103 protein-coding genes and 3 tRNA genes (2 of these 106 cut by a window edge) are annotated in these 113,308 nt (G+C 70.6%); 45 read left to right on the forward strand and 61 right to left on the reverse strand.

The window, feature by feature from the left end:
• On the forward strand, nt 1–46 hold the 3' end of the coding sequence (locus ACTWNK_RS36015) for a phage holin family protein (protein ID WP_474309384.1). The gene continues 323 nt to the left of window position 1, outside the view; 46 of the gene's 369 nt are visible here — the last part of the coding sequence; its start codon lies off the left edge, out of view; it ends in the stop codon at nt 44–46.
• A gap of 4 nt (nt 47–50) precedes the next feature.
• The gene (locus ACTWNK_RS36020) at nt 51–1,406 is read left to right on the forward strand and encodes an aromatic amino acid lyase (RefSeq protein ID WP_474309385.1); all 1,356 of its coding nucleotides are present in this window, start codon (nt 51–53) and stop codon (nt 1,404–1,406) included.
• A gap of 7 nt (nt 1,407–1,413) precedes the next feature.
• Here ACTWNK_RS36020 and ACTWNK_RS36025 read toward each other — a convergent pair whose 3' ends face one another.
• Nucleotides 1,414–2,409 (reverse strand): LacI family DNA-binding transcriptional regulator, encoded by a 996-nt coding sequence (locus ACTWNK_RS36025; protein WP_474309386.1) that lies wholly within the window; start codon nt 2,407–2,409, stop codon nt 1,414–1,416.
• Nucleotides 2,410–2,596: 187 nt separating this feature from the next.
• On the opposite strand from ACTWNK_RS36025, the gene ACTWNK_RS36030 reads away from it, so the two are divergent.
• Both ACTWNK_RS36030 and ACTWNK_RS36035 read left to right on the forward strand, forming a co-directional pair.
• Nucleotides 2,597–3,460, forward strand: coding sequence for an amidohydrolase family protein (locus tag ACTWNK_RS36030; protein ID WP_474309387.1), 864 nt, complete (start codon nt 2,597–2,599; stop codon nt 3,458–3,460).
• Nucleotides 3,457–3,963, forward strand: a complete 507-nt coding sequence (locus ACTWNK_RS36035) for a cysteine dioxygenase (protein ID WP_474309388.1) — start codon at nt 3,457–3,459, stop codon at nt 3,961–3,963. The genes ACTWNK_RS36030 and ACTWNK_RS36035 overlap by 4 nt, the downstream gene beginning before the upstream one ends.
• A gap of 7 nt (nt 3,964–3,970) precedes the next feature.
• Here the strand turns inward: ACTWNK_RS36035 and ACTWNK_RS36040 are convergent, their stop codons facing one another.
• The 3 genes from ACTWNK_RS36040 to ACTWNK_RS36050 form a co-directional block, all read right to left on the reverse strand.
• A complete protein-coding gene (locus ACTWNK_RS36040; RefSeq protein ID WP_474309389.1) occupies nt 3,971–5,041 on the reverse strand; it encodes a glycerophosphodiester phosphodiesterase in 1,071 nt (356 codons plus the stop codon).
• A gap of 19 nt (nt 5,042–5,060) precedes the next feature.
• Nucleotides 5,061–5,744 (reverse strand): (2Fe-2S)-binding protein, encoded by a 684-nt coding sequence (locus ACTWNK_RS36045; RefSeq protein WP_474309390.1) that lies wholly within the window; start codon nt 5,742–5,744, stop codon nt 5,061–5,063.
• 67 nt (nt 5,745–5,811) lie between these two features.
• Nucleotides 5,812–6,996 carry an MFS transporter gene (locus ACTWNK_RS36050; protein WP_474309391.1) on the reverse strand — a complete coding sequence of 395 codons (1,185 nt, stop codon included), beginning with the start codon at nt 6,994–6,996 and terminating at the stop codon, nt 5,812–5,814.
• Nucleotides 6,997–7,062: 66 nt separating this feature from the next.
• On the opposite strand from ACTWNK_RS36050, the gene ACTWNK_RS36055 reads away from it, so the two are divergent.
• Nucleotides 7,063–8,046 (forward strand): ArsR/SmtB family transcription factor, encoded by a 984-nt coding sequence (locus ACTWNK_RS36055; RefSeq protein WP_474309392.1) that lies wholly within the window; start codon nt 7,063–7,065, stop codon nt 8,044–8,046.
• Nucleotides 8,047–8,094: 48 nt separating this feature from the next.
• On the opposite strand, the gene ACTWNK_RS36060 is transcribed toward ACTWNK_RS36055, so the two are convergent.
• Nucleotides 8,095–8,865, reverse strand: a complete 771-nt coding sequence (locus tag ACTWNK_RS36060; RefSeq protein ID WP_474309393.1) for an AMP-binding protein — start codon at nt 8,863–8,865, stop codon at nt 8,095–8,097.
• Between the two features lie 374 nt (nt 8,866–9,239).
• Nucleotides 9,240–11,615, reverse strand: a complete 2,376-nt coding sequence (locus ACTWNK_RS36065; RefSeq protein ID WP_474309394.1) for an ATP-binding protein — start codon at nt 11,613–11,615, stop codon at nt 9,240–9,242.
• A 116-nt stretch (nt 11,616–11,731) separates the two neighbouring features.
• Here ACTWNK_RS36065 and ACTWNK_RS36070 point away from each other — a divergent pair, with 116 nt between their 5' ends.
• Nucleotides 11,732–13,630: an ABC transporter ATP-binding protein gene (locus ACTWNK_RS36070; RefSeq protein ID WP_474309395.1), complete on the forward strand. Its 1,899-nt coding sequence runs from the start codon at nt 11,732–11,734 to the stop codon at nt 13,628–13,630.
• 1 nt (nt 13,631) lies between these two features.
• On the opposite strand, the gene ACTWNK_RS36075 is transcribed toward ACTWNK_RS36070, so the two are convergent.
• Together ACTWNK_RS36075 and ACTWNK_RS36080 are read right to left on the reverse strand one after the other, a co-directional pair.
• The gene (locus ACTWNK_RS36075; protein ID WP_474309396.1) at nt 13,632–15,086 is read right to left on the reverse strand and encodes a peptidoglycan D,D-transpeptidase FtsI family protein; all 1,455 of its coding nucleotides are present in this window, start codon (nt 15,084–15,086) and stop codon (nt 13,632–13,634) included.
• A gap of 42 nt (nt 15,087–15,128) precedes the next feature.
• Nucleotides 15,129–15,488 carry a MerR family transcriptional regulator gene (locus ACTWNK_RS36080; RefSeq protein WP_474309397.1) on the reverse strand — a complete coding sequence of 120 codons (360 nt, stop codon included), beginning with the start codon at nt 15,486–15,488 and terminating at the stop codon, nt 15,129–15,131.
• A 78-nt stretch (nt 15,489–15,566) separates the two neighbouring features.
• On the opposite strand from ACTWNK_RS36080, the gene ACTWNK_RS36085 reads away from it, so the two are divergent.
• Nucleotides 15,567–16,484, forward strand: a complete 918-nt coding sequence (locus ACTWNK_RS36085; protein WP_474309398.1) for an aldo/keto reductase — start codon at nt 15,567–15,569, stop codon at nt 16,482–16,484.
• 7 nt (nt 16,485–16,491) lie between these two features.
• Here ACTWNK_RS36085 and ACTWNK_RS36090 read toward each other — a convergent pair whose 3' ends face one another.
• On the reverse strand, nt 16,492–17,130 hold the full coding sequence (locus tag ACTWNK_RS36090) for a TetR/AcrR family transcriptional regulator (protein WP_474309399.1): 639 nt from the start codon (nt 17,128–17,130) through the stop codon (nt 16,492–16,494).
• A 70-nt stretch (nt 17,131–17,200) separates the two neighbouring features.
• Between ACTWNK_RS36090 and ACTWNK_RS36095 the strand changes: the two genes are divergently transcribed.
• Nucleotides 17,201–18,511 (forward strand): GH1 family beta-glucosidase, encoded by a 1,311-nt coding sequence (locus ACTWNK_RS36095; protein WP_474309400.1) that lies wholly within the window; start codon nt 17,201–17,203, stop codon nt 18,509–18,511.
• Here ACTWNK_RS36095 and ACTWNK_RS36100 read toward each other — a convergent pair.
• Nucleotides 18,508–19,164, reverse strand: a complete 657-nt coding sequence (locus tag ACTWNK_RS36100) for a GNAT family N-acetyltransferase (protein ID WP_474309401.1) — start codon at nt 19,162–19,164, stop codon at nt 18,508–18,510. The genes ACTWNK_RS36095 and ACTWNK_RS36100 overlap by 4 nt on opposite strands.
• 117 nt (nt 19,165–19,281) lie before the next feature.
• Complete coding sequence (locus ACTWNK_RS36105; RefSeq protein ID WP_474309402.1) at nt 19,282–19,599, reverse strand: cupin domain-containing protein; 318 nt, start codon at nt 19,597–19,599, stop codon at nt 19,282–19,284.
• A gap of 106 nt (nt 19,600–19,705) precedes the next feature.
• Between ACTWNK_RS36105 and ACTWNK_RS36110 the strand changes: the two genes are divergently transcribed.
• Nucleotides 19,706–20,068 (forward strand): nuclear transport factor 2 family protein, encoded by a 363-nt coding sequence (locus tag ACTWNK_RS36110; RefSeq protein ID WP_474309403.1) that lies wholly within the window; start codon nt 19,706–19,708, stop codon nt 20,066–20,068.
• Here the strand turns inward: ACTWNK_RS36110 and ACTWNK_RS36115 are convergent, their stop codons facing one another.
• Entirely contained in the window at nt 20,069–20,962 is an 894-nt protein-coding gene (locus ACTWNK_RS36115; RefSeq protein WP_474309404.1) for a coiled-coil domain-containing protein, read from the reverse strand. It abuts the gene before it with no gap.
• Nucleotides 20,963–21,155: 193 nt separating this feature from the next.
• Between ACTWNK_RS36115 and ACTWNK_RS36120 the strand changes: the two genes are divergently transcribed.
• Together ACTWNK_RS36120 and ACTWNK_RS36125 are read left to right on the forward strand one after the other, a co-directional pair.
• Nucleotides 21,156–24,194, forward strand: coding sequence for a M14 family metallopeptidase (locus tag ACTWNK_RS36120; protein ID WP_474309405.1), 3,039 nt, complete (start codon nt 21,156–21,158; stop codon nt 24,192–24,194).
• A gap of 155 nt (nt 24,195–24,349) precedes the next feature.
• Entirely contained in the window at nt 24,350–25,783 is a 1,434-nt protein-coding gene (locus tag ACTWNK_RS36125) for an aldehyde dehydrogenase (RefSeq protein WP_474309406.1), read from the forward strand.
• Between the two features lie 237 nt (nt 25,784–26,020).
• Here the strand turns inward: ACTWNK_RS36125 and ACTWNK_RS36130 are convergent, their stop codons facing one another.
• The 3 genes from ACTWNK_RS36130 to ACTWNK_RS36140 are packed head-to-tail and all read right to left on the reverse strand — an operon-like array spanning nt 26,021 to nt 29,999.
• Nucleotides 26,021–26,773: an alpha/beta hydrolase gene (locus tag ACTWNK_RS36130; protein ID WP_474309407.1), complete on the reverse strand. Its 753-nt coding sequence runs from the start codon at nt 26,771–26,773 to the stop codon at nt 26,021–26,023.
• Nucleotides 26,770–27,507 (reverse strand): AMP-binding protein, encoded by a 738-nt coding sequence (locus ACTWNK_RS36135; RefSeq protein ID WP_474309408.1) that lies wholly within the window; start codon nt 27,505–27,507, stop codon nt 26,770–26,772. Before ACTWNK_RS36135 ends, ACTWNK_RS36130 begins: the two co-directional genes overlap by 4 nt.
• A 56-nt stretch (nt 27,508–27,563) precedes the next feature.
• Nucleotides 27,564–29,999, reverse strand: a complete 2,436-nt coding sequence (locus tag ACTWNK_RS36140; RefSeq protein WP_474309409.1) for a LuxR C-terminal-related transcriptional regulator — start codon at nt 29,997–29,999, stop codon at nt 27,564–27,566.
• Nucleotides 30,000–30,411: 412 nt separating this feature from the next.
• On the opposite strand from ACTWNK_RS36140, the gene typA reads away from it, so the two are divergent.
• The 3 genes from typA to ACTWNK_RS36155 all read left to right on the forward strand — a co-directional run bounded on the left by typA (nt 30,412) and on the right by ACTWNK_RS36155 (nt 36,571).
• On the forward strand, nt 30,412–32,265 hold the full coding sequence (gene typA / locus ACTWNK_RS36145) for a translational GTPase TypA (protein WP_474309410.1): 1,854 nt from the start codon (nt 30,412–30,414) through the stop codon (nt 32,263–32,265).
• Between the two features lie 163 nt (nt 32,266–32,428).
• Nucleotides 32,429–33,049 (forward strand): superoxide dismutase family protein, encoded by a 621-nt coding sequence (locus tag ACTWNK_RS36150; protein ID WP_474309411.1) that lies wholly within the window; start codon nt 32,429–32,431, stop codon nt 33,047–33,049.
• 411 nt (nt 33,050–33,460) lie between these two features.
• On the forward strand, nt 33,461–36,571 hold the full coding sequence (locus tag ACTWNK_RS36155; RefSeq protein WP_474309412.1) for a hypothetical protein: 3,111 nt from the start codon (nt 33,461–33,463) through the stop codon (nt 36,569–36,571).
• A gap of 414 nt (nt 36,572–36,985) precedes the next feature.
• On the opposite strand, the gene ACTWNK_RS36160 is transcribed toward ACTWNK_RS36155, so the two are convergent.
• The 4 genes from ACTWNK_RS36160 to ACTWNK_RS36175 form a co-directional block, all read right to left on the reverse strand.
• The gene (locus ACTWNK_RS36160; protein ID WP_474309413.1) at nt 36,986–37,636 is read right to left on the reverse strand and encodes a DUF2461 domain-containing protein; all 651 of its coding nucleotides are present in this window, start codon (nt 37,634–37,636) and stop codon (nt 36,986–36,988) included.
• A gap of 71 nt (nt 37,637–37,707) precedes the next feature.
• A complete protein-coding gene (locus ACTWNK_RS36165) occupies nt 37,708–39,222 on the reverse strand; it encodes a helicase HerA-like domain-containing protein (RefSeq protein ID WP_474309414.1) in 1,515 nt (504 codons plus the stop codon).
• Entirely contained in the window at nt 39,219–40,007 is a 789-nt protein-coding gene (locus ACTWNK_RS36170; protein WP_474309415.1) for a polysaccharide deacetylase family protein, read from the reverse strand. Before ACTWNK_RS36170 ends, ACTWNK_RS36165 begins: the two co-directional genes overlap by 4 nt.
• A gap of 48 nt (nt 40,008–40,055) precedes the next feature.
• The gene (locus ACTWNK_RS36175) at nt 40,056–40,361 is read right to left on the reverse strand and encodes a hypothetical protein (RefSeq protein ID WP_474309416.1); all 306 of its coding nucleotides are present in this window, start codon (nt 40,359–40,361) and stop codon (nt 40,056–40,058) included.
• A gap of 287 nt (nt 40,362–40,648) precedes the next feature.
• On the opposite strand from ACTWNK_RS36175, the gene ACTWNK_RS36180 reads away from it, so the two are divergent.
• Together ACTWNK_RS36180 and ACTWNK_RS36185 are read left to right on the forward strand one after the other, a co-directional pair.
• The gene (locus ACTWNK_RS36180; protein WP_474309417.1) at nt 40,649–41,536 is read left to right on the forward strand and encodes an anti-sigma factor RsbA family regulatory protein; all 888 of its coding nucleotides are present in this window, start codon (nt 40,649–40,651) and stop codon (nt 41,534–41,536) included.
• A 122-nt stretch (nt 41,537–41,658) separates the two neighbouring features.
• On the forward strand, nt 41,659–45,078 hold the full coding sequence (locus tag ACTWNK_RS36185; RefSeq protein WP_474309418.1) for a M28 family peptidase: 3,420 nt from the start codon (nt 41,659–41,661) through the stop codon (nt 45,076–45,078).
• Between the two features lie 79 nt (nt 45,079–45,157).
• Here ACTWNK_RS36185 and ACTWNK_RS36190 read toward each other — a convergent pair whose 3' ends face one another.
• Together ACTWNK_RS36190 and ACTWNK_RS36195 are read right to left on the reverse strand one after the other, a co-directional pair.
• Nucleotides 45,158–47,983, reverse strand: coding sequence for a helix-turn-helix transcriptional regulator (locus ACTWNK_RS36190; RefSeq protein WP_474309419.1), 2,826 nt, complete (start codon nt 47,981–47,983; stop codon nt 45,158–45,160).
• Between the two features lie 115 nt (nt 47,984–48,098).
• Complete coding sequence (locus ACTWNK_RS36195; protein WP_474309420.1) at nt 48,099–48,695, reverse strand: sigma-70 family RNA polymerase sigma factor; 597 nt, start codon at nt 48,693–48,695, stop codon at nt 48,099–48,101.
• Nucleotides 48,696–48,942: 247 nt separating this feature from the next.
• Here ACTWNK_RS36195 and ACTWNK_RS36200 point away from each other — a divergent pair, with 247 nt between their 5' ends.
• Nucleotides 48,943–50,019, forward strand: coding sequence for a PLP-dependent cysteine synthase family protein (locus ACTWNK_RS36200; RefSeq protein WP_474309421.1), 1,077 nt, complete (start codon nt 48,943–48,945; stop codon nt 50,017–50,019).
• A 54-nt stretch (nt 50,020–50,073) separates the two neighbouring features.
• On the opposite strand, the gene ACTWNK_RS36205 is transcribed toward ACTWNK_RS36200, so the two are convergent.
• Nucleotides 50,074–51,051 carry an ABC transporter substrate-binding protein gene (locus tag ACTWNK_RS36205; protein ID WP_474309422.1) on the reverse strand — a complete coding sequence of 326 codons (978 nt, stop codon included), beginning with the start codon at nt 51,049–51,051 and terminating at the stop codon, nt 50,074–50,076.
• A gap of 89 nt (nt 51,052–51,140) precedes the next feature.
• Here ACTWNK_RS36205 and ACTWNK_RS36210 point away from each other — a divergent pair, with 89 nt between their 5' ends.
• From ACTWNK_RS36210 to ACTWNK_RS36220, 3 genes are read left to right on the forward strand one after another with little or no spacing between them, the layout of a single operon-like run.
• Complete coding sequence (locus ACTWNK_RS36210) at nt 51,141–52,175, forward strand: FecCD family ABC transporter permease (RefSeq protein ID WP_474309423.1); 1,035 nt, start codon at nt 51,141–51,143, stop codon at nt 52,173–52,175.
• Complete coding sequence (locus tag ACTWNK_RS36215; RefSeq protein ID WP_474309424.1) at nt 52,172–53,239, forward strand: FecCD family ABC transporter permease; 1,068 nt, start codon at nt 52,172–52,174, stop codon at nt 53,237–53,239. Before ACTWNK_RS36210 ends, ACTWNK_RS36215 begins: the two co-directional genes overlap by 4 nt.
• Nucleotides 53,236–54,063: an ABC transporter ATP-binding protein gene (locus tag ACTWNK_RS36220; RefSeq protein ID WP_474309425.1), complete on the forward strand. Its 828-nt coding sequence runs from the start codon at nt 53,236–53,238 to the stop codon at nt 54,061–54,063. Before ACTWNK_RS36215 ends, ACTWNK_RS36220 begins: the two co-directional genes overlap by 4 nt.
• Here the strand turns inward: ACTWNK_RS36220 and ACTWNK_RS36225 are convergent.
• From ACTWNK_RS36225 to ACTWNK_RS36290, 14 genes are all read right to left on the reverse strand, one after another.
• Entirely contained in the window at nt 54,022–55,224 is a 1,203-nt protein-coding gene (locus ACTWNK_RS36225) for an MFS transporter (protein ID WP_474309426.1), read from the reverse strand. The two genes, ACTWNK_RS36220 and ACTWNK_RS36225, sit on opposite strands and share 42 nt — an antisense overlap.
• Nucleotides 55,224–56,894 carry a tetratricopeptide repeat protein gene (locus tag ACTWNK_RS36230; RefSeq protein ID WP_474309427.1) on the reverse strand — a complete coding sequence of 557 codons (1,671 nt, stop codon included), beginning with the start codon at nt 56,892–56,894 and terminating at the stop codon, nt 55,224–55,226. The genes ACTWNK_RS36225 and ACTWNK_RS36230 overlap by 1 nt, the downstream gene beginning before the upstream one ends.
• A 301-nt stretch (nt 56,895–57,195) precedes the next feature.
• On the reverse strand, nt 57,196–58,380 hold the full coding sequence (gene ftsY / locus ACTWNK_RS36235; RefSeq protein WP_474309428.1) for a signal recognition particle-docking protein FtsY: 1,185 nt from the start codon (nt 58,378–58,380) through the stop codon (nt 57,196–57,198).
• Between the two features lie 45 nt (nt 58,381–58,425).
• Entirely contained in the window at nt 58,426–62,115 is a 3,690-nt protein-coding gene (gene smc, locus ACTWNK_RS36240; protein WP_474309429.1) for a chromosome segregation protein SMC, read from the reverse strand.
• 651 nt (nt 62,116–62,766) lie between these two features.
• Entirely contained in the window at nt 62,767–62,961 is a 195-nt protein-coding gene (locus tag ACTWNK_RS36245) for a hypothetical protein (RefSeq protein ID WP_474309430.1), read from the reverse strand.
• A 190-nt stretch (nt 62,962–63,151) separates the two neighbouring features.
• Nucleotides 63,152–63,436 carry an acylphosphatase gene (locus ACTWNK_RS36250; protein WP_474309431.1) on the reverse strand — a complete coding sequence of 95 codons (285 nt, stop codon included), beginning with the start codon at nt 63,434–63,436 and terminating at the stop codon, nt 63,152–63,154.
• A gap of 11 nt (nt 63,437–63,447) precedes the next feature.
• Complete coding sequence (mutM, locus tag ACTWNK_RS36255) at nt 63,448–64,305, reverse strand: bifunctional DNA-formamidopyrimidine glycosylase/DNA-(apurinic or apyrimidinic site) lyase (RefSeq protein WP_474309432.1); 858 nt, start codon at nt 64,303–64,305, stop codon at nt 63,448–63,450.
• 2 nt (nt 64,306–64,307) lie between these two features.
• The gene (gene rnc, locus ACTWNK_RS36260; RefSeq protein WP_474311086.1) at nt 64,308–65,024 is read right to left on the reverse strand and encodes a ribonuclease III; all 717 of its coding nucleotides are present in this window, start codon (nt 65,022–65,024) and stop codon (nt 64,308–64,310) included.
• 221 nt (nt 65,025–65,245) lie between these two features.
• Entirely contained in the window at nt 65,246–65,425 is a 180-nt protein-coding gene (gene rpmF / locus ACTWNK_RS36265; protein WP_474309433.1) for a 50S ribosomal protein L32, read from the reverse strand.
• A gap of 1 nt (nt 65,426) precedes the next feature.
• Nucleotides 65,427–65,978, reverse strand: a complete 552-nt coding sequence (locus ACTWNK_RS36270) for a YceD family protein (RefSeq protein ID WP_474311088.1) — start codon at nt 65,976–65,978, stop codon at nt 65,427–65,429.
• 71 nt (nt 65,979–66,049) lie between these two features.
• Nucleotides 66,050–66,526 carry a pantetheine-phosphate adenylyltransferase gene (coaD, locus tag ACTWNK_RS36275; RefSeq protein ID WP_474309434.1) on the reverse strand — a complete coding sequence of 159 codons (477 nt, stop codon included), beginning with the start codon at nt 66,524–66,526 and terminating at the stop codon, nt 66,050–66,052.
• Between the two features lie 15 nt (nt 66,527–66,541).
• Nucleotides 66,542–67,111, reverse strand: a complete 570-nt coding sequence (rsmD, locus tag ACTWNK_RS36280) for a 16S rRNA (guanine(966)-N(2))-methyltransferase RsmD (protein ID WP_474309435.1) — start codon at nt 67,109–67,111, stop codon at nt 66,542–66,544.
• Nucleotides 67,112–67,703: 592 nt separating this feature from the next.
• Entirely contained in the window at nt 67,704–69,929 is a 2,226-nt protein-coding gene (gene recG, locus ACTWNK_RS36285) for an ATP-dependent DNA helicase RecG (RefSeq protein ID WP_474311089.1), read from the reverse strand.
• A 79-nt stretch (nt 69,930–70,008) separates the two neighbouring features.
• Nucleotides 70,009–71,577 (reverse strand): DAK2 domain-containing protein, encoded by a 1,569-nt coding sequence (locus tag ACTWNK_RS36290; protein WP_474309436.1) that lies wholly within the window; start codon nt 71,575–71,577, stop codon nt 70,009–70,011.
• Nucleotides 71,578–71,786: 209 nt separating this feature from the next.
• Here ACTWNK_RS36290 and rpmB point away from each other — a divergent pair, with 209 nt between their 5' ends.
• Nucleotides 71,787–71,972: a 50S ribosomal protein L28 gene (rpmB, locus tag ACTWNK_RS36295; RefSeq protein WP_474309437.1), complete on the forward strand. Its 186-nt coding sequence runs from the start codon at nt 71,787–71,789 to the stop codon at nt 71,970–71,972.
• Nucleotides 71,973–72,129: 157 nt separating this feature from the next.
• Complete coding sequence (locus ACTWNK_RS36300) at nt 72,130–72,750, forward strand: hypothetical protein (protein WP_474309438.1); 621 nt, start codon at nt 72,130–72,132, stop codon at nt 72,748–72,750.
• A gap of 10 nt (nt 72,751–72,760) precedes the next feature.
• On the opposite strand, the gene thiD is transcribed toward ACTWNK_RS36300, so the two are convergent.
• From thiD to ACTWNK_RS36315, 3 genes are all read right to left on the reverse strand, one after another.
• Entirely contained in the window at nt 72,761–73,546 is a 786-nt protein-coding gene (gene thiD / locus ACTWNK_RS36305) for a bifunctional hydroxymethylpyrimidine kinase/phosphomethylpyrimidine kinase (RefSeq protein WP_474309439.1), read from the reverse strand.
• Nucleotides 73,547–73,581: 35 nt separating this feature from the next.
• On the reverse strand, nt 73,582–74,826 hold the full coding sequence (locus ACTWNK_RS36310; RefSeq protein ID WP_474309440.1) for a hypothetical protein: 1,245 nt from the start codon (nt 74,824–74,826) through the stop codon (nt 73,582–73,584).
• Nucleotides 74,827–75,692: 866 nt separating this feature from the next.
• On the reverse strand, nt 75,693–76,850 hold the full coding sequence (locus tag ACTWNK_RS36315; RefSeq protein ID WP_474311090.1) for a thiamine-phosphate kinase: 1,158 nt from the start codon (nt 76,848–76,850) through the stop codon (nt 75,693–75,695).
• On the opposite strand from ACTWNK_RS36315, the gene ACTWNK_RS36320 reads away from it, so the two are divergent.
• Together ACTWNK_RS36320 and ACTWNK_RS36325 are read left to right on the forward strand one after the other, a co-directional pair.
• Nucleotides 76,737–76,970, forward strand: a complete 234-nt coding sequence (locus ACTWNK_RS36320) for an Lrp/AsnC family transcriptional regulator (RefSeq protein ID WP_474311092.1) — start codon at nt 76,737–76,739, stop codon at nt 76,968–76,970. The two genes, ACTWNK_RS36315 and ACTWNK_RS36320, sit on opposite strands and share 114 nt — an antisense overlap.
• Nucleotides 76,971–76,980: 10 nt before the next feature.
• Complete coding sequence (locus tag ACTWNK_RS36325) at nt 76,981–77,418, forward strand: DUF3515 family protein (RefSeq protein WP_474309441.1); 438 nt, start codon at nt 76,981–76,983, stop codon at nt 77,416–77,418.
• A gap of 141 nt (nt 77,419–77,559) precedes the next feature.
• Here the strand turns inward: ACTWNK_RS36325 and ACTWNK_RS36330 are convergent, their stop codons facing one another.
• The 4 genes from ACTWNK_RS36330 to ACTWNK_RS36345 are packed head-to-tail and all read right to left on the reverse strand — an operon-like array spanning nt 77,560 to nt 81,449.
• Nucleotides 77,560–78,654 carry a D-alanine--D-alanine ligase family protein gene (locus ACTWNK_RS36330; RefSeq protein ID WP_474309442.1) on the reverse strand — a complete coding sequence of 365 codons (1,095 nt, stop codon included), beginning with the start codon at nt 78,652–78,654 and terminating at the stop codon, nt 77,560–77,562.
• A gap of 40 nt (nt 78,655–78,694) precedes the next feature.
• On the reverse strand, nt 78,695–79,708 hold the full coding sequence (locus ACTWNK_RS36335; RefSeq protein ID WP_474309443.1) for a trans-sulfuration enzyme family protein: 1,014 nt from the start codon (nt 79,706–79,708) through the stop codon (nt 78,695–78,697).
• A complete protein-coding gene (locus ACTWNK_RS36340) occupies nt 79,705–80,712 on the reverse strand; it encodes an NAD(P)H-dependent glycerol-3-phosphate dehydrogenase (protein ID WP_474309444.1) in 1,008 nt (335 codons plus the stop codon). The genes ACTWNK_RS36335 and ACTWNK_RS36340 overlap by 4 nt, the downstream gene beginning before the upstream one ends.
• A gap of 20 nt (nt 80,713–80,732) precedes the next feature.
• Entirely contained in the window at nt 80,733–81,449 is a 717-nt protein-coding gene (locus ACTWNK_RS36345; protein WP_474309445.1) for a lysophospholipid acyltransferase family protein, read from the reverse strand.
• A 126-nt stretch (nt 81,450–81,575) separates the two neighbouring features.
• On the opposite strand from ACTWNK_RS36345, the gene cofC reads away from it, so the two are divergent.
• Complete coding sequence (cofC, locus tag ACTWNK_RS36350; RefSeq protein WP_474309446.1) at nt 81,576–82,235, forward strand: 2-phospho-L-lactate guanylyltransferase; 660 nt, start codon at nt 81,576–81,578, stop codon at nt 82,233–82,235.
• A gap of 17 nt (nt 82,236–82,252) precedes the next feature.
• Entirely contained in the window at nt 82,253–82,465 is a 213-nt protein-coding gene (locus ACTWNK_RS36355) for a hypothetical protein (protein ID WP_474309447.1), read from the forward strand.
• Between the two features lie 55 nt (nt 82,466–82,520).
• Here ACTWNK_RS36355 and ACTWNK_RS36360 read toward each other — a convergent pair whose 3' ends face one another.
• The 4 genes from ACTWNK_RS36360 to leuC form a co-directional block, all read right to left on the reverse strand.
• On the reverse strand, nt 82,521–82,820 hold the full coding sequence (locus ACTWNK_RS36360) for an HU family DNA-binding protein (RefSeq protein ID WP_474309448.1): 300 nt from the start codon (nt 82,818–82,820) through the stop codon (nt 82,521–82,523).
• Between the two features lie 98 nt (nt 82,821–82,918).
• A complete protein-coding gene (locus tag ACTWNK_RS36365; protein ID WP_474309449.1) occupies nt 82,919–83,179 on the reverse strand; it encodes an SCO5555 family protein in 261 nt (86 codons plus the stop codon).
• Nucleotides 83,158–83,745 carry a 3-isopropylmalate dehydratase small subunit gene (gene leuD, locus ACTWNK_RS36370; RefSeq protein WP_474309450.1) on the reverse strand — a complete coding sequence of 196 codons (588 nt, stop codon included), beginning with the start codon at nt 83,743–83,745 and terminating at the stop codon, nt 83,158–83,160. The genes ACTWNK_RS36365 and leuD overlap by 22 nt, the downstream gene beginning before the upstream one ends.
• An 11-nt stretch (nt 83,746–83,756) precedes the next feature.
• The gene (gene leuC, locus ACTWNK_RS36375; protein WP_474309451.1) at nt 83,757–85,145 is read right to left on the reverse strand and encodes a 3-isopropylmalate dehydratase large subunit; all 1,389 of its coding nucleotides are present in this window, start codon (nt 85,143–85,145) and stop codon (nt 83,757–83,759) included.
• Between the two features lie 63 nt (nt 85,146–85,208).
• Between leuC and ACTWNK_RS36380 the strand changes: the two genes are divergently transcribed.
• Nucleotides 85,209–85,925 (forward strand): IclR family transcriptional regulator, encoded by a 717-nt coding sequence (locus tag ACTWNK_RS36380; protein ID WP_474309452.1) that lies wholly within the window; start codon nt 85,209–85,211, stop codon nt 85,923–85,925.
• Nucleotides 85,926–86,177: 252 nt separating this feature from the next.
• Complete coding sequence (locus ACTWNK_RS36385) at nt 86,178–87,917, forward strand: hypothetical protein (protein ID WP_474309453.1); 1,740 nt, start codon at nt 86,178–86,180, stop codon at nt 87,915–87,917.
• A 36-nt stretch (nt 87,918–87,953) separates the two neighbouring features.
• Here the strand turns inward: ACTWNK_RS36385 and ACTWNK_RS36390 are convergent, their stop codons facing one another.
• The 4 genes from ACTWNK_RS36390 to ACTWNK_RS36405 all read right to left on the reverse strand — a co-directional run bounded on the left by ACTWNK_RS36390 (nt 87,954) and on the right by ACTWNK_RS36405 (nt 89,013).
• Nucleotides 87,954–88,628: an SGNH/GDSL hydrolase family protein gene (locus ACTWNK_RS36390; protein WP_474309454.1), complete on the reverse strand. Its 675-nt coding sequence runs from the start codon at nt 88,626–88,628 to the stop codon at nt 87,954–87,956.
• 89 nt (nt 88,629–88,717) lie between these two features.
• Nucleotides 88,718–88,793, reverse strand: a tRNA-Glu gene (locus ACTWNK_RS36395).
• 35 nt (nt 88,794–88,828) lie between these two features.
• Nucleotides 88,829–88,904 (reverse strand) — tRNA-Glu (locus ACTWNK_RS36400).
• A gap of 37 nt (nt 88,905–88,941) precedes the next feature.
• A tRNA-Gln gene (locus tag ACTWNK_RS36405) sits at nt 88,942–89,013 on the reverse strand.
• Nucleotides 89,014–89,177: 164 nt separating this feature from the next.
• On the opposite strand from ACTWNK_RS36405, the gene ACTWNK_RS36410 reads away from it, so the two are divergent.
• Nucleotides 89,178–91,145, forward strand: a complete 1,968-nt coding sequence (locus tag ACTWNK_RS36410; RefSeq protein ID WP_474309455.1) for a M3 family metallopeptidase — start codon at nt 89,178–89,180, stop codon at nt 91,143–91,145.
• A gap of 33 nt (nt 91,146–91,178) precedes the next feature.
• On the opposite strand, the gene ACTWNK_RS36415 is transcribed toward ACTWNK_RS36410, so the two are convergent.
• A complete protein-coding gene (locus tag ACTWNK_RS36415; protein WP_474309456.1) occupies nt 91,179–91,724 on the reverse strand; it encodes a PadR family transcriptional regulator in 546 nt (181 codons plus the stop codon).
• A 53-nt stretch (nt 91,725–91,777) separates the two neighbouring features.
• Here ACTWNK_RS36415 and ACTWNK_RS36420 point away from each other — a divergent pair, with 53 nt between their 5' ends.
• Complete coding sequence (locus ACTWNK_RS36420) at nt 91,778–93,082, forward strand: MATE family efflux transporter (RefSeq protein ID WP_474309457.1); 1,305 nt, start codon at nt 91,778–91,780, stop codon at nt 93,080–93,082.
• Here the strand turns inward: ACTWNK_RS36420 and gltX are convergent.
• The gene (gene gltX, locus ACTWNK_RS36425) at nt 92,976–94,349 is read right to left on the reverse strand and encodes a glutamate--tRNA ligase (protein ID WP_474309458.1); all 1,374 of its coding nucleotides are present in this window, start codon (nt 94,347–94,349) and stop codon (nt 92,976–92,978) included. The genes ACTWNK_RS36420 and gltX overlap by 107 nt on opposite strands.
• Complete coding sequence (locus ACTWNK_RS36430) at nt 94,342–95,118, reverse strand: fumarylacetoacetate hydrolase family protein (RefSeq protein WP_474309459.1); 777 nt, start codon at nt 95,116–95,118, stop codon at nt 94,342–94,344. Before ACTWNK_RS36430 ends, gltX begins: the two co-directional genes overlap by 8 nt.
• A gap of 158 nt (nt 95,119–95,276) precedes the next feature.
• Between ACTWNK_RS36430 and ACTWNK_RS36435 the strand changes: the two genes are divergently transcribed.
• The 7 genes from ACTWNK_RS36435 to ACTWNK_RS36465 all read left to right on the forward strand — a co-directional run bounded on the left by ACTWNK_RS36435 (nt 95,277) and on the right by ACTWNK_RS36465 (nt 99,574).
• Nucleotides 95,277–95,777 (forward strand): Asp23/Gls24 family envelope stress response protein, encoded by a 501-nt coding sequence (locus ACTWNK_RS36435; RefSeq protein WP_474311094.1) that lies wholly within the window; start codon nt 95,277–95,279, stop codon nt 95,775–95,777.
• A complete protein-coding gene (locus ACTWNK_RS36440; RefSeq protein WP_474309460.1) occupies nt 95,774–96,082 on the forward strand; it encodes a hypothetical protein in 309 nt (102 codons plus the stop codon). The genes ACTWNK_RS36435 and ACTWNK_RS36440 overlap by 4 nt, the downstream gene beginning before the upstream one ends.
• Entirely contained in the window at nt 96,079–96,267 is a 189-nt protein-coding gene (locus ACTWNK_RS36445) for a hypothetical protein (RefSeq protein ID WP_474309461.1), read from the forward strand. Before ACTWNK_RS36440 ends, ACTWNK_RS36445 begins: the two co-directional genes overlap by 4 nt.
• Nucleotides 96,264–96,629 (forward strand): Asp23/Gls24 family envelope stress response protein, encoded by a 366-nt coding sequence (locus ACTWNK_RS36450; protein ID WP_474309462.1) that lies wholly within the window; start codon nt 96,264–96,266, stop codon nt 96,627–96,629. Before ACTWNK_RS36445 ends, ACTWNK_RS36450 begins: the two co-directional genes overlap by 4 nt.
• Nucleotides 96,626–97,288 (forward strand): DUF6286 domain-containing protein, encoded by a 663-nt coding sequence (locus tag ACTWNK_RS36455; RefSeq protein WP_474309463.1) that lies wholly within the window; start codon nt 96,626–96,628, stop codon nt 97,286–97,288. The genes ACTWNK_RS36450 and ACTWNK_RS36455 overlap by 4 nt, the downstream gene beginning before the upstream one ends.
• 57 nt (nt 97,289–97,345) lie before the next feature.
• Complete coding sequence (locus tag ACTWNK_RS36460; RefSeq protein ID WP_474309464.1) at nt 97,346–97,933, forward strand: alkaline shock response membrane anchor protein AmaP; 588 nt, start codon at nt 97,346–97,348, stop codon at nt 97,931–97,933.
• 132 nt (nt 97,934–98,065) lie between these two features.
• On the forward strand, nt 98,066–99,574 hold the full coding sequence (locus ACTWNK_RS36465; RefSeq protein WP_474309465.1) for a golvesin C-terminal-like domain-containing protein: 1,509 nt from the start codon (nt 98,066–98,068) through the stop codon (nt 99,572–99,574).
• 82 nt (nt 99,575–99,656) lie between these two features.
• On the opposite strand, the gene ACTWNK_RS36470 is transcribed toward ACTWNK_RS36465, so the two are convergent.
• Together ACTWNK_RS36470 and ACTWNK_RS36475 are read right to left on the reverse strand one after the other, a co-directional pair.
• Nucleotides 99,657–99,860: a cold-shock protein gene (locus ACTWNK_RS36470; protein WP_358061494.1), complete on the reverse strand. Its 204-nt coding sequence runs from the start codon at nt 99,858–99,860 to the stop codon at nt 99,657–99,659.
• Nucleotides 99,861–100,079: 219 nt separating this feature from the next.
• Entirely contained in the window at nt 100,080–100,550 is a 471-nt protein-coding gene (locus ACTWNK_RS36475; protein WP_474309466.1) for a hypothetical protein, read from the reverse strand.
• An 85-nt stretch (nt 100,551–100,635) separates the two neighbouring features.
• Between ACTWNK_RS36475 and ACTWNK_RS36480 the strand changes: the two genes are divergently transcribed.
• Nucleotides 100,636–100,980, forward strand: coding sequence for an antibiotic biosynthesis monooxygenase family protein (locus tag ACTWNK_RS36480; protein ID WP_474309467.1), 345 nt, complete (start codon nt 100,636–100,638; stop codon nt 100,978–100,980).
• A gap of 8 nt (nt 100,981–100,988) precedes the next feature.
• Here the strand turns inward: ACTWNK_RS36480 and ACTWNK_RS36485 are convergent, their stop codons facing one another.
• The gene (locus ACTWNK_RS36485) at nt 100,989–101,585 is read right to left on the reverse strand and encodes an HD domain-containing protein (RefSeq protein WP_474309468.1); all 597 of its coding nucleotides are present in this window, start codon (nt 101,583–101,585) and stop codon (nt 100,989–100,991) included.
• 96 nt (nt 101,586–101,681) lie between these two features.
• Here ACTWNK_RS36485 and ACTWNK_RS36490 point away from each other — a divergent pair, with 96 nt between their 5' ends.
• From ACTWNK_RS36490 to ACTWNK_RS36500, 3 genes are all read left to right on the forward strand, one after another.
• On the forward strand, nt 101,682–102,644 hold the full coding sequence (locus tag ACTWNK_RS36490) for a helix-turn-helix domain-containing protein (RefSeq protein ID WP_474309469.1): 963 nt from the start codon (nt 101,682–101,684) through the stop codon (nt 102,642–102,644).
• Between the two features lie 65 nt (nt 102,645–102,709).
• Nucleotides 102,710–103,315 carry a cysteine hydrolase family protein gene (locus ACTWNK_RS36495; protein WP_474309470.1) on the forward strand — a complete coding sequence of 202 codons (606 nt, stop codon included), beginning with the start codon at nt 102,710–102,712 and terminating at the stop codon, nt 103,313–103,315.
• Between the two features lie 83 nt (nt 103,316–103,398).
• On the forward strand, nt 103,399–105,051 hold the full coding sequence (locus ACTWNK_RS36500) for a heparinase II/III family protein (RefSeq protein WP_474309471.1): 1,653 nt from the start codon (nt 103,399–103,401) through the stop codon (nt 105,049–105,051).
• A 4-nt stretch (nt 105,052–105,055) separates the two neighbouring features.
• Here ACTWNK_RS36500 and cimA read toward each other — a convergent pair whose 3' ends face one another.
• A complete protein-coding gene (cimA, locus tag ACTWNK_RS36505) occupies nt 105,056–106,633 on the reverse strand; it encodes a citramalate synthase (RefSeq protein WP_474309472.1) in 1,578 nt (525 codons plus the stop codon).
• A gap of 287 nt (nt 106,634–106,920) precedes the next feature.
• Here cimA and ACTWNK_RS36510 point away from each other — a divergent pair, with 287 nt between their 5' ends.
• Nucleotides 106,921–107,562, forward strand: coding sequence for an O-methyltransferase (locus ACTWNK_RS36510; RefSeq protein ID WP_474309473.1), 642 nt, complete (start codon nt 106,921–106,923; stop codon nt 107,560–107,562).
• Nucleotides 107,563–107,615: 53 nt separating this feature from the next.
• On the opposite strand, the gene ACTWNK_RS36515 is transcribed toward ACTWNK_RS36510, so the two are convergent.
• Both ACTWNK_RS36515 and ACTWNK_RS36520 read right to left on the reverse strand, forming a co-directional pair.
• Nucleotides 107,616–108,722: a branched-chain amino acid aminotransferase gene (locus tag ACTWNK_RS36515; protein ID WP_474311095.1), complete on the reverse strand. Its 1,107-nt coding sequence runs from the start codon at nt 108,720–108,722 to the stop codon at nt 107,616–107,618.
• A 156-nt stretch (nt 108,723–108,878) separates the two neighbouring features.
• Nucleotides 108,879–109,928, reverse strand: a complete 1,050-nt coding sequence (locus tag ACTWNK_RS36520) for a 3-isopropylmalate dehydrogenase (protein ID WP_474309474.1) — start codon at nt 109,926–109,928, stop codon at nt 108,879–108,881.
• Between the two features lie 210 nt (nt 109,929–110,138).
• Here ACTWNK_RS36520 and ACTWNK_RS36525 point away from each other — a divergent pair, with 210 nt between their 5' ends.
• A complete protein-coding gene (locus ACTWNK_RS36525; protein ID WP_474309475.1) occupies nt 110,139–110,735 on the forward strand; it encodes a C40 family peptidase in 597 nt (198 codons plus the stop codon).
• A 9-nt stretch (nt 110,736–110,744) separates the two neighbouring features.
• On the opposite strand, the gene ACTWNK_RS36530 is transcribed toward ACTWNK_RS36525, so the two are convergent.
• Nucleotides 110,745–111,923 carry an ROK family transcriptional regulator gene (locus tag ACTWNK_RS36530; protein WP_474309476.1) on the reverse strand — a complete coding sequence of 393 codons (1,179 nt, stop codon included), beginning with the start codon at nt 111,921–111,923 and terminating at the stop codon, nt 110,745–110,747.
• A 109-nt stretch (nt 111,924–112,032) separates the two neighbouring features.
• On the opposite strand from ACTWNK_RS36530, the gene ACTWNK_RS36535 reads away from it, so the two are divergent.
• Complete coding sequence (locus ACTWNK_RS36535) at nt 112,033–113,097, forward strand: sugar ABC transporter substrate-binding protein (protein WP_474309477.1); 1,065 nt, start codon at nt 112,033–112,035, stop codon at nt 113,095–113,097.
• A gap of 124 nt (nt 113,098–113,221) precedes the next feature.
• On the forward strand, nt 113,222–113,308 hold the start of the coding sequence (locus tag ACTWNK_RS36540) for a class I SAM-dependent methyltransferase (RefSeq protein ID WP_474309478.1). Its footprint extends 732 nt past the window's final position; 87 of the gene's 819 nt are visible here — the first part of the coding sequence; its start codon is at nt 113,222–113,224; its stop codon lies beyond the right edge, outside the window.

The following is a 113,308-nucleotide window of genomic DNA, read 5'->3' on the forward strand; positions in this document are numbered from 1 at the left end:
CGTCAGCGTCGTGAGCTGGGTGCTCAACCTCGTCATCCCCGACTAGTGCGATGATCCTCGACGGTGCCGGCCTGACCTGCGAACAGGTCCACGCCTGCGCGTACGGCGGAGCCCCGGTCTCGGTCGGCGAAAGCGACCGGGCCCGGGCCGCCTGGCGGGCGGCGAAGGCCATGTCAGGTCCGGTGTACGGCCGGACCACGGGGGTCGGCGCCAACAAGGAGAGCGATGTCGAAGGCGGCGGCCTCGACCTGCTGCGCAGTCATGCGGGCGGCGCGGGGCCGCTGATCGAGCCGGTGCGGGCCAGGGCGATGCTCGTGGTCAGGCTCAACCAACTGCTGGCCGGAGGCTCGGGCGTCGATCCCGGTGTGCTGCCCGTGCTGGCCGAGGCGATCAACACCGGGTTCACACCGCCGGTGCGTACCTACGGCGCCGTCGGCACCGGCGACCTGACCGCGCTGGCCACCACCGCGCTGTGCCTGCTGGGCGAGACGGCCTGGCGGCCTCCCGACCCGGCCGTCTTCCTGCCCGAGCCGAGGTTCGCCCTCGACTCCGAGGACGCGCTTCCCTTCATCAGCTCGGGCGCCGCCACCCTGGGCGACGCCGCCCTGGCCCTGCACTCGACGCAGAGGCTGCTGAGTGCGGCCGTGCGCGTGGCGGCCAGGTCCTTCACCGCGATCGACGCCTCCCCCGAGCCGCTGGCGCAGGCCGTACATCTGGCCAGGCCGCACCCGGGACAGGCGGCGACGGCGGCCAGGCTGCGCGAGCTCGTCCAGGGCCAGGGCACCCGCCTGCAGGATCCGTACGGCTACCGCGCGCTGCCCCAGGTGCACGGCGCGGCCGTCGACGCCGTGCGCAGGGCCGAGCAGGTGGTGGGCGTCGATCTGAACGCCGCCTGCGAGAACCCGCTCATCGCGGGCGGCCTGGCCTGGCACAACGGCAACTTCCACTCCGCGCCCGCCGCCCTGGCGCTGGACGCGGCGCGTGCGGCCGTGGCGCAGGCGGCGGCGCTGAGCACGGCCAGGCTGGCCACGCTCATGGAGCCCGCCTACACCGGGCTGCTGCCCTTCCTCGCCGAGGGGCACGGCCGCTCCGGCGCGATGATCCTGGAGTACGTCGCCGCCGACGCGCTGGCCGAGCTGCGGGCGCTGGCGACGCCGGTCACGACGGGCTCGGCGGTGCTGTCGAGGGGCACCGAGGAGCATGCCGGGTTCGCCACCCAGGCGGCCAGGATGGCGCTGCGGTGCGTGGAGCCGCTCGAGGTGGTGCTGGCCTGCGAGCTGGTCGCCGCCGCCCGTGCCCTCCGGCAGCGCGGCCTGACCACCGAGGCCGCCCCCGAGATGCACGACCGCCCTTTGGACGCCGACCTCGAATCGGCACGCGCGACCCTGCGCGACTGGCCCGCCTGAGCCGCCCTCAGGCCGCGCCCACCGACCCCCGTGCCCGCAGGGTCGGCGACTGGACCACGCGCCTGCGTCGGGTGCCGCCGTCGGCGGCGGCCGCGACCAGGCGCACGGCGGCCCTGACGATGCCGTCGATGTCCCAGTCGACGGTCGTCAGGCCGGGCGTCAGCAGCCCGGACATCGGATGGTCGTCGTAGCCCATCACCGACACCTGCCCGGGGATCGACAGGCCGAGCTCGGCCGCGGCGGCGTAGACGCCGTAGGCGATGGAGTCGGCGAAGCAGAACACCGCGCTCGGCCTGGCGTCCGACGACAGCAGCTCCTGGGCCACGGTGGTGGCCGAGGCCAGGTCGTGCGGCGCGGTGACGACGGTGAGGTCGAGGCCGAGCCGGTCGCCTTCGGCGCTGACGTGCACGTCGGCGGGCCGGTCGGGGGTGCTGGCCCGGGTGGGCGTGAGCACGGCGACGCGGCGGTGGCCGAGCGCGTGCAGGTGCTCAAGGGCGAGGGTGACGCCGTGCCTGTTGTCGAAGACGACCTCGCCCGCCGTGCCCGCCCCGGCCAGCCCGTCGCCGATCGCGACGACGGGCACGCTCTCGCACAGGTCGGCCCAGAAGGCGGCGGCCGGGTCGACCGGCTGCACGATCATGCCGTCGACGCGCTGGTCGCGCAGCTGGCTGGCCAGCGAACGCTCACGTGAGGGGTCGCCCGCCGCGTCCAGGATGAGCGCGTAGCGGTCCTTGTCGCGCAGGCCCCTGGCGATGCCGACGGCCAGCGACTGCTGCCAGAGGTCTTCGAGCGAGCCGCAGAGCAGGCCGATCATGCCGGTGCGACCGCTGGCCAGCGCGCGGGCGATGGGGTCGGCCTCGTAGCCGAGCTCGGCCGCCGCCGCGCGCACCCGCTCGATGGTCTCGTCGGAGACCTGCAGACCGCGCAGCGCATAGGAGACGGCCGCCGGTGACAGGCCCGTGGCCTGCGCCAGGTCGCGAATGGTCGCTCGTTTGCGAGGCATCAGGACACCCTACGCGCTGGCTACGACAGTTCGCCGTGCTCCGGCTGAACGAGGGGCGTCCCGCGATTGACACGGAGCCTTGTGAAGCGGTTCACTGAACCGTATCACTGAATCGATTCACTGGATTGACTTTCCAGCGTGATGCGTTTACCTATATTCTTAGTAGGAAATGCGGGGAGGTGTGATCGTGAGCATAGACGTCCATCAACATCTGTGGACGCCGTCCTTCGTGGCGGCGCTGCGCTCGCGCACGTCCCCACCCATGCTCGACGGCTGGACGCTGATCCTCGACGGCGAGCCGCCGTACGAGGTGGACCCGGCCGACCACGAGCACCGCGACGTCGAGGGCCTGGAGCTCGCACTCGTCTCGCTGTCCAGCCCGCTCGGCATCGAGTCGCTGCCGCCGCAGGACGCCTGGCCGCTGATCGAGGCCTACCACGAGGGCGCGCTCGCCCTGCCCGCGCCGTTCGGCGCCTGGGCCGCCACCTGCCACAGCGAGCTCGACGTCGAGCGGCTGGCCAAGGACCTCGACCGGGGATTCGCCGGACTCCAGATCCCGGCGACGGCCCTGCCCGACGACCGCATCTGCGACCTGCTCGTCGAGCGCGACCTGCCGCTGTTCGTGCATCCGGGCCCCGCCGTGCGAAGCGCCTCCGCCGATCCCGGCTGGTGGCCCGCGGTGGTGCCGTACGTGCAGCAGATGCATGCCGCCTGGTTCCATTTCAGGGCGCACGTGCGGCCGCGCCATCCGAGGCTGCGGGTCTGTTTCGCGCTGCTGGCCGGGCTCGCGCCGCTGCACACCGAGCGGCTCATCGCCCGGGGCGGCGGCGACAGAGGCCTGGTCGACCCGGACATGTTCGTCGAGACCTCCTCCTACGGTCCCAGAGCCATCGACGCCGTCGTCCGCGAACTCGGCATCGACGTCGTCGTCAACGGCTCCGACCAGCCCTACGCCACCGCCCCCGACCCGGGCATGGGCGATGCGGCCAAACACGCCATCAGGGTCGTCAACCCTCGTCGTCTACTCAGCAGGAAGGAGACACGCACGTGAGCACGGCACTACCCGCACGTACGCTCGACCGCCGGGAACTGAAGGATCTGGTGAACGAACTGGCAGCCGATCCGTCGCAGTGGCAGGATCAGGTGGCCTTCCCCGAGGACGGCGGCAGGCACTACGCCTCGCTGTACCGGGACGCGTACGTCGACGTGTGGCTGCTGTGCTGGCGTCCCGAGGACGACACGGGCTGGCACGACCACGACATCTCCTCCGGCGCGGTCCACGTCGTGCAGGGCGCCCTGCTGGAGTGCAACCCGCGCATCGGCGGCGAGCACCTGGAGACGGTCGTGACCGAAGGGCAGTCCTTCTCCTTCGGCCCCGACCACATCCACAGGCTCAACGGCGCCGTCGACCACGCCGTGTCCATCCACGCCTACTCACCGCCGCTGTGGCGCCTCGGGCAGTACTCCATCGACGGCACCGGCGTCATGCGCCGTGTCTCGGTGAGCTACGCCGACGAGCTGCGCCCGATGGACGACGTGGCCGACGTCGCCTGAGCCGCGCTCAGCGACGCCCGACCACGGCCGAGGCCAGACCGGGATCGTCGGCGAACGCGCCGTCGATCCCGAGGTCGAGCAGTCTGGTCAGCCAGCCCGCCACATCGCCCGTCGCCCTCGGGTAGGCGGGGCTGGCCGCGTCGCCCAGCCGGTGGTCGAGCGGGAGCTGGGAGTTCTCGTTGCGGATCGTCCACACGTGCACCTGCAGCCGCCTGCGGTGCGCGTCGGCCACCAGCGTCGTCGGCGCGCCCAGCCGCCCGTCCGGGCCGACCGGCACCACCCTGCGCGTGTCGACGCCGATCCCGTCGGCATAGCCCGCCACCTCGCGCAGGCCCTGCGGTGTGACCATGGCGTCGTAGGTACGGCTGTCGCCCGCGGCGGTCCAGTCGTAGGGCGCCCCCGTGGCCGCGACGAGCTGGATGAGCGGGAAGCGCGTGCGCCCCCGCAGCTCGCGCAGGTTCGCCGTCTCGAACGACTGGATGAACACCTTGCGCACCCCGCCGCGCTCCAGCACCCGAAGCAGCGGCTCCTCGAGCGAGAGCCCGATCGAGTCGAAGTACGTCGGGTGCTTGGTCTCCGGGTAGACGCCCACGCCGTGCCGCCTGGCCAGCGCCACGACCTCCTCGAACGTCGGGATCTCGGCCAGCCCGTCGAACGCGGTGTTGGCCGGGCGCAGGTCGGGCACACGCTCCTTGGCCCGAAGCGTCTTCAGCTCGGCCAGGGTGAAGTCCTCGGTGAACCAGCCGGTCACCGGGCGGCCGTCGATGCTCTTGGTGGCCCTGCGCGAGACGAACTCGGGCCTGGCGGCGACGTCGGTCGTGCCCGAGATCTCGTTCTCGTGCCTGGCGACCAGCACGTGGTCCTTGGTCGCGACGAGGTCGGGCTCGATGTAGTCGGCGCCGAGCGCGATGGCCGTCTCGTAGGACAGCAGCGTGTGCTCGGGCCGCAGCGCGCTCGCGCCTCTGTGCCCGATGACGAGGGCGTCGCGCTCCGGGCGTCCTGCGGCGGCGAGATCGGGTTGTAGCAGCACAAGGGCGACGGTACAGGTGACCAGTAGGGCCACGGTCCTTGAGATCATGACGCGCACGGTAGGCGCGTCAGATGGCCGCCCGGTTGCCCGCGAGCACACAGCACGTGGCGCATGCCTCGACGCCGGGAAGCGTGACCCAGAGGCAGCACGTGCGGCGCCGGTAGCCGCCCTCGCCGACCTCGATGAGCCCGTCGACCGGCTTGCCGACGGCCCGCAGCAGCCCCATGTAGTCGCCGGGCACGACATGCGTCAGCGGGTGCGCGAACGCCTCGGCCGTCGAGCCCCACAGCGCGCGCCTGCCGACCTTGACGATCGAGCAGATGGCCTCGATGAGGGGCGCCTGGCCTTCGGCGAGCGCCGAGGCGATGGCGGCCGGCCGGTCGGCCTCCACCCAGGTCACACGCGTCGCGGCCACCGTGAGGCCCTCCTCCTCCACCCTGACCAGGGTGTCGGCCAGCCGCATCACCGGCACCGGCCCGCCCAGCGCCCAGCCGAGCACCATCGGCATGGTGTGCCAGTAGGCGTAGGCCTTCCAGAGCAGCACGGCCCCCACATGCTGCGGCGCGTCCCACCGCGCGGCGTTACGCGCCACCAGGTCACGCAACAGGTCGTACGGCGGGCGCACGAGGTCGGCGACGGGCGTCCAGGAGGGGTCCTGGCTGACCACGAGCGCGGGATGCACACCGAGGGTGCCGCCCCGGTCGGCGGCGAGCCTGTCCAGCACCTCGGTCAGCACGAGTGATTCCCCCATATAGGTTAGCCTTACCTAAGGTATCACTCCGTACACGCGGCAACACAGTCCATGTCCGGCGTTCTGCCTAGGAAACGCCCCGCAGCGGCCGTACCAGTACCAGCACCGAGACGATCCCGGCCAGGCCGACCCACGCGATGGCCTGGTGCACGGGCAGCACCTCGGCCAGCCCGCCGGCCAGCGCCGCGCCCACCGCCTGCCCCGTCATGAGGCCCGCCGACTGCAGCCCGAACGCCTGGCCGCGCACCCGCTCGGGCACCGCCTCGACGAAGCGGCGCTGCAACCCGAGCTGGTAGGCCAGGCACCCGGCCGACAACGCCGCCAGCACGGCCGCCCCCACCAGCCCCGGCGCGAGGAAGAAGGCCACCCACGGCACGCCGATCCCCAGCGCGAGCGGGAAGGAGAGCCGTTCGCGCGTCCTGGGCGCCACGAACCTGCCCACCACGAACTCCCCCACCGCCATCCCCCCGGCCGCGGCGGCCAGGGCGAGCCCCGCGCCCGGCCCGAGATAGGGCACCAGCACCGCCTCGGCGCCCGCCAGGAAGATCACCGGAATCCAGGCGCAGAGCAGCAGCCCGCGGATGTCACGCGCGGCGAACAGCTGCCTGTTGACCCGCAGCGTGGTCCTGACCGCACCGCGTTCGCCCGAGTCGCGCGCCGCCCTTCGCGGCAGGCCGATCCTGATGACGAGGGCGGCAAGCGCCGAGAGCCCCGCGGTCACCGCGAGCGCCCCCTGCGCCCCCACCAGCGCCAGCATGCCGCCGCCGAGCGCCATCCCGCCGATCTGCGCGCCCGCCGACGTCACCCCGAGCAGCGAGCGGCCCAGGACGAACAGGTCGCCGGGCAGCACGTCGGGCAGCAGGGCGCTGCGCGCGGCGCCGAACACCGGCGAGAACAGCCCGGTCACCAGGATCAGCACCAGCATCGCCCAGACCGGCAGCCCCGCGAAGGCGAGCAGCAGGCACAGCACCAGCCTGACCAGCTCACCCGCGATCATCAGCCCGCGCGGCGGCAGCCGGTCGGCCAGCGAGAGCAGCAACAGCCCGCCGACGATGAAGGGCAGCCATCCGGCCATGTAGGCGGCGGCCGAAAGCCCCGCACTGCCCGTGCGCTCCAGCACCAGCACCGACAGCGCCAGCATCTTGACCGCGTCGCCCGCCACCAGCAGCGCGAAGCTGCCGAACAGCACCCGGAACTCCCTGACGGCGAAGACCTCGCCGAATGTGGCTCCCCGCTCGTGTACATCCGTCACGCCCCGATGCTCCGGCGCATCCCCCTCGCCGAGCTAATCTTTCGGACATATCCGAAAGAAGAGCGAATGATCACCCTTGAGGTCACTCCGCAGGACATCGCCGCCAGCAGGTTCGCCATCTCCCCCTTGGTGGAGACCATGCACGCCCTGTGGGCCCTGTCCGGCAAACAGAACGCGGGCCTGCACACCCATTGGGTACGGCTGCGCCGCCCCCAGTACCTGGCCCTCGTCGAGCGGCACCCGGTGCTCAGGGCCGTCGACGCGATCTCCGGCAACAGGGGCAGCGCCAACGTCGACTTCATCGCGCCGCCGCCGACCGGGGTCAGCGTGCCGTTCGAGACCGAGCTCGAAGCGGTCAGGAGCACGCCGCTCGACCAGGCCAGGCGCGACATCGCCACCGTCGTGGCCGGACTGCCGCCGCTGCCCGCCCCGCTGACGGCCCTGCTCGACGACGACAGGATCGCCGAACACGTCGCCGACGCCTTCCTCGCGGTCTGGCAGGAGATCATGCGCCACGACTGGCCGAGGTTCCACGCCGTGCTCGAACGCGACGTCATCCAGCGGGCGGGCCGGCTGGCCACCTACGGCTGGGGCGCCGCCCTTGAGGACCTCAGCTCGCAGGCGCGCTGGCGCGAGGGCCATGTCGAGATCTCCATGCGTCCCGCACATCCGGAGACGATCGCACTGGGCGGTGCCGGGCTGCTGTTCCTGCCGACGGTGTTCGGCGACAGGCTCGGCGCCTATCTCAGCGAGGACTGGCCCTACGCCCTCATCTATCCCGCCAGGGGCATGGGCGCACCGGCGTCCGCGCCCTCCGACGGGCTCTCGGTGCTGATCGGCCGCAGCCGGGCCAGGGTGCTCACCGAGCTCGCCGCGCCCGCGACCACGACGCATCTGGCCGGGCTGCTCGGGCAGGGCGTGGGCACGATCGGCGGGCACCTGGCCGCCCTGCGCACGGCCGGGCTGCTCACCCGCTCGCGTTCGGGCCGGCACGTCCTCTACGCCCGTTCCCCGCTGGGCGACGCGCTCGTGGCGGGCAATGCGCCCTGACGGCGCCAACAGAGGGCCGGAAGGAGGCCGGAAGGAGGCCGACAGCGGTCAGACCCTGCCGATCCTGCCGTCGGCGAAGGCCACCAGCGTCGCGCCGAAGTCGGCCGCCGTGCCGGGCAGCGCACTGTCGTCGAGCCCCGGCGCCGTCACCACCAGCGCCCCCCTGGCCACCGCCAGCGAGATCAGCGTCACCAGGTCGTGCGCACCGCAGGGCGGCCATGTCACCAGCAGCACGTCGGACTCGGTCAGCCTGAGCGACTCGTCGAGCGCCTCCATGGCCGCCAGCAGGTCCTCGTGCGTGCGGCGCTCGCCGGACACGGGCAGCAGCGCGACCTGAACGCCCGGCTCCACCACGGGCAGCGGCGCCGGATCGAGCAGCAGCAGGTCGGCGAAGTCCACCGTGTCGGTCGCCCGGCCGAACGAGATCACCTGACGCACCCGCGACTCGTTGGCCGCGTCGACCGACACCTGCGCGAACGGCCTGGTGGTGATGAGCGTGCGCGCCTGGCAGCTCGACAGCAGCGCCGCGAGCGTGTTCACGTCGCCGGTCGGGGTGAGCGGCACCGCCGTGCCACCGGCGGCGATCACGGTGTGCACGGCGAGCATCTGCGCCCACGTCACCTCGGCGTGCACGGCGACGATCTGCCCCGGCCGCGCCCCCCGCCTGATCAGACCCGACGCGGCCTTGGTCACCTCGGTGACGAGCTTGCGGTAGCCGTAGACGACTCCGGCCGTCAGGTCGATCAGGGCGGGCCTGTCGCCTCGCTCCCACGCCCGTCCGAAGACCTCGCTGAGTACAGTGCCGGCAGTCGTTCGCATGGGTTCGACGCTACGGCGGGCATGCGGGCCACAGCATGCGCCGATGTATGTATACCGATGTGTATTCATGGAGGGCTCCCTTGAATGTGGGCGGGCCCGAGCCCTGCGCGACTCGAGCCCGCGGCCGCGTGCCCCCGGCCGAGACCCCCACCCCTCCGAGGAGATCTGACCTGTGGGGCACGCGGCGTCCCCGACTGACCGACTGCGGGCGCTCGCTCCAGTTGGGTGTGCGCCCCCGAGGCACCGGGGGGCGGAGCTGGCGTCGCCGGTCGATCACAACCAGAACGTTAGGCTCGCGCCGCGCCGCCCACATGCACCGTGCTGTCCATTCGAGGGTGTATCCGCACCGAGGCGAAGATGTGTAGAGAGGTCGCTCAGTCGCCTCTGCGATCGACGATCCAGGTGGCCACCTGTGTACGAGATGAGTAGCCGAGCTTGGCCAGGATGTTGGCCACGTGCCTGGCGGCGGTGGCGGGGCTGATGACCAGCTCGTCGGCGATGCCCCTGTTGCTCAGGCCCCTGGCGATGAGCTCGGCTATCTCCTGCTCGCGCACGGTCAGCTCGCTCGCCGAGCCGACCGGGGCGGGGATGCGGCCCCTGCGTTCCTGCGCCTGCCGCACAGGGCCGGGGCTCGGCGATCCCGTCGCCTCGGCGATGGCGTGCTCCATGCCCATCGCCTGTCCCTCGGCCCACCACGCGGCCACCATGGGTCGGCCGAGCCTGGTCCTGGCGGGTTCGAGCAGCGCCTCCACCCTGGCGCCGAACCCGCCCGCGTGCCGGTCGGCCCGCAACGTCGCCGCCGCGCCGAGCACCCGTACGGCACGGCGTTCGTCGCCCTCCTTGGCCGACAGCAGGGCCAGGGCCTCGAGCCTCCTGGCGACCGACTGCCGCTGGCCGAGCTTCCTGGCCAGGCGCACGCTCATCTCCAGCTGGACCCTGGCCTCCTCCAGCTCGCCCAGGTCTGTCAGGCAGCGGCCGAGCCCGAACCTGCACCTGCTCAGCTCGGTCGTGGAGTCGAGATCCTCGAGCAGCGCGAGCGCCTCCTCGTAGTAGCGCCTGCCCTCGACGTAGTCGCCCTGCGAGCACGCCACCTGCGCCAGGCCGATCAACGGGATCGAGGTCGCCCAGCGGTTGCCGGTGCCCCTGCACACGGTCACCGACTCCTCCAGCAGCCGCCTGGCCTCACGCAGGCGGCCCTCGGCCCTGGTGAAGGAGCCCCAGACGGAGTACAGCGCGCCCTCCTGCCAGGTGTCTCCCGCCTCCCGCACCAGCTGCAGCGCCCGCTCGAACGAACGCGGATGGCTGGCGCGCCAGTCGGCGTCGAAGGCGCCCAGCAGCATGAGTGCCCTGGCCTGGCCGACCCTGTGCCCTTCGGCGACGAACACCTCGAGGGCGGCCCTGGCGTAGTCGCCGGTCGCACTCTCGTCCTGCCTGGCGCCGAGCTCGGCGCGTAACATCAGCGCGAGCGCCCTGGGCAGCCTGCCCGCGCCGTCGGCCGCGGCCAGCAGCTTGTCCAGCAGGATGAGCGCCTCGCTGTAGCGGCCGGTGGCGGTCAGCAGCCATCTGATCTCGTCGAGCAGCTGGATGCCCGCCGCGCTGTCGCCCGCGTCCAGGCTGTAGCGCACCGCCTCCCACAGCAGGGGGATCTGCTCCTCCATCGCGTGGAACTGGGTGCGCGCCACCTCCCACTCCCTGCTGGCGGGCGAGCGCAGTGTGCTCATCATCGTCGTCATGGCCCGCGTCACGTGGTCGCGCAGCCTGCGGCGCACCGCCTCGGTCTCGCCGTGCCTCATCAGCTGCTCGCGGGCGTAGGCGCGCACGGTCTCCAGCATCCGGTAGCACTCGCCGTCCCTGATGACCAGCGACTTCTCCACCAGCGTGGAGTGCAGGCCCATCACGTCGTCGGCTTCGAGGCCGCCGCCGGGGCACACCGCCTCGGCCGTCTCCAGCGTCCACGTCTGGCCGAGCACCACCAGCGACCTCAGCAGGGTCTGCTCGTCGGGCGCGAGCATCTGGTAGCTCCAGTCGACGGCCGCGCGCAACGTCTGGTGCCTGGGCGGCGCCGTACGGTCGCCCTGGGTGAGGAGTCTGAATCTGTCGTCGAGCCTGCCGAGGATCTGGCGCACCGACAGGGCCCTGGTCATCGCGGCCGCGAGCTCGATGGCCAGGGGCATGCCGTCGAGCGTGCGGCACAGGCGGCGTACCTCGGCCACGTTGTCTGAGGTGAGGACGAAGCCGGGCGAGGCCGCCGAGGCCCTGTCCGCGAACAGGCGCACCGCCTCGTCGTCGGCCGAGAGCGGCGGCACCCGCCAGACCACCTCGCCGGGCACGCGCAAGGGCTCCCTGCTCGTCGTCATGAGGTGCAGCCCGGGACACTCGGCGAGGAAGCGGCCCGCCAGCCGCGCGCACTCGTCGACGAGGAGCTCGCAGTTGTCGAACAGCAGCAGCGCCGTCCACTCGCGCAGCGCCTCGACGAGCGAGCCTTCGGGTTCGATGCCGAGCGTCGCGGCGATGCGCGGCTCGATCTGGTGCGGCTGGGTCAGGTCGGCCAGCTCGACCAGCCAGATGCCGCCGGAGAAGACGGGTGCGAGCAGCCTGGCCACATTGACCGACAGCCTGCTCTTGCCGATGCCGCCGGTGCCGCAGAGCGAGACCAGCCGTCCCGACTGGGCCAGCTGCAGCAGCTCGTCGATGTCGTCCTCACGGCCGACGAAGGTGTTCGGCTCGTGCGGCAGGTTCTGGATCGTCATCACGCCCCGGGGGAATCGGAGGGCCGACCGTCACCGAAAGTGTGACACCGACTACCAATCCATGCCCAGAAGATGGGGGATGGCAAACTGTCGGTGGCCGCGCTCACACTGCAGTCATGGCGCTCCCCCCTGAGAACGAGGGTCCCCCTGAGAACGAGGAGGAGTCTCTCGACCTCGGCGAGATCTCCGTGTCCAACTGGCACGCCCATGACGACGAGCTGGCCGAGGCCGGGTTCCTGACCATCGCCAGGCGGCTGCCCGCGCTGGTGGGCAGGGCGATGGCGCTGGCCTGGCGGGCCAGTCCGCGCGACACCGCGGCGACCATGGCGTTCAACCTGCTCGGCGGTGTCTGCACCGCCTTCGGCCTGCTGGCCACGACTGGCGTGCTGGAGGCGCTGTTCGCCCAGGGGCCGACGCTCGCGCGGGTGCAGGCGGCGCTGCCCAGTCTGGCGCTGGTCGCGGGCGCGGCGATCCTGCGCACGTGTGTGCAGGCCGTGGCCGGCTGGGCCCAGTCCAGGCTCGATCCGCAGGTCAGCAGGCTGACCGAGCAGCAGCTCTACAGTGTGACCAGCCGGGTGGAGCTGGTCGCCTTCGACGATCCCGACTTCCACGACGGGCTGCAGCGGGCCAGGGCCAGGGGCGTGGCGATGGCCGACGCCGTGGTCGCCACCGCGATCGACGTGGTCAGCGGGCTGGTCGGCCTGCTGGCCGTGGCCGGGGTGCTCGGCGTGCTGCATCCGGTGCTGCTGCCGCTGCTCGTGCTGGCCGTGGTGCCCGACGCGTGGGCCGCCGTGCGCTCGGCCCGCATGCGCTACACCACCGCCTACGCGCTGATCCCCGCAGCCCGGCGTAAGTGGATCATCGCCGAACTGCTGGCCGACCGCAGGCCCGCGGCCGAGGTGCGCTCGTTCACGATGCGCTCGTTCCTGCTGCGGATGTACGACGCGGTGGCCAAGGCCGAGCAGGAGGTGCTGCTGCGCCTGGCCAGACGGCAGACGGTGGCCAGGCTGGTCGGCGAGGCGCTCGGCGGGATCGGCACGGCGCTGGTCTATGCGGCGCTCGGGCTGCTGCTGGCGTTCGGCGCGCTGGCGCTGGCGGTGGCGGGCACGGCGGTCCTGGCCATCAGGCAGGGGCAGTCGTCGCTGGCCAACCTCATGTACGCCACCAACCGGCTGTACGAAGAAGGGCTGTACTTCACCGACTTCCTGTCCTTCTGCGCCGATGCCGAGGCCCGGCTGATCCGCGATCCCAGGGACCCGGCGCCCGCCTCGTTCGGCGCGATCGCCGCCACCGGCGTGTCCTTCACCTACCCGGGCGCCGACCAGCCCGCCCTGCGCGGCGTCGACGTGCGTGTGCGGCGGGGCGAGGTCGTCGCGTTCGTCGGCGAGAACGGCTCGGGCAAGACCACGCTCGCCAAGATCCTCGCCGGGCTCTACCAGCCGGACGGCGGCTCGGTGCACTGGGACGACGTCGACCTCGCGGGCGTCGACCCCGAGCAGTTGCGCCGCGCCACCGCGGTCATCGCCCAGGACCACACCCGCTGGCCGCTCACCGCCAGGTACAACATCACGATGGGCACCGGCAAGGGCCAGGAGGCGCTGGAGGCCGCCGCACGCGTGGCGGGCGCGGACGAGGTGATCGCCGAGCTGGCCCAGGGCTACCGCACGCTGCTCGACCGGCGTTTCAAGGACGGCCACGAGCTGAGCGGCGGCCAGTGGCAGCGCATCGCCGTGGCCAGGGGCTTCCACCGCGACGCCGCCCTGCTCATCTGCGACGAGCCGACGGCCGCGCTCGACGCCCGCGCCGAGCACGCCCTGTTCGAGCGGATCCGCTCGCATGCCGACGGGCGCACGGTGCTGCTCATCACCCATCGCCTGGCCAGTGTGCGTTACGCCGACCGCATCTACGTGCTCGACCACGGCAAGGTGACCGAGGAGGGCACGCACGAGGAGCTGATGCGCGTCGACGGCCTCTACGCCGAGCTCTACACCCTTCAAGCCTCGGCCTACCGCTGAGCTACTCCAGCACGGCGCGCATGATCTCCCTGGCCACGGGGGCCGCGACGTCCCCGCCGAACCCGGCGCGCTCCACCAGCACGCCCACCGCGACCTGGGGCGACTCGGCGGGTGCGAAGGCGGTGAACACGGCGTGGTCCTGCGCGCCCGAGACGTTCTCGGCCGTGCCGGTCTTGGCCGCGACCTCGACGCCGGGTATGGCCGCTGCCGTACCCGTGCCTCCTGGCCTGGTGACGGTGACCATCATGGCGGTGAGCTGGTCGGAGGCCGCGACGCTCATCGTGGCGCGGTACTCCGAAGGCTCGGCCCTGGCGATCACCGAACCGTCGGGCAGCCGGACGTCCTCCACCAGGTACGGGCGCATGAGCGAACCGCCGTTGGCCACGGCCGCCGACATCATCGCGATGGCCAGCGGGGTGGCCCTGTCGTCGAACTGGCCGATCGCCGACATCGCCGTCTGGGCCTCGTCCATGCTGGTCGGGTAGACGCTCCTGGCCACGGGCAGCGGCACCTTCAGCTCGTCGTCGTTGAAGCCGAAGCCTTCGGCCTGCTCGCGCAGCGCCCGCTGGCCGAGGTCGAGGCCCATGGTCGCGAAGGTGGTGTTGCACGAGATCTGGAAGGCGTAGGCGAGCGGCGGCCTGCCGTCGCCGCAGGAGTGGCCGCCGGAGTTGCGGAGATAGGTCTGGGTGCCGGGCAGCCGGAGCGCGTCGGGCGAGTCCACCTCGGTCGAGGAGGTGTAGTCGCCCGAGGACAGCCCGGCGGCCGTCGTAATGATCTTGAATGTCGAGCCGGGCGGATAGTTCTGCCGCAGGGCCCGGTTGAGCAGCGGCTGCGCCGGGTCCTTCTGCAGGGCGGCGTCCCGCTTCGCCAGCTCGGCGCTGTCGAACGTCGCGTAGAGGCCGGGGTCGAAGGAGGGATAGGAGACCAGCGCGAGGATGGCGCCCGTGGCGGGGCTGATCGCCACGGCGGCGCCCTTCCTGCCGGTCCTGCGCAGGGCCTCGTAGGCGGCGCGCTGGGCCTTGACGTCGATGGTGAGCCTGACGTTGGCCCCGCCGACCGTGCCGTCCTCGACCAGGGAGCGCACCCTGACCTTGGGGTCGGCCCCCGAGAGCTCGGCGTCCTGCGCCTGCTCGATGCCGGTGGCGTTGTAGAGCGAGAGGTAGCCGGTGACGGCCGCGTAGACCGGGCCGCCGGGGTACTCACGGCGATAGGCGTAGGGCCCCGTGGTCCTGCGGCTCCTGGCCAGGACGGTGCCGTCCTCGGCGAGGATCGTGCCGCGCTGGTGGTCGAACCTGGCGATCAGCGTGCGCTGGTTGCGCGGGTCGGCATTGAGCGCGGAGGCGTCGAACCCTTGGATGTAGGTGATGTTGGCCAGGAGTGCGAACAACATCGCGGCGCCCATGAGCGCCACGCGGCGGAGGGGGATGTTGATCCGTTTCGCCCTGGGTCCTGCCATGGCCCCTGGTCTAACAGCCCGGCGGGAAAGGGACGGGCAAGCCTAGGTCACACTGCGGTAGTAGGCGATCTTCATATGGATGTAGCGCTGCCTGGCGCGCAGGTTGGCCACCTGGGCCTCCACCCGCCGGTCGTGCTCCTCCAGCAGCTCGATCCGGTCGCCGACCGTGTGGTCCCCGGCCCGGACGAGCTCGGCGAAACGCAGCATTCCGGCGATCGGCATCCCGGTGTCGCGCAGGCAGCGCAGCATGCCGAGCCAGCCCACGTCGCCCTCGCTGAAACGCCGCTGACCTGCCGCGTTGCGCTCGACCGGCTCCAGCAGGCCGATGCGCTCGTAGTAGCGCAGGGTGTCGATGCTGAACCCGGTCTCCTCGACCACCTCGGCCGGTGTGTAGACGCTCACGCCTCGATTGTCCCCCCTGGAGTGGACTCCAGGTCAATGCCTTGACCTGGAGTCCACTCCAGCACCGAACCTCGGGGTGTGAACATCGCACTGGGCACCATTCTTTTCGGCACCGTCGTCTCCCAACCCGAGGTCGACGCCATCCTCGACCGTTTCGTCGACGCGGGCGGCACCCGTATCGACACGGCCAACAACTATCCGTTCTGGCGTGATGGCTGCGACGGCAGCGAGAGCGAGCTGGCGATCGGCGCGTGGCTCGCCGCCAGGAACGTACGCGACCGGGTCGTGATCAGCACCAAGGTCGGCGCCAGGCCCACGGTGCCGGACGCCAGGACGCTGGAGTTCTCCGAAGGCCTGTCCCGACCGGTGATCGAGAAGGCTGCGCAGGACAGTCTTCAGAGATTGCGGTCCGACTACATCGATGTGTATTGGGCGCACATTGAGGACCGTTCCGTCCCTCTTGAGGAGACTGTGGAGGCATTTGACGACCTGCTGCAGACCGAAACCATCCGCGCGGGCGGCGCCAGCAACTGGCCGGCCTGGCGCATCGAACAGGCCCGTGCGATCAGGGTGGCCCACCCGGTCTTCAGCCATGTGCAGCTGCGCCACTCCTACATTCGGCCGAGGCCGGGCGCCGCGCTGCCCGAGGGCGCGCACAAGCAGGTCTCGCCCGAGATGCTCGACTACACGCACGCCAACGGCCTGACGCTGTGGGCCTACAGCACGCTGCTGTCGGGCGCCTACACCGGCAGGGCCGACCGGCCGGTGCCCGAGGCCTACGACCACGCGGGCACGACCGCACGGCTGCGCGTGCTGGGCGAGGTGTCCAGGGAGCTCGGCGTGACGCGCAACCAGGTCGTCCTGGCCTGGCTGCTGCGCCAGGACATCGTGCCGATCGTCGGCGTGAGCTCGTCGGCCCAGCTGGAGGAGGCCATCGGCGCGACCGAGATCGTGCTGGACGCCGAGCTCGCCGCACGTCTGGACGAGCCCGCCTGACTCCGCCCTACGGCAGGTGGTCGGCCAGGTAGCGGCGTACCAGGAGCTTGCACTCGGCGATCAGGTCGGGGTCTCCCTCGGGCGAGGCCCTGAAGGCCAGCTTGAGCACCGCGTCCGTCGCCTCGACCGCGACCAGCAGCGCCCGGTCGAGTCCCGTGCCCTTCGGCGCGCCGAGCAGGTCGATGGTGAGGGCCCGCAACCGGTCGGCCACGATCACATTGTTCTCCAGGGCGGCGTCGAGCATGCGCTCGGTGCCCTCGATCGCGGGGCCGCCCGGCGTGGGCAGCACCTCGCCGAAGTCGACGACCGCGAATCCGGCCCTGGTGCGTTTCATGTGCACGAACTCGTCGATGGCCAGATCGATGAGGTCGGTCCAGTGCTCCAGGTGGGCCTGCGCGATGCGCTCGGTGACACTGGCGACGAACGCCTCCAGATTGCGCAGCGCCAGCGCGCGCACCAGTCCCTGCTTGTCGGGGAAGAACTGGTAGAAGGTGCCGATCGGCACCTCGGCACGGCGCGCGACCTCTTTGGTGGTCAGCGCGTCGTATCCGACCTCGTCGAGCAGGCGCGCGCACTCGTCGAGCATCCGCTCGACCCGCTCCACGCTGCGGCGCTGGGCTGGGCGACGGCGCAGGGTACTCGTCATGACTCCATCCTGGCCTATCCGCACCCCCATGTGGTTAACATGAGCCCAACTCGCATCGAGGAGGCCAGACATGTTCCTGTGGGGTACGGCTACCGCCGCGTACCAGATCGAAGGCGCCGTCTCAGCAGGAGGCAGAGGCGTCTCGATCTGGGACACCTTCAGCCACGAGCCCGGCCGTACCCGCGACGGCCACACCGGCGACGTGGCCTGCGACCACTACAACCGGTGGCAGGAGGACGTCGAGTTGATGAGCGGGCTCGGCGTCAACGCCTACCGCTTCTCGATCGCCTGGCCGCGCGTCCAGCCCACCGGCAAGGGCCCGGCCGGCACGGAGGGCCTCGACTTCTACGACCGTCTCGTCGACTCGCTGCTCGCCCGCGACATCATTCCGGCCGCCACGCTCTTCCACTGGGACCTGCCGCAGGCCCTGCAGGACGAGGGCGGCTGGGGCGTCCGGGAGACCGCCTACCGCTTCGCCGACTACGCGTCCCTGGTCGGCGAGCGGCTCGGCGACCGCGTGCCGATGTGGATCACGCTGAACGAGCCGTTCGTACACATGGCGTTCGGCCATGCGATGGGCATGCACGCGCCCGGCCTCGCCCTCATGCTCGACGCCCTGCCCGTGGCCCACCACCTGCTGCTCGGCCACGGCCTGGCCACCGCCGCCCTGCGCGCGACCGGACCGGGGAAGGTGCTGATCACCAACAACTGCACACCGGTACGGGCGGCGTCCGGCTCACCCGGCGACACGGCGGCGGCCGACGCCTACGACATCCTGCACAACCGCCTGTTCAACGACCCGGTGCTGCTCGGCCGCTATCCCTCGCTCGACGCGTTCGGCGCCGACCTCGGACCGGTCGTGCGCGAAGGCGATCTGGCCGCCATCCACACGCCTCTGGACGGCATCGGCATCAACTACTACAACCCCACGCGCATCGCCGCCCCCACCGCACCCGGCCTGCCCTTCACCGACGTCGGCGTGCCCGGCCACCCCACCACGGCCTTCGGCTGGCCGATCGTCCCCGACGGCCTGCGCGAACTGCTGACCGGCCTGAGCAGCAGGTACGGCGCCGCACTGCCGCCCGTCTACATCACCGAGAACGGCTGCTCGGCCCCGGACGACCTCTCCCCCGACGGCACCGTGCACGACGACGACCGCATCGCCTACCTCGACGGGCACATCGAGGCCATGCGGGCCGCCATGGCCCAGGGGGTGGACGTCAGGGGCTACTTCGTGTGGTCGCTGCTGGACAACTTCGAGTGGGCCGAGGGCTACCACCAGCGTTTCGGCCTGGTCCATGTCGACTTCGAGACGCAGAGGCGCACCCCCAAGGCCTCCTACCACTGGCTCAGGGACCGGCTGGCGGCCCTGCGGGACTAGGAGGCGGCCGGGATGACCGCCGCCGTGACGACCGACTCCAGTCGCCATCCCAGCGACTCGTACAGCGCCCTGCCCTCGGGCGAGGCGACCAGCACACCGGTGTCGGCCCCCGCGCCGAGCGCCCTGGCCGCGACCGTGGTCATGACGAGGCTGCCCAGACCCCGGCGGCGGTGCGCGGTCGCGGTCTCGACCTGGTCGACGACGGCGTAGCGGCCGGTCACCGAGACCCGGCCGCGTGCCGCGCGCTCGCCGTTGTCGTGGCGCGCCTCGACGGCGATGCCGCCCTCGTCCTCCTCGACCAGCACGCGGTAGCCGGACGGCGGGGCGACCCGGGCGGCCTCGCCGAGCGCGACCGTCATCAGGTACTCCGGCTCGCCGATCGTCCACCGCCCCGGCAGCACGGCGGCCACGTCGCCGGGCTCGGCGCAGATCTTCAGCCAGGTGCCCGGCTCGGTGAGCCCATCGACCAGGTCGAGCAGCTCGGCCCGGTCCAGGCGTGGCAGGACGTGCCTGACCAGATGCCCCGGCCTGCCCACGGTGATGCGGTAGCCGTAGGGCAGGGCGACGGGCGCGTCGGTCGCACGGGAGAGCGTCCAGCCGGACACCCACGCCTCGACGATCTCCGTACGCGCTCCCACCTTGGTGTCGAGCATGAGCCATTCCCCCTATGGCAGTGCGGATCATCAGACGTCCGGCCAGGCGAGCAGGAGTCTTAGATGCCAACACTCCTTACCTTATTGCACGCACTTCGCAACAAAGAAGTGCATTTCTCAGTTGGTGACCGTGGTCAGGAGGACGGCCGTGTCCTCGATGGCGCGAAGGGCGTGCCGCTCGTGCGGGATCGCGATGACCTGGCCCACGGTCAGCAGGTACTCCTCCGACTGGCCGATGAGCGTCACCAGACCGCTGAGCACCTGCAGCGAGGCGGCGGGCGGCGCGTCGTGCTCGGCCAGCTCAGTCCCCGCCGTCAGGGCGATCACCGCCTGACGCAGGCGTCCGTCCTGGAGAAAGGTGTGCGCGCTACGGCCGTGCGCGGAGTCGCGTGCGGCCTGGAGGTGCTCCCCGGCCAGCTTGATCAGGTCTTCCATGCCGGGATACCTACCCAAATCCCATCATGACCTTCTCGCTAGTTGCGCACCGCCGCCCGGTCCGTAGCGTCCCGAACAGTGATCCCGCGCCGCGAGAAAGGCTCCCATGAGCGACGAACAGGTACGGCACGTCTTCGAGGTGGTCGACTCCTTCGACCTCGACGCGTTCGTGGCACTGCTGGCCGACGACACCACGCTGACCTTCGGCAACGCCGAACCCCTGAAGGGCCACCAGGCCGTCACCGAAGGCCTGGGCGCCTTCTTCGCCACCATCGCGGGCCTGAGCCACAGGGTCGTCAGGTCCTGGCGCGTGGAGTCCGACACGATCGCCGAGACCGAGGTCACCTACGAACGCCTGGACGGCACCCACGTCACGGTCGTCGCCGTCTCGCTCTGGCACACCCGCCCGGACGGCCTCCTGAGCGACTACCGCATCTACGTGGACCTGGGACCGCTGTACCAGACCTGATCAGAACACCGAGATGTGCACGTGGTCGTAGTGGTTGGCCGTGACGCCGCCGCGGTCGGACATCATGCGCCAGCCTGCGCCCGAGCGGACGTCGTAGTAACGCTGCTGCCAGATGAGATACATGATGCCGAGGCGGGGCCCGTTGGCGATGGCCCAGGCGGCGATGGCGTCGCCTCGGTCCTTCTGGTCGGCGGACGGCATCGTGCCTGCGCTGATCATGAAGTCGCAGGCCCTGCCCTTGCCGTGTTCGCCGGGGTCGCCCGGACGCAGGCAGCCGACGCTGCTGACGGGGAAGTTGCGCTGGATCTCGTCGCGCACGCTCACCATGCGCTGGGTCAGGCCGGCCGGACTGCCCGGCCGCTGGAAGCCGTACTTGGCGAGCAGTTTCTCGATGTCGCGGCGCTTGCCCTGCATGGCCTTGATGTCGCGCTTGAGGTCGTCGATCTTGGCGTCGGCGGCCTTCTTGGCCTTCTTGGCCTCAACGACCAGGTCCTTGATCCGGTTGAGCCGGTTGGCGCGCTCCTGGGCGAGGTAGAGCAGGTTGGCGGCGCGGCCGAGCGCCTGGGCCGGATCGCCGGTCAGCGACAACATCTGGGTGCCGTCGACCTGGCCGCCCATGTAGGCGGTCTGCGCGATCTGGGCGACGTCGCGTTCGGCCGAGGCGAGCATGGCCTTGAGCCGGTCGGCGCGCTCGGTGGCCTTCTTGGCCTTGACCCGGGTGTCCTCAAGGCTCTGCACCTCGCCCCGGTAGTCCTTGTTGAGCTTGGCGGCCTGTTTGGTGAGTTTGCGCAACTCCGCCTGGGTGTCCGGATCGGCCGAGGCGACATGCGGCAGCGGCACGGCCAGCAGCGCGGACAGGACGAAGGCCAGCACGGCGAACCGCCCTGATCTCACGCTCGTCCTCCCCTGGTAGTCGGAGCGACTATAGAAGATGATCTTGGTCGCTGCCACCTGAACGAGCGAACTGACGCACCTTTGGCGAAGTATCTACCACTTTGTCTATCAGTTGGCCAAAATTTGGGCCTTGTTGAGATCACCACATCAGGCCAGATTTCGAGCAACCCGTCTCTGCGAAGGGGCAGATCACGTGTCACGACCTTTAGCCCTAGTCACGGCCGTCATCCTCGGCCTAGGCACCACCCTGGTCGCCGCTGAGGCATACGCCTCGCAAGACCCGTTACCCGTGGCCGACCGGGCCGAGCTCTACCAGCTCGACAGCCCGCTCGGCACCGGTGAGACCCTCGTCGAAAAAGGCTTCGACGTGGTCCAGAAACAGGTCACAGGTGGCAAGGAGCACATCGAGTTCACCGCCGTACAGCGTGACCTCGACCAACTCGCCAAGCTCGGCCACAAGCCGACCCCCGTGCGCAACCCCCAGGGGCAGACCCAGCAGGAGGCGGCCAAGGCCATGGCCGCCGGCGGCTACACGGTGTGGAAGTCATACTCCGAGCCGGGCGGCATCGCCGACCAGCTCAGAAGCATCGCCAACGCCAACAAGGACATCGTCAAGCTGCAGTCGATCGGCAAGACGCTCAGAGGCAAGGACATCCTCGCGGTCAAGGTGACCAAGAACGCGAGGAACGTGTCCGACGGCGCCAGGCCCGCGGTGTTCTACTCCGCGACCCAGCACGCCCGCGAGTGGATCGCCACCGAGGTCGACCTGCGCCTGCTGAAGTACGTCGTGGCCAACAAGGGCACGCTGAGCAGCCTGCTCGGCTCGACCGAACTGTGGTTCGTACCCGTCGCCAACCCCGACGGCTACGACTTCACCTTCACCGAGGGCAACCGCCTGTGGCGCAAGAACCTGCGCGACAACAACGGTGACGGCGTCATCACCAACGGCGACGGCGTCGACCCCAACCGCAACTTCCCGACGAACTTCCACTACGACGAGGAAGGCTCGTCGAGCATCCCGAGCAGCGAGACCTTCCGGGGTTCGGGCCCGGCCAGCGAGCCCGAGACCAAGGCCATGGACGGGCTGCTCAAGCGAATCAGGTTCAAGCTGCAGGTGAACTACCACTCCTTCGGCGCGCTGCTGCTCTACCCGGCGGGCTGGCAGGTCCAGACCAGGACCGCCGACGACCCGATCTACGAGGCCCTGTCCGGCAACGACGCCAATCCGGCGATCCCCGGCTTCGACCCCGACCTCGGCGCCGAGCTCTACACCACCAACGGTGACACCAACGACCGCGCGCACGCCGCGTACGGCACGCTGTCGTGGACGCCCGAGCTCGAAGAGGGCTGCGACGGCTGCGGCTTCGTCTTCCCCGACGACGAGGCCCTGGTGCAGGCGCAGTTCGAGAAGAACCTGCCGTTCGCACTCGACGTCGCCAAGTCCGCGGTCAACCCGGCCGAACCGGTCAACCACCTGGGCAACACCACGCCCGACTTCGTGGTCGACGCCTTCGACACCAGCCACGGCCGGACGCAGGAGGTCGCGGTCAACGCCAAGCGCAAGCTCGGCCCGGTCGTCGTGCAGTACAAGGTCAACAACGGCCCGACCAGGACCGCGACGACCAGCGAGTGGCGTGGCGGCGAGAGGTACGGCGACGGCTACGACACCTACTACCACCGCCTGCGCGGCAAGATCACCGGCACCAAGCCGGGCGACAGCGTCAAGGTGTGGTTCAGGTCGCTGCTGAAGAAGAGCTCGGAGTTCACCTACAAGGTGGCCACCGACATCGGCGGCAAGGTGCTCGTCCTCGCGGCCGAGGACGTCACCGGCCTGAGCCCGGTCCAGGGCGTCACCGAGGCCAAGTACGCCGACGAGTACGCCACCGCGCTCACCCAGGCCGGCTACTCCTCCGACGTCTACGACGTCGACAAGGCCGGGCGCAAGGCGCCGCACCCGCTGGGCGTGCTCAGCCACTACAAGGCGGTCGTCTGGGAGACGGGCGACGACATCCTGCCGCGCTCGGTCGGCCAGGTCGGCGGCACGCACTCGCGGGTGGGCGTCGAGACCGAACTCGCCGTGCGCGACTACCTGAACGAGGGCGGCAAGCTGCTCTACGCCGGGAAGTTCGCCGGATACGGGCAGAACATCAACGGCTCCTACTTCTACGAGCCGGACCCCGCCCAGGGCGAGTGCACGCTGCCGCAGGAGCCCGACTGTCTGCCGGTGTTCAACGACTTCCAGCAGTACTGGCTCGGCGCCTACGTCTACTTCGACGACGCGGGCACCAACCACGACACCGGCGTGCCCTACGCGCTCAAGGGCGCCGACAAGCCGTTCACCGGGTTCAACGCCACGCTCAACGGCGGCGACTCGGCCAACAACCAGGACCACACCAACTCCTACGTCGCCACCTCGGCGATCCTGCCGAAGGCCACGTTCCCGCAGTTCGCCAGCTCCGCCCCGCTCAAGTGGGACAGGCCCGGCGCTCCCTTCGACCCGCACACCGGCGCCTGGGACGTCTACAGCGGCATCGCCGACGTCTCCTGGAAGCGCCTGACCAAGACCATCGACCTGACCGGAAAGTCGTCCGGCGACCTGTCGTTCTGGGCCTCGCACGACACCGAGCAGGACTGGGACTTCTTCACCGTCGAGGCGCACACGGAGGGCCAGGACGACTGGACCACCCTGCCCGACGCCAACGGCCACTCCAGCCAGAGCACCGGTTCCAGCTGCGCCCCGCCGAGCGGCGGCGCGGGATGGCGCACGATCCACCCCTTCACCGCGCGCTACCAGGGCCAGGACTGCTCCCCCACGGGCACCAGCGGCGCCTGGAACGCCTCGTCGGGCAACTCGGCGGGCTGGCAGCAGTGGAAGGTCGACCTGACGCCCTACGCGGGCAAGAAGGTCGTGGTGTCGCTCAGCTACATCAGCGACTGGGGCAGCCAGGGCGCCGGTGTGTTCCTCGACGACTTCAAGGTCACGCTGAACGGCGCGACGAGCGAGGAGACCTCGTTCGAGAGCGACCTGTCCGGCTGGACCGTGGGCCCGCCCCCGGAGGGCTCGTCGCCGTCGATCAACAACTGGTTCCGCACCGACCAGGTCTTCGAGGAGGGCGGCGGCGTCGTCACGCGCGACACCGTCTACCTCGGCTTCGGCCTGGAAGGCGTGACCTCGCAGGCCCAGCGCACCGACCTGGTCAAGAGGTCGCTGAAGCACCTGCTCGGCCACTAGCACCACCCGCTTGACCAAGGGGGGTACGGCAGGCGACTGCCGTACCCCCCTTGCGCTGTCCGGACCGAACATGGTTCTGTCGAGCTCTGGACACGGCGACGCCGTCGGTCGAGACTGGGCCGAGCAAGCACTAGGCCGAGCAGGAGGCTCACGACATGCGCCAGCACGACACCCTGTTCATCGGGGGCGAATGGGTGGCCCCCGACGGCACCGCCGTGATCGACGTCGTCTCCCCGCACACCGAGCAGGTCGTGGGCCGGGTGCCCGACGGCACGGCCGCCGACATGGACCGTGCGGTCGCCGCCGCGCGTGCCGCCTTCGACTCGGGGCCGTGGCCGCGCCTGACGTTCGCCGAACGGGCCGAGGCGCTCGGCCGGCTGGCCGCGCTGTACGAGGCCAGACAGGGCGAGATGGCCGCGCTGATCACCGAGGAGATGGGCTCGCCCATCACCTTCTCGCACCTGGCCCAGGCGCCGCAGCCGCTCGGCATGCTGCGCTTCTACGCCGAGTACGGCGCCGCCTTCCAGCAGGAGGAGCAGCGTCCCGGCCTGTTCGGGCCGACCACCGTACGGCGTGAGCCCGTCGGCGTGGTGGCCGCCATCGTGCCGTGGAACGTGCCGCAGTTCGTCAGCATGGCGAAGATCGCTCCCGCCCTGCTGGCCGGGTGCACGGTCGTGCTCAAGCCCGCGCCGGAGACCCCGCTGGACGCCTACCTGCTGGCCGAGATGGTGCGGGAGGCGGGCCTGCCCGGCGGCGTGCTCAACATCGTGCCCGCCGGCAGGGAGGCCGGTGAGCACCTCGTCTCGCACCCCGGCGTGGACAAGGTGGCCTTCACCGGTTCGACGGCCGCGGGGCGCAGGATCGGCGCGATCTGCGGGCAGCAGCTCAAGCGGGTCAGCCTCGAACTCGGCGGCAAGTCCGCGGCGATCTTCCTCGACGACGCCGACCTGACCTCGTCCATGGGCATGTTCGCCATCGCCTCGCTCATGAACAACGGCCAGGCCTGCGTCGCCCAGACGCGCGTGCTGGCCTCGCGCCGCCGCTACGACGAGGTCGTCGAGGCCGTGTCGGCCATGGTTCGGGCCCAGGCGGTGGGCGACCCGGCCGACCCCGCCACCGGCATCGGCCCGCTCGTCGCCAGACGCCAGCAGGAACGCGTCGAGGACTACATCAGGATCGGCATGGAGGAAGGCGCGAAGGTCGTCACCGGCGGCCTCGACCGCCCCCACGACCAAGGCTGGTACGTCGCCCCCACGGTCTTCGCCGACGCCACCAACGACATGCGCATCGCCCGCGAGGAGATCTTCGGCCCGGTCCTCACCGTGATCCCCTACGACGACGAGGCCGACGCCCTGCGCATCGCCAACGACAGCGACTACGGCCTGTGCGGCACCGTGTGGACGGCCGACACCGAGCACGGCATGGACATCGCCAGGCAGGTGCGCACCGGCACCTACGGCGTGAACTGCCTGATGCTGGAGGCCAACGTGCCCTTCGGCGGCTACAAGTCCAGCGGCGTCGGCCGCGAGCTCGGCCCCGAGGGGCTGTCGGCGTATCTGGAGTTCAAGACGATCGCCAGGCTCGGCTGAGGCCAAGCCTGGCGTGGCGAGGGAAAGGCGAGCCCCACCCCTAGGGGGCTCGCCTTTCGCCCATACGAGGATGGCACACCCAGCGCGCCCCCGCGACGCTGGGCAACCGTCCGACTACAGGAAGTATGTCCTACCTGAGAGATCCCGGGTGGATATCTTCCTGATGGACTTCTCCCGGAGGGTTTCTTCCATCCGCCTTAGGTAGACGCGGTCTACCCCGAAAAGGTTCGGACTGTTTTAGCCTGAGACCAAAACAGCCCATTCGGCGATCCGCTTGACGAGGTCGGGCGTGGCCGCCGACTCGGCGTGGCCGTACCCCGGCTCGACCCACAACTCCTTGGGCATGCGGGCGCCGCCGTACAGCTGGTGGGCGTGCTCCAAGGGGAAGAACGCGTCGGCGTCGCCGTGCACGACCAGCAGGGGGACGGGGGCGATCAGGGCGGCGGCCTCGTGCGGGGGCATCGGCACCGGGTTCCAGGGGCCGGCGGCGATCCTCGTGCGCTTGGCCACCCTGGCGGCCCAGCGGCCCAGCCTGCGTTCGATCGCCCAGTGGACCGTGCGCATGGGCCTGGTACCCCTGTAGTACCACCTGGCGGGGCCGCTGACGGCCGCGATGGCGTCGACCCCACCCAGCAGCCCGGCGTGCCGCACGGCCACGGAGGCGCCCATGGAGAAGCCGACGACGACCACCCTGCGATAGCCGATCGCCCGCGCGTGACGTACGGCGGCGTCGAGGTCGTAGATCTCCAGGTCGCCCACCGTGGAGGCGCCGCCCGATCGGCCGTGGCCCCTGAAGTCGAAGCACAGCACACCGGCGTGGCGTGCGAACACGCCGCAGATGCGCCGCGTCGTCGGCTCGCGCCACGAACCGGTGAACCCGTGTGCCACGACCACGGCCAGGTCCCTGGCGGCACCGTCTCCCGCGGGCGGCAGGTGCACGGCGTCGATGCGCACGCCGTCCTTCGTGCGCAGCATCACGGCGAAACTCATGTGAGCGAGCGTAGGCTCTCGTCCACCAGCCGCATCGCCGACCTGCCGCCCAGCCGCAAGGCCAGCTCGGCGGGCGCGGCCAGCACCTTGGCGCCGTGCTCGTCGGCCAGCACCTGGCAGCCGATCGGCGTCGGATCGCGTACGACCAGCACGTGCGCGCCCACGACGAAGGCCAGGTCGAGCAAGCGCAGCCTGGCCCTCGGCGTGAGCAGGGCCGACAGCACCACGTCGCCGGGGTCGATCGCACGGCACCTGCGCAGCATGTTGAGCTCGGCCGCCATCTCGGCGTTGCTCCACGTCCTTCCGTTCGCGTCGATGAGGGCGGGGCCCGCGATCGGGCCGAACTCCAGCGCCTGCTTGCCCATCAGGTCGCCGAACTGGCTCGCGCCCGGTGTGTACTCGAACGTGAAGACCTGCCTGGCGTCCGCCTCGTCCACCCGCTGCTCGCCGTACGTGATCAGCATCCTGTGGCCGACCCGGGAGCCGGGCAGCGCCACCACGCCGCCCGCCCACGCGACCGAGTGCGCCGCCACGTGCAGGGCCAGCTGCCCCGGCACGTCGACCACCACCGTGTCGCCCGGTCGCAGGCCCCTGCGCCTCAGCCCGGCCGCGGCCTGCGACACCTGCCTGGCCAGCCTGGCCCTGGTCAGCACCGCGCCTGTCCTGACGTCGGAGACGACGGGATAGTCGTCGGCCGCCGCCTCCCAGCCGAGCACCGTCTCTGTCCAGCTCATATGTCCCAGGCTAGGTAGCAGGAGTTCTGCGGTCATGTGCACGAATATGCAAGTGGCTATGTAGGTCTGCTCAGGCCCTCGCGAAGCGCCCACGCGGCGACCTGAGTACGCGATGTGTAGCCGAGCTTGGTCAGGATGTTGGCCACGTGGCGTGCGGCGGTCGCCGGGCTGATCACCAGCTCGTCGGCGATGGCCTTGTTCGACAGGCCCATGGCCAGCAGCTCCACGATCTCGCGTTCGCGTGTCGTCAGCAGGGTGCTGGGACCGGACGCGGCCTTGACCGGGCCCGGCTGGCCCACGCTGATCGTGCCCGTCGTCATCTCCACCGCCGCCTCCAGGCTCAGCCCCCTGCCGAACCCCCACAACACCTCGGTGCGGCTCTCGCCCACCTTGGCCCTGGCCGCCGCCAGCAGCCGCTCGGTCGCCGAACGCCACGGCAACTTGCCCACCGACTCGCGCAGGGCCGCCGACGCGGCCGTGAGCACGACGGCACGTTCCATGTCGCCTTCGAGCTCGGCCAGGTCGGCCCACGCGGTCAGGCACCTGGCCACCTGCAGCGGCTTGCCGCTCTCGACGCTCGCCCGCAGGCACTCCGCGAGCCAGCGCCTGGCGGTGGCGAAGTCGCCCTGCTTGGCCGCCACCCTGCCGAGCCCGGCCAGGATCTTCGGCACGTTGTGGGTGGCGTCGAACTCGCGCAACATCTCCAGCGCCGTCTCCAGCGCCGCGGCCGCGGCCGGCAGGTCGCCTCTGGCCTGCGCCTCGTCGGCCTCCACGATGTAGGTGTTGGCCAGACCCCACGGGTGGTCCAGGCGGCGGAAGGCGTCGGCGGCGTGTTCCAGCCTGCGCCTGGCCTCCTTCAGCCTGCCCGCGAGCACGGCCGTCGAGGCGATGGTGATCAGCGCGACGCCCAGCGACCACAGCATGCCCGCGCGCTCGGCCAGCACCGCCGACTCCTCCAGCGCCTTCGTGCCCTCCTCGACCTCGCCGCCGCGCAGCAGCAGCAGGCCGCGCAGCGTGCGGGCCTCGCAGGTGAACCAGCCGTCGGGCTCGTCGGCCAGCAGCGTGAGCGCGATGCCCACCGCGCGGCTCGCGCCCTCCACGTCGCTCGACTCCAGCAGGACGGCGTAGCAGCCCCACACCCGGCCGACCAGGGCGTCGGGCACGCCGGTGAGGTCCATGGCCAGCACGCGCTCCAGCAGGTGCCTGCCCTCGCTCCTGGTGCCCTTGGCCAGCCAGTGCAGGCTGAGCCCGCCTGCCAGTTGCAGGGCCTGGGGGCCGTCGCCCAGCGCGATGGCCCGTTCGAGCGCCGCGCGCAGGTTGGACATGGACGAGGCGAAGCGGTTGATCGTCGCCAGGCGTTCGGCCCAGGGGTGATCCGGCGCCACCACGGCGACGTCGTGCCAGGAGGTCAGCGCGGCGCCGAGCACGCGCATGTGCCTGTCCCTGAACTCCTCCAGCTCGCCCGCCTCGGCCAGGGCCAGCTCGGCGTAGTGCCTGATCGTCTCCAGCATGCCGTACACGGTCAGGCCGTCCTCGCCCGGCTCGGCCGTCACCAGGGACTTGGCCACCAGGCCGGCCAGCAGGTCGAGCACCTGGGCCTCGGGCAGCCTGTCGTCGGCGCAGACGCGTTCGGCCAGGTCGAGCTGGAACCCGCCGACGAACACCGCGAGCCTGCGCAGCAGCACGCGCTCGCGCTCCTCCAGCAGGTCGTGGCTCCAGTCGACGGCCGCGAGCAGGGTGCGCTGGCGCAACGGGGCCGTGCGGTCGCCGGTCGTCAGCAGCGAGAACCTGTCGTCCAGCCTGGCCGCGATCTCGCGCGGCGACAGCACGGCCGTGCGGGCCGCAGCGAGCTCCAGCGCCAGCGGGATGCCGTCGAGCGCCACGCACACCTGGGCGACCGCGGCCATCGTCTCCGACGACAGGCGCAGCTGCACGCCCGCCGCGGTCGCACGCTCGACGAACAGCTGCACCGCCTCGCAGGCGCCGATGTCGTCGTCGAAGTCGGGCAGCTCAAGCGGGGGGACCCGCCAGACCAGCTCGCCCCTGATCTTCAGCGGCTCCCGGCTCGTGGCCAGGACGCGCAGGCCACCGCACTCGGCCAGCAGGACGGCGAGCGCGCCTGCGACGGTGTCGACGACGTGCTCGCAGTTGTCGACGATCAGCAGCAGCTCACGCTGGCCGATCGCCGCGCTCAGCCCTTCGAGCAGCGGCCTGTCGCCGTCGTGGCGCACGCCCATCACACGGGCCATCTCGCCGAGCACCTGGTCCGCGCCCGGCACCCTGGCCAGCTCGACCAGGCGGGCCCCTTCGGCGTAGCGCCCGGCGACCCTCTCGGCCACGCGCAGGGCGAACCTGGTCTTGCCGATGCCGCCCACGCCGCACAGCGTGAGCAGTCGGGTCTCGCCGAGCAGTCCGCACACCTCGCCGAGATCGCGCTCGCGACCGACGAAACGGTTGGGCTCGGCTGGCAGGCGATGTATGACCGAAGCCATGCTCTCTCACGGGGTAGGGGCTGATCGCGAGACCTCCCCAGGAGCCAGGGGTGTGACCGAGAGGCTGCCTCGCGAAGGTGGGGGCTTGACCGCGAGTCTCCACTCCATCACGGAGCGCCGCAAGCGATACCGCCACTCTCGCCCCGCAAGATCACCTACTTTTCTTCGCACACGTGCCCGCCTGGGGTTTCACCGGCACCGGCGCTCCCGGTTACGGGCGTTCTCCGTGTCCGGCCGGAGATCGTCCCGAAACCGGTACACGGGCCGGAAAACGGGGTCTGAACAGCGAGGACAGGTCCGCGAAATGTGCCCGTTGCACCCGCGACACCAAGGATGGTAGGGGGATCAACTAAACTGGTATCGCCCGCACGGTCCGCGGTCAGCCTCCACGATCACAGAGCGAGACTCCATCATGCCTTTGAACAGCCGCGACGACCTGCGGAACATCGCGATCATCGCGCACGTCGACCACGGCAAGACCACTCTGGTGGATGCCATGCTCTGGCAGTCCGGAGCCTTCCGCGCCAACCAGGACGTCGACGACCGTGTCATGGACTCCAACGACCTCGAGCGCGAGAAGGGCATCACCATTCTCGCCAAGAACACCGCGGTCAAACACGGCGAGATGACCCTCAACATCATCGACACCCCCGGCCACGCCGACTTCGGCGGCGAGGTCGAGCGCGGCCTGTCCATGGTCGACGGCGTCGTGCTGCTCGTCGACGCCTCCGAGGGGCCGCTGCCGCAGACCAGGTTCGTGCTGCGCAAGGCGTTCGCCGCCAAGATGCCGGTCATCCTGTGCATCAACAAGGTCGACCGGCCCGACGCACGGATCAAGGAGGTCGTGGACGAGGTCTACGAGCTCTTCATGGACCTCGACGCCACCGAGGAGCAGATCGACTTCCCGATCGTCTACGCCTCGGCCAAGGCGGGAAGGGCGTCCCTGAACCGTCCCGACGACGGCGGGCTGCCCGACTCCGAGGACCTCGAGCCGCTGTTCGACGTGATCAAGCAGACGATCCCCGCGCCGACCTACGACCCGAGCGCGCCGCTGCAGGCCCACGTCACCAACCTCGACGCCTCCTCCTACCTCGGCCGTATCGCGCTCTGCCGTATCCACCAGGGCACGATCAAGAAGGGCCAGCAGGTCGCCTGGTGCAAGACCGACGGCACCATCCAGCGCGTGAAGATCACCGAGCTGCTGATGACCGACGCCCTTGAGCGCAAGCCGGCCGAGGAGGCCGGGCCCGGCGACATCATCGCCATCGCCGGCATCCCGGAGATCATGATCGGTGAGACCCTCGCCGACCCCGAGGACCCGCGCCCGCTGCCGCTCATCACCGTCGACGAGCCCGCCATCTCGATGACGATCGGCACCAACACCTCGCCGATGGTCGGCCGGGTCAAGGGCTCCAAGGTCACCGCCCGCATGGTCAAGGACAGGCTGGAGAAGGAGCTCGTCGGCAACGTGTCGCTGCGCGTGCTCCCGACCGAGCGGCCCGACGCCTGGGAGGTCCAGGGGCGTGGCGAGCTGGCCCTGGCCATCCTGGTCGAGCAGATGCGCCGTGAGGGCTACGAGCTGACGGTGGGCAAGCCGCAGGTCGTCACCAAGGAGATCGACGGCAAGGTGCACGAGCCCGTCGAGCGGCTGACCGTCGACTGCCCCGAGGAGTACCTCGGCGCGGTCACGCAGCTGCTGGCCGTACGCAAGGGCCGGATGGAACACATGACCAACCACGGCACCGGGTGGATCCGGATGGAGTTCGTGGTACCGGCCCGTGGGCTCATCGGCTTCAGGACCGAGTTCCTCACCGAGACGCGGGGCACCGGGCTGGTGCACCACGTGTTCGAGAACTACGAGCCGTGGTTCGGCGAGCTGCGCACGCGCAACAACGGCTCGCTGGTGGCCGACCGGTCGGGTCCCGTCACCGCGTTCGCGATGACGAACCTGCAGGAGCGCGGCATCCTGTTCGTCTCGCCGACCACCGAGGTCTACGAGGGCATGATCGTCGGGGAGAACTCCCGTTCCGACGACATGGATGTGAACATCACCAAGGAGAAGAAGCTCACCAACATGCGCTCCTCCACGGCCGACGTCACCGAGACGCTGATCCCGCCGAGGGTGCTGTCGCTGGAGCAGGCGCTGGAGTTCATCCGCGAGGACGAGTGCGTGGAGATCACGCCCGAGACCGTGCGCATCCGCAAGGTCGTCCTGGACGCCTCCACGCGCAGCCGCACCGCGGCGCGTGCCAAGCGCACCAACTGACCCACGCCGCACGACGCCCGTCATCCCCTTGCGGGGGGTGGCGGGCGTCTGTCATATCTCCATCCGCGCCACCAAACGGTATCCCCGTACCTCGCGTCGCGCCGGAACCGAACGGCTCATGCCTTCCGACAATGGGACGACACCCTCTCGAGAGGAAGATTCCATGCTTCGCAAGGCACATATGGCCGTGGCCGCCGTCATCGCCACCGGTGTCGGCGTACTCGGCGTGAACGTGGTCGCCGAGGCCCAGAGCGCGAGCGCCGGCACGGCGGCCAAGGCGGTCATCCGCGATGTGAACGGCGTCCAGGTCGGCACCCTGCAGATCCGCAAGGAGAGCTGGTCGAAGTCGCGGATCACCATCGACGTCAAGGGCCTGCCGCCCGGCTACCACGGCCTGCACCTGCACGAGGCCGGCATCTGCGACCCGAAGGCCGTCGACCCCGCGACCGGCGCCGTCAGCCCGTTCTTCACCGCGGGCGGGCACTTCAACCTGACGCCCGAAGCCACGCACGGCGCGCACTCCGGCGACCTGCCCACCCTCCTGGTCGCCGCCGACGGCACCGGAACCGCCGCCGCCGTCACCGACCGCTTCCGCGTCCACCAGCTCACCGACACCGACGGCAGCGCGGTCATCATCCACGCCCTGGCCGACAACTACGCCAACATCCCCGACCGGTACACCCACCCGGAGGACGCCACCGGCACCAAGGGCCCCGACGCCGCCACCCGCCGCACCGGCGACTCCGGCGGCCGCATCGCCTGCGGCCCCGTCCGCGCCCACTGACATACCACTTGACCATACGTTCACTTCCTCACCTTTTGCCGCTTTCCCGCCGACCCTGGGGCGCGTCCCTGGGGTCGGCGGTTCGCTTCACCCCTTTCGTGTACGGCAGGCCTGGGCCTGCGCCTCCGTTCGCGCCTGGTTCGCGTCTGTCGGGGGGACGCTTCTCGGGGGGCGGGGGTTGGGGCCGTTACGGACGCCTTGACAGGGGGAGTCGCTTGACGCGTTTCGGCGGTAGGGGCGCTGGCGGGGAGGTCAGGGTCAAGGAACAACGAGAAGACCCCGCAAGCGGGTGAGATCACAGGGTTTGGGGTGGATTTGTAAAGGTGGTTGTAGCGATCTACCTCCCGTATGCGATCCCTAAGCGTGGCGATGGGGATGTGGTGGCGGTGGGTGCGGGTCGGGATGGGTGTTGTGCTGTTGGGAGTGTCGCTGGCGGCGGTGGCGTGGAGTGTGACGGCGGCGAGGGCCGTGCCGGGGCGGGTACAGGGCATGGCGATCCCGGACGGCGAGACGGTCGACCGGCTTGACTGGCTGCTCGAAGGAGGTAAGGGAGCGGGTGATCGGCAGGCCAGGACCGAGGTGTCGGTCGCCAGGGCCAAGGCCGCCGAGTTGCGAGCCGTACCGGATGGGCGGCTCGACGAGCGGATGCTGCACGTGCGGATCGCGGTGGCGCACACGCTCACGCTGGACGACAAGGACGAGCTGACCGCGTACATCCGGCAGGGCAAAGCGCTCGACGAGTTGCGCGCCTTCACCGACGAACGGCTGGGCGCGGTCAAGGCGGACGAGGCGTTCGTCCTGGCCCCGACGACGCGTACCCCACCCGTCCTCTACACGATCAACGGCAGAACCACCGTACGTTTCACGATCACGCTGCTCCGCCAGATCCCGATGTCGGGCCTGCTCACCCTGCATTTCGTCGCGCCGACCGGCGCCTGGCCGCTGGTGTCCGAGCGCGTGGTCGCCCTGGACGGCGGCGATTGGAACGTCGCCAAGGTCTCGGGCGTGACCCCCGACTCCGAGGGCCCCGAACGGCTGGAGTTCACGACGGGCACCTCCGCCGACGTCACCGTCACGCTGGCCAACGGCCGCTACGGCTTCCCCGACGTGGAGCCCGAGACGGCCGTGTCGTGGGCGCCCATTCTCGGCCTCGCGACCGCGGTCGTCCTGGTGTACCTGCTGTCCAGGGCGCTCGGCAGGGCGTGGTGGCAGCGTCCGACCAACCGGCTGCTGGTCGGGGCGGTAGCGGCGCTCGGGGCGGCGTTGCTGGTGTCGATCGCGATCGGGCGGTGGGAGGTGATCGGCCCACTGGTGGTGTTCGGCCTGCTGCCGCTGGTGGCGCTGCGCCACGCATGGCACATTCTGCCCCGACCACCTCGCTGGAGCGCCGGAGACCTGCTCCTGCTGACCGCCGTCGCGGTGGCGGTGTCCCTCGGCATGCTCTTCTGGTCATACCGGCACGGCCAGCTCGAACAGCCCCACCTCCTACTGGCCGCCACCGTCGCCACCATCTCCGCCGCCCTCGCAGCCCCCCTGCTCACCGGCAGCAGCAAGACCGCCCTCCCCAGCCCCACCACCCCTCCACCCGCCTCACCCGAGAAGCCCCCTCTCCGCCACCGCCCCGCGCCTCCGGACGCGTCCGCCGCCACCTCACCCCCGCACGAGGGTCAACCGCAGGAGAAGAACGAGACCGAGTACGGCGAGGCCGCCCCTGAAACCGTGACGCGTGAAGCCACGCCGTACGGAACCGAACCCAGCGAAGTCACACCTGACGGCCTCGCCCCTCCCAGGACCGAGCCGAACGCCGACGCATCCCGCAGAAGCGAAACAGCCGGCATCGACCCAACGGCGGACACGCCAGGCGAGGACGCGCCGAGCGGAGGCGAACCTGACGACGACGGCTCAGATGGAGACAGCCCAGACACCAGAAGACCAGGCACCAGAGAACTAGGTATCACCCCAAGATCCAACCCACCGGCAACAACCGCCCCGACAACAACAGCGCCGATCACAGCAGTCATCGAGCCATCACCCTCCACCCCCACGACACCTCCCGCGCACGCAGCACCCGCCCCGGCCTCTTCCTCCAAGCCCGGACCCACGCCCACCGCCAGAACCCACGCACCCCCACCCCCTCGAACCACCACCCCACTCCTCCTCCTGTCCGTGATATCCGGGGCCGTCTCCCTGGCCGTCCTCTCCCTGGCCCTGTGGAGCAGGGCCGTGACGGACGGCTCGTACCCTCCCGACAGCATCCCCCTCCTCCTGGCCTTCTGCTGGGCGGTGATTCCCATCGCGGGTGTGGCGGTGGCCATGCGGCGCTGGTCCCGGGGGGCGGTGATCGTCGCTGTGCTGGGGAGTCTGCTTGTACAGGGGTGGCCGACCGAGTGGCTGGACGCCGGGTCCTGGAGTGTTCCGGTGGAGCAGGCGCCTGGGGAGGTCGCCAATGTGGGTGGGGTGTGGCCGCTCAGCCCGTTGGTTCGGGCCGTGCTGGGGCTGTTGGTGGTGGTGTTCGTGTTGCTGGTGCTTCGGGTGCGGCGGCTGGGGGACACGCTGGGCGGGCATGACAATGACGCGGTCCGGGCCACGGTGGTGGCGTGTCTGGTGGTGGTGTACCTGACGCCGCGTGAGGGCGATCCGTTCTTCGACCCGCAGGTGCCGGTGCCGGCATTGGCGATCACGTCGTTGTGCGCCTGGGCTGCGGCCACCTGGCTGCTGGCGGGGCCGGAACTGCCGGTGCCCACGCCCACGACCACCGAACAGCACAGGGAGCTCATCGAGGCCGCGCTCAAGCACAGACTGCTCAGGGCCGCCGAGCAGGACCTGTACCGGGTGGGCAGGGCGAAGCTGGGTACGGTGGAGCTCCACCTGGCCGACTTCGAGCGCCAGCACGACGACCTGCACAAGGCGGCGAAGGAGTACGGCCCGAGCAGGGAGTTGGCGTTCGCCTCGGCGGCCGGGTGTACTCCGTGGCGCAACGGGGCGGCGGCGTTCGGGGTCGCGCTGCTGTTCAGCCTGCCGTTCGCGGTGATCTATGGGTGGCCTTCGGGGGCCGATGTGACGATGTGGCTGTTCGACGCGCGGTACCTGGTCACGCTTCCGGCCTTCGGCTTCTTCTACGGCTATTTCTATCCGCGCATCCGAGGCACTCAGCCGGTCACCAAGGCGCTGTATGTGAACGCGGGGGCGCTGGTCACCGAGCTGTCGGCGTACGTGCCCGCGTTGGTGGAGCCGGACCTGGGCGCGCTGGACAAGATGCAGGTGGTCGCGATCGTGGTGGGGCAGACGGCTGCGGTGTGTATCGGGCTGGGGCTGTTCTGGGAGTGGCGGATCATGCATGTGGCGGGCGAGCCGTGGGGGCGCGTACGCAATGTGCGCAGCATCCGGAGCCTGGCCACGCCTCTCCTGGCCGTGGTCCTGGCCGCAGGCACCACGGCGGCCACATCGGTAGCAGGCAAAACCGTCGACCGCGTCCTCAAGGGCAACACCACCACAAGCGCCCCCGCCCAGCCAGGCAGATAACGCACGATTGCTCTGCACCACGAGCCAGACATGGGGCAGATGAGCCTCAAAACCACACTCAACGCCGCCCGCCGATCTGCGGGTTCCGCGATAGCGGAGGGGCAGGACGTCCGTGGGTGGGGTGCAGGCGGAAGGAGAGGGCAGTCGCGAGCGCGGGCGCAGGTGGGTGTGGGGGTTCGGGGGCAAGCGCAGGCGATTACAGGCCCAGGCAGGTGGAGGTACACGCAGGTGTGGAGGTGCACGCAGGTGTGAAAGTGCCAACGCAAGCGCGGGCTCAAGTGCAAGTGCGGGCGCAAACGTGGGCACCAGTGCAAGTGCGGGGGCGCCAAGGAGGGCGGGATGCTCAGGCGTGCGGGCGGGCATGAGGCGGGCGGGCATGCAGGGGAAAGGCAGGGGAAGCACACAACTCACCCCTCACCGACGAGGCTGCTCACTCCCCCGTACATGTGTGGCCAGCCAATCCACCAACCCCCGGTAAGCCCGCCAATCCCCCCGAACCCGCCCCACGACCTCCCGCGTATGCACCCACCCCTCAGGCTCGGCCCGCAGCCCGCAGTAGAGCGACCGATGCCGCAACAACTCAAGGCGTGGATGGTCCTCGGCCACCCCACGCGGCCTCGTCTTCAGCCGGTCGCCGCCACGCTCGTAACCGGCGGCCTCCAGCTCCGCGACCACGCGCTCAAGCGGCTTCCCGGAGAGGTCCTCGTCGACGGCGGCACGATAGCGAGCGACCTGATCGGCGGCCTGGGAGTAGTACCCGCCGGCGGTGTACATCCCGGCAGCGCTGATCTCCACATAGAAGCCGATCCCAGGCTCGACGTCGACGAACGCCCCTTGATGATCCTTGTAAGGCGTCTTGTCCTTGGAGAAGCGGATGTCGCGATAGGGACGGAACAGTTGCGCCTGACCGAACTCCTCGGCCAGTTCCTGCGCGAGTTCGGTCATCGGCGCCCTGACCGCGTCTTCGTAGAGCGTGCGGTGCCGGGTGAAGTAGGTCTTGGAGTTGTCCGCCTGAAGCCCCTCGTAGAACACGAAGGCCTCGTCGGGGAAGCCGCTGAACGCCATCCCTCCAGCCTCCCATGCCGGCCCGACACTTTCCCGACGACCCGGCTCTTCGGTTCCCGAGGCCCGCTTCTTCAGCGCCTGCGCTTGGCCGTACCGAAGATGGACCGACTGATCTCACGCCCGAGCGCGCTCGCCGCCGACCGGGCGAACGACTCGAACACCGACGACCCCAGCACACTCTCCAAAGCAGAAGGAGCAGAGGCAGAAGGAGCGGGAGCCTCAACAGGGGGAGCCTCAACAGCGGGAGGCAGCACGCGGGCGGCCAGAAGTTCGTAGGCCGACTGGCGGTCGATCGCCTGGCCGTACTTCGGCAGCAGGGCGGACCCGGCGACCACCCCGGCCACCACCCCTTCGGGCGCCGGAGCCATGAGCGAGCGCGGCGCCCGCATCCGCGTCCAGGCGACTGGGGTCGGCACGCCCTTGTCCGACAGTACGGTCACCATCGCCTCGCCGATCCCCAGCTGCGTCAGCGCCTCCTCCAGGTCGTAGGCGGAGTGCGGGAACGTCGACACCGTCGCGCGCAGCGCCTTGGCGTCCTGCGGTGTGAAGGCGCGCAACGCGTGCTGGACCCTGGCCCCGAGCTGGGCGAGCACATCGGCGGGCACGTCCTTGGGCGTCTGGGTGACGAAGAAGACGCCGATGCCCTTGGACCTGATCAGCCTGACCGTCTGCGTGATCGACTGCAGGAACGCCTTCGACGCGTCGGTGAACAGCAGATGCGCCTCGTCGAAGAAGAAGACCAGCTTCGGCTTGTCCGGATCGCCGAGCTCCGGCATCCCGCCGAACAGGTCGGCGAGCAACCACATGAGAAAGGTGGAGAACATCGCGGGCCGATCCTGTACGGCGGGCAGTTCCAGGATCGAGACGACGCCGCGCCCGTCGGGCGTGACGCGCATGAGGTCGGCGGTGTCGAACTCCGGCTCGCCGAAGAACTGGTCGGCCCCCTGCGCCGCGAAGTTGGTCAGCGCCCTGAGGATGACCCCGGCCGTGGCCTTGGACAGCCCGCCGACCCCCTTGAGCTCGGCGGGCGTGTCGATGAGGTGCTGGATGACCGCGCGCAGGTCCTTGAGGTCGAGCAGCGGCAGCCCTTGCTGGTCGGCGTAGTGGAAGACCAGGCCGAGGGAGGACTCCTGGGTGTCGTTGAGCCCGAGCACCTTCGACAGCAGTGTGGGCCCGAATGCGGTGATCGTGGCCCGCAGCGGGATCCCGGAGCCGATGCCGCCGAGCGCGTAGAACTCGACCGGACAGGCCGCGGGCGTCCACTCCTGGCCGATGCCCTGGGTGCGTTCCAGCAGTTTGGCCGACGACTCGCCCGGCGCCGCCATGCCGGACAGGTCGCCCTTGATGTCGGCCAGGAAGACGGGCACGCCGTGTGCGGACAGCTGTTCGGCCATGACCTGCAGCGTCTTGGTCTTGCCCGTGCCGGTGGCTCCGGCGACGAGGCCGTGCCTGTTGAGCATACGCAGCGGGATGCGCACCTGGGCGTCGGCCCGGCCCTGCCCGTCGGCGACGAGTGCGCCGAGGTCGAGTGTGGGCTCGTCGAAGGTGTAGCCGCCGATCACGTCCTGGATCACGTCGCCGCTCATCGCTCGGTGTACCTCTGGCCGGGTGTGGGCGTCCTGCCGTACAGCTCGGAGACGGTGACGAAGGTGTAGCCCTTGTCGGTCAGCTTGTCGAGGAGGGCGGGGACGGCCTCGACGGTGGTCTTGTGGATGTCGTGCATGAGGATGATCGAGCCGGTGGGCGCCTTGCCCGCGCGTCTGGCGACGGTGTCGGCCTTGCGGTCGCGCCAGTCGAGGGTGTCGACGTTCCAGAGGATCTGGGCGAGGCCTTCGCGCCTGCACTCGGCCGCCACCCGGCCGTCGGTCGAGCCGTAGGGCGGGCGCATGACCTTCATCCGTACGCCGGTCCTGGCCTCGACGAGGTCCTGGGTGCGTTGGAGTTGCGCCCGGATGCCGGTTTTCGACAGGCCGGTGAGCTGGGCGTGGCTCCAGGAGTGGTTGCCGAGTTCGTGGCCTTCTTCGGCGATGCGGCGCAGGTTCCCGGCCTCGTCCTCGGCGACCATCTGGCCGACGACGAAGAACGTGGCTCTGACCTGGCGTTCCTTCAGGTCGTCGAGAAGCTTGGCGGTGTACTCACCCGGCCCGTCGTCGAAGGTGAGCGCCACGCACTTGAGGCTCGCGCAGTTGATCTGCCGGATGGTCCTCGGCCATCCGGCCTGCATCTCGGCCAGGCGTCTCGCGGTGCTCGCCGGATCGAAGGCCATGGGCGGGCCCGAGGCGACGGCCGCGAGCCTGACCGGCTCCCTGACGACCGCGGTGATCGCCGTCGGACTGGCACAACCGGCCGCAGCCAGTAGCGCGAGACACACCGGGCCCGCCCATATGCGCATGCTTCCCCCCGAAAGCCGATACGGGGATCACGGATAGTCCTGCGCCTGATCCCCCCGCAGATCCTTGGCCAGCTCGTCCCACCAGGACGGAATGTCGGCCTGCAGCTCCACGTAACGCCGCGCCACTCGTATGGCGCACCCAACGGGATCAGTACCCAGATGTCGTCGTTTAACAGCCTCTTCGGACCATCGGTAGAAACCACCCTCGAATCGGACGACTAACCCAATCCATACCGATAGCGTGATGTCATCCCCGACCTCGTACGCGCTGGTCACCCCCAGCCCCACCAGCTCGGCCCGGAGTTTCTCCACCGCGGCACGGGACTCAGTCAACCGCCACTCCCATCGAGGCAAAGAAGGCGTCGAACACAGGGGGATGTACCCAGCTTGGGGTACCGCCGCGCACACTCGGCACGAAGCACATGCAGTAATGATGGGGCTCCAGAACGTCATCGCGCGGCGGTTCGCGACTATTGATCAGAAGGACGTCCCGGCGCCTCCGCGAGGACGCCTTAGCGTCATCCTGACGCGTTCGCCGTTGCCCGCAGACGTGAGAACTTGTTACGTTCTCACCCGTGCACCCCGTGTGGGGACCCCTCGGCGCAGGGCCGTTCAGGCACGTGGCAGTGCCTTACGGTTCCGATGCAACGTTCCTGCGACTCGTCCTGCCCCACGTGCGGCACGCGCTGGGCGAGGGACGGCGGGTGCTGGTCGTCACCGACGCGGTCAAGCTCGGCCTGCTCACCGCCGAACTCGGCGCCGACGCCTCCCGCCTGGACAGCCGCCTGCCCGGCCACTGGTACCTCCACCCGCACCGCACACTCGCCGCCGTGCACGAGTACGCACGCGACCATCCCGCCCTCATCGTCGGCGAGCCCGTCTGGACCGGCAGGAACGAGCGCGACACCCGCGAGTGGATCACCTACGAGGCCGTGCTCAACGTCGCGATGACCCGCTGCCCCGCCACCTTCCTGTGCCTGTACGGCGAAGGCGGGGCGAGCGGCCACATGCGCACGACCCATCCGAAAGTCCTGACACACGGCGGCATGCGGCCCAGCGAGGCCTATGTCGAACCCGGCGAGATCGTCGCCCCCTCACGCACGCCGTTCCCCGACCCGCCGGGCCACGCGGCCAGGACGACGTTCGACCTGCCCGAGCTCAAGCGGCTGCGCCACCTGGTGGCGGATCGGGCCGAGGCGGCGGGCATGGAACGTTCGCTCATCGCCTCCCTGGTGCTGTGCGTCTCGGAGATCGCCGCCAACAGCGTCGAGCACGGCGCGGGCCACGGCGAGGTCAGCATCTGGACGGCGGGAGGCGAGCTGATCTGCGAGATCGCCGATCCCGGCGGGGGCATCGCGCACCCCTTTCCTGGCTACATCCCGCCCGAGCCCGAGTCGCAGCGCGGCTACGGACTGTGGATCAGCCGCCAGCTCTGCGACCTGGTCGAGATGCGTGTGCACGAGGGCGTGCTGAAGGTCAGGCTTCACATGTCACTTGACAGCCTCTGACCCGTTCCGGACAAATCTCAGTGCCGATACGTAGGCCGTTACGGATGTCGCGTGTCCCTTCGCCGACCTAGCTTTCCGCTCGGACCCGGTCCTTCCTCACCCCCCGATGAAGGGAACGCGCGATGAAGCGCAAGGCATTACCCGTCGCCGTGGCCTGTCTGGCCGCGGCGGCGTTGCTGGTGTCGCCCCTCTCCCCAGCGGCCTCGGCCGCACCCGCCACCGCGAAGAGCGCCGACCCCCGCGGCCTCGCCGTCGCGGCCGCCGACAGGGCGGTCGTCAGCGGCCTGGACGCACTCAGCAAGAGCGCCGACGAGCAGTACAGCCGCCAGGCGGTCACCGCCGGAGCGGGCGGCATGTACTTCGTCAGCTACGCCCGCACCTACAAGGGCCTGCCCGTGGTCGGCGGCGACGCGGTCGTCGTCACCGACTCCGAAGGCAAGGTCAGGGACACCGTCGCGGCCTCGGAGGCCACTCCCGACCTGTCGGTGACCCCCACCGTCAACGCCGCCAAGGCCCGCTCGGTCGCCAGGACCAAGGCCGCGCTCACCCACACCGAAGAGGTCACCGAGCCCAAGCTGACCGTCCTGTCCTGGGGCGAGAAGCCCGTCCTCGTCTGGGAGACCGTGCTCACGGGCTCGGTCGGCACCAAGCCGTCCAAGCTGCACGTGTTCGTGGACGCGACGACGGGCAGGGTCGCCGACGCCTACGACGAAGTGCGCGCGGGCACCGGCAACGGCCACCACAACGGCCAGGTCACCATCAACACCAGCGGCTCCGGCAGCTCCTGGACGATGACCGACACCACCAGGCCCGGCCTGAAGTGCGGCGGCCAGAACGGCTCCGCCTACACCGGCACGGACGACACCTGGGGCAACGGCTCGGGCACCGACCTGGAAACCGCCTGCGTGGACGCCCTGTACGGCGCCCAGCAGGAGTGGAACATGCTGCGCGACTGGCTGGGCCGCAACGGCACCAACGGCTCGGGCGGCTCCTTCCCGGCCCGCGTCGGCCTGAACGAGGTCAACGCCTACTGGAACGGCACGTACACCACGTACGGCAAGAACCAGGCGGGCAGCAAGCAGCTCACCCCGATCGACGTCGTGGCGCACGAGTACGGCCACGCGATCTTCCAGACCACGCCGGGCGGCGCCGGTTCGGGCAACGAGAACGGCGGCCTCAACGAGGCGACGGGCGACATCTTCGGCGCCCTGACCGAGGCCTACGCCAACAACCCGAACGACCCGCCGGACTACGAGGTCGGCGAGGAGGTCAACCTCGCGGGCAACGGCCCGATCCGCTACATGTACGAGCCGTCCAAGGTGGGCGACCCGAACTGCTACAGCTCCTCGATCCCCAACACCGAGGTGCACGCGGCGGCCGGACCGCTCAACCACTGGTTCTACCTGCTGGCCGAGGGTTCGAGCCCCGGCGGCGGCAAGCCGAACAGCCCGATCTGCTCCGGCGGCCCCTCGTCGGTGACCGGCATCGGCATCCAGAAGGCCGGCAAGGTCTACATGGGCGCCCTGGGCCGCAAGACCTCCACCTGGAAGCACGCCAACGTCCGCACCGCCTCGCTGGCCGCGGCCGTCGAGCTGTTCGGCTCCTCCAGCGTCGAGTGCGCCACGGTGAAGGCCGCGTGGAACGCCGTGAGCGTGCCCGCCCAGTCGGGTGAGGCGAGCTGCACGACGCCGACCCAGGACTTCTCCATGTCGCTGAACCCGGCCTCCGGCTCGGTCACCGCCGGGCAGTCGGCCACCTCCACGGTCGGCACCCAGACCACCGCGGGCAACGCCCAGACGGTCAACCTGTCGGCCTCCGGCCTGCCCAGCGGCGCCACGGCCAGCTTCAGCCCGGCCTCGGTCACCTCGGGCAACTCCTCGACGCTGACCATCAACACCGCCTCCTCCACGCCCAACGGCACCTACAGCGTCACGGTGACCGGCGCGGGCACCTCGGGCAACCACACCGCCACCTACACGCTGACGGTCGGCGACGGCGGCCCCGGCCCGACCGAGCCGCCGAACGTCAGCCTGGCCAACGTCAAGGCGCACCTGACGCAGTTCCAGACGATCGCCACCAACAACGGCGGCAACCGCAGGTCCACCGGCGCCGGCTACACCGCCTCGGTGACATACGTCGAGAACAAGCTGCGCGCGGCCGGCTACACGGTCACCCGTCAGGCCTGCACCAGCGGCTGCACCAGCGGCGCCGGTCCGAACCTGATCGCCGACTGGCCCGGCGGCGACGCCAACAACGTCATCATGGCGGGCGCCCACCTGGACAGCGTGTCCGCGGGACCCGGCATCAACGACAACGGCTCCGGCTCCGCCGCCCTGCTCGAGGTCGCGCTGCTGCTGGCGCAGCACAACCCGACCATGAACAAGCACGTCCGCTTCGGCTGGTGGACCGACGAGGAGCAGGGCCTGCTGGGCTCGAAGTTCTACGTCAACTCCCTCAGCGCCACCGAGCGGGCCAAGATCAAGACCTACCACAACTACGACATGGTGGGTTCGCCCAACGGCGGCTACTTCATCAACAACATCAACACCGAGGCGGCTCGCTACCTCAAGGAGTACTACGCCGCGCTGAACCTGGCCCCTGAGGAGAACACCGAGGGCGCCAACCGTTCCGACGACGCCTCCTTCAGGAACGCGGGCATCGCCACCTCCGGCGTGGCCGCTGGCGCCAGTGCGATCATGACCTCGGCGCAGGCCAGCAAGTGGGGCGGCCAGGCCAACACGGCCTACGACCGCTGCTACCACGCCTCCTGCGACACCACGTCCAACATCAAGGACATCGTCCTGGACCGGGCCTCCGACGCGGCGGCCTACGGCATCTGGAAGCTCGCCGTCGGCACCACCGTGCCCAGCCCCGACTTCCAGATCTCGCTGAGCCCGACCTCGGGCTCGGTCACGGCGGGCCAGAGCGCCACCGCGACCGTCAACACCCAGGCGACGGGCAACCCGCAGACGGTGAGCCTGACGGCCTCGGGGTTGCCGTCCGGCGCCACGGCGAGCTTCAACCCCTCGTCGGTCACCTCGGGCCAGTCCTCGACGCTGACCATCGCCACGTCGGCCTCCACGCCGTCCGGCACCTACAACGTGACCGTCACGGGCACCGGCACGAGCGGTTCGCGTACGGCGACCTACGCGCTGACCGTCAGCGGGTCGAGCCCGTCGCCGAGTCCCACGCCGACCACGGGCGACCGGGTCTTCCGCAACGACACCAACTATCCGATCTACGACTACTACGCCGTGCAGAGCCCGATCAACTCCAACGCCTCCGGCTCGGCCACCTCGCCGGTCAAGGTGACGATCACGGCGGCGCACACCTGCGCGCAGGACCTGGAGATCTTCCTCAGGGGTCCGAACGGGCAGTGGTACCTGCTGGCTCAGGGCAACGGCACCAACTGCACTCCCTTCGGGACGAAGACATACAACGTCCCGGTCGCCCAGGCGGCGGCCGGGCAGTGGGTTCTGCACGTGACCGACAGGTTCGCGCAGGACACCGGAGTCCTCGACTGGTGGAGCATCGAGGTCTAAACCGGTGAGCTCGGGGACCCCCAGGACCGGCGATCCCGGTCCTGGGGGTTCGTTCGTGCACGACCCGGCCGCGATCGGCTCAGACGTGCGGCCCGATCTCGGTCCTCGACCGCACACCCAGCTTGCGCAACACGGTCGCCACGTGCGTCTCGACGGTCCGCGTCGAGAGGAACAGCACGTCGGCGATCTCCTTGTTGGTACGGCCGAGCGAGACCAGCCTGGCCACCTCTCGCTCACGCGTCGACAGCTCACCGGCCGCCGCCCTGCGCCCGCGAGGGGAGGGCGGCACATCGGCGCCCGAGTCGCGCAGCGCCCTGCGGCAGCGGGCGGCGTCATGGGTGGCGCCCAGCTCGCCGTAGCGTTCGGCCAGCTCGGCGAAGAGCGCGGGCGCACCGGGGTGACCGAGTGCCAGCAGCGCCCTGGCCTCGCCCTCGCCCGCCCTGGCCGCCGCGAACGGCTGCGGCTGGCAGGCGTGCGCGGCGCGCGAACGGGCGAAGCATCCGGCCGCGACCGCGTGCCTGCCGTCGGCCGCGGCCAGGGTGCCACGGGCGGTGTCGAGCGCGGCCAGCGCGGTCGGCGCGGTGCGGCCCTTGAGCCCGTCGGCGAAGTCGGCCACCAGGGCCGCCGCCCGGTCCAGCCGTCCGGCCTGGGTGAGCGCGGTGACGGCGGCGGGCACCAGGCTCGCGCCCCACACCCACACGCCCTTGTGCCGCAGCCTGGCCACGGCACTGTCGGCCTCGGCGATCGCCTCACCCAGCCTGCCGCGCGCCAGGTACAGCTCGATCAGCGCGCTCGATGCGGTCATGAGCAACGGCAGCGAGTGTTCGTACGGCGCGTCGCAGCCGGTGGCCATCAGGTGCCTGGCCGCCTCGTCCCACTCCCCCGTCGCCAGGTCGAGCAGCCCGAGCACCAGCCAGGCGTCGGCCGCCATCAGCGGCGCCTCGGTCGCGAGCTCCGTCAGCGCCACCGCGCGTTCGCGCAGGCCCTGCCACTGGCCGGTCTGCCAGTGCCGGTACAGCGCCGAGGTGTCGATGAGATAGCCGTGCACGGGCGCCCCGCTGGAGGCGGCGAGCCTGATGCCCTCCTGCTGGAACCTGTCGGCGTCGCCGAAGTGCCCGAGCATGGTGGCCGCGTCGCACAGATTGGTGTACGCCCTGGCCATCTCCCTGCGGATCCCGGCATCGGGATGCGTGTACGGCATGCGCTCGACCAGGTCGAAGGCGACCGGCGAGCCGATCAGCATCTCGAAGGAGACCCGGTTGGTCAGCACGGCCGCGACCAGCCGTTCGTCGTCGGAGTCGCGGACGAGGTCTTCGGCCAGCTCCAGCCAGCGGCGGTGCGCGGCCAGCGTCTCGGTGCTCCACCACGGCATGGCGAGCGCCGCGCAGGCCCTGGCGGCGAGCGTGGGCCTGCCGCGCAGCTCCTGCACGGCGGTGATGAGCTCGGGCCTGCCGGAGGCCGCGTCGTTGGCCTGGTTGCACAGCAGCAGGCCGAGGTTGAGCCTGGCCTCGCCCCGCACGTCGGCGGCGAGGAAGTCGTCCTGGAGCAGGCGGCGCAGCAGGCGCACGACGCGCTGGTGCGACAGGCCCATCGTGGCCACCCGGCTGAGCTTCAGCGCCAGCGGTCCCCTGTCGCGCGTGGGCAGGTCGGGGTCGGCGAGCAGGGCTTCGAGCAGTTCGACGGCCACGGCCGTGTCGCCCATGGCCGCGGCCCGGTCGGCCGCGGCGCCGCCGTACTCCAGCCAGGCCTCGATGCGACCGGCCTGGCGGGCGTGGAAGGCGAGCTGGACCAGCAGCAGTGAGTCCTGGGCGACCAGGGCGCTCATGGCGCGTTCGTGGCCGAGGCGGCGTTGCGGGCCCGGGATGGTGTCGTAGACGGCCTGCTGGGCCAGCGAGTGGCGGAAGCCGTACTTGGTGCTGGGGTGTTCGTACAGGACTCCGGCCAGCAGGGCCTCGCCGAGGCCGGCCGGGGTGCCGCCGACGGCGGTGAGCAGGTGCTCGGTGGCGGGCAGGCGGAGCACGGCGGCGGCCCTGACGGCCTCGACGGCTTCGGGGGAAAGGCCTGCGACCTGCTCGGCGACGATGTCGCGCAGCAGTACGGGCACTCCGGCGCGCTCGACGGCGTCGGGGTCCGCGGGGTCGTAGCTGTCGGGCAGCGAGCGCAGCACCTCCTCCACGACCAGCGGGATGCCCGCGGTGCGCTCGTGCAGCCTGTTGACGAAGTCGTCCGACAGGTCGGAACGCTTGAGCAGGGCGTCGGCCAGGTCGTGCACGCCGTCGGGGCCGAGCGGGGAGAGGGTGAGCACGACGCTGGTGGTGCCCGCGGGATGGCGGTAGGCGTGGCCGAGCGGGAGACCGCCGTGCGCGTTGCTCTCGCGCCGGTAGGTCACCACCAGCGCCAGCTCCTCGGACGGCTTGCCGGTCAGGAAGCGCAGCAGGTCCTTGGTGCCGTCGTCGGCCCAGTGAAGGTCCTCGATGAGCAGGATCACCGGCCCGGCGGCGGCCAGCAGCGCGCGTACGGCACGGAAGACGCGGTGGCGTTCCGAGCGCGGATCGGGCAGCGGCGAGGGCGCGGGCGGCAGCTCCAGCTCGGGCAGGTAGTCGCTCAGCGCACCCACGACCGGGCTGAGCACACCGGGCTCGGGCAGCCGGCCCGCCAGGTCGCGCAGCGCCTCGAACACCGGCCCGTACGGGAACGGCTCGCGGATCTGGTGACACGAGCCCATGAGCACGGATCGCCCGCCCGCGGTGAGGCGGGCGAGCGCGGTGCGCACGAGCGTCGTCTTGCCGATCCCGGCCTCGCCCTCGACGAGTGCGACGGCCGGTGGATGCGTCATGGCGTCGATCAGTGTGTGTAACTCCTCGTCACGACCGACCATGACGGGTGATGCCAAGGCTCTGCTCATCGGCCGCTCCCGACGCCAAGGGTGTTCGGCTCCCCGATGGGAGGACGTTACCCAGCAAGCGGCCCTCGTTCATAGACGCTCGGGCAAATCGGGGCCCCAGCAAACGACTATCGGATCAGGCTGCCTGGCGCTGGACGGGCAGGCGCAGGGCGCCTTCCTCGCGGGCGTACTCCTCCAGCATCGCGCGCAGCTGCCTGCGGCCGCGGTGCAGCCGGGACATCACCGTGCCGATCGGCGTGCCCATGCGCTCGGCGATCTCCTTGTAGGCGAATCCCTCGACATCGGCCAGGTAGACGGCCACGCGGAAGTCCTCGGGCAGGGCCTTGAGCGCGTTCATCACGGCGCTGTCGGGCAGCTGCTCGAGCGCCTCGGTCTCGGCCGAGCGCAGGCCGGTCGACATGTGCGACTCGGCTGCCGCGAGCTGCCAGTCCTCGATCTCCTCGGCGGCCGACACCTTCGGCGAGCGCTGCTTCTTGCGGTAGTCGTTGATGAAGTTGTTGGTCAGGATGCGGTGCAGCCAGGCCTTCAGGTTCGTGCCCTCGCGGAACTGGTGGTAGGAGGTGAACGCCTTGGCGACGGTCTCCTGCACGAGGTCCTCGGCGTCGGCGGTGTTGCGGGTCAGGCGCATGGCGGAGGCGTAGAGCTGTGTGGTGACCGGCATGACGTCCTGCTCGAACCATTCCTGACGCTGCTCATCGGTCATCGTGATCATGCTGTTCCCCCTCAGACGCTATCCCCCGCTGCCTGTCCGGCTTTTGGCCGAAATCACGGCATTCCCATCCTCGCAGCACCCCTGTAAGGGCGTCGTTAACGGTTCTGCCTGGTCAGGGGGTCGATCGGTCCATGTGCTCGCGGCGTGCGCAATCACGTCCACGGCTGGACAAGTCTCATTATCATAACACTCTCCCACCATTTCGGTCCGAACTGTGGCCAGAGTCACATGCGGTAGCGTATGGCCCATGGAATACGTGGACCGTCACGACAGCGATGCCCGCCGATGGGTGACCGAAGCCCTCCGCACCGTCGAAGCCGACGCCAATCGCAGCAGTGACACTCACCTTCACGTCTTCCCGCTGCCCCCTCGTTGGGGAATCAACCTCTACCTCAAAGACGAATCGGTGCACCCCACCGGTTCACTCAAGCACCGCCTGGCCCGCTCCCTCTTCCTGTACGGCCTGGCAGGCGGCTGGATCGGCCCCACGACCACGGTCGTCGAGGCGTCGAGCGGCTCCACGGCGGTCAGCGAGGCGTACTTCGCCCGGCTGATCGGCCTGCCGTTCATCGCGGTGATGCCCGCGTCGACCTCGCCCGAGAAGATCGCACTGATCGAGTTCTACGGCGGCAAGTGCCATCTGGTCGACGATCCGGCCGCGATCCACGAGGAGTCGCACCGGCTCGCCGCCGAGACGGGCGGGCACTTCATGGACCAGTTCACCTACGCCGAGCGGGCCACCGACTGGCGTGGCAACAACAACATCGCCGAGTCGATCTTCAACCAGATGGCGATGGAGCCGCATCCCGAACCGGCCTGGGTCGTGGTCGGCGCGGGCACGGGCGGCACGTCCGCGACGATAGGGCGCTACATCCGCTACCGGCGCTACGCCACCAGGCTCGCGGTCGCCGACCCCGAGGGATCGGCCTTCTACGGCTCCTGGGTGTCGGGCGACCAGACCACGAGCGCGCCGGGGTCGCGCATCGAGGGCATCGGCAGGCCGAGGGTCGAGCCCTCCTTCCAGGCCTCGGTGATCGACCGCATGTACCTGGTGCCCGACGCGCGCTCGATCGCGGCCATGCACTGGACGCACGAGGTCACCGGGCGTGACGTCGGCGGCTCGACGGGCACGAACGTCGCCGCCGCCGTCCACCTCATCAGGCAGATGCGCGCGTCGGGCGAGCGCGGCAGCGTGGTCACCCTGATCTGCGACGGCGGCGAGCGCTACCGGGGCACCTACTGCGACCAGGACTGGCTGCGCGAGGCCGGCCTGGACCTGAACCCGCACCTGGACGACCTGCGCGCCTTCCTCACCGAGGACTGAGAGCCCGGCTAAGCCGACCTGCGCGCCTTCCTCGCCGAGGACCGAGAGCCCGGCTCAGCCGTTGGCGGGGTCGACGCCGAAGATCTTCGCCACGTCGTCCAGCATGGCCTTGGCCCCCTGGATGCCCACGGCGCTCATCCAGGTCAGGTCGCTCACCTCGTGCTTGTCGCCCTTGAGCTTGCCCCACAGCGGATTGCCCTGGAAGGCCTTCTTGGGCGCGTCGGTGGCCGGGTCGGGATAGGCGGCGACGAAGATGTGGTCGGCGTCGAAGTCGGCGATCCGCTCCTGCGCCACGTCGACCGCGATGCCGTCGGGGTTCTTCGGCTGCTCGGCCGGACGCGGGAAGCCCACGTCCTTCAGCACGATGCCGGAGTAGGAGTTCTCCATGTAGAGCCGCGTGGTGGGCTCACCGGCGAAGCGCACGACCGAGATCGTGGGCAGCGCGCCGCCGTTCTTCTCCTTGATCGAGGCGCCGATCCGGCCCGCGCGCTCCTCCAGCTCCTTGATCTTGGCCTCGGCGAGGTCCTGCTTGCCGAGCGTCCGGCCCATCAGGCGCACGTTGTCCTTCCAGATGGCGCCCGTGGTCTCGGAGAACACCGTGGGGGCGATCTTGGAGAGCTTGTCGTAGAGGGCCTCGTGCCTGACCTTGGCCGAGACGATCAGGTCGGGCTTCAGGGCGATGATCCGCTCCAGGCTCGGCTCCTCCAGCGTGCCGACGACCGTGGCCTGCTTGCCGTACTGCGCCGCGACGGCGCCCAGGTAGTCGGGCAGCTTGTCGTCGATCGAGCGGTAGGTCGTGTAGCCGACCACCGGGGTCTCCAGTGTGAGGACGGCGTCGACGAAGCTCTGGTCGAGGGCGACGACCCGCTTCGGAGGCGCGGGGATCACGGTCTCGCCCATGGCGTGCTTCACCGTGATCGAGGCGGCGGCGGGCTCGGCGGTGTTCTGTGCGGCGGAGGAGTCCGAGGCCGATCCGCATGCCGTGAGCCCCGCGATCAGCAGGGCTACGGCAAGGGCTCGCGACAGCTTCATGCACCTGCTCCTAAGGTCTACCTAAGTAAGATTAGCCATGCCTAACCTGGCATACTTCTCGTTGGGCGTGCAAATAGGAGGAAGTCCTGGTGAGTAGAGCGGTGGCCGTCCCACGCCCGCACGGCGTACGGCACAACCGCCTCCTCGTCATCGCCGCACTGATCGCGACACTGGTCGTCGCGGTCGTGCTGAGTGTGGCCGTCGGCGCCAAGTCCGTGCCGCTCGGCGACGTCTGGCAGGCGCTCACCGCACCCTCGGGCACCGAGCACGACATCATCGTGCGCTCGCTGCGCGTGCCCCGCACGGTCATCGGCCTGCTGGCCGGCATCTCGCTCGGCGTCGCTGGCGCGCTCATGCAGGGGCACACGCGCAACCCGCTGGCCGACCCCGGACTGCTCGGCGTCACCCAGGGGGCCGCGTTCGCGATGGTGGCGGGCATCCTGCTGCTCGGGGCCGGCAGCCTGCACGTTCACATCTGGTTCGGCCTGGCCGGGGCGCTGCTGGCCAGCGCGGGGGTGTTCGCACTCGGCATGGTCGGCGGCAGGGGCGGGCCGACGCCCGTGACGCTCGCCCTGGCGGGCACGGCGGTCAGCGCCTTCCTCTACGCGCTCACCTCGGCACTCGTCCTGCTGGACGAGCAGGCCATGGACGTCTTCAGGTTCTGGCAGTCGGGCTCGATCGCCGCCAGAGGGGCCGACACGATCGTGCAGCTGCTGCCGTTCATCGCGGCCGGGCTGCTGCTCGCGGCGGTCAACGCGACCGGGCTCAACGCGCTCTCGCTCGGCGAGGACGTCGCCAGAGGGCTCGGCCAGGACGTGGCCAGGACCCGGGCCGTCGGCATCGCCGCCGTCACCCTGCTGACCGCCGCCACCGTCGCGGCCTGCGGCTCGCTGGCCTTCATCGGCCTGGTCGTGCCCCATCTGGCCCGCTCGCTCACCGGGACCGACCACCGCCTGCTGCTGCCCGTCTCCGCGCTGGTCGGGGCCTGTCTGCTGCTGATCGCCGATGTCATCGGCCGGGTGGTCGCGCCGCCGGGCGAGCTGGAGGTCGGCGTCGTGCTCGCCCTCATCGGCGCGCCGTTCTTCATCGCACTCGTGCGCCGCAGGAAGCCGGTGCGACTGTGAACACCTCCACCGCCGTGCTGCCGCTGCGCCTGGCCGGGCTGTCCTGGCAGCTGCGCCTGCGCGGCGCCGTGGTGAGCCTGGCCGGTCTCGGGCTGCTGGTGGTGCTGATGGCCGTCAACATGCGCATCGGCGACATCGAGATGAGCGTGGCCCAGGTGCTGCGCGCCGTCGTCGACACCGAAGGCGCCGACCACTTCGTCGTCATGGAGCTGCGCCTGCCCCGGGCGCTGACGGCCGCCCTGGTCGGCGCCGCACTCGCCCTCGCGGGCGCGATCACCCAGTCGGTCGCGCGCAACCCCCTGGCCAGCCCCGAGATCCTCGGCGTGACCACCGGCGCCTCCGTGACCGTGGTCGCGGGCGTGGTGCTCAGCGGAAGTACGGCAGGCGGGGTCAGCGGTGTGCTCGCCGGGGTCGGCATCCCGCTGCTGGCCCTGCTCGGCGGCCTGCTCGGGGCGTTCGTCGTCTACGCGCTCGCCTGGCGGCACGGGCTCGACGGCTACCGGCTCGTCCTGGTCGGCATCGGCGTGGCGGCCGTGTTCACCAATGTGAAGTACTGGCTGCTGACCGTGGGCGATGTCAACGACACCACCAAGGCGATGGTGTGGATCACCGGCTCGCTGCACGGCAGAGGCTGGGAGCACGTCACACCGGTCGCCGTCGCACTGGCCGTCCTGGTGCCGCTCACCCTGCTCGGCACCCGCTCGCTCGGGGCGCTCAGGTTCGGCGACGACACCGTGGCCGGGCTCGGCGTGCGGATGAACCTGGCACGCGGGCTCATGATCGTGGCCGCCGTCCTGCTGGCCGCCGTCGCCACGGCCTCCGCCGGGCCCATCGCCTTCGTCGCCCTGGCCTCGCCGCAGATCGCCCTGCGGCTGGCGGGCGTCGCCCATCCGCCCCTGGTCGTCTCGGCCGTCGTCGGCGCGCTGCTGACCGTCACGGCCGATCTGGTGGCCAGGACCCTGTTCTCGCCGACCGAGCTGCCGGTGGGCATCGTCACCGCCGTGCTCGGCGCGCCGTACCTGATCTACCTGCTCATCCGAATCCGTAGAAAGGGCCGCTCATGAGGCTGCAAGCTGTCGACGTCAAACTCGGGTACGGCGACCGCCTCATCGTCGACGGACTGGATCTCGGCATCGAGGCCGGGACCGTCACCACGATCATCGGACCGAACGGCTGCGGCAAGTCCACCCTGCTGCGCGCGCTCGGCCGGCTGCTCAAGCCGTCGGGCGGCGAGGTCCTGCTGGACGGCAAGCGCATCGACAGCATCCCCACCCGCGAGGTGGCCAAGATCCTCGGCGTGCTGCCGCAGGCCCCGTCGGCGCCGGAGGGCCTGACGGTCGCCGACCTGGTGGCGCGCGGGCGGCACCCGCACCAGACGTGGTACCGGCAGTGGTCCTCCGACGACGAGTCGGCCGTCGGCAGGGCGCTGGCCATGACCGGGCTCGCCGACCTGGCCGACCGCCCGCTGGACGAGCTGTCGGGCGGCCAGCGCCAGCGCGCCTGGATCTCCATGGCGCTGGCCCAGGGCACCGACCTGCTCCTGCTCGACGAACCCACCACGTTCCTCGACCTGGCCCACCAGGTGGAGGTGCTCGAACTGGTCAGGCATCTGCACCACGAGGCCGGGCGCACGGTCGTCATGGTCCTGCACGACCTGAACCTGGCCGCACGCTACGCCGACCGCCTGGTCGCCATGCGCGACGGCCGCGTGATCGCCGCAGGTCCTCCGCACGAGGTGCTGACCGAGGATCTGCTGCGTGAGGTGTTCGACCTGGACGCCAGGGTCATCGCCGACCCGGTCGCCGGCACGCCGCTGGTCGTGCCGATCGGCACCAGGCACAGCCCGCTAGGCGCCTACGAGGTTCAGTCGCACGTCGCGAAGCCGTGACCTGGAGGCGGCCAGTGCGATCGCGAGCCAGCTCGTCCCGGCCACGGCCATGAGCAGGTAGGCGTCGCCCCAGGCCGTCTCCAGCAGCCCGGTGGCCAGCGCCGCGATCGGGATCGAGGCGAAGCCGATCATCCGCGAGGTGGCCAGCACCCGGCCGAGCAGCCGGTCGGGCGTCAGCCGCTGGCGCAATGTCATGATCGCAACGATCGAGATGCCCGCCGAGGCGAACTGCCCCAGCCAGGCCGCGCCGATCCACCACGGCCCCCTGGCCGGGATCATCGCCAGCATCGACAGCCCACCGCAGACCAGCCCCAGCGTGACCAGCCGGTAGGGCGGGTACCTGCGCAGCAGCCAGGCCCCGCCGATCGCCCCCAGCACGGCTCCCGCGCCCTGCATGCCGTACACGATGCCGATCTGACCCGGTGTGAAGTGGTGGTAGGAGGTCAGATAGAACACCAGGTCCGCCAGCAGCAACCACACCCCCAGATTCACCCCGAACGGCACCAGCGCCGCCGTCAGCAGCACCCGGTTCTCCCTGACCATGTGGTGCAGGCACTCCCGGATGTCACCGGCCACCGAGCGGCCCGCCCGCACCGGCGCCCGCGCCACCCCCCTGACCCCGAGCACGAGCAGCGCCGACAGCAGGAACGTGCCGGAGTCGACGAAGATCGTGAACTGGTGGCCGAACGCGGTGACCAGCGCGGTGGCGATGAGAGGACCGGCCATGTTGATCGAGTAGTCCACGATGTGCAGCCTGGCGTTGGCCTGCCCGAGTCGTTCGGCGGGCACGAGCGCGGGGACCAGGCTCTGCAGCGACGGCTGGTACAGCGGATCGACGCACGCCAGCGCGAACGTCAGCACGTAGATCAGCCACACCGGGTGCGCGCCCGCCATGACGAAGAACCCGAGCCCCGCCGCGATCGCCGCCGCGACGAGATCGCCCGCCACCAGCACCCGCCTGCGCTCGAACCGGTCGGCCAGCACCCCGCCGAACATCGCCAGCAGCAGGTAGGGCAGGTACTCCATCACATAGACGAACCCGGTGCCGACGGCCGAGCCGGTCAGCTCCAGCACGAGCAGCGGCAGGGTCAGGCGGTAGATCCAGTTGCCCGCGGACGAAACGAGATAGGCGGTCAGCAGCAGCCAGTACCCGGCGCCCATCACCGTTGCCTCAGGGCCTGCCTCACGTCCTCGTCGCCGGGGTCGAGCTCGGCGGCGCGCAGCAGGTCGGCCCTCGCCTCCCTGCGCCGGCCCGCCGCTCGCAGGGCCACCGCCCGGTTGAACCTCAGCTCGACCGTCTCGCCGAGCTCCACCGCCGTGGTCAGGTCCGCGATCGCCCCCTCGACGTCGCCCAGTTCGAAGGCCAGTTGCCCCCTGCCCGCCCAGGCGAGCGCCAGCCGGGGGTCGAGCGCCACGGCCGCGTTGAACGCCGACACCGCCTCGGCGCTGCGCCCCTCGGCCGCCTCGATCTGCCCCAGCGTGCACAGCAGGTACGGGTTGCCGGGGTCGCGCTCGGCGTCGAGCCTGGCCCGCCGGTGCTCGCCGATCGCCACCAGCAGGCCGGCCCTGTTGACATAGGCGTCGGTGAAGCCGGGGTCGAGTTCGATGGCGTAGTCCAGGTCGGCGAGCGCGCCTTCGTGGTCGCCCTCGGCGAATCGGACCTCGGCCCTGTTGTAGTACGGCTCGGGGAAGGGCAGGCCGACGCGCATCGCGCTCTCGTAGTCCTCGACGGCCTCGCTCCTGCGGCCCAGGCGCAGGCGCAGGTTGCCCCGGTCGATGTAGTAGTCGGGGTAGCCCGGGTCGGCGTCGATCACCGCGTCGAGGTCGCGTAAGGCGCCCTCCAGGTCGCCTCCTGCGGCCAGGAGCTGGGCCCGGTTGGCCCGCAGCACCAGGCGGTGAATGGGGTGCTCGCCCGGCTCCAGGTCGTTGTCGGCCAGCTCGATCGCCTGCTCGACCAGGGCGAGCGCCTCGGCCGGGCGGCCCCTGCGCACCTGGACGAGTGCCTTGCCGTTGAGGTCGAAGCCCAGGTGGAAGGCGCGCATCCGGCGGTCGGGCAGCAGGGCGGTGATCGTCACGGCCTCGTTGATCCAGGCCAGCGCCTCGTCGGGCGCCCGTTTCGCCGGGTCGTGGTGGCGTACCAGCAGCATCGCGGTGGCGTAGGCGGCCGTGGCCCGGTTGCGTGGGTCCGTGCTGGTCCTGCGGCCCAGGTCGTAGAGCCGCTTGGCCTCCTCCTCGCGCTCGACGGCGGCCAGCGCGCCCGCCGTCCGGTGCAGGAGCTGCCACCACGCCTCCGGGTCGGCGTCGTGGTCGGCGCGCTCGAACTCGGCGCCCCCGACCTCGGCGACCGCGTGGTAGAAGCCCTCACGCCAGCACCGTTCCACCAGATCGGCGGGCGGCTGCCCCGCGGGGCCCGGCTCGCGCCCGCCCTCGTGCACGATGCCGAGCAGCGCCCCGTCGACCCGGCGCGCCAGCACGTCGAGGAACTCGGCATCGGTCGGATCCGCCAGCTCCGCATTGCGCACCACGATCCGCCTCGGCCCGCTGGCCGCCAGATGATCGCGTACGAACTCCGCGAGCCCGTTGGCGATCCGGAGAGTACGGCGGGGCGCGGGCACCAGGATGCGCTCGGCCGGAGGCAGGCAGGCGGCCCGCGACACCCTGACCGCGGGCACGACCGGCTCAAGACCGGGAGCCGCCGCGCGGATCTCGATGTCATGCCTGGCGACCAGGCCCGGATCGCGTCGCAAGGCCTCTGGCACGAGCACGCCGAGCAGCGCCGAGGCTGCGGCATAGGGACCGCGCCCGCGGCGGTCGGCGTCGAGGTGAATCACCCGCTGGCCCTTTCGCCGGCCGGACGGCCGGTGCCTCGGGGAAAGGCACCGGCCCCGGGCTGAGTCAGTGGTGCTTCGGCGTGGCCGACCCGGTGAGCTTCACGGTGCCAGGCTTGTGGATGACGACCTTCTTCATCGGAGATGCTGCCTTCCTCAGGGGGGACGGACCAAACCGACCAATATCAACATGGCGTCAGCGCCCCGGCAAGCCCTCGACCGGTAAGGGACATTTCCCCTTTTATCGAATTACACCGGAATACAGGTGCACATCCGATACAGAGTGAAGTCGGCGATATCCCGGTCAGTCACCCAGAATCGCGTCGACGAACACCTCGGGATCGAACGGCGCCAGGTCGTCGGGCCCTTCGCCCAGTCCGACCAGCTTCACCGGCACCCCCAGCTCACGCTGAACCGAGATGACGATGCCGCCCTTCGCGGTGCCGTCCAGCTTCGTCAGTGCGATGCCGGTGATATTTACCACTTCGGCGAACACTTGCGCCTGACGCATGCCGTTCTGACCGGTCGTCGCGTCGAGCACCAGCAGCACCTCGTCGACCGTGGCCTTCTTCTCGATGACGCGCTTGACCTTGCCGAGCTCGTCCATCAGGCCGGTCTTGGTGTGCAGCCTGCCCGCCGTGTCCACGATGACCGTGTCGGCCTTCTCGCCGATGCCCTTGGCCACCGCCTCGAACGCCACCGAGGCCGGGTCGCCGCCCTCGGGGCCGCGCACGACCTCGGCGCCGACCCGGTCGCCCCACGTCTGCAACTGGTCGGCAGCCGCCGCGCGGAAGGTGTCGGCGGCGCCGAGCACCACCGTCTTGCCGTCGCCCACCAGCACGCGGGCCAGCTTGCCCGTCGTCGTGGTCTTGCCGGTGCCGTTGACGCCGACCACGAGCACAACCGCCGGGCGCTCGCCGTGCTTGGCGACGTGCAGCGTGCGGTCGAGGTCGGGGTTGATCTGGACCAGCAACTGCTCGCGCAGCAGCGCCCGCACCTCCTGCGGGGTCCGCGTGCCCAGCACCTTGACCTTGGTACGCAGCTCCTCGACCATCGCACGCGTCGGCGCCACCCCGACGTCGGCGGTGATCAGGCTCTCCTCGATCTCGTCCCACACGTCGTCGTCGAGCCGGTCGCGCGAGAGCAGCTCCAGCAGGCCCTTGCCGAACGCGCTCTGCGACCTGGCCAGCCGCGAGCGCAGCCTGACCATGCGGCCCGCCGACGGCGGCGGCACGTCCAGCTCCGGCGTGACGATCATCGTCTCGGCCGGCTTGGCCGGTGCGGGCGGCGGGACCGTGGTGGTCACGCCCTCCTGCTCGCCACCGCCCTTGAGCGGAGGCTGCTGCTCGCCGGGCAGCGGAGTGGTGTCCTTGGGCTCGACCTGCGGTGGCGCAGCCTTGCCCCCGGACCTGAACAGGAGGAACATGCCGCCGGCCGCCAACAGGGCGACGACGACCACGATCGCGATGATGCCGAGGTAGTCGTTCACAAGAGTTCAGTTTTCCAGACCGGCCGGCATGCTCGGTCCACCGGCTCAGGCGTGCTCACGCTCACGCATGCGCTGGCTGATGACCTGGGTGACGCCGTCGCCCCGCATGGACACGCCGTACAGGGCGTCGGCGATCTCCATCGTGCGCTTGTTGTGGGTGATGACGATCAGCTGCGAGCTCTGCCGCAACTCCTCGAACAGGGTCAGCAACCGCTGCGTGTTCGTGTCGTCGAGCGCCGCCTCGACCTCGTCCATCACATAGAAGGGCGACGGCCTGGCCTTGAAGATGGACACCAGGAACGCCACCGCGGTCAGCGAGCGCTCGCCGCCCGACAGCAGCGACAGGCGCTTGACCTTCTTGCCCGGCGGGCGCGCCTCCACCTCGATGCCGGTCGTCAGCATGTCGGTGGGGTCGGTGAGGATCAGCTTGCCGTCCCCGCCGGGGAAGACACGGCCGAAGATCTGCTCGAACTCCCTGGCGACGTCTTCGTACGCCGAGGCGAACATCTGCTCCACCCGCGCGTCGACCTCCGCCACCACCGTCATCAGGTCGCGGCGCGTCTTCTTGAGGTCCTCCAGCTGCGAGGTGAGGAAGGCGTGGCGTTCCTCCAGCGCCGCGAACTCCTCCAGGGCCAGCGGGTTGACCTTGCCGAGCTGGGTCATCTGGCGCTCGGCCTGCCTGGCCCGCTTCTCCTGCTCCTCGCGCACGTAGGGCACGGGCGGGTCGCCCGGCACCTCGGCGCCGGGGCCGTACTCCGTCATCAGCGCCTCGCCCTCGACGCCGAACTCCTCCAGGGCCCGCTGCTCCATCTGCTCAAGACGCAGCCGCTGCTCGGTCCTGGCCATCTCGCTGCCGTGCACCCGGTTGGTGAGCTTGTCCAGCTCGCCGCTCAGCTCGCGCACCCGCACGCGCACCGACTTCAGCTCCGCGTCGATCGCCACCCTGGCCAGGTCGGCCTCGTCGCGCTCACGCGCCGCCGACTCGATCGAACCCGACAGTACGGCCAGCACCTGCCGAGCGCCCTTGACCACGGCCTCGGCGACCACGGCCTGCCGCCTTCGCCGCTCCCGCGTGGCCGCCGCCCGCGACCGCTCCTCGCGTTCGCGCCGCGCCGCCCGCATGAGCGCGTCGGCGCGGCCCGCGATGCCGCCCACCCGCTCCTCGGCCGTGCGCACGGTGAGCCTGGCGTCCATCTCGTACTGCCTGGCCACGGCGCAGCCGCCCGCCAGGTCGTCGCGGACGTCGGTCGTCGGCTCGTCCTCGAGCTCCTGGGAGTACTCGGCCTCGGCCAGGCGCTCCTCCAGCTCGGTCAGCTCCGACAGGCCGCTCTCGCGTGCCTCCTGGGCCGCCGCCACGCCCTTGGCCAGGCGATGGCTCTCCGCCTTGGCCGCCTCCGCCGCCGCGCCGAGCTGGGCCAGCCGTCTGGCCGCCGCCGCGTTGCGCTGGTCGGACTCGCGCTGCCTGCTCCTGACCTGGTCGAGCACGGACTGCGCCGCACTCACGCCGCTCTGCGCGGCGCCCGCCGCACTCTGCGCCTCCGCGACCCCCGCCTGGGCGGCCTCCACCGCCGCCTGCGCTCCCGCCTCGGCGGTCACCGCCTCCTCCAGCGCGGCGCCCGCCTCCTCGGCCTTGACGCGGGCATCCTCAAGATCGGCGATCGCCTCGTCGAGCGCGGCCCGCATCTGCAGCGCCGACGACCCACCGGCCGAACCACCGGCCGCCAGGTGAGCGCCCAGCACGTCGCCGTCCCTGGTCACGGCGCGCAGCCCGGCATCGGCCCGGACCACGGCCCCGGCGGCGCGGAGATCGTCGACGACGACGACACCGTCGAGGAGATGGTCGACGGCCGCCCGCAACTCGGCGGGAACCGTGACAAGGGCCGCAGCCCACTCGCTACCTTCGGGGGCCCGCCCCCGGCCGGAAGCCTGCGGGCCGCCCCCCGCACTCCGGGCGAGCAGCAGGGTCGCCTGGCCCGACTCCTTGGCACGCAGCAGCTCCAGGGCGTGCAGGGCGATGTCGACGTCCGTGACGGCCACGGCCTCGGCCGCCGCGCCCAGGACGGCGGCCATCGCGACCTCCGCGCCAGGCGCGACCGTCATCCGGGCGGCCAGCGGGCCGATCACCCCGGCCAGATCGGCCGCCAGCAGGGCGGCGCCGCCGTCGGCGCCCCTGGCCAGGCCGAGCTCCAACGCGTCACACCTGGCCTGCAGCGCGGCGACCGCGCGCTGGGCCGCCTGGTCGGTCGTGCGGGCCGTGGCCGCGCCAGACCTGGCCGCCTGGGCAGCCGCGCGCGGCGCCTCGACCTCGGCCTTGGCCGCCTCGACCGCCCTGCGGGCCTCGTCGGCCAGGGCTCGCGCCTGCTCGACGGACTCCTGCGCCGTGGCCAGCTCCTCGGCCAGAGCGGGATCGACGGCGGGCTCCTGGGCCTCCTGGTCGTCGTGGTCCTCCTGAGCGCGCCGCGCACGGTCTTCGGCGTCGTCGACGGCCTTGACCAGCCTGCCGATCTCCTCCTCGGCCGCCCTGGCCCTCGTCCGCACGGCGTCGACCCGGCCCCGCAGCTTGGCCAGCCCCTCACGCCGATCGGCCGCGGCCCTGGCGGCCATGGCCAGGCGCTGCTCCTCCACGCGCAGGGCGGCCTCGGCCTCCGAGCGGCGCTCCACGGCCGTGTCGAGGGTGAGCTGGGCCTGCTCCAGCGCTTCGGCGAGCACCTGCTCCTCGGCCCTGACCTCGTCGGCCTCGCGCTCCAGGTCTTCGGGGTCGCGGCCCCGGCGCTCGACCGAGGCCGCGTCGAGGGCGTTGCGGTGCCGTTCGGCGGCGAGCTGTTCGAGGCCGGTGATGCGCTCACGCAGCGACGACAGCCTGAAGTACGTCTCCTGCGCCGCCGAGAGCCTGGGCTGGGCCTCGGTCTCGGCCGCCTCCAGCGCGCTCTCGCGCTGCTGGCCCTCCGCCAGCTCCGTCTCGACCTGGCGGCGCCTGGTCTGGATCGCGGCCTCGTCGGCCGCCTCACGGCGCAACGTCTCGCGCAGGATGCCCACGTCGTCGGCCAGCAGGCGCAGCCTCGCATCACGCAGGTCGGCCTGGATGACGGCCGCCTTGCGGGCGATCTCGGCCTGGCGTCCCAGCGGTTTGAGCTGGCGGCGCAGCTCGGTGGCGAGGTCTTGGACCCTGGTCAGATTGGCCTGCATCGCATCCAGCTTGCGCAGGGCCTTTTCCTTGCGCTTGCGGTGCTTGAGCACGCCCGCGGCCTCTTCGATGAAGGCCCTGCGGTCCTCGGGACCGGCGTGCAGGACGGCGTCGAGCTGGCCCTGGCCGACGATGACATGCATCTCACGGCCGATGCCCGAGTCGGAGAGCAGCTCCTGGATGTCGAGCAGGCGGCAGGTGTCGCCGTTGATGGCGTACTCGCTCTGGCCCGATCTGAACATCAGCCGGCTGATCGTCACCTCGGTGTAGTCGATGGGCAGCGCGCCGTCGGAGTTGTCGATCGTCAGCGTGACCTCGGCCCGGCCCAGCGGGGCCCGGCTCGACGTGCCGGCGAAGATGACGTCCTCCATCTTGCCGCCGCGCAACGACTTGGCGCTGTGCTCGCCCATGACCCAGGCGAGCGCGTCGACGACATTGGACTTGCCCGAGCCGTTGGGCCCGACCACACACGTGATCCCCGGCTCGAACCGCAGCGCGGTCGCCGAGGCGAAGGACTTGAACCCGCGCAGGGTGAGGGTCTTCAGGTACACAGTCCGCGACCCCCTCCCGATTAGCCTTCGGGAAAGACTACTGTCCCACCCGCCTCCACACCGGTCAGAGCCACCGACTGGCGAGCCCCGCCTCACCTGGCAGGGGGCTTTTCGATGGAGATGCAGGACAATGCACGCCCAGTACGTGGCTCGCCGCGTACGGAGGGCATCTGAGACCGCGACAGGATCACAGACCCTCGCACAGCTCTCAACCCCAAGCCCAAGCGACTCCCCCACCGGGCACGGGCGACGCCCCAACCAAGCGCGGGCAGCTGTCCAACCAAGCGCAGTGACGCAAGCCGAGCACCGAGAAGCGACCTAAGCGCGGAGACGCGCCCCCAACACGGAGAGCCAAGCCGAGCAGCCCTCAGAGCGCGGACAGCCGAGCCGAGCGGCCCTCAGAGCGCGGACAGCCGAGCCGAGCGGCCCTCAGATCAAGCCCAGCGACGGAACCCGAGCGATCCCTCAGCCGGACACGCAGACCAGCCCTCAGCCTGGAGCCCAAACCCGCCTTCCTGGAGCCCAAACAAACTCCCCAAACCCCCGGGAACGCCAAACAGGCACCCCACCCCGAAGGGAGGAGGCGCCTGGGCAAAAGACGAGGGACGCCTCGTCGAGACGTCCCAATTTACGGTTAAGCGGTCCGACCTCTCAGGTGAGAGCCGGCTCACGCTCCTGCAGGCGGGTGAACGCCTCATCACGGGTCGTAGCCGCTAGAGCGTCGTTCTGGGCCTGGAGCCGGGTGAGTTCTGCCTCCAGGTCACGGATCCGCTGCTGCAAACGCCGCATCTCCGAGACCATCCGAGGATCAGGACCGCCGACGTGGCCAAGTAGAGCCTTCGCCATGGTAAAGGGTCCTCCACGCTGAGTGACCAGACTGGTTCGCGCACTTCATTTTCCGCGGGAGGGGTGCGCGTGGTACCTACCTAGAGTCGCACCGGCAGTAGGGGCGGTCAAGTTGAACGCACCGCCTGGACCTACTGGTGGGCACTCCCGACATACAAATATACCGCATTTAGGGGGTTTGAGGGAAGGGCTATCTTTCGATGAAGCCGGTGATGCTACCTCGCGCTTCTGTCCAGCGCTCCACCACTCCATCCACCCTGCCGGGCGTCTGGCAACCCCTCAGGGCCTCCAGCAGCTTGACGCAGGCCGCCCGATCACCCTCAGCGACGATCTCGACCCGGCCGTCGGCGGTGTTGCGCGCCCAGCCCCGAAGTCCGAGCTCCAACGCCCTCGACCTGGTCCACCAGCGGAACCCGACCCCTTGGACCTCTCCCCTGGCCCAGGCGGTCAGCCGTACGGGCGTGCCCTCCTCCATCGCCCGGCCGGTCAGCGAGGGCGGGGCTGGCAGCGGGGGCAGCTGTAGGAGGACCTGTTCATGAACGGCTCGCGCCTGATCGGCGTGCCGCAACGCGAGCAGGGCAGATCGCGGCGGCCGTAGGCCTCAAGGGAGCGGTCGAAGTAGCCGCTCTCGCCGTTGACATTGACATACAGGCTGTCGAAGGAGGTGCCGCCCTGCTCAAGGGCCGAGCCCATCACCTGGCGCACGGCCTCGAGCAGTTCGCCGACCTTGGGCCTGGACAGGGTGGAGGCCACCCTCGATCCGTGGAGCCTGGCGATCCAGAGCGCCTCGTCGGCGTAGATGTTGCCGACGCCGCTGATCACCGACTGGTCGAGCAGCACGCGCTTGATCTCGGTGTGCTTGACCTTCAACCGCCCGGCGAAGTACGCGGTCGTGAAGGCGTCCTCGAACGGGTCGGGTGCGATGTGCGCGATCGGCTCGGGCACGCCGGCGACCATGGGCGAGACCATGACGTGCCCGAACGTACGCTGATCGACGAATCGCAGATCGGGACCGCCGTCGGCGAAGCTCAGCCGCACACGCAGATGCTTCTCGGCGGGTGAGGCGGGGTCGACGACGAGGAGCTGGCCGCTCATGCCGAGGTGGGCGAGCATCGCGTCGCCCTCGTGGTGCGCGCCGCCGCCCAGCGGCAGCCAGAGGTACTTGCCCCGCCGTTCGGCCGACACGACCGTGCGGCCCTTGAGACGCAGGGCGAACTCGTCGGCTCCGAGGACGTGGCGGCGGATCGCCCGGGGGTGCAGCACCTCGGCGTCGGAGATCGTGCGGCCGCTCACCCATTGGGCCAGTCCGCGGCGGACGACCTCGACTTCCGGCAGCTCGGGCACGGCTACTCGCCCGGCGGGTTCTCGTGCTCGCGGCGGCCCCTGATGCGGGTCCACGCCGCCTCGGCGGCCTGCTGCTCGGCTTCCTTCTTGCTGCGGCCGCTGCCCGAGCCGAACGCCTCGCCGCCCACCCGCACGACGGCGGTGAAGGACTTGGCGTGGTCGGGGCCGCTCTCCTCGACGTGGTACTCGGGCACGCCGAGCGCCTCGGACGCGGTGAGCTCCTGCAGCGAGGTCTTCCAGTCGAGCCCGGCGCCGAGCGAGGCCGAACGGGTGATCAGCGGGTCGAACAGCAGATGCACCACGCGGAACGCCTCGTCGAGGCCCTTGTCGACATAGACCGCGCCGATCACCGCTTCGAGGGTGTCGGCCAGGATCGAGGACTTGTCACGGCCGCCCGTGCCCTCCTCGCCCCTGCCCAGCCGCAGGAAGCGACCAAGGCCGAGCGCGCGGGCCACATCGGCCAGGGCACGCATGTTGACCACCGCGGCCCGCAGCTTGGCCAGCTGGCCTTCCGGCAGGTCGGGGTGGTTGCGATAGAGGGTGTCGGTGACGACGAGGCCCAGCACCGAGTCGCCGAGGAACTCCAGGCGCTCGTTGGTGGGCAGGCCACCGTTCTCATAGGCGTAGGAGCGGTGCGTCAGCGCCCGCTCAAGGATCTCGGGGCCGAGCTTGACCACCAGAACATGGTCGAGCTCGTCTCTGGCGACCTCCACGGCCACCGGCTTGGGACCTGCGCCCACGTCATTTCCTCCTCGAACATCTCCGTGCCTCCGCCTCAAGGCTGGGCGATGACCAGAGATGCCCGAAAACGTGGTGGGCGTCGGGGATGATCCCCGGCGTCCACCACGGTCGCGGGCCAACCGCCACCGCACGCACCTGAGACGGTAACGCCGACCGGGGCACAATGGCACCCGGTCGGCATCACGTCAACTCAGTGCGATCAGGCAGACGGCTCGATGACCTGACGACGGTTGTAGGTGCCGCAGGTCGGGCACGCGATGTGCGACTGCTTGGGCGAGCGGCACTGGGGGCAGCTCACCAGCGCGACAGCGGACGTCTTCCACTGGGCGCGGCGGGCGCGGGTGTTGCTCCGCGACATCTTCCGCTTCGGAACGGCCACGTCAGCTCTCCTGATCGTTGTGATTCTCGGTGATCAAGCCTTGCAACGACGCCCATCGAGCGTCGATCTTCTCGTGCCCGTGGTCAGGCTCGGCATCGGCCAGCCTGACCCCGCACTCCACGCACAACCCCTTGCAGTCGTCCTGACAGACGGGGCTGAGCGGCAGTGCGAGCACCGCCGCGTCGCGGAATGTCGGCTCGAGGTCGAGCAGCTCCCCGTCGAGCAGCGAGTCCTCCTCCGAGGCATCCTCGTCGGAGTAGAAGAACAGCTCCTGCACGCCGACCTCGATCTCGGAGGTCAGCGGCTCAAGACACCGCGCGCACTCACCCGCGAGGGGAGCGTGAGCCGTGCCCGTGACGAGCACGCCTTCCATCACTGCTTCGAGCCGGAGATCCAGCTCGACTTCGGCGCCCTTGGGAACGCCGATCATGTCGACGCCGAGATCTGCCGGTGCCGGGAGGGACAGGGTCATCTTGCGCATCGAGCCTGGCCGTCTGCCCAGGTCATGGGTGGAGATCACCCAAGGGGCGCGGGGGTCGAGGTGCTGAGTCATCCTGCTCTCGCTAGGCATGGCGAAATCGTCGCCGTCGTACAAGGCCGAATAGCAACAATACCAGGCGTTGGTCAGCCCCTGAGCCGCTCTATCAGCAGCTTGTGCACCAGGTCGGGGACCAGGCCCGACACATCCCCTCCGTAGCGGGCAATCTCCTTCACTCGGCTGGAGCTCAAGAACGAGTATTCCGGATTGGTGGGCATGAACAACGTCTCCACGCCCGACAGCCGGTAGTTGAGCTGCGCCATCTGCAACTCGTAGTCGAAGTCACTGACGACCCTGATCCCCTTGACGATCGCGGGGATCTCCTGCTGCTTGCAGAAGTCGACCAGCAGGCCGTGGAACTTCTCCACGCGCACGTTGCCGAACTCCCTGGTCACGGTCTGCAGGATGTCGATCCGCTCGTCGACCGTGAACAGACTGCTCTTCTCGATGTTGATCAAAACGGCCACGGTCACCTCGTCATACAGCCGGGAGGCCCGGCCGATGATGTCGAGGTGGCCATTGGTGATGGGGTCGAACGACCCCGGGCAGACAACGCGACGCAAGACGCCTCCCCAGGTCTATGGGTGCCCGGCGGCGCGACCGTACCAAACGGCCGCTTCGCCATATCGACGGACCCTCTGCTCAACGTATGCCCGCGGCCAAACCAGGTCGTTTCCCCTGCTCTCGCGCTCGACCACGATCAGCGCCTCCTCGGCGAGCCAGCCGTTGTCCCGCAAACCCTCCAGCACCTTGGTCACATCCGCGTCACCGACCGCATAGGGGGGATCGGCGAAAACCACGTCATAGGGCTCCGCGCACGGCCTGCCGGTCAGGCGTTCGACCCGCTCGGGCGACACCCTGGCCTGATCGCCGAGGCCGAGATCGGCGATGTTCGCCCTGATCACCTTGACCGCCCTGGCGTCCGACTCCACCAGCAGCACCCGCTCGGCCCCCCGCGAGACCGCCTCGAGCCCGACGGCTCCCGACCCTGCGTACAGGTCCAGCACGGCCGCACCCTCAAGGGAGCCGTGCAGCGACAGGATCGTGGAGAAGATGCCCTCCCTCGCCCGGTCGCTCGTCGGCCGAGTCCCCCGTCCCTGCGGCACCGCCACCCTCCGGCCCCCCGCACTGCCCGCGATGATCCGCACCCCGCACCCCCTGCCGCTCGCCTCTTGCCCCTGCCTATTGGATCTATTGTCCCGCCTCCCGATTGCCCTTCATCACCCCAGGTCAAGACTGGGCAAGTGTCGGCCTGCAATGCGCAAGGGTGATTCACATCGCCCTTCACGACCCGCATGATGAGTTCTGCGGCCTTCACGATGACCCAGATGAAGGCCGACCGGCGTGATCGTGAGCCCTTCCGCACGCCGGTTCCCTCGGCACCTGACCCGAGGGTGGGCCCAGGCGGGGACGGCATTCGGGGGGAGGCCGTCCCCGCTGCGGCATTTCCGCGGCGGTATCCCGAGGGGCCTGCGGGTCGTGCATTCTTCGCGCGTTTTCCCGGCTTTGGCGAGGGGCGTCGGACGCTCTCGCGTATTTCTCGTCTCGCCTTTCCCGTCGGGCACTCCAGAAATGCCGCACTGTGCCCGGAACGTTGGCCGCTCAGCCGAAGTCCCGCTGGGGAAAGCGTGCGTGACGGGGCGCGACCACGTGCCGGGCGGGGGCCGCCGACCAGGCTTGCCGTAGAGGGTGGTCAGGCTTTTCGGATGGGCGTGTCGCCGTGCGCGGAAAACGCCCGGGTCAGGTCTTCTCCAGATAGTCGGCTCGTTCGTCGGCCAGAAGGCGGCCGATCTCCGCGTTCAACCCGGGATGTGCGGACAGCTCCGGATCCTGCTCCAGCAAACGCCCCGCCTCCTCACGGGCCGACACGATGACATCCTCGTCACGCAGCAGTTGCAGCAGCTTGAGCGACGAGCGCTTGCCGGACTGGGCGGCGCCGAGCACGTCGCCCTCGCGGCGTTGTTCGAGGTCGACGCGTGACAGCTCGAAGCCGTCGAGGGTCGAGGCCACGGCCTCCAGCCGATCCCTGGCGGGCGTGCCCGCGGGGAAGTCCGAGACCAGCAGGCACAGGCCGGGCAGGCCGCCTCGGCCGACGCGGCCCCTGAGCTGGTGCAGCTGGGAGACGCCGAACCTGTCGGCATCCATGATGATCATGACGGAGGAGTTCGGCACATCGACGCCGACCTCGATGACCGTCGTGGCGACCAGCACGTCGACCTCTCCCCTGGTGAACGCGCGCATGATCGCGTCCTTGTCCTCAGGGGGAAGCTTGCCGTGCAGGACCTCGACCCTGAGGCCGCGCAAAGGGCCTTCGGACAGCATCTCGGCCACGTCGAGCACGGCCAGCGGCGGTCTGCGTTCGTCGTCCGGCTTGGTCAGGTCGCCCTCGTCGCCCTCGGTGTCGCCGATGCGCGGGCACACGATGTAGGCCTGACGGCCCAGTCCGACCTCCTCACGCACCCGCGCCCACGTGCGGTCGAGGTAGTGCGGCTTCTCGGCGGCGGGCACGACGTGCGTGGTGATCGGAGCACGGCCGGAGGGCAGCTGGGACAGGACCGAGACCTCCAGGTCGCCGAACACCGTCATCGCCACCGTGCGCGGGATCGGCGTGGCGGTCATCACCAGCACGTGCGGCCTGCCGCCGCCCGCCTTCTCCCGCAGGGCGTCGCGCTGCTCGACGCCGAACCTGTGCTGCTCGTCGACCACCACCAGGCCGAGGTCGGCGAACTGCACCCGCTCCTGCAGCAGCGCGTGCGTGCCGACGACGATCCCGGCGGCGCCCGACGCCGCGTCCAGCATGGCCGAGCGCCTGGCCGCCGCGCCCATCGAGCCGGTGAGCAGGGCGACGGCCGTGCCGCCGAACATGCCTCCCGTGGCGAGGTCGCCGAGCATGGCGGTGATCGACCGGTGGTGCTGCTGGGCGAGCACCTCGGTGGGCGCCAGCAGGGCCGCCTGCCCACCGGCGTCGACGACCTGCAACATCGCGCGCAAGGCGACGACCGTCTTGCCCGCGCCGACCTCTCCCTGGAGCAGCCGGTGCATGGGGTGTTCGATGCCGAGGTCGTGCGCGATCTCCTCGCCCACGGCCGACTGCCCTTCGGTGAGGGTGAACGGCAGCCGCCCGTCGAAGTCGTCGAGCAGCCCGCCCGCCGTGCGCGGCCTGGCCTTGGCCGGCCAGGCGATCGCCGCCTGCCTGCGCTGCAGCAGAACGGCCTGCAGCACGAACGCCTCGTCGAACTTCAGCCGTTCCCGCGCCCGACCCACATCGGCGAAGTCCTTGGGCCGATGGATGGCCACCAGCGCGTCGCCGAGATCGGCCAGCCTGCGTCTGGCCCGCAACTCGGCGGGCAGCGGGTCGTCCAGCGGTCCGAGCGTGTCGAGCACCACGCCGATCGCCCGCCTGATCGCCCACGGCGTGAGGTCCTTGCCCGCCGGGTAGATCGGCACCGGCGCCGCCGCGAACTCGGCGGCGTCGCTCTCGCCGCTCTCGTCGAACAGCTCGAACTCCGGATGGGAGAGCTGCCAGCGCCGTTTGTCGGCATTGCCGAACGCGCCGACCTTCCCGGCGAACATGCCTCGTCTGCCGGGCTTGAGGCGGGTCTCGGCGATGTGGGAGCCCTTGCCGAAGAAGGAGAGGTAGATCCTGTTGCGATTGCCGTCGACGACCTCGACCTCGAGCCAGGTGCCGCCCCTGTTGCGCATCGGCTTGCGCATGGCCCTGGTCACCTCGCCGACGACCGTCACGTGCTCGTCGATCTCCAGGGAGTCCATGGCGGTGAGCTCGCCGCGCTCGGCATAGCGGCGCGGGTAGTGGCGCAGCAGGTCCCCGACCGTCTCCAGGCCGAGTACGGCATGCAGGAGCTTGGCGGTCTTGGGGTCGAGCGCCTTGGTCAGCGGCTCGTCGAAACGACTGCGCCTGCCGCCCGCGTCGGCCGCAGGCGAGGTGTCGTGGTCACTGGTGCGCACGGTCGGCTCGCTCACGACCATCAGTTCTACCCTGACCGACCGACAAGCCGCGCCCTCCCGCTCCGGAAGCACGCACCGGCTACTCCACGCCGATCAGCAACGGGTACCCGCCCTGCCCGCCTTCGTATGACATGACCTCCACGTCCGGCCTGGTCCGCCCGAGATGCTCGACCACGGACGCGGCGAGCCCTTCGTCCGCCTCGCAGCCGACGACCAGCGTGACCAGTTCGCCGCCTCCCGCCACCATGCGGTCGACGACGAGCGCCGCCACCTCCTGCGGTGTGCGGCCGATCACCACGACGTCCCCGTCGATCAGCCCGAGCACGTCGCCGGGACGGCACACGCCCGCACTCGTGAACGCCTCGCCGTCGGCCACGGTGAGCTGCCCGTGCCTGGTGTGCGCGGCGGCGTCGGTCATCGCCACCACGTCGTCGTCGAAACGCCGCAGCGGATCGTGCACAGCCAGCGCGGCCAGCCCCTGCACGGTGGCCCTGGTCGGCAGCACGCTGACCGCGACGCCCTCCTCACGGGCGATCTCGGCGGCGGCTGCGGCCATGGCCTGCACGCCCTGGTCGTTGGGCAGCACGATGACCTCGCTGCCGGCCTGCCTGATCGCGGCCAGCAGCGTCGGCAGGCCGGGACTCGACCCGGGCTCACGCCGTACGGTGACCGCGCCCGTCTCCTCGAACAGGGCCGCGATGCCGTCGCCCGCCGCGACGGCCACCACGCCACGGCCCGCAGCGATCCGGTGCGGACGGCCGGGTGCGGCGAGGTAGGTGACCTTCACGCGGTGCGGACGGCCGACGCGCATGCCCGCCTCGATGGCGGCTCCCGCGTCGTCGACGTGGACGTGCACGTTCCACAGCCCTTCGCCGCCGACGACGACCAGCGAGTCGCCCATGGCGTCGAGTTCCTCACGCAGCTTGCGCACGGCGTCGTCCTCGGCGTCGAGAAGGTACATCACCTCGTAGCCCGCCCCCGACCCGGTCATCGGCAGCACCCGCGAGGTCGGCGCCGGCACGTCGTAGCGCTGGGCGTAGGCGTCGGTCACCACGGCGGCCAGCGCCTCCAGCACCAGCGTCAGCCCGGCGCCTCCCGCGTCGACCACCCCGCTGCGCGCCAGCACCTCCAACTGCCCGGTCGTACGGCCGAGCGCCTGCCGCGCGCTCGTCGCCGCCCGCCTGGCGACCGCGTCGAGCCCGGTGGCGCCGTCGAGCGGCGTCACGGCGTCGGCGACCGCGCTCAGCACGCTCAGCACCGTGCCCTCGACCGGTCTCGCGACCGCCCCTCTGGCCTGGTCCGCCGCGTGGATCAGGCCGTCGCGCAGGAGCGCGCCCGTGCAGTCGCCGCCCTTGAGCACCTCGGCGAGGCCGCGCAACGCCTGACTGAGGATGACGCCCGAGTTGCCGCGCGCCCCGATCAGCGCCCCGTAGGCGAGCGTCTGCCACACGACGGCCGCGTCCACGTCGTCGGGCAGGTCCTCCACGGCCTCGGCGGCCGACACCATGGTCAGGTGGAGGTTCGTCCCGGTATCGCCGTCGGCAACGGGAAAGACGTTGAGCGCGTCGATCTCCGACCTCGTACGGCCGAGCGTGTCGGCGGCCAGCCGGGCCCATCGCCGGACCGAGGGCGGGTCGAGTACCTCCATGCGTGCGCTCCGACCTCCCCGAATGCGCTACCGTTCATGGAGGAGAATATCCGCAATCGTGAGCGGAGGCAGGTTCGCCTCCTTCCTCGCGTGGCATGCACTGCTGTGGATCGGATATCCTCGTCTGGCTGGCCGGTTGTCCCGGCATGCCCGCCGCCCGGAATGCATCAGCGGACAGGGCTATATCGACTGTAATAAGGAGCGATACCGTGGCTTCCGTCTGCGATGTCTGCCGCAAGGGGCCGACCTTCGGCAACAACGTGTCCCACTCGCACCGCCGCACCCGTCGTCGTTGGAACCCCAACATCCAGACGGTCCGCGCGCTGGTCGGCGGCACGCCGAAGAAGATGAACGTGTGCACCTCGTGCATCAAGGCGGGCAAGGTCACCCGCTAGTTCGCGACTTCCGAAGCCCGGCATTCCTTCAGGGATGCCGGGCTTCGCGCGTTCCGCACTGGAAAGCGTTCCGCGTTGGAAGCCCTCGCGTTGGAAAGCGGTCCACTCCGTGGCCTGGGGACAGGAAAGCGACAGACGCATGTTCTAGCGTCGAAAGGTGAGTCTTCGCCTCAGTACCTCGGCCAATACCCTTCAGAAGATCTGCACGGTCGTCTTCTCCGTGCTCTTCGCGAGCGTGGCGACGGTGATCGTGCTCGGTGTCGGCGCCGCGCTGGGCGTCGGTTTCGGCGCGGACGGGTTCGGCAGGTTCGCGGGCGACGACCCGGACTTCCCCGGCGCGGCCGGACTGCCGCAGGCGCTCGACTGGGTGATCGCCGGGCTCGTCGTGCTGCTGCTCGCCCTGGTCGTCACCGGGGTGGCCACCGCGGTGCTCGGCGCGTTCAGAGGCGGCGCCGAGCTCGACGGGTCGGTGTTGCGCGTGCGCGGCGCCTACCGGGTGCGCAGTGTCGACCTGGCCACGGCGAAGATCGGCCTCAACACCGTGCGGGCGGCCGGAGTCGATGAGCACATCGCGCGCGGCCGTGTCCCCTGGCTGCACGCCCAGGCGCCGGGCGCACGCCAGGTCAGGCTGCGCCTGCACGGCTCGAACGGCTCGCTGCTCCCGTCCGCCGAGCTCACCGCCCTGGCCGAGGCCGTCGACGCCGGCCGTACCGGCCCCGAGCCCGCCGCCGCCCTGCTGCACCGGCTGGCGAGCGACCCGCTCGCCAGGCTGTTCTGAGGCCGCCGGCTCAGCGCCACTGCCAGGCATGGTCCACGGGGCCGATGCCGGACCCGAGTGCGAAGCCGTTGGCGATGGCCCCGGTGACGTACTGCTTGGCCTTGGCCACGGCGCCGGGCACGTCCTCGCCGCGTGCGAGGTAGGAGGCGACCGCCGAGGCCAGGGTGCAGCCGGTGCCGTGGGTGTGGCGGTTGTCCAGGCGCTCGGCCCTGAAGCGGTGTTCGACGACGCCGTCGGTGAGCAGGTCGACGGAGTCGCCCGGCAGATGCCCGCCCTTGATCAACGCCCAGGTGGGGCCGAGCTCCAGCACGGCGTCGGCGGCGCGGCGCAGGTCGTCCTCGCCCTCGACCTTGACCGAGGTGAGCTGCTCGACCTCCCACAGGTTCGGCGTGACGACGGTCGCGATCGGCAGCAGCCGGGTACGCAACGTGTCGACGGCCTCGGGCGCGAGCAGCGAGTCGCCGTGCTTGGAGACGCCGACGGGATCGACGACCACGGGCGCCCCCGCCGAGGCGAGCAACTCGGCGACGACCTCGACCAGGGCGGGTGTGGCCAGCATGCCGGTCTTGACGGCCTGCGCCCCGATATCGCCGAGCACCGAGTCGAGCTGGGCGCGCACGGCTTCGGCGGGCAACTCCCAGTAGCCCTGCACGCCCAGTGAGTTCTGCGCGGTGACGGCGGCGATCACACTCATCCCGTGCACGCCGAGCGCCAGCATCGTCTTCAGATCGGCCTGGATGCCCGCCCCGCCGCCCGAGTCTGATCCGGCGACGGTGAGCACGCGAGGAGGGGTCATGCCGTTCATCCAACCACTCGCCCCTCGCCCGCGCGTCAGGCGACCACGCAGTCACCCCCGACCAGCCCGCACCTGCCGGGCGCTGCGGCCTTGCCCGAGGCCTCGAAGCGCACCCGCAGCGTCGCGCCCTTGGGCAGGTCGCGGTCGGGTTCGATGATCAGAAGGCCGCCGTCCTGCTGCCAGTCGGCCCCGACGACGCCGAGTACCCTCCCGCTGACCGGCACGCTGATCGTCCAGCGCGACAGCGACTCGCCGCCCTCGTTGACCATGCGCAGTTCGGCCAGGTAGCTGTCGGTGCCCTCCTCCATCACGCCGAAGGCCAGGTTCACCGCGGCGCCGCCCGACATCGACGACAGCTGGGTGGCCCCGGGCTGCGTCGGCGCGACCGTGGGCTCGGCGAGCGTCGGCGGGGTCGTGGGCTCGCCGCCCTCCCCCGTCTCCGTGCCCTCGTCCGTCGGCTCGGGCGCCGAGGTCGGATCGGCCTGGTCGGGGTCCCCGGCCTGTGCGGTGCGGGTGGCCTTGGGGGTGGGAGTACGGCGAGGCGCCCTGGTCGTGGGCGTGGGCTCCGGCTGCGTGGGGGCCTGCGTCGTGGCCGGGTCGTCGCTCGGCAGCGGTTCGGCCTCCAGGTCCTCCTCGTCGGTCGGCTCGGACACGGGCGAGGTCAGGCCGGTGGGCGAGGGCGGGCAGGCCACGGTCTCGCACTCGGCCGCCGCTCCCGTCGGCGAGCTCATCAGCCGTACTCCGGCCACGGTGCCGCCCAGCACCACCGCCACGGCGGTGACGGCCAGCAGGGCGATCTTCACCTTGCCCGCGGGGGCGGCGGGCTCGTCGTCCCAGTCCTCCTCGTCCCGTCTGCCCCGGCGCCGCCTGCCCCGCGAGCGCGGTTCGTCGTCGTCGATGCCGATGTCGTCGTTGGACCAGCCCGATCCGAGGAACCCGGTCGCGGGGGCGTCGTCGAACGCCTCTCCCGCCGCGAAGCCGCGCGTGCGGTCGTCGCCCTGTCCCTGCGCCACTCGGCCGTGCTCATCCCCATGAGCCTGCGGGCGGCCGTCGCCCTGAACCCCGTAAGTCTGTGTACGCCCGTCCTCGAACTCGTGGCCCCGCCTGTCGTCACCGAACGACCGCGTGCCTCCGTCCCCGAACGCCTGCGTGCCCCGATCCCCGAAGTCCCCCTGCGCCCCCCGATCCCCCGGCCCACCGGCGGAGGCCGCGAGCGGGTACGCGGCGAACGCCCCGGTCTCGTCCACCGCGGGGTTCGGCCGCCCGTGTGCGTCGATCATCCCCTGCTGTCCGGGGAATCCCTGGGGAGGCGTCCCCTGCCCCTGGAATCCACCGGGAGGACCGCCCACCGGGTGCCCGGGGTGCCCGGCCGGATGACCGCCTTGCCCGGCCGGATGACCGATCTGCCCCCCTGGATGCCCGGCCTGTCCCGCCGGATGACCGGGTTGCCCCGACAAGCCCCCTTGGTGGCCTTCCTGCCCCGGAAAGCCGCCCTGTGGCGCCGACGGCCCGCCGAAGCCACCTTGCGGCCCGGAATGCGACGAGCGCCCCTCCTGAGGCCCATGGGGGCCTTGGCCGGGATATGCGGCGAACATCCCGGTCATCTCGGGCCCAGCCCCTGGAGACGGCGTGGACGCCAGCGGCCCGGTGTCGGGGCCACCGCCGAACACGTCCCCCTGCCCGGGGCCAGGCCCAGGTCCGGGTCGATACCCCCCTGAGTACTGCGGCGCGAAGGCGCCGGTCTCCGTCATACCTGCGGAATGCCCCGTTGACCCGGCAGGCGCCTCAGGCCGCGCCCACGGGCCGCCGCGATCGTCGAGGACGTCGGGGGAGGCGCCGAGATGCGGCGGAAGCGGAGGCGCGGGACGCCACTGCCCCGTCACCTCGATCTGGTCGGGAGGCACCGGCCAGCCGGGGCCCGCGTCGGGGAACCCTCCGTGCGGAGGGGTGCCGGGCACCGGCGCACCGTAGTGCTCACCTGCGCCGAAGGCGTCCTGTGACGCGGGGTCGTGCGGGTCGTTGCCATGACGGCCCATGACTTCCCTTTCTTCTGGGTACATGGCCGCCCATCTTCATAACATCTTTAATACGCGTTTGTCACAACTTTCACTGCAACATCACAGGCAGCCACCTAAATCCGGACAGCTTACGCCCGAAAGTGATCCCAGCCACCAGGGCCCGCCAGACGCCCCTCGACCTGCACATTCGCCCCATCGGGTCCGGCTTCCACCACCCGCCCGACAACCTGCCAGCGCGAAGGCAGCCGGATTCCGGCCGGAAAGGCAGCCACGAGCGCGTGGTCGTCGCCTCCGGTGAGCACCCACTCCAGTGGATCGACGCCGAGCTCCTTGGCCGCCGCCGCCACCGGATCGCCGATCGGAAAGGCGCCGGGATCGAGCACCACGCCCACCCCCGAGGCCTTCGCGATGTGCCCGAGGTCCTGCACCAGCCCGTCGCTGACGTCGAGCATCGCACTGGCCCCGAGCCGAGCCGCCTCGGGCCCGCACGAGTACGGCGGGCACGGCCGCCTGTGCCCGTCGACGGCGGCGAGCAGCTCCCCGGGCAACCGGTTGAACAGCTGGGTGACCCCGCCCTCCAGCAACGCCAGCCCCGCACCCGCGTAACCGAGCCGCCCGGCGAACGCCACCACGTCGCCCGCCCTGGCCTTCGACCGCGTCACCGGCTCCCTGCCGCCGAGGTCGCCCAGCGCGGTCACGCCGATCACCACCGACTCCGACCGTGTGATGTCGCCCCCCGCGACGCTCGCCCCCACCAGAGCGCACTCGTCGCGCAGCCCGTCGGCCAGGGCGTCGAGCCAGTCGACCGGCGTGGAGGCGGGCATACCGAGCCCGACGACGATCGCGGTGGGCTCGGCCCCCATGGCAACGACGTCGGAAAGATTCTGTGCTGCGGCCTTTCGCCCGATGTCATACCCACTGGACCAATCGCGGCGAAAGTGCCTACCCTCAAGCAGAAGGTCGGTTGTCACGACGACGCGGCCGTCGGGCGCGCTGACGACGGCGGCATCGTCACCAGGGCCGAGCAATACTCCGACGCCCTGCGACAAACGCTCCCCGATTCGGGTAACGACTCCGAATTCGCCGAGATCTCCTACTGTGATGACACACCTCCTGTTGGACACAGGGTACGGTGGCGATTCGGCGCTGATCCAACCGCCCGGGAGGACGTCATGGTGCAGGCCTACATCCTTATTCAGACCGAAGTGGGCAAGGCGGCGAATGTGGCGAGGGAGATCGCCTCGATCACCGGCGTCACCCAGGCCGAAGACGTGACCGGCCCCTATGACGTCATCGTGCGCGCCGAGGCCCGCAACGTCGACGAGCTGGGCAAGCTGGTCGTGGCCCAGATCCAGGCCGTCGAGGGAATCACACGCACGCTGACGTGCCCCATCGTCCACATCTAGCGAGACCCTCGTGAAGCTGCGCCCGGCCCTGGTGCCCGCTCTCGCCTGTGCCGGACTCCTGCTCGCCGGGTGCGGCGGCGCCGTCCAGGTGGAGCCGCCGACCCCGCAAGGCCCGGCGCTCGCCGCCTGTCAGGCCCTGGCGAAGCTGCTGCCCGCCACCCTCGACGGAGCGGGCCGCGCCGAGACGGTCCCGGCCTCGCCCTTCGTGGCGGTGTGGGGCGAGGCGGAGATCGCGGTGCGCTGCGGCGTGCCCAGGCCGTACAAGATGGCGCCGACCGATCAGCTCTCCGAGATCGACGACGTCGGCTGGTATCCCGATCCCGATGTCGAGACGCTGTTCACCGCCGTGACCGATCTGGCCTATGTCGAGGTGACGGTCGGGCGCACGCACGAGGCGCCCGCCGTGCTGGTCGACCTGTCGGGGCCCATCAAACGCGCCACGACGTGACGGCGGCCCGCCGGAGTCCCGCTGGAGCATGCGTGCTGGACGGGCCCCGGCCCCGTGACCGCGGTGGCCCGGGTACGGCCTGCCGTAACGGGGCGGCGTCGTAACAGGGCGGTGTCGTAACGGGGCGGCGTTCCGACCGGGTCAGCGCAGGCCGGGGGAGCGGGAGAGGGCGAGCTGGACCAGGTGGTCGACGAGGGCGGCGTAGGTGAGGCCGCCGGCGCCGAGCAGCTGGGGGGCCACCGAGAGCGAGGTGAAGCCGGGCATGGTGTTGATCTCGTTGAAGACCAGCTTGCCCTCCTCGGTGTAGAAGAAGTCGACCCGGGACAGCCCCTCGCACTCCAGCGCCTCGAACGCGCGCACCGCCATGGCCCTGATCTCCTCGGCCTTGTCGGCGGGGATGTCGGCGGGCACGGCCAGCGACATCTGGTCGGCGTAGTACTTGGCCTCGAAGTCGAAGAACTCCTGGCCGCCCTCCACCAGCACCTCGCCCGGCTCCGAGGCGATCGGCGGCTCGTCGCCCAGCGACTGCAGCACCGCGCACTCGATCTCACGCCCGACGATCGCCGCCTCGACCAGCACCTTGGGGTCGTGCTCGCGCGCCAGGTCGACGGCACGTTCCAGCGAGGCGACGTCGTGCGCCTTGGAGATGCCCTGGCTGGACCCGGCGCGCGCCGGCTTGACGAACACCGGCCAGCCGAGCTCCTCGACCTCCTTGACCACGCGGTCGCGCTCCAGCCGCCAGTCGCGCTCCCTGACCACGACATACGGGCCGATGGGCAGCCCGGCGGAGGCCATGACCGCCTTCATGTACGCCTTGTCCATGCCGACGGCGCTGGCCAGCACGCCCGAGCCGACATAGCGCACGCCCGCCATCTCCAGCAGGCCCTGGATCGTGCCGTCCTCGGCGAAGGGGCCGTGCATGACGGGGAAGACGACATCGACCTGGCCGAGTTCGACCGGGATGGCGCCCGACTCGTAGGCGATGAGCGGTCCGCTCCCCGACGGCAGCGCGAGCCCGGCTCCCGCGTCGTCGACGATCGGCAGTTCGCCGTCCTCGATCGCGTAGCGCTGCCCGGCCGAGCCGAGCACCCACCGGCCGTCCTGGGCGATTCCGATGGGGATCACTTCGTACTTGGACCTGTCGATCACCTGCAGCACGCTGCCGGCTCCCATGAGGGAGACGGCGTGCTCGGAGTTGCGACCACCGAAAACAACCGCGACGCGTGGCTTGCTCATGAATCCCGAATCTACCGCGTCCGAGCGGCAAACCCACTTGTCAGCGCTGCGAGTCGAGCGCTCTGGTGACATCGGCGATGAGGTCCTCGGCGTCCTCCAGGCCCATAGAGAAGCGCAGCGACTCCCCCGCCACCGTCGCCCTCGTCACCGCCCCACCTGCGACGACGCCGGATTCGACCAGCCGGAACCGGGTGAGCAGCTTGCCCGGGTCGCCCTGCGGGGTCAAGGTGACGCAAGGCCCGAAACGGGTGCCTTCCGGACCCGAGTCGAACAGCCTGCGCGCGAGCTGGTGCCCCGGATGCCACGGCAGCCCCGGGTAGTCGACACGGGTGACGGCCGGATGCTTGGCCACGGCCGCGGCGAACACCATCGCGGTCGAGCACATCCTGCGGATCCGCAGCGGCAGCGTCTCCAGCCCCCTGCGCAGCAGGAACGCGTCGTCGGGGCCGAGCGACGCGCCCAGGTCGGCGGCCACCTGCCTGAGCCTGGCCACCAGATCGGGCCTGCCGACCACGACGCCGCCGCCGAGCCCCGCCTGCCCGCCGAGGAAGCCGCCCGCCGAGTGCAGCACCAGGTCGGCGCCGTGTTCGAGCGGCCTGCAGACGACCGGCGTGGCCAGGGTCGAGTCGACGACGAGCAGTGCGCCCGCTCCCCTGGCGATCCGATACAGGCTGCGGATGTCGGCCACACTCATCGCGGGCTCGGCGAGCGTCTCCACATAGACGATCTTCGTGATCGGCTTGACCGCCTCGCGGACCCTGGCCAGATCGGCGAAGTCCACGAAGTCGGCGCTGACCCCGAACCTGGACATCACATTGGTCAGCAACCCGTCGCCTGGCGCGGGCGCCACCACGTGGGTGCCGCCGCGCAGGAACGTCATGAGGATCGCGCTCAGCGCGGCGCCCGCCGAGGCGAAGGCGTGACCGGCGACGTCCTCGGGCGCTGCGGCTCCCTCAAGGGAGGCCACGGAGGCGGCGAACACATCGGCGGCCTGCCGTTCCCTGGTCGGTGGCGGGAGCCGTACCGACCTGGTGTTCTCGCCCGCGCGCCTCACACTCCGTACCGTTCGGGCTTGGGCGAGCGCGACATCAGCAGGACGCCTGCTTCTCCCGGCGTCATCCCGTCGTGTACGACTCCTACGACGACCTCGGTGATCGGCATCTCCACGTCGTGCTTCCTGGCAAGTTCGAGGACCGACTCGCAGGACTTGACGCCCTCGGCGGTCTGCTTGGTCGCGGCGATGACCTCTGCCAGTGTCATGCCGCGCCCCAGATTCTCGCCGAACGTCCGGTTGCGCGACAAGGGGGAGGAGCAGGTCGCCACCAGATCTCCCATGCCGGCCAGACCCGCGAACGTGTGCGCGTCGGCGCCGAGCACCGCGCCCAGTCTGGCGATCTCGGCCAGGCCTCTGGTCATCAGGGTGGCCCTGACGTTGTCGCCGAGTCCCATGCCCGCCGCGATGCCGACCGCGAGCGCGATGACGTTCTTGACCGTGCCGCCGAGCTCGGCGCCCACCACGTCGGGGTTGGTGTAGGGCCGAAACCACGGCACGTGGCACGCCTCCTGGAGCCGCTCGGCGACCTCCGGATCGGCACAGGCCACGACGGCCGCCGCCGGCTCCCTCCTGGCGATCTCCAGGGCCAGATTGGGCCCGGACACCACCGCGATCCGCTCCTCGGGCACGCCCGCGACCTCGCGGATCACCTCGCTCATCCGCTTTGTCGTGCCGAGCTCGATGCCCTTCATCAGGCTGACGAGCACCGCGCCGTCGGGCAGGTGCGGCTGCCAGTGCGCGAGGTTGGCGCGCAACGTGTGCGAGGGTACGGCGAGCACCACGAAGTCGGCGCCGTCGAGCGCCTCCACCGGGTCCGTGGTCGCCCGCAGCGAGGACGGCAACGCGATGCCCGGCATGTAGTCGGGATTCTCGTGGCGCCGATCGACCGCCTCGACGATCTCCGCTCTGCGTCCCCAGAGGGTCGTCTGTGTGCCGGCCTCTGCGAGGATCATGGCGAACGTGGTGCCCCACGAGCCGGTGCCGAAAACGGCGGCCTTGGTCATCTGTTCACCGTACGCCGAAATCAGGGGTGGGCGGGATCGAAAGGCTTCGGCGGCGGCGCCTGACCGCGAAGCTCGGCGAGCTGGGCCGTGATGGCCGCCATGATGTCGGCCGTCGCCGCTCTGAGCACGTCCGCGTGTGGTTCGAGCCCGGCGTACTTCGACAGGTCGACCGGCGGCCCGGCCTGCGCCCTGAACGTCTTGCGCGGCAGCAGCCTCGGCCGCTTGGCTCCGTAGGGCAGCAGGTCCTGCGCGCCCCAGTGCGCCACCGGGATCACCTGCGCGCCCGTCTCCAGGGCCAGCCTGGCCACGCCCGTCTTGCCGGCCATCGGCCACAGCTGCGGATCGCGGGTCATCGTGCCCTCCGGGTAGAACAGCACCGCCGCGCCCTCCTCGGCCAGCCGCTCCTTGGAGATCAGCAACGATCTGGCCGCCTCCGCGCTGCCCCGCCTGACCGGGATGGCCCGCAACGCGCGCACGGCGATCCCGAGCAGGGGCACGTCGAACAGCGCCGCCTTGGCCAGGATCGTCGGCCACCGCCCGTGGTTGTAGAGGTAGTGCGACAGCAGCACTGGATCGGTCCACGACAGGTGATTGGCTGCGATGATCACGCCGCCCGTGCGCGGGATCCGGTCGCCCGCACGCCAGTCCTTCCTGACCAGCAGCCACGAGAGCGGCTTGACGATCACGACTGCGAAGGCCTCCCAGAATCGGGTGGGCCGGCCGGGGCGCCCTCTCATTGACCTTCCTCCCACACACGTGCGCGAGATCCGCGCGGCCCCAGTCTCGCGGGTGGCGGCCGGTGATGTCGAGGTAGCGACATACCGGTTGACCGCCGCGAAGGGGGAGGCGGGATGCTACACGGTATGAGCATCCGCTGGTCGCTGGTCATCCCGGTCAAGACACTGGTCGCGGCGAAGACGCGGCTGGCCGCCGCGACGGGCCCGCATCGCACCCGCCTGGCCGTCGCCGTCGCGTGCGACACCCTCTCGGCCGCGCTGGCCTGCCCCCTGGTCTCCCGGGTGATCGTCGTCACCGCCGACCCCGCCGCCGCGGGCCCGCTGGCCGCGCTCGGCGCCGACGTGGTCCCCGACCCCGACCGCGGTCTCAACACCGCTCTGCGCGCGGGCGCCGCCCATGCCGTACGGCTGGCGCCCGGTGACGCGGTCGGCGCGCTGCAGGCCGACCTGCCCGCGTTGCGCCCCGCCGAGCTGGCCCTGGTGCTCCAGGCCGCCGCCGACCACGACCAGGCCTTCGTCCCCGACGCCGCCGACGTCGGCACCACGTTCTACGGGGTACGGCCGGGCGTGAGGTTCTCCCCCGGCTTCGGCGGCGAGTCGCGGGCCAGGCATCTGGCCAAGGGCGCCAAGGAGCTCGGCCTGGACGGGATCGCCTCAGTACGGCGTGACGTGGACACACCCGACGACCTGCGGGCGGCGTTCGTCCTGGGACTGGGCCCGCACACGGCCTCGGTGGTCGCCGACCTCGATCTCGGGCCCGGCGGGCCTCCCCTCACGCGCCGATAGCGCCTACGCTGGTCGGCGTGCAGGCGACGGTGCGTGACTTCGACCAGGCGACCCGTTCGGGCTCGGTCTTCCTCGACGACGGCAGCGTGCTGCCGTTCGACTCCCACGCCTTCGACGCGGGCCCGCTGCTGTTGCTGCGCGGCGGCCAGCGCGTCTCCATCGTGCTCACCGGCGGCGAGATCACCTATGTGACGCTGTCGACGTTCGCGGTGCCGCCGCAGCTGCCCTGAACGCCGACGCCCGGACCTCCTGGTCGAGGAGATCCGGGCGGGCACGCCGATGCGGCTACTTCTTCTTGTTGGCCTTCTTGCCGCCGACGTTGACCAGCTCCTTGAAGTCCGAACCCGGACGGAACTTCGGCGCCCAGCTCTCGGCGACCTTGATCTCGGCGCCGGTCGAAGGGTTCCTGGCCGTGCGCGCAGGCTTGTGGACCATCTCGAACGCGCCGAAGCCCGTGATCGAGACCTTGTCGCCGCCGGCGACGGCACTCTGAATGGCCTCGAGCACCGCGTTCACGGCCTCGGTGGCCGTCTTCTTGTCGCCCACCCGGTCCGCGATGGCGTCGACGAGTTCCCGCTTGTTCATGTAGGTTTCGCTCCCCCTGTTACGGCTCGGGGTTCCAGCACGAGTCACCGGTTAGAAACCCCTTACGGGCTCGAAATTAAGCGGGATCGCAGGCGAACTCAATCACCCAGCGTGTTTTCGCGTGCGTGTGGCGTGTCGGAGTGCTCGCCCAGGTCGCCCAGAAAGACGTCCAGACGGGTCGCGGCGAGCGCCAAATCGCGTTTCGCGAGGTCACAAATCGCCAGAAAGCGTCGCGAAAGCCGCTCTCTTTCCTCGATCGGCACGGACAACGCCCGGACGCGGCGGTGCGCCTCACGCAACCGCCGCGCCAGCGTGTCGTCTTCCAGGGGTACGTCGTCTAGACGGTCGTCGGCAGCCATGGCTGCCGACCATTCTCGTATGCCGTCACGTCGTCGGCGTGACGCAGGGTCAGACCGATGTCGTCCAGGCCCTCCATCAGCCGCCAGCGCGTGTAGTCGTCGATCTCGAAAGCCGCGCTCTGATCGGCCCAGCGCACCTGGCGCTCGGCCAGGTCGACGGTGACGGGCGTCGTCGGGTCCGCCTCGATCGCGGCCTGCAACGCCTCGACGGTCTCGCCGGGCAGCACGACCGGCAGCAGGCCCATCTTCGTGGAGTTGTTGCGGAAGATGTCGCCGAACCTCGCCGCGATCACGACGCGGAAGCCGTACTGCTGCAGGGCCCACACCGCGTGCTCGCGCGAGGAGCCGGTGCCGAAGTCCGGGCCGGAGACCAGGATCGAGCCGCCCTCGTAGGACGGGTCGTTGAGCACGAACGTCGGGTCCTCGCGCCAGGCCGAGAACAGGCCCTTCTCGAAGCCGGTCCTGCTGACCTGCTTCAGCCAGACCGCGGGGATGATCTGGTCGGTGTCGACGTTGCTGCGGCGCAGGGGCACCGCGGTGCCGGTGTGCGTGGTGAAAGCGTCCATGTCAGTCCTTCCTAGGCCAGGTCGGCGGGGGCGGTCAGGCGGCCGGTGACCGCGGTCGCGGCCGCGACCTGCGGCGAGACCAGGTGGGTGCGCCCGCCCTTGCCCTGGCGGCCCTCGAAGTTGCGGTTGGAGGTGGAGGCGCTGCGCTCGCCCGGGGCCAGCGTGTCCGGGTTCATGCCCAGGCACATCGAGCAGCCGGCCTCACGCCACTCCGCGCCGGCGGCCTTGAACACCTCGTGCAGCCCCTCCTGCTCGGCCTGCAGCTTGACCAGCATCGAGCCAGGCACGATCAGCGTGCGCGTCTTGACCTGACGCCCGCGCAGGATCTCGGCCGCAGCCCGCAGGTCCTCCATCCGCCCGTTGGTGCACGAGCCGACGAACACCGTGTCGACCTCGATCTCGCGGAGCGGCGTGCCCGCCGTCAGGCCCATGTACTCCAGCGCGCGCTCGGCGGCCGAACGCTCGATCGGGTCGGCGAAGTCCTCGGGATCGGGTACGGCGGCGCCGAGCGGCAGGCCCTGGCCCGGGTTGGTGCCCCACGTGACGAACGGCGTCAGCGTCGAGGCGTCGATCTCGACGACCGTGTCGAAGACGGCGTCGTCGTCGGTGACCAGGGACTCCCAGTACGCGACGGCCTGGTCCCAGGCCTCGCCCTCGGGCGCGTGCGGGCGGCCCTTCAGGTAGTCGAACGTGGTCCGGTCCGGAGCGATCAGCCCGGCCCGCGCGCCCGCCTCGATGGACATGTTGCAGACCGTCATCCGGCCTTCCATCGACAGTTTGCGGACGGCCTCGCCCCGGTACTCGACGATGTAGCCTTGGCCGCCGCCGGTGCCGATCTTGGCGATGATGGCCAGGATCAGGTCCTTGGCGGTGACGCCGACCGGCAGTTCGCCCGACACCTCGATGGCCATGGTCTTCGGCCGGTACGCCGGGAGCGTCTGGGTGGCCAGCACGTGCTCGACCTCGGAGGTGCCGATGCCGAACGCGATGCCGCCGAAGGCCCCGTGCGTGGAGGTGTGGGAGTCGCCGCACACGATCGTCATGCCCGGCTGGGTCAGGCCGAACTGCGGGCCGATGATGTGCACGACGCCCTGGCCGGCGTCGCCCATCGGGTGCAGGCGGATGCCGAACTCGGCCGCGTTCTTGCGCAGGGTCTCGACCTGGGTCTTGGAGACCGGGTCGGAGATCGGGCCGAGCACGGTCGGGACGTTGTGGTCCTCGGTGGCGATGGTCAGGTCGGGACGCCGCACGGGCCTGCCTGCGAGACGGAGTCCGTCGAACGCCTGCGGGCTGGTGACCTCGTGAATGAGGTGCAGGTCGATGTAGAGCAGGTCGGGTTCGCCGTCCGCGCGCCTGACGACGTGCTGCTCCCAAACCTTCTCCGCGAGTGTGCGGCCCATCCCATCTCCTCCTTGAGATCCGCCGACTTGCTTTCTCATATGTCGAGACGGCAGTATCGGTGTATGGACAACTCTAGCGGAGTCGGCGTACTCGACAAGGCCGTTCTCGTGCTCAACGCCCTCGAAGCGGGTCCGGCCTCGCTCGCGCAGCTCGTCCAGGCCACCGGACTGGCCAGGCCGACGGCGCACCGGCTCGCCGTCGCCCTTGAGCACCACAGGATCGTCTCGCGCGACACCCAAGGCCGATTCGTGCTGGGCCCGAGGCTGTCGGAGTTGTCCACCGCGGCCGGCGAAGACCGCCTGCTCGCGGTGGCCGCACCCGTGTTGACGCAGCTCAGGGACCTGACCGGGGAAAGCGCCCAACTGTACAGACGCCAGGGCGACGAACGCGTGTGCGTGGCCGCCGCCGAACGTTCGAGCGGCCTGCGCGACACCGTCCCCGTCGGCTCGGCGCTGCCGATGAGCGCCGGGTCGGCCGCTCAGATACTGCTGGCGTGGGAGGAGCCCGACCGTCTGCACAGGGGCCTGCGCGGTGCGAAGTTCACCGCCGCCACCCTGGCCAGCGTCCGCAGGCGCGGCTGGGCCCACAGCGTGGGCGAACGCGAGCAGGGCGTGGCCAGCGTCTCGGCCGCCATCCGGGGCGCCGGGGGCAAGGTCATCGCCGCGGTGTCGGTCTCGGGCCCCATCGAACGCCTCACGCGCACCCCCGGGCGCTTGCACGCCGTTCCCGTGATGGCGGCAGCAGAACGCATCACCGACGCCATGCGCCGCTCCAACTGACCCCACCCCCCGGGCCGGGCGCCACCGCCGCCGCCCTCGCCCCCTCTTCGCCGCCCCTCCCCCTCGCCGTCGCCCTCCCCGCAAACCCCCCTCCCCACGGGAAACACCCCCCGCGGACGTCTCAGCGTCGAGGGAGCACAGGGCCCTTGGGAGGCATATGCGGTAGGCAATCCGACAGTTCTGGATTTTTCGTGATCAACGCTAGGGCCATTTCGGGAGGCGAGCGCACCCGGGGCGCACTAGCCTGAGTGGGTGACAGATCGCATCGAGGTAGCCGCCACTGAGCTGCGTCCACTGCTCCAAGAGTTCATCCTGTGGGCGCAGGAGCGCGCGCCCGGCAGTGACCCCGACCTGGTCGGGCCCGTGGCCCTCTGGCACAGGCTCGTCGCCTCCGACAATGTCGGCAGGTGGCGCCAGGGCGACCTCGGGACCCTGCTGCTCGACCGCATGCCCAAGGTCGTCGAAGACCCTGAGGAGGCGGCCGACGGCCTCGTTCCGGCTGTCCGCAACTATCTGACCTTCCTCTCGGAGGAGGGCAGGCTCACCGGCGACTCCGACTCGCTCGACACTCTCCTGCGCGAGCTCGACGAGGTCGAGGACGACTTCGTCGACGCCATGGAGGACCTCATCGCCGAGCACGGCGACGAAGAGGAGGACGAGGACGAGGAGCTCGAAGAGGGCACCGACCTCGGTGACTTCGAGCCGTTCGCCGACGAGCTCGCCGACCTGCCGACGATCAGGCTCCGGCCCGACGCCGAGCTGGCCGCCGACGCCAGGGCCGTCCCGCTCATCGCCAAGGCGCGCGACCTGGCCCTGTGGGTCGGTCCCGGCCGGGTGGTCGGCGAGGAGTCCCTGCTGGGCGATGCCGAGATCGGCCAGGCGCTCGCCGTCGTCGGCCTGCCGTTGCCGCAGGTCGAAGGTTCGCTGGCGCAGGCCGTACCCCAGCTGTGGAACATCTGGAACCTCGCGGTCGACCTGGAGTTCCTCACCCCCGACGGCGAGGACACCGTCAGCGTCGACGGCGACACGGGCGAGTGGCCCTTCGACGATGACGACGACGTGCTCGACGCCTGGACGCTGGGGCTGCCCTCGGTCGACTACGGCGACCCGGAGCTGGCCGACGAGGACCTCACGGTCGCACTCGAAGGCCTGACCAGGGGATTGCTGGTCAGGCTGCTGCTGGCGGGCGGCTCCCGTCCGCTGCGGGAGCTGCGCGAGGAGCTCGCCGAGGCCGCGGCCGACATCGACGAGCTCGGCGCCGACGCGTGGGCCGCGGCGACCGAGCACTACGGCGACCCGCTGGCCCCGGTGCTCGACTGGCTGGCCGGATACGGCATGGTGACGCTCGGGGAGCACGTCACGCTCACCGCGCTCGGCACCGACGGCCTGGTCTCGCTGGTCGAGGACGGCGAGATCGAGCTCGACGCGCGCCCGGCGATCGACTCCATGTCGGCGCACGACCTGCTCGCCGTCAGCGCCGCGCTGCCCGAGGAGGAGGCGGACGCCGAGTTCGCCGCCTGGCTCGACCGGCGCGAGCCGGCCAAGGCCGCGCAGGAGCTGCTGGAGGCCGCCGCCGAAGACGTCAACGACGCGCTCATCCGCGTCCAGGCCGCGAGCCTGGTCGGGGCGCTCGGCGAGGCGGCCACCCCCGCCTGGCAGGCCGCGCTCGACGTGGCGTCGCTGCGCCCCTACGCCGCCACTCATCTGACCCAGCTCGGCGTCGAGGGCGCACCCGAGCCCGACCAGGCCGACACGCACTGGCTCATCCTCGACATGTGGTCGATCTCCGCGGGTCTCGGGCACGAGGAGTTCGCCAGCAGCCTGCACGACATCGGTCCCGACCTGCTCGGCACCGTGATCGAGGAGTCGTGGCGCATCCCGCATCCGCACGTGGAGGACCTGCTCGACCTGATCTCCCAGGTCCACCCCGACCGCCAGGTCGGCAAGGCGGCCAAACGCGCGCTGTTCAAGGCCCGCTCGACCGGCCGCTGACCCGGCAACCGCAGGGCGCCCGCCGACCAGGGCGCCCTATGCGGTGAGCACGTCCGCCAGTCCCTCGGCCCAGGCCGCGTAGCCCTTGGCCGAGGGATGGAAGCCGTCGGAGGCGAAGAAGCCCTCCTCGTCGAGCGGCAGGTCCATCGGCACGTGCCGGTCACCGGCAACGCCGGCCATCACCCGATCCAGCGCACGCGCCCTGCGCCCGAGCACATGACGCAACGGCTGCGGCAGGGACGGGAAGACGTGCACGGGCGGCACCCCCGTCACCACGACCGACGCCGCCTCGATCGCGCCGAGCAGCGCCGTCAGATCCCGTGCGAACACCCGCAGCCGCGTCAGCTCCAGCAGGTCGTTGACCCCCAGCGCCACGACCACCACGTCCGCGGGCTCCAGCAGCGGCAGGAGCGCCTCCAGCGTGACCCGCGTGCTCGCCCCGCTGCGCGCCGCCACCTGCCACCGTGTGGCCCGGCCCGTCCTGGCGCTCAGCGCGGCGGCCAGTCGCCCCGCGAGCGCCTCCTCGTGGCTCTCAGCCCCCACACCGGCCGCCGTCGACTCCCCCAGCACCCCCAGCCGCAGCGCGGGCTCCCGCCCCCGCGTGCGCCCGGCCCGGGGCCCACCGGCCTCAGGCAGCCTCGGTGTGTTCCTGCGCACCCGCACGGCCTGTACGGCGAGCACCGGCGCGAGGGGAACGGCCAGCGACCACACAGGCGAAGCCTTTCGAACGGCGAAAGCGAAAACCGCCCCGGGAAAACGGCAAAAAGAAAAACCCCCGATGAGATCGAGGGTTTCGAAGATGGTAGTCCCGACCGGATTCGAACCGGCGCTACCGCCTTGAGAGGGCGGCGTCCTGGGCCACTAGACGACGGGACCTTCAGTGAAGAAACAAACAACCAACCGTGTGAGCGTGGTAGTCCCGACCGGATTCGAACCGGCGCTACCGCCTTGAGAGGGCGGCGTCCTGGGCCACTAGACGACGGGACCGCGTCACACGACGTGAAGGATGGACCATCCTTCACAGCTGGGGTACCAGGACTCGAACCTAGACTAACTGAACCAGAATCAGTCGTGCTGCCAATTACACCATACCCCACCGCTTGCAGGCCCTTGGGGAGCTCGCTTGGCGACGTCCGAAAGAATAGCCCAGGGTGAGGGCTAAGACCAAAACGATTGCCCAATCGGCTCCTTCGATCTGCGCACGGGTGCGATCTCCGTGCCAAGCTGAAGGGACAAACCACCACGTGAGGAGCTCTTCCGTTGCCCGCCAACCCGTTCTTCGCCCCGAGCAGCCTGCCGTACGAGCTGCCGCCCTTCGCGGAGGTCCGTGAGGAGCACTACCTGCCCGCGTTCGAGCAAGGCATGGCCGAGCAGCTGGCCGAGGTGGACGCGATCGCGACCAGCGCGGAGTCTCCGACCTTCGGCAACACCGTCGCCGCGCTCGAGCGTTCGGGGCAGGTGCTGAAGCGCGTCTCCACCGCGTTCTTCACCCTGGCCTCCTCCGACGCCACCGACGTCATCAGGCAGATCGAGAGCGACGTCTCGCCGAAGCTGGCCCAGCACTCCGACGCCATCCACCTCAACCGGGCCCTGTACGCCCGGCTCAAGCAGGTGGCGACGGCGGACGCCGAGGAGGCGTGGCTGCTGGAGAAGTACCGCGAGGACTTCGTACGGGCGGGCGCCGAGCTCGGTGAGCCTGAGCAGGCGCGGCTGCGCGAGCTCAACGAGGAGCTGTCGAGGCTCGGCACCGAGTTCTCGCAGAACCTGCTGAAGGCCTCCACCGGCTCGGCCCTGGTCACCGAGGACCCGGCCGAGCTCGACGGCCTCGACGCCGACCACCTGCAGTCGCTGGAGAAGGACGGCGTCTACACGCTGCCCCTGCTGAACTTCACCAACCAGCCGGCGCTGGCCGAGCTGACCGTGCGCGCGACCCGCGAGAAGCTCTACAGGCTCTCGGTCGACCGCGCGCCGGGCAACTTCGCGCTGGCCGTGCGCATGACGTCGCTGCGCGCCGAGCGCGCGGCCCTGCTGGGCTATCCGAGCCACGCCGCCTACTCCGTGGCCGACCAGACCGCCAAGAGCGTGGAGGCCGTCGAGGAGATGCTGGCCAAGCTGGTCGGCCCGGCCGTGGCCAACGCCAGGCGTGAGGCCGAGGCGCTGGCCGTACAGGCCGGGCATCCGATCGAGCCGTGGGACTGGTCGTTCTACGCCGAGAAGGTGCGCAAGGCGCGCTACGACTTCGACGGCGCGGCGATGCGGCCGTACTTCGAGCTGGAGCGTGTCTTCCGCGACGGGGTGTTCTTCGCCGCGACCGAGCTCTACGGCATCACGTTCACGGCCAGGCCCGACCTGTCCGGCTACCACGACGACGTGCGCGTGTTCGAGGTGTTCAACGCCGACGGCTCGGCGCTGGGGCTGTTCCTGCTCGACCCCTACGCGCGTGCGACCAAGCGCGGCGGCGCGTGGATGCACAACCTGGTCGACCAGTCGTACCTGTTCGGGACGCTTCCCGTGGTGGTCAACAACCTGAATGTCACCAAGCCGGCGTCGGGGCCGACGCTGCTGACGTTCGACGAGGTCAACACGGCCTTCCACGAGTTCGGGCACGCGCTGCACGGCCTGTTCTCGGAGGTGCGCTACCCGCGTGTGTCCGGCACCGAGGTGCCGCGCGACTTCGTCGAGTACCCCTCGCAGGTCAACGAGATGTGGACGACCTGGCCCGAGATCCTGGCCAACTACGCCAGGCACCACGAGAGCGGCGAGCCGATGCCGGCCGAACTCGTGGAGAAGATGAAGGCGGCGGAGAAGTTCAACCAGGGCTTCATGACGGTGGAGTACCTCGCCGCGACACTGCTGGACTGGGCCTGGCACAAGCTGGCCGAGGGCGAGCGGGTCGAGGACGCCGAGGCGTTCGAGGCCGAGGCGCTGCGTGCGGCGGGCATCGCATTCGAGCTGGTACGGCCGCGCTACCGGACGAACTACTTCGCCCACATCTTCTCGGGCGGCTACAGCGCCGGGTACTACTCCTACATCTGGAGCGAGGTGCTGGACGCCGAGAGCGTGGAGTGGTTCAAGGAGAACGGCGGGCTCAAGCGCGACAACGGCGACCACTTCCGCCGCGAGCTGCTGGCCAAGGGCGGCAGCGTCGACCCGCTCGACGCCTTCCGCGCGTTCAGGGGCCGCGACCCGCGCATCGAGCCGCTGCTGGAGCGCAGGGGCCTGCTCTGAGCGTGCACGCCTGACGAGGCTGGAGGCCCGCTCTCACCGGCCGGCCTCCAGCTCGGCGATCTCCTTCTTCAGCCAGGCGCGTTCGGCCGTGCCCGTCGCCCTGGCCACCAGCAGCATCCCTCGCCTGAACCTGTCGCCCACCTCCTCGGCGCGCAGCGGGCCGTCCGCGTCGTGGAAGAAGCTCGCGGGCCTTTCCAGGAAGTCGAGCCTGCGGCGCAGCACCGCCGCCTGCCCGGCCGCGTCCGGCAGCGCCGACAGGAAGGTCAGCAGGGCGAAGAACTTCGTCTGGTCGCTGATCTCCGCGTCCGTCGGCGCCCTCAGCCGCTCCACGAGCGCCTGCCCGCCCGCCTCGGTCAGTGACAGCACCTGACGCCTGGCCGCGGCCGTACCGGCCTCCTCGTACCGCTCCAGCAGGCCTGCGGCCTCCAGCCTGGCGATGGCCGGGTACAGGGCGCCGTCGCTGACCGGGCGCAGGTGGCCGCTCAGCCGGAGGATGCGCGTCTTCAGCTCGTAGCCGTGCATGGGCTCCTCGTGCAGGAAGCCCAGGATCATCAGCGTCAGGTCACCACCGCTTGCCATGGCCGCATCGTATCGCTATACCTCTTTTAGATGTATAGCGAAAAGAGGCATACATGTTCAGGCTCGCCCTTCCCATCTACGTGGAGCTGCTGACGGCGGTCGTGGCCGTCGGTGTGATCGACCTGCTGTGGGTCTCGGGGCTCGGGCACGGCGCCGTCGCCGCCGTGACGATCGCGACCACGACCGAGTACCTCGCGCTCGGCCTGTTCCTGTGTGTGCAGACCGGCGTCACCGTCCTGGTCGGCAGGCACGACGGCAAGGCGCCGGTCAGTGTGATCGTCAGGACCGGCTGGGCGTTGTGGGCCTGCGCCTGCCTGGCCGTCGCCGTGCCCGGCGTGCTGCTGCGCGAGCCGATCGCCGCGCTGTTCGGCGGCGGGAGCGCCACGGCCGGCTTCCTGCTCGTCTCGATGGCCGGGCTGCCCGTGTTCTTCGCCCAGACGCTGGCCGACGGGGTCACCAAGGGACTGGGCAATACGAAGATCCCGATGCGCAACGCGCTGATCTGCAACGTGCTGGTGATCGCGCTCGACCCGCTGTTCATCTACGGGCTCGGCCTCGGCGTGCAGGGAGCCGCCCTGGCGACCGTGCTGGCCAGACTGATCACCCTGGTCGTCTCGCTGCGTACGCTGCGCGGGCTGGCGCCCGCCGACGAGCCCGGCGGGCCCGATCGGCGCAGGGCGTGGGAGATCGTGCGGACCGGGCTGCCGATGTCGGCCGACTTCCTGGCCAGGGCTGCCGTCGGCATGGTGCTCGTCGCCCTGCTCGCCGGGTTCGGGGTGGCGGCCGTCGCGGGCTACGGCATCGGGCAGAAGATCCAGCTCGCCGGGGTGATGGCCTGCTACGCGCTGCGGCAGGCCACCATGATCAGGGCGGCCAGGTCCGAGCCTCCGGGACGGCCGCTGCGCGCCGGGCTGCTCGTCGGGCTCGTCGCGGCCGTGGCGCTCAACGCGGCGGCCGTGCCCTTGGCCTCGGCCTTCACCTCGGACGCTGCGGTGGCGGGCGAGGCGGTGATGTTCCTGCGCTGGTCGGCGCTGTATCTCGTGCCGTTCGGCGCCCTGCTGGCGCTCGGCGGCGTGCTGCAGGCCACGGGCAGGGGCGCGCGGGTGCTGGCCGCCTCGCTCGGCGGCTTCGCCGTACAGGTTCCGGCGGCGGTGGTGCTCGGGCGGGTGATGGGGACCGACGGGGTGTGGCTGGCGACGGCGGCGGGGGCCTGGGTGACCCTCGCCGCCGTGGCGACCGCCTGCGCGCCGGTCAGCCGCGCAGCCGGGCGAGCGCCGCGCGCAGGCGGTCCTGGGAGCGCTCGCGGCCCAGCACCTCGATCGACTCGAACAGCGGCAGACCGACGGTCCTGCCGGTGATCGCCACCCGGACGGGCGCCTGGGCCTTGCCCAGCTTCAGGCCGTGCTCGGCGCCGACCTCCTCCAGGGCGGTCTTGAGCGACTCGGGGTCCCAGCTGACGTTCTCCAGGGCGGCGAGGTAGCCCGACAGGATCTCGGGCGCCGAGGCCTTCATCGCCTTGTCCCAGGAGGCCTGGTCGAAGACGGGCTCCTGGAGGAAGAGGAAGTCGACGTTCTGCGTGATCTCCGACAGCACCGAGATGCGGGTCTGGGCCAGCTCGGCGACCCTGCTGAAGGTCTCGCGGTCCCACGAGTCGTCGAGGTAGGGCGCGCAGCGCTCCTCGAAGGTCTCGACCGGCAGCGCCCTGATGTACTCGCCGTTGAAGGCGCGCAGCTTCTTCTCGTCGAAGAAGGCGTTGGAGGAGTTGACGTCCTCGAGCCTGAACAGCGGCACCATCTCCGACCACGGCATGAGCTCGCGGTCGTCGCCTGGCCCCCAGCCGAGCAGCATCAGATAGTTGACCATGGCCTCGGCCAGGTAGCCCTCGGCGCGGTAGTCCTCAAGGGCCACCTTGTCGCGCCGCTTGGACAGCTTCTTGCGCTGCTCGTTGACGATGACCGGCGTGTGCGCCCACACCGGGGGCGTGGCGCCGAGCGCGGGCCACAGCAGCTGCTGGCGCTGGGCGTTGGGCAGGTGCTCCTCGCCGCGGATGACGTGCGTGACGCCCTGGGTGATGTCGTCGACGGCATTGGCCAGCACGTAGAGCGGCGAGCCGTCGGTGCGGGCGATGACGAAGTCCTCCTGGGCGTCGTTGGGGAACTCCACCTTGCCCCTGATCACGTCGTCGACGACCGTGACGCCGTCGTCGGGCGTGCGGAAGCGCACGGCGCCCTCGCTCAGGCCCCTGTCCCGGCAGTGGCCGTCGTAGCCCTTGTGCTCGGACCCGGTGCGCTCCTGGACCTGCTCGCGCGTGCAGTCGCAGTGGTAGGCCTTGCCCTCGGCCAGCAGCCTGGCTACGGCCTCACGATGCTGCGGCTCGTAGGCCGACTGGAAGTAGGGCCCCTCGAAGACCGGGTTGGTGCCGTTGATACCGATCCAGTCGAGGGCCGAGATGATGCCCTCGGTCCACTCGGGCCGGTTGCGGGTGGCGTCGGTGTCCTCGATGCGCAGGATGAACCGGCCGCCCGACTGCTCGGCGACGGCCCAGTTGAACAGCGCCGCGCGGGCGCTGCCGACATGGAACATGCCGGTAGGCGACGGGGCGAACCGCACCCGGATGTCAGTCACGGGAGACCACCTTGTTCGTCAGTGTGCCGATGCCCTCGATGCCGACGCTGACCTCGTCGCCGATGGCGAGCGGGCCGACGCCTGCCGGGGTGCCGGTCAGGATGATGTCGCCGGGGATCAGCGTCATGACGGCGCTGACATAGGCGACGAGCGCGGGAATGTCGTGCACGAGTTGCGAGGTGCGGCCGCTCTGCCTGATCTCGCCGCCGACGGTCGTGGTGATCGCCAGGTCGCCGGGGTCGAGGTCGGTGCGGATCCACGGGCCGATCGGGCAGAAGGTGTCGAACCCCTTGGCCCTGGTGAACTGCACGTCCTTCTTCTGCAGGTCGCGGGCGGTGACGTCGTTGGCACACGTGTAGCCGAAGATGACGTCCTTGGCCCGTTCGGCGGGCACCTCGCGGCAGAGCCTGCCGATGACGACGGCGAGTTCGCCCTCGAAGTCGACGCGCTGCGACAGCGACGTCGGGTAGGCGATGGCCTCGCCGGGCCCGATCACCGACGTCGAGGGCTTCATGAAGATCAGTGGTTCGTCCGGGACCTCGTTGCCCAGTTCCTTGGCGTGCTCGGCGTAGTTGCGGCCGATCGCGACGACCTTGCTCGGCAGCATGGGCGCGACCAGCCGGACCTCGGCCAGGGGGAAGCGCTCCCCCGTGAACTGGATCTGCCCGAACGGGTGACCCGCGACCTGGGAGACGAACTCCTCGCCCGGACCGCCTTCGACCACGCCGAACGTCACACCGTCGCCTGTGGAGAACCTCGCTATACGCACATGCCAAGGCTAGTGCCGTCGGCCCCGTGCCTCGGGCAGGTCACCCGTTCCCCACATTCCACCAAAAGCCCCGTAAGACCTGATTGCTGGACAACATCCAGGCAAAAGGACAGATGACTACATATTCGACACGGAGGTGACCGATCGTGTCTGACACGATGGCCAAGAGCAGCACCGATACGCCCGCTGTGCCCAGGGCTCGCACCCAGGACGGCCAGCAGGGCCCGCTCGTCACGGACAAGGGCACCACCAGCATCGGCGACGGCGTCGTCGCCAAGATCGCCGGTCTGGCCGCCCGCGAGGTCTCCGGCGTCTACGACATGGGCGGCGGCACCGCGCGTGCGCTCGGCGCCGTGCGCGGCATGGTCGGCGCGGACAAGAGCATCACCCAGGGCGTCTCCGTCGAGGTCGGCGAGCGCCAGGCCGCGGTGGACCTCGACCTCGTCGTCGAGTACGGCGCCGCGATCCCCGACCTGTCGGGCGCCGTGCGCAAGAACGTCATCGGCGCCATCGAGCGCATGTGCGGCCTGGAGGTCACCGAGGTCAACATCCGCGTCGACGACGTGCACCTGCCCGAGACGAACAAGGACGACAACGGCTCGTCCGACCGCAAGGACTCCCAGGACAAGCAGGACAAGCAGGAGCCCCGGGTCCAATGAGCGAAGCCACGGTCACCACCGGCGTGGACGAGGCCGAAAGCGCGGCCAGGGCGGTCGCCGAGCGAGTGCTCGGCTGCCCGGGGGTGGCCCGGCTGTCCGGGGGGCCGTTCGGGACCGTGGCCACGTACCTGCCGGGTGAGCGGTTCGAGGGGGTGGCCGTGCGCGAGGGCGTGGTGGAGATCGCCGTCGTCGCCCGTGCCGGCCACCCGCTCCCGGCGCTCGCCGACGAGGTGCGCGCGGCCGTCGCCCCTGTGGCGCCGGGTCTGCTGGTGAACATCACCATCGACGATCTGGAGGAATCATGAACAACATCTCTACGTTGCCGCTGGTCGGCATGGCCGTGGGCATCGTTCTCGGCCTCGCGGGCGCATTCGGCGGGCTCGGCGCCTTCCTGCTCGTGCTCGTGCTCGGCGCGGTCGGCTTCCTGGTCGGGCGCGTCGCCGAGGGCGGCGAGGTGGGCATGGGCAATCTCACGGTGAAGCGGCGGTGAGCGCTCCCCTGGTCCCGGCCCAGCGGGTGCCCGCTGAGCGGCGGGGCCGTACGGAGATCCCCGACCGCGTGCTCACGCGGATCGCCACACGGGCCGCCGCGGAGGTCGGCGGCGTGTGCGAGGTGCACGAGCGCGGCGGACCGCTGCGCACGCGCTCGTCGGAGGCCGGCCGTGACGGTGACCTGGCCACGGTCAGGCTCGACGTCGGCCTCGACTACCCCGCGTCGATCCGCGCGACGGCCGCCGAGATCAGGGAGCACGTCGCCCGCAGGGTGGCCGAACTGACCGGCCTGCGGGTGTCCCAGGTGGACGTCAGCGTCACCAGGCTGCGCCCATCGGCCGAACGGGAGGCGAGCGTATGAGCACGCAGGCGGGCGAGTCGACCGAGGGCGCGACGCTCGCACCCGGCGGGGTGCCGCAGCAGGCGGGCAGGCCGACCGGCGAGGCCACCGCGCCACAGGCCCCGCCGGGCAGGCAGGGCGACAGGGCCGCGGCGAGCGCCTTCAGACCGAGGCGCACGATCGCGGCGAGCGTGACCGCTTTCGTGCTGCTCGCACTCGGCCTGTACGTGGCGGTCGAGGTGATCTCGGCGCTGGTCGGCAGGCCGTTGCGGCTGCTGCCCTACGACCGGGCCTACGGCTGGGTGACGAGCACCACGTGGCAGAACCCGCTGGTCATGATCGGCTCGGCGGCCGTGCTCGTGCTCGGGATCGTCCTGATCGTCATGGCGTTGCGCCCCGGCAGGCCCAAGCTGGTGGCGATCCGCACCGGCGACCCCGACCTCGTGCTCGGCGTCCACACGAAGAGCTTCACCCGCGCCCTGGCCAGGGCCGCCCGCGAGGTGCCCGGCGTGTCCGGCGCCAAGGCGAGGCTGCGCGGCACCCGCGTCCTGGTGAGCGCCAGGTCCACCGGCTGGGACGACGAACGGCTCGCCGAGCAGGTACGGCAGGCGGTGCTGGCCCGGATGGCCGACATCGGCCCGGCGACGCCTCCCCTCGTCGTGGTCGACATGCAGAGCTGAAGACGTGCAGAGCCGGCGACACGCAGAGCCGAACACGCCCGAACCAGGGAGTACCCGATGAACCGCAAGACCGCTCGCGGCAACCGCCTCGGCCTGACCCTGGCGGGCCTGCTGCTCGTCGTGCTCGGCGGCACGGCCCTGGCCAGGGGCTTCGGCGCCTTCCCCCAGGACTGGGCGCCCGCGGCCGAGCCGATCGCCAACCGTCCGGTGCTGGAGGCGTTCGCCCGGTTCGACCCGTGGATCTGGTGGGCGATCGCGGCGGTCGCGGTCGTGCTGGCCCTGCTGGGGCTGCGCTGGCTGCTGGTGCAGGGCAGGGGCGACTCTCTCGGCACGCTCAGGCTCGAGCGCGGGCCCGACGGGGTGAGCGAGGTCTCGTCGGGCGCCGTGGCCGACGCCATGGCCGCCGATCTGTCGGCTGATCCCGGCGTGCTGAAGGCGGGCGCTTCGCTGGCGGGTTCGCAGGGCGCTCCCGAGATCAGGCTGACCGTGGTGGCCGACGAACGGGCGCCGCTGAGCGAGCTGAGGACGAGGCTGGAGCGCGTGGCCGTGCCGCGCATGCGCCAAGCGCTCGACGTCGACAGGCTGCCGGTGGTGGCGCGGATCACGCTGGAGGCCGCGCCGAAGCGTGAGCGCAAGGTCGTCTGACCCAGCGCCCTACGTTCTGTCAGCCTTCTGTCAGAAGAAGGAAATTTTCAACTACAACTTATTCAATGTCAATAATCGACATCTGCTCCCGCTGATCGTACGGTTCGATCAACCCCCCGCAGAAGGAGCAGCATGGCCACCATCCGGACGCGATTAGCCGTGGCCCTGGCCGGCGCAGTCGCCCTCGTCCTCCCCTTCGCCCAGGTCACGCCCGCCGGTGCGGCGCCGGGCCCGCTCGACACGGCCTTCGGCGCCGCGGCCACCGCCTCGGGCGTGCCCAGGGACCTGCTGGTCGCCCTCGCCTATGCCGAGACCCACCTCGACGGGCACGACGGCAGCCCGAGCGCCAGCGGCGGCTACGGCGTCACCCATCTGGTCAGCAACCCCACCACGCACACGCTGGAGCTGGCCGCCGAACTCACCGGCGAGAGCGCCGACGCCCTGCGCACCGACACCGCCGCCAACATCCTCGGCGGCGCCGCCGTCCTGCGCTCCTACGCCGACGGCCTGGGCCTGGACGAGGCCGCCCGCCGCGAACCCGGCCGGTGGTACGAGGCCGTGGCGAAGTACTCCAACGCCTCCAGCCCCGAGGTGGCCAAGCTCTACGCCGACGCCGTCTACGACCTCCTCGTCACGGGCCTGAGAGCCACCGTGAGCGGCGAGGAGGTCGTCGTGGCCCCTCGGGCGGTCGAGGCCGACCGGAGCAAGCTGGCGCAGTCCAGGAGCCTCACGGCCGCCGCGAGCGCCGACTACCCGCCCGCCACGTGGACGCCCGCCAGCCCGAGCAACTACACGGTCTCCAGCAGGCCGAGCGCCTATGCCATCGACAAGGTGGTCATCCACGTCACCCAGGGCTCGTACGCGGGCTCGATCTCCTGGTTCCAGAACCCGAGCGCGGGCGTGTCGGCGCACTACGTGGTGCGTTCCGCCGACGGCGCGATCACCCAGACGGTCAGGAACAAGGACGTCGCCTGGCACGCGGGCAACTGGGGCTACAACACCCGCTCGATCGGCATCGAGCACGAGGGCTGGGTCAACGACGCCTCCTGGTTCACCGACGCCATGTACCGCGCCTCCGCCGCCCTCACCAGGGCCATCTGCGACAAGTACGGCATCGCCAAGACCAGGGCCAACATCATCGGCCACAACGAGGTGCCCGGCGCCACCCACACCGACCCCGGCACGCACTGGAACTGGACGACGTACATGAGATACGTCACAGGGACCGCTCCGGGCGGCTGGTCGGCCACCGTGGACAACGCGGGCGCCTTCACCGCGAGCGCCAACTGGGGCACCTCGACCTACTCGGCGCAGCGCCACGGCGCCGACTACCGCTACGCCACCCCGGTGACGTCGGGCGACGCCGCCTGGTACCGGGCGAACGTGCCGAGCGCGGGCAGCTACCGCGTGGACGTCTGGTACCCGGCCGACCCGGGCTACAACAGCGCCACGCCCTACGTCGTGCGGACCGCGAGCGGCGCCCAGACCGTGCACGTCGACCAGCGCAGCGGCGGCGGCGCCTGGCGGGCGATCGGCACCTTCACCCTGAACGCCGGTGAACGGGACGTCGTCGGCGTCAGCCGCTGGACCACGGCGAGCGGCTACGTGGTGGCCGATGCGATCCGGATCACCAAGGTCTGAACGCCTCCGGACATGACGAAGGGGTCTGACCCGCTCTCGCGGTGCAGACCCCTTCAACTCTCAGCTACGAGAGGTTTTCTACTTAGAGAGGAACAACCTGCTCAGCCTGCGGGCCCTTCGGGCCGCGGGTGGTCTCGAACGAGACGCGCTGGTTCTCCTCGAGGCTGCGGTAGCCGTTCGTGGCGATGGCCGAGTAGTGCACGAACACGTCGGCGCTACCGTCGTCGGGCGCGATGAATCCGAAGCCCTTTTCGGCGTTGAACCACTTCACGGTGCCTTCAGACAACTGCTTTCTCCTTCTGGGGAGCCTCACCCGCCGCCAGGTTGGCGACAGGGGCTGCGAAGCGGACCTTACCCTGCGTCAGCCGAACCAGTCCGGAGAAGCAAAAGACCCGCTGTCAAGAAACTTCCTGCGGGCGTCTACGCAATGCAAAACGAACGAGGAAACTGCGACTTGCAACTGACCGAACGTATCAACCACGCAACGCGAGGTCAAACGAGGCCGTCACCGGGCCCGCCCCGCCGACCACACCAGCCAGGTCGTCGCCGCCGCGAAACCCACGGCTCCCGTGGCCCAGACGCCCAGCAGGAACCCGGCGGGACCGAAGCCGACGACGGCCAGCTCGACCGCCAGCACGGCGGCCAGGACGGCCGCCCCCGCCCACACCGTGGCCAGCACCCGTGAGGGCCGCCTGCCCCTCGGCCTGCGCGCCCGCCAGCCGGGACCGTTCCCTTCGACCGCGCCGCCCTGCCGCATCGCCGTGGCCACCTCGTCAGCCGTCGGCAGCAGGAACATCAACTCGGCGTCCAGCTGATCGGCCCTGCGGTTGAGCGCGCTGGCGAACTGGCTGCCCTGCGGCTGCTCCCCGTCCTGCTCGCTCCACAGCATCGCGATGTCGCGCAGGCTGCCCGTGTAGTGGTCGGCCCTGATGTAGGGCTGACCGTCGATGAATCGAATCTCTCGCACTGTGCGCATGTACGGCCCCCCGGCACGTCCCGCATCCCCTGTTTTGCGGCGATCTTATGCCTGAGGAGCGGCCGGGTGATCGTAGAGTGACCTCATGGCTTCGATTGTCAAGATCAATGTTCTGACCGTTCCCGCCGACAGGCGCGAGGAGCTGGAGCGGCGCTTCTCCGGTCGCGCCGGGATGGTCGAGGCCGCCGACGGGTTCGAGTGGTTTGAGCTGCTGCGTCCCATGGAGGGCACGGACCAGTACCTCGTCTATACCCGCTGGCGCAGCGAGGAGGACTTCGAGGCCTGGCAGAAGAGCCGCGCCTTCCAGACCGGCCACGCACAGGCGGCCGGTCAAGGCGCCGGTCACGGGCACGGACAGGGGCCTGCGGCCAGTGGCTCCGACCTCTGGTCGTTCGAGGTCGTGCAGAGCACCGGCCCCAAGCAGGACTGAGCGGCGGCTCAGGCGTCGAGCGGGTTCGCGGCCACCCTGGCGGCGAACCCGGAGGCGACGAACCTGGCGCACAACCCCTCGGGCTTGCGCACGGCCTGGTCCTCGAACGCGGCGACGAACTCCTTGCCCAGGCCCAGCCTCGGGTACCTGTCCAGCACCTCGGCCCGCAGCCCCGCGTCCCAGGCGTCCGCGTCGCGGCCCGAGATGTCCAGCCCGGTCGACAGCTCCAGCAGGTGCCCTTCGGGGTCCTGGGCGACGTCCACCTCGTCCCACATGTGACGCACGATCACCTCGCCCGCCCGCACCCTGCGCTCGACCGGCCATCCGGCCCCGGCGCCGAACACCCACGCCAGATGCCCGCCCGCCTCCTCGAACGGCAGGCCGTGGCTGTCGAAGGCGGGCACCAGGCCGAGGTCGTGCAGCATCGCCGAGACGTAGAGCAGTTCGGCGTCGAAGCCGATCGCACGCTCCTGCGCGTAGGCGGCGGCCCACAGGTAGGCCCTGACGGCATGGTTGAGCAGGGCGGGCGAGCTGTAGAAGGCGGCCACCTCAAGGGCGGACCTGGTGGCGGAGGTGTCGGGGATCACGATGTCGTCGAAGCGCATGCCCAGCATTGTGTCCAGCCGGGTCGGCGCCTTTCGAGTGGCCGGAGAGCCAGTCCTCGACGGGATCCGGCCATCGGGGCCTCGTACACTCCGCGGGTGAGCTTCCACACGGTGGCGGTGGTCCTGTTCGACGAGATCCCGCTGTTCGAGGCGTCGGTGCCGATCGCCGTCTTCAGCGAGGGCCGCAGCTCGCTGCCCGACTTCGACGTCCGCGCCGTGGCCGCCGAGCCCGGACCGGTCAGGACCGACGCCGGGGTCACGCTGGAGGCCCCGCACGGCCTGGAGGCGCTGTCGGAGGCCGATCTCGTCGTCGTGCCCACCTGGAGGCGGCCGGGCGACGGACGGCCGCCAGAGGCCGCGCTGGCGGCCCTGCGCGAGGCACACGCCAGAGGGGCGACCGTGGTCGGGCTGTGCGTCGGCACGTTCGTGCTCGCCGCGGCGGGCCTGCTGGACGGGCGGGCCGCGACGACCCACTGGAGGTACGCGCCGATGCTGGCCGGGATGTACCCGGCGATCGACGTCAGGCCGGACGTGCTCTATGTCGACGAGGGCGACATCCTCACCTCTGCGGGCAGCGCGGGTGGCCTCGACCTGTGCCTGCACCTGCTGCGCAAGGCCTACGGCTCGGCGGCGGCCAACGACGTGGCCAGGAGCCTGGTCGTGCCGCCGCACCGCTCGGGCGGGCAGGCGCAGTACATCGACCACCCGGTGCCGCCGCCGTCGGCCGAGGGCGACGGGTTCGGCGCGGCGCTCGACTGGGCGCTGGCCCATCTCGGCGACGACGTCGGCGTCGACGACCTGGCCGCACGGGCGATGATGAGCAGGCGCAGCTTCGACAGGCGCTTTCGCGCGGCCACCGGCACCACGCCCGCCCAATGGCTGCTGCACCAGCGTGTGCTCTCGGCGCAGCGGCTGCTCGAATGCACGGCCGCGCCGATCGAGACCGTGGCCAGGCGGGCCGGGTTCGCCTCGGCCGTCGCCCTGCGCCCGCACTTCCGCCGCCAGGTCGGCGTCTCGCCCGCCGCCTACCGTGCCGCGTTCGGGGCGGATCTGGCGTGATTGTTTCGCTCGCTGTCCGGCGTCACGCTCACGCCGCCGGGCCGCGGGCGGGCAGGCTTCGAGGCATGAGCAACCGAGCGCTGATCGTCATCGACGTCCAGAACGAGTACTTCACCGGCATGCTGCCCATCGCCTACCCGCCGAGGCAGGACAGCCTCGCCGCCGTCGTCGAGGCGATCGCCTTCGCCCAGGCCAACGCCATCCCCGTCGTCCTGGTCCAGCACACCGCCCCGGCCGGGGCGCCGATCTTCGCCGAAGGCGGCGAGGGCTGGCGGCTGCACGACGCGGTCAAGGACGTCCAGGGCGCCCACCTGGTGACCAAGCAGCTGGCGTCGGCGTTCGCCGGGACCGGCCTGGCGCAGTGGCTGGCCGAGCGTGAGATCGACACCGTGGTCGTCGCCGGGTACATGACGCAGAACTGCGACGAGTCCACCGCACGCGACGCCGCCCATCTCGGCCTGACGGTGGAGTTCCTGTCCGACGCGACGGGCACGCTGGCGATGTCGAACAAGGCGGGCTCGCTCACCGCCCGCGAGCTGCACGAGCACGTGCTCACCGTGATGCAGTCCGGCTTCGCCTCGGTCGCGACCACCGCCGAGTGGATCGCCGCCGTCACCTCAGGCGTCCCTCTCGACCGGCCGAACCTGCTGGCCAGCCTCACGACCGGCTAACGATCCGCCGGACGGGCTTGACCGGGCCGCAGGGAGTCGAACACCATGTTCCGCCCCCTCGCTCTGCCCGGAAGGACCACGGCGTGCGCCGCCTCGCTCTCCCCCTCGCCCTCCTGCTGGCTCTCGGAGGGGTGGCGACCTCCGCCGAGGCGGCCGACGGCGTCAAACGCACCGCCGAGTGCCAGGGCGACTGGCTGCCCGCCACCCCGACGGCCGAGGAGGTCATGCGGGGCGAGCTCGGCTTCCTCGACCTGGCCCCGGTCAAGGTCGGCCAGAACGTCAACTGGCACACCAATCCCTACAAGAACCGCTCGTGGGGCATGCTGTTCCACTCGCTGCGCTGGATGGGCAGGCTGGTCGCCGAGTACGAGACCAACGGCCAGGAGCGCTATCTGGCCAGGGCCGTGGAGATCGCCAAGGACTGGGTCAAGGACAACCCGCGCGGCGGCAGGTCCACCAGCTCCTTCGCCTGGGCCGAACACCCCATCGCCCTGCGCGCGCCCGCCCTGGTCTGCCTGAGCAAGCACACCTCGGGCAAGTGGCTCACCGACACCCTCACCGAGCACGCCAAGATGCTCGCCGATCCCGCCCTGTACGAGAAGGGCCACAACCACGGCATCGACCAGGACATCGCCCTGTTCGGCATCGGCTGCCGGATGGCCCGCAAGGACTGGTCCGACCTGGCCGTACGGCGGCTGACCGAGACCGTCGAGCTCGACGTCGACTCCCAGGGCGCGCTGCGCGAGCAGGCCCCGCGCTACGCCGTGTACGTGCACGACCGGCTCAAGGTCGCCATGGAGGACATGAAGGACTGCGGCCGCAAGGTGCCCGCGCGCATCTCCGAGCGCTGGGAGTCGCTCAAGGTGTTCGTCGCCCACTCCACCCAGCCCAACGGCTTCATGGTGCCGATCGGCGACGGCGGGGCCGACCAGGAGCCGTCCGGCTTCGCCGCGCCCAAGGACGAGGTCAAGGTCTACCGCTCGGGCTACGTCTACGGCAGGACGGCCTGGGCCAAGCCGGAGGCGGCCTTCTACTCCATCAGGTTCGGCCCCGGCATGAAGTACCACGGCCACGAGGACCACCTGGGCGTCACCTACTACGCCCAGGGCCGCGACATCCTGGTCGACACCGGCTTCCACTCCTACGAGGCCAGCTCCTACCGCTACTGGACGATGTCCCCCGAGGCGCACAACGTGCCCGTCGTCACCGGCGAGCGCTTCCGTCCCCGTACGGCCTCGGCGCTGACCAGGTCGTCGATCGGGAAGGAGCGTCAGGCCTTCCGGCTCACCGACAAGGCCTACGGCGTCGGCCGTACCCGATCGGTGCTCGTGCAGCACGGCCAGGACGTGATGGCGGTGCTCGACGGGGCCGGGGGCGGCAAGAAGGTGCGCAACCTGTGGAGGTTCGACCCGTCGTTCAAGGTCGTGTCCAACGCGGGCGGCCGGGTGGTGCTGTCGGACGGGAAGTTCAAGGTCTCGCTGGTGCAGGTGACGCCGTCGTGCGCGCCGGTCGGCGGGCAGAAGGTGGTCAAGGGGCAGACCAAGCCGTACCAGGGCTGGGTCTCGCCGACCTACATGTCGCGCACGCCGGCGAGTGTGGTGCTTTCGCCTTCGGCCAAGGCGCTGCTGACGCTGGTGGTGCCGGGCACCGACTCGCCCAAGGTGTCGTGCGCCGGGGGGAAGGTCACGGTCCAGACGTCCTCCGGGCCCGTGACCTTCCGCTCCGACCTGTTCTGAGCCCTCAGTCGAGGGTGTGGCCCGCCCTGAGCAGTCCGTAGGTGACGGCCTGCTCCAGGGCCTGCCAGGAGGCCTCGATGATGTTCTCGTCGACGCCGACGGTGGCCCACTCGGAGCGCTCGTCGCTGGAGGTGATGAGCACGCGGGTGATCGCGCCGGTGCCGTGCGAGCCCTCCAGGATGCGGACCTTGTAGTCGATGAGCTCCAGTGTGGCCAGCTCGGGGTAGAGCCGCTCCAGGCCGAGGCGCACGGCCTTGTCCAGGGCGTTGACGGGGCCGTTGCCCTCGCCGGTGGAGACGATGCGCTCGCCCTTGGCGTGCAGCTTGACCGTGGCCTCGCTGACCACCTCGCCGCCCTTGGCCCGCTCGACGATGACACGCCAGGACTCGACCTCGAAGTGCCTGCGGCGCTCGCCCCTGACGGTGTCGCGCAGCAGCAGCTCGAAGGAGGCGTCGGCGGCCTCGAACGTGTAGCCCTTGGCCTCCAGCTCCTTGACCCTGCCGACCAGCGTCTTGGACTCGTCACCGCTCAGCTCGTAGCCGAGCTCCCTGCCCTTGAGCTCGACGGAGGCGCGTCCGGCCATGTCCGAGACGAGCATGCGCATGTCGTTGCCGACCTGGGCCGGGTCGATGTGCTGGTACAGGTCGGGGTCGACCTTGATCGCGCTGGCGTGCAGGCCGGCCTTGTGCGCGAAGGCGGAGACGCCGACGTAGGGGGCGTGCGAGTTCGGCGTGACGTTGGTGACCTCGGTGATCGCGTGGGCGATGCGGGTCATGTCGGCGAGCGCCTGCGGGGGCACGAGGTCGAAGCCGCGCTTGAGCTGGAGGTTGGCGACGACCGTGAACAGGTTGGCGTTGCCTGAGCGCTCGCCGTATCCGTTGGCGCAGCCCTGGACGTGGGTGGCTCCGGCCTTCACCGCGGCCAGGGTGTTGGCGACCGCGCAGCCGGTGTCGTCGTGGCAGTGGATGCCCACCCGGGCGCTGGTCTGCACCGCGGCGTGCACGACCTCGGCGAGCTCGTCGGGCAGCATGCCGCCGTTGGTGTCGCACAGGGCGATCACATCGGCCCCGGCCTCGGCCGCCGTCCTGACGACCTCCAGCGCGTAGGCTGGGTTGGACAGGTATCCGTCGAAGAAGTGTTCGGCGTCGAGGAAGACTCGCTGTCCCTCCGCACGAAGGTGAGAAACCGTGTCGCGGATCATCGCGAGGTTCTCCTGGAGAGTCGTGCGGAGGGCCAGCTCCACGTGCCGGTCGTGACTCTTGGCGACAAGGGTCACGACCGGCGCGCCGGATTCGCGCAAGGCGGCTACCAAGGGGTCGTCGGCGGCCTTCGCACCGGCTCGGCGGGTCGCACCGAACGCGGCGAGTTGCGCGTGCTTCAGGTCGAGCTCTGTTCGAGCCAGCCTGAAGAACTCTGTGTCCTTGGGGTTGGCGCCGGGCCAGCCCCCTTCGATGAAGCCGACGCCCAGGCTGTCCAGGTGGCGCGCGACGGCCAGCTTGTCGGCCACCGTGAGGTTGAGGCCTTCCTGCTGGGCGCCGTCGCGCAGCGTCGTGTCGTACACGTGGAAGCGGTCGTCGGCCATGGGTGATGTCTCCTCTGAGCGGGGTCCTCGTGATGGGGTCGCCGCGCGCTGCTCGACATATGTTGATCTTCTCGATCAAACAAAAAGACCCCTCACGGACGTGAGAGGTCTGCGCGCTGGCGGTGTCCTGTGTCAGCCAGCGCGCCTGCCAATAATGAGCAGACCGTAGAACATGGTGCTTGCGAGTCTGCCACACCCATTCACCATCTGGCACATCGGTCTCACTCCTTGGGATCACGCCCGGGGGTTCCCCGGTGGATCGGGCACGCGCCGGGGACAATGACGGTATGAAAGCGAGCTATCTCGACCCAGCCGTCGCCCAGTACATCCACGCCCACACCACCCAGCCGGACGATCTGCTCGAGGACCTCGCACGCGAGACCCGCGAGGCGACCGAACGTTCGAACATGCAGATCTCGGCCGACCAGGGCCGCTTCCTCACCATGATCACCCAGTTGACCGCACCCAGGGTCGCGGTCGAGGTCGGCACGTTCACCGGCTACTCGTCGTTGTGCATCGCCAGAGGGCTCACCGGAGGCCGTCTGCACTGCTTCGACGTGAGCGAGGAGTGGACCGCGATGGCCAGGCGCTACTGGGACAAGGCGGAGGTCGCCGAGCGCATCACGCTCACGCTCGGGCCCGCCGCCGATTCGCTGCGCGCCTTCGACGAGCCGATCGACCTGGCCTTCATCGACGCCGACAAGGACAACTACCCGGTGTACTACGAGCTCGTCATGGAGCGGCTGCGGCCCGGCGGGCTGATCCTGGTGGACAACACGCTGTGGAACGGCAGGGTGGCCGACCCCTCCTACGAGGACGGCACCACGCGCACGATCCGCGAGTTCAACGACCTGCTGATGAACGACCCGCGCGCCACGTCCACCATCGTGCCGATGGGCGACGGCCTGACGATGGTGCGCAAGAACTGACCGAGGGGTGAGACGGGCCGGTCCTCGTGGTCCGGCCCGTCTCACCGGGCGGTTCAGGCGATCTTGTGGATCCAGCTGTGCGGGTCGGGCGTGGTGCCGTACTGGATGCCCATGAGTTCGTCGCGGATCTTGAGGGTGAGCGGGCCGGGTGTGCCGTCGCCGACCGTCCAGGCGCGGTCGGCGCCCTTGACCGAGCCGACCGGGGTCACGACCGCCGCGGTGCCGCAGGCGAAGACCTCGGTGAGCGTGCCCGCCTCGCACTCGGCCTGCCACTCGTCGGTGGACAGGCGGCCCTCCTCGACGTCGAGGCCGAGGTCGGTGGCCAGGCGGATGATGGAGTCGCGGGTGATGCCGGGCAGCAGGGTGCCGGTGAGCGCGGGGGTGAAGAGCCTGCCGTCGCGGACGAAGAACAGGTTCATCCCGCCCATCTCCTCGACATAGCGGTGCTCGGCCGAGTCCAGCCAGACGACCTGGTCGCAGCCCTGCTCGACGGCCTGGCGCTGGGCGACGAAGGCGGCGGCGTAGTTGCCTCCGCACTTGGCGGCGCCGGTGCCGCCCGGCGCCGCACGGGTGTACTCGGTCGACAGCCACACCGAGACCGGCTTGACGCCACCGGCGAAGTAGGAGGCGGCGGGCGAGGCGATCACCAGGTACTTGTAGCTCTTGGACGGGTAGTTGACGCCCAGTCCGACCTGGGTGGCGATGATGAAGGGCCGCAGGTAGAGGCTGTGCCCCTCGGTCGTGGGCACCCAGTCGCGATCGGCGTGCACGATCTGCTCGAGCGACTCCACGAACGTCTCCTCAGGCAGTTCCGGCATCGCCATCCGCACGCACGAGGTGTTGAACCTGGCGGCGTTGGCGTACGGCCTGAAGGTGACGATGGAGCCGCCCCCCTGCCGGTAGGCCTTCAGCCCCTCGAACAGCTCCTGGGCGTAGTGGAAGACCGAGGTCGCCGGGTCGAGCACGAGCGGCCCGTACGGCTGGACCCTGGCGTCGTGCCAGCCGACGCCGTCGGTGTAGTCGATCGAGACCATGTGATCGGTGAAGGTCTGCCCGAACCCGGGGTTCGCCAGTACCTGCTCGCGCTCGGCCGCGGTGCGAGCGTGGTCGGAGAGCTGCACGTCGAAGCTGAGCTTCTGAGCGGTGGTCATGGCCGAGATCCTTGTCTGTCGGTGAGGCTTACCCTGACGTCCATTGTGCGCCGGACCGGGTAACGGGAACTTACTGCATCTTCCGGGCGCGAACATTGGCCGGAAAACCAAAAAGCGCCTGGTGGTCCGTGTGTGGACCACCAGGCGCGTGAGGTGCGGGGCGGTCTAGCCCGCTACTCGCGCCGCGATGTCGTCGCCGATCTCCCGCGTCGTGCGGACGGCGGAGGCACCGAGACGCTCCAGGATGTCGGCGGCGGCGGCCTGCTCGACGCGGGCCGCCTCGTCGGCGAGACCGATGTGGTCGAGCAGCATGGCGACCGACAGGATGGTGGCGGTCGGGTCGGCCTTGCCCTGGCCGGCGATGTCGGGCGCGCTGCCGTGCACGGGCTCGAACATGCTGGGGGCCAGGCGCTCGGGATTGATGTTGCCGCTGGCCGCCAGGCCGATGCCGCCCGCGACGGCCGCGCCGATGTCGGTGATGATGTCGCCGAAGAGATTGTCGGTGACGATCACGTCGAAGCGCTCGGGCTGGGTGACGAAGAACATCGACGCCGCGTCGACGTGGCAGTAGTCGGTGCCGACCTCGGGGAACTCCTCGGCGACCCGGTTGACCGTGCGCTGCCACAGGTCGCCGGCGAACGTCAGCACGTTGGTCTTGTGCACCAGCGTGAGCTTCTTGCGCGGCCTGGCCGCGGCCTTGGCGAAGGCGTAGCGCACGACGCGCTCGACGCCGTACGCGGTGTTGACGGAGTCCTGGGTGGCGACCTCGTGCGGGGTGCCCCGGCGCAGGACGCCGCCCGCACCGGCGTACTGGCCCTCGGTGCCCTCGCGGACGACGATCATGTCGATGTCGTCGGGGGTCCGGCCCGCCAGCGGGGTGTCGACGCCGGGGAAGAGCTTGACCGGGCGCAGGTTCACATAGTGGTCGAGCTCGAAGCGCAGGCGCAGCAGCAGGTTGCGCTCCAGCACGCCCGGCGGCACGCTCGGGTCGCCGATCGCGCCGAGCAGGATCGCGTCGTAGCCGCGCAGCTCCTCCAGCACCGAGTCGGGAAGGGTCTCGCCGGTGCGGTGGTAGCGGGCCGCGCCGAGGTCGTAGTGCGTCGTCTCCAGCTTGGCGCCCACGGCGTCGAGCACCTTGAGCCCTTCGGCGACGACCTCGGTGCCGATCCCGTCTCCTGCGATGACGGCCAGACGGATGTCACGTGAATCCTGCATAGCGGCACCCTACCGGTCGTCTCGACTGCCGAACACCGCATCTCACCCTCCGGACAGTTCCCATTGTCCGGTTTGCACCCTTTTGACGGTTTCGTTAATGTCCTGTGCCGTTCACCGGTCCATGCCGTACCCGGGATTCCCCCTCGCCGTCCTCCGGCGAGCCCGGCAGGCCTGATGAAAGGTAAGGGATCGTCCCTGTCCAGCAAGCGCGTGATCACCACTCTCGCCTTCGGCGCGGCCCTGCTCGCCCCCGCCACCGGCGCCTTCGCCACCACGACACCGCCCGCGACACACGCCAGGACCGTCGCCCCCGACTCCGTGACGCTCGACGGCGCCGCGCTCAAGCGCATCCAGGACGCCGAGGCCCCCACCCCCGGCTGGAAGCGCGCCCTCGCCTACGCCATGGACCAGCGCGGCACGCCGTACGTGTACGGCGGCGCGAGCGAGCGCGGCTTCGACTGCTCCGGCCTGATGATGCGCGCCTACGAGAAGGCGGGCATCGACCTGCCCCGTACGGCCCGCACCCAGTTCGGCGCCTACGCCAAGAAGATCGCCTGGGACGACCTCAAGCCGGGCGACCTCGTCTTCTTCCACGGACTCGGCCATGTCGGCATGATCACCAAGCCGGGCCACATGGTCCACGCCCCCCAGTCGGGCGACGTGGTGAAGGAGGAGAAGCTCAACCAGTGGCGCCGCGACACCTTCGAAGGAGGGGTACGCCCCGACCCCAAGGGCGTCAAGCAGTGGGCCGAGACGCTCAAGCAGCGCGACAGTCCCCCTCCGGCCATGCTCAAGGCCACCCTCTGACCGGCCGGGTCACCCCCTGCGACCCTCGAAGATGAGGTCCCAGGCCCTGGCCCTCGCTCTGGCGACCGCGCCCATCAGCACCCCGCTGTCGCCCAGCGCCGAGACCACCACCGCCGGGCGCAGCGGCCCGAGCTCCTCGATCCGCCCGCCGATCGCGGCCCCCAGCAGCTCGACATTGCGCCCGACGCCACCGGCGAGCACGATCACCTCGGGATCCAGCACGGCGGCCACCGCCACGATGAGCCCGCCGATGCGCCTCCCCTCGGCCGCCACGACCGACAGCGCGACGGCGTCCCCCACGGCCGCGGCGGCGAACACCTCCCTGGCGGTGCCCAGCTCCAGTCCGGCCGCCCTGGCCGCGCGCACGACGCCCGGCGCTCCGGTGACGGTCTCGGTCGAGCCGACGACCAGGTCGTGGTCGTGCGCGGAGGCGCCCGTCTCCTCGGGCACCGGCAGGTAGCACACCTCGCCGGCCGCTCCCCTGGCGCCGACGTACAGCTCGCCGTTGATGACGATGCCCATGCCGACGCCGGTGCCGACCGAGACGAGGGCGAAGTGCGACTTGCCCCTGCCCTCGCCGTGGACGTGCTCGGCGACGGCGGCGAGGTTGATGTCGTTCTCGATCGCGACCTCGACGCCGAGTGCGGCCCTCAGCCGGGCGTCGAGGCCGGGCAGGTCGGACTCGGGCACGGTGGGGGCGAAGCGCAACGCCCCGCCGATCGGGTCGTGCACGCCGGGACTGCCGATGACGGCGAAGCTGACGGCCGACCAGTCGAGCTCGGCCTCGGCCGCGGCCCCGATGGCCAGGTCGCGCACCCTGCGGACCAGGTCGGCCGCGCTGCGTGCGGTGTTGCGCCCGTCGCGCCGCCCGACGAAGCGGCCCTTGAGGTCGGCGACGGCCACCCTGATCCAGTCGCGCCCGATGTCGACGCCCGCGACGTGCACCGAACCCGCGTTGACGTCGTAGAGGGAGGTCACCGGGCCTGGCCTGCCCGACACCTCGCCGACGAGCCGCACCAGCCCGTCCTCCTCAAGACCGGCGAGCGCCGCCGAGACGGTCGGCTTGGACAGGCCGGTGATCTTGGCGAGGTCGCCGCGCGAGGCGGGGCCGTGCTCGTCGAGATGGCCGAGCAGGCGGCATTCGTTCATCACCCGCAACATCCGTGGACTGCCCGACTCGCCCCGCACGCCTGCCTCCCCCTGGTCCAGGGTCCAAGGCTAGCCAACACCTCTAATAGTAAATTACCTTTCTTACTAATGGCGGTCAGAGTCCGCGACGTCGAGAGGACAAAGTGCGATGCACCGATTATGGCGAGCCCTCCTCCTCGTGGTGGTCCTGGCGACCGCCACGGCGTGTGGGGGCGGCCCTGACACGAGCGCGCACCAGGGGCCGACGATCGCGTTCTTCCTTCCCGAAGCCAAGACCACGAGGTACGAGGCGCTCGACCGCCCGCTCTTCGTGGCCCGAGTCCGAGCGCTGTGCCCCCGATGCCGGGTCCTGTACAGCAACGCGCACCACGACGCGAGCAGGCAGCGGCAGCAGATCGAGCAGGCGCTGGCCGAGAACGCCGACGTGCTCGTACTCGACGCCGTCGAGGCCGGAGCCGTCGCCCCGCTGGTCGACGAGGCCAGGCAGCGCGGCATCCGGGTGATCGCCTACGACCGGCTGATCTCCGGCATCTCCTACGAGTACTACGTCTCCTTCGACAATCTCAGGGTCGGCGAACTGCAGGCCCAGTCCCTGCTCGACGCACTCGCCGAGACCGGCGCCAAAGGCGAGATCGTGATGATCAACGGCTCCCCCACCGACCCCAGCGCGGCCGAGAACAAGAGGGGCGCCCACCGCGTCCTGGACGGCAAGGTACGCATCGCCCGCGAGTTCGACACGCCCGACTGGAGCCCCGAGCGGGCCGGGCAGCAGATGGAGCAGGCGATCGCCGCCCTGGGCGAGGACCGCATCGTCGGGGTGCTCTCGGCCAACGACGCCATGGCGGGAGGCGCCGTCGCCGCGATGAAACGCGCGGGCTTCACCACCCTGCCGCCGATCACCGGCCAGGACGCCGAACTCGCCGCCGTGCAACGCGTCCTGATCGGCGAGCAGCACATGACCGTCTATCTCGACATCCGCGCTGCGGCCGGACAGGCGGCCGAACTCGCCGTGGCCCTGACCAGGAACGTCAATCCGCTCGCCCCCACCGCCGTCGAGAACGGCACCGTGGCCATCCCCGCCTTCCTGCTCGACCCGATCGCGGTGACCGCCGACGAGGTCAAGAAGACGATCGTCGCGGGTGGCCTGTACACCGTGAGCGACATCTGCACCCCCGCGGTCGCCGCCGCCTGCGAGCGGGCCGGTATCCGCTAGTCACCCGCCGCGACGGCACGCGGCCGACGGACGGCGCGGTCCAGGCGCTCGACGGGGTCCGCCTGGACCAGCGCATCTGCTTCTGAAGTTTCACAAACGCGTGAAGCCCGTGTACGTTGAAGTCATGCCAACCGAGAAGGTGACCTTCACCCAGGCACGCGAGACCCTCCTCGCCACCCTGTACGGCCGGGCGCTCGACCACAGGGCGAAG

Source organism: Nonomuraea sp. IBHARD001 (assembly GCF_056106265.1).

What these genes read in the sequence shown, in the direction of transcription:
- ACTWNK_RS36090 (WP_474309399.1), bottom strand. Translation starts at nt 17,130, where the DNA reads ATGACGAGTACCCTGCGCCGTCGCCCAGCCCAGCGCCGCAGCGTGGAG.
- ACTWNK_RS36475 (WP_474309466.1), bottom strand. Translation starts at nt 100,550, where the DNA reads ATGCGCACAGTGCGAGAGATTCGATTCATCGACGGTCAGCCCTACATC.
- ACTWNK_RS36075 (WP_474309396.1), bottom strand. Translation starts at nt 15,086, where the DNA reads ATGGCAGGACCCAGGGCGAAACGGATCAACATCCCCCTCCGCCGCGTG.
- ACTWNK_RS36055 (WP_474309392.1), top strand. Translation starts at nt 7,063, where the DNA reads ATGATCACCCTTGAGGTCACTCCGCAGGACATCGCCGCCAGCAGGTTC.
- ACTWNK_RS36205 (WP_474309422.1), bottom strand. Translation starts at nt 51,051, where the DNA reads ATGAAGCTGTCGCGAGCCCTTGCCGTAGCCCTGCTGATCGCGGGGCTC.
- ACTWNK_RS36495 (WP_474309470.1), top strand. Translation starts at nt 102,710, where the DNA reads ATGAGCAACCGAGCGCTGATCGTCATCGACGTCCAGAACGAGTACTTC.
- ACTWNK_RS36065 (WP_474309394.1), bottom strand. Translation starts at nt 11,615, where the DNA reads ATGACGATCCAGAACCTGCCGCACGAGCCGAACACCTTCGTCGGCCGT.
- ACTWNK_RS36110 (WP_474309403.1), top strand. Translation starts at nt 19,706, where the DNA reads ATGAGCGACGAACAGGTACGGCACGTCTTCGAGGTGGTCGACTCCTTC.
- typA (WP_474309410.1), top strand. Translation starts at nt 30,412, where the DNA reads ATGCCTTTGAACAGCCGCGACGACCTGCGGAACATCGCGATCATCGCG.
- ACTWNK_RS36060 (WP_474309393.1), bottom strand. Translation starts at nt 8,865, where the DNA reads ATGCGAACGACTGCCGGCACTGTACTCAGCGAGGTCTTCGGACGGGCG.
- ACTWNK_RS36095 (WP_474309400.1), top strand. Translation starts at nt 17,201, where the DNA reads ATGTTCCTGTGGGGTACGGCTACCGCCGCGTACCAGATCGAAGGCGCC.
- ACTWNK_RS36070 (WP_474309395.1), top strand. Translation starts at nt 11,732, where the DNA reads ATGGCGCTCCCCCCTGAGAACGAGGGTCCCCCTGAGAACGAGGAGGAG.
- ACTWNK_RS36460 (WP_474309464.1), top strand. Translation starts at nt 97,346, where the DNA reads ATGAACCGCAAGACCGCTCGCGGCAACCGCCTCGGCCTGACCCTGGCG.
- ACTWNK_RS36365 (WP_474309449.1), bottom strand. Translation starts at nt 83,179, where the DNA reads ATGGCTGCCGACGACCGTCTAGACGACGTACCCCTGGAAGACGACACG.
- leuD (WP_474309450.1), bottom strand. Translation starts at nt 83,745, where the DNA reads ATGGACGCTTTCACCACGCACACCGGCACCGCGGTGCCCCTGCGCCGC.
- ACTWNK_RS36310 (WP_474309440.1), bottom strand. Translation starts at nt 74,826, where the DNA reads ATGATCGACGCACACGGGCGGCCGAACCCCGCGGTGGACGAGACCGGG.
- ACTWNK_RS36420 (WP_474309457.1), top strand. Translation starts at nt 91,778, where the DNA reads ATGTTCAGGCTCGCCCTTCCCATCTACGTGGAGCTGCTGACGGCGGTC.
- cofC (WP_474309446.1), top strand. Translation starts at nt 81,576, where the DNA reads ATGAGCATCCGCTGGTCGCTGGTCATCCCGGTCAAGACACTGGTCGCG.
- ACTWNK_RS36200 (WP_474309421.1), top strand. Translation starts at nt 48,943, where the DNA reads ATGGAATACGTGGACCGTCACGACAGCGATGCCCGCCGATGGGTGACC.
- ACTWNK_RS36020 (WP_474309385.1), top strand. Translation starts at nt 51, where the DNA reads ATGATCCTCGACGGTGCCGGCCTGACCTGCGAACAGGTCCACGCCTGC.
- ACTWNK_RS36380 (WP_474309452.1), top strand. Translation starts at nt 85,209, where the DNA reads ATGGACAACTCTAGCGGAGTCGGCGTACTCGACAAGGCCGTTCTCGTG.
- ACTWNK_RS36160 (WP_474309413.1), bottom strand. Translation starts at nt 37,636, where the DNA reads ATGGCGTTCAGCGGCTTCCCCGACGAGGCCTTCGTGTTCTACGAGGGG.
- ACTWNK_RS36105 (WP_474309402.1), bottom strand. Translation starts at nt 19,599, where the DNA reads ATGGAAGACCTGATCAAGCTGGCCGGGGAGCACCTCCAGGCCGCACGC.
- ACTWNK_RS36125 (WP_474309406.1), top strand. Translation starts at nt 24,350, where the DNA reads ATGCGCCAGCACGACACCCTGTTCATCGGGGGCGAATGGGTGGCCCCC.
- ACTWNK_RS36330 (WP_474309442.1), bottom strand. Translation starts at nt 78,654, where the DNA reads ATGAGCAAGCCACGCGTCGCGGTTGTTTTCGGTGGTCGCAACTCCGAG.
- ACTWNK_RS36455 (WP_474309463.1), top strand. Translation starts at nt 96,626, where the DNA reads ATGAGCACGCAGGCGGGCGAGTCGACCGAGGGCGCGACGCTCGCACCC.
- ACTWNK_RS36130 (WP_474309407.1), bottom strand. Translation starts at nt 26,773, where the DNA reads ATGAGTTTCGCCGTGATGCTGCGCACGAAGGACGGCGTGCGCATCGAC.
- ACTWNK_RS36535 (WP_474309477.1), top strand. Translation starts at nt 112,033, where the DNA reads ATGCACCGATTATGGCGAGCCCTCCTCCTCGTGGTGGTCCTGGCGACC.
- ACTWNK_RS36345 (WP_474309445.1), bottom strand. Translation starts at nt 81,449, where the DNA reads ATGAGAGGGCGCCCCGGCCGGCCCACCCGATTCTGGGAGGCCTTCGCA.
- ACTWNK_RS36465 (WP_474309465.1), top strand. Translation starts at nt 98,066, where the DNA reads ATGGCCACCATCCGGACGCGATTAGCCGTGGCCCTGGCCGGCGCAGTC.
- cimA (WP_474309472.1), bottom strand. Translation starts at nt 106,633, where the DNA reads ATGGCCGACGACCGCTTCCACGTGTACGACACGACGCTGCGCGACGGC.
- ACTWNK_RS36520 (WP_474309474.1), bottom strand. Translation starts at nt 109,928, where the DNA reads ATGCAGGATTCACGTGACATCCGTCTGGCCGTCATCGCAGGAGACGGG.
- ACTWNK_RS36040 (WP_474309389.1), bottom strand. Translation starts at nt 5,041, where the DNA reads ATGATCTCAAGGACCGTGGCCCTACTGGTCACCTGTACCGTCGCCCTT.
- thiD (WP_474309439.1), bottom strand. Translation starts at nt 73,546, where the DNA reads ATGACCCCTCCTCGCGTGCTCACCGTCGCCGGATCAGACTCGGGCGGC.
- ACTWNK_RS36250 (WP_474309431.1), bottom strand. Translation starts at nt 63,436, where the DNA reads ATGGAGGAGGGCACGCCCGTACGGCTGACCGCCTGGGCCAGGGGAGAG.
- ACTWNK_RS36165 (WP_474309414.1), bottom strand. Translation starts at nt 39,222, where the DNA reads ATGAGCGGCGACGTGATCCAGGACGTGATCGGCGGCTACACCTTCGAC.
- leuC (WP_474309451.1), bottom strand. Translation starts at nt 85,145, where the DNA reads ATGGGCCGCACACTCGCGGAGAAGGTTTGGGAGCAGCACGTCGTCAGG.
- ACTWNK_RS36045 (WP_474309390.1), bottom strand. Translation starts at nt 5,744, where the DNA reads ATGGGGGAATCACTCGTGCTGACCGAGGTGCTGGACAGGCTCGCCGCC.
- ACTWNK_RS36485 (WP_474309468.1), bottom strand. Translation starts at nt 101,585, where the DNA reads ATGCGCTTCGACGACATCGTGATCCCCGACACCTCCGCCACCAGGTCC.
- ACTWNK_RS36360 (WP_474309448.1), bottom strand. Translation starts at nt 82,820, where the DNA reads ATGAACAAGCGGGAACTCGTCGACGCCATCGCGGACCGGGTGGGCGAC.
- ACTWNK_RS36435 (WP_474311094.1), top strand. Translation starts at nt 95,277, where the DNA reads ATGGCCAAGAGCAGCACCGATACGCCCGCTGTGCCCAGGGCTCGCACC.
- ACTWNK_RS36245 (WP_474309430.1), bottom strand. Translation starts at nt 62,961, where the DNA reads ATGGCGAAGGCTCTACTTGGCCACGTCGGCGGTCCTGATCCTCGGATG.
- ACTWNK_RS36415 (WP_474309456.1), bottom strand. Translation starts at nt 91,724, where the DNA reads ATGGCAAGCGGTGGTGACCTGACGCTGATGATCCTGGGCTTCCTGCAC.
- ACTWNK_RS36340 (WP_474309444.1), bottom strand. Translation starts at nt 80,712, where the DNA reads ATGACCAAGGCCGCCGTTTTCGGCACCGGCTCGTGGGGCACCACGTTC.
- ACTWNK_RS36185 (WP_474309418.1), top strand. Translation starts at nt 41,659, where the DNA reads ATGAAGCGCAAGGCATTACCCGTCGCCGTGGCCTGTCTGGCCGCGGCG.
- ACTWNK_RS36320 (WP_474311092.1), top strand. Translation starts at nt 76,737, where the DNA reads ATGGTGCAGGCCTACATCCTTATTCAGACCGAAGTGGGCAAGGCGGCG.
- ACTWNK_RS36190 (WP_474309419.1), bottom strand. Translation starts at nt 47,983, where the DNA reads ATGAGCAGAGCCTTGGCATCACCCGTCATGGTCGGTCGTGACGAGGAG.
- ACTWNK_RS36440 (WP_474309460.1), top strand. Translation starts at nt 95,774, where the DNA reads ATGAGCGAAGCCACGGTCACCACCGGCGTGGACGAGGCCGAAAGCGCG.
- ACTWNK_RS36270 (WP_474311088.1), bottom strand. Translation starts at nt 65,978, where the DNA reads ATGACTCAGCACCTCGACCCCCGCGCCCCTTGGGTGATCTCCACCCAT.
- ACTWNK_RS36510 (WP_474309473.1), top strand. Translation starts at nt 106,921, where the DNA reads ATGAAAGCGAGCTATCTCGACCCAGCCGTCGCCCAGTACATCCACGCC.
- ACTWNK_RS36480 (WP_474309467.1), top strand. Translation starts at nt 100,636, where the DNA reads ATGGCTTCGATTGTCAAGATCAATGTTCTGACCGTTCCCGCCGACAGG.
- ACTWNK_RS36100 (WP_474309401.1), bottom strand. Translation starts at nt 19,164, where the DNA reads ATGCTCGACACCAAGGTGGGAGCGCGTACGGAGATCGTCGAGGCGTGG.
- ACTWNK_RS36140 (WP_474309409.1), bottom strand. Translation starts at nt 29,999, where the DNA reads ATGGCTTCGGTCATACATCGCCTGCCAGCCGAGCCCAACCGTTTCGTC.
- ACTWNK_RS36150 (WP_474309411.1), top strand. Translation starts at nt 32,429, where the DNA reads ATGCTTCGCAAGGCACATATGGCCGTGGCCGCCGTCATCGCCACCGGT.
- ACTWNK_RS36445 (WP_474309461.1), top strand. Translation starts at nt 96,079, where the DNA reads ATGAACAACATCTCTACGTTGCCGCTGGTCGGCATGGCCGTGGGCATC.
- ACTWNK_RS36290 (WP_474309436.1), bottom strand. Translation starts at nt 71,577, where the DNA reads ATGGAGGTACTCGACCCGCCCTCGGTCCGGCGATGGGCCCGGCTGGCC.
- ACTWNK_RS36195 (WP_474309420.1), bottom strand. Translation starts at nt 48,695, where the DNA reads ATGATCACGATGACCGATGAGCAGCGTCAGGAATGGTTCGAGCAGGAC.
- ACTWNK_RS36025 (WP_474309386.1), bottom strand. Translation starts at nt 2,409, where the DNA reads ATGCCTCGCAAACGAGCGACCATTCGCGACCTGGCGCAGGCCACGGGC.
- ACTWNK_RS36135 (WP_474309408.1), bottom strand. Translation starts at nt 27,507, where the DNA reads ATGAGCTGGACAGAGACGGTGCTCGGCTGGGAGGCGGCGGCCGACGAC.
- ACTWNK_RS36220 (WP_474309425.1), top strand. Translation starts at nt 53,236, where the DNA reads ATGAGGCTGCAAGCTGTCGACGTCAAACTCGGGTACGGCGACCGCCTC.
- ACTWNK_RS36225 (WP_474309426.1), bottom strand. Translation starts at nt 55,224, where the DNA reads ATGGGCGCCGGGTACTGGCTGCTGCTGACCGCCTATCTCGTTTCGTCC.